The following is a 115,343-nucleotide window of genomic DNA, read 5'->3' as shown; positions in this document are numbered from 1 at the left end:
GTTCTTGCCGCTCTTCGGCACGGTGAGGAAGGAGCCGCCCCAGTTGGCGCCCTTGGGCGCGGTGGCCACGGCCCACTTGCCGGCCGCGTCCGGCTTCGAGTAGCCCTTGATCGTGCCGAGCATCCACGGCGGGCAGGCGATGGCGGCGAACTTGTTGTTGGCGATCGAGGAGTTCCAGCCCGGCTGGAACTGCGTCTGCGACTGGACGAGGCCGTTCTTGGCGGCCTCCGCGGTCAGGTCGAAGGCGGCCTTGACGGCCGGGTTGGTCTTGTAGATGATCTCGCCGGAAGCGTCGTAGAACTTCTCCTTCTCGCTGCCCAGGACCGCCTGGATCAGGCCGCCGGGGGAGTCCATGAAGAAGGTCCCCTTGGGTGCCTTCGACTTGTAACGCTCACCCACGTCGACGAGCTTGGCCCAGTCACCGGCCCACAGCTTGCCGACCTCGGCCGGGTCGGTGGGCAGACCGGCCTGCTTGAAGAGGTCAGTGCGGTAGCAGATCGCCATCGGGCCGACGTCGGTGCCGAGACCGATCGTCTTGCCGTCCTTGGCCGTGGCCTGCTGCCACTTCCAGTCCAGCCACTTGCTCTTGTCCACGCCCGGAGCCTTGGACATGTCCTCGAGCTTGTCGGCCTGGGTGGCCGTCACCTCGGCGATGTTGGCGACCTCGACGGCCTGGACGTCCAGCAGACCGCTGTTGGTGGTGAGGTGGTTCAGCAGCGCCGGGTAGTAGTTCTCGTTCCGCTGGACGACGTTCTCGGCGATCTTGATCTTCGGGTTGAGCTTCTCGTACTCGGCGTAGAGACCGGCTTCCTTGAAGCCCATGGTGCCGAAGAGACCCACCGAGATCGTGGTCTTGCCGCCGCTGTCACCGCCGCTGCCGCCCGACGAGGAGTCGTCGCCTCCGCCGTCGTCGGCACAGCCGGCCAGCAGCCCGGCGCCCAGCGACGCGACGGCCGCGACGACCATCGCCTTGCGGGCGGTTCGGATGCGTGCTCGCATGTCGTCCTCCTGTTGCCCTGACGTGCCGACCCCCCGGCCAACTGCATCGTCGGACCGTTTTACGCGCTTAAGGCTCGGGCGGGGAACGTGCGGGTTGTGTATGTGTCAGGTACTGTGGGAGCGCTCCCACCGATGATGTGTTGAAGAGTCCCCGGTCGTGGCGGGGGTGTCAAGGGACCGGACAGGGAGAGATGCGTTCAGTTATCGGGCTGTTAACTGGACCCGGACCGGGACCGGTTGTAGGCCGGGCCGGTGGTATCCAGCCAGCCGGGCGCCGGTCGTACCGGCTCGTTCGGCCGAAGCGGAAGCCCGGGGGCGGCGAGCCCTCGGCGGCGGTCATACGGCTGACGGGCCTGTTAAATTCCAGGCCAGTCGCAGAGTGCGGGTGTGGACGGGAAGGCGGAGCCCATGGCAACCCACGGAGCGCGGGGCCGAAGTGGTGGCCGGCCCACCCTCGAAGAGGTGGCGGCGCGCGCCGGTGTCGGCCGCGGCACCGTCTCGCGGGTGATCAACGGCTCGCCCCGCGTCAGCGACGCGACCCGCGCGGCCGTCGAGGCGGCGGTCGCGGAGCTCGGCTACGTCCCCAACACCGCGGCCCGCGCCCTGGCCGCCAACCGTACGGACGCGATCGCGCTGGTCGTGCCCGAGCCGGAGACCCGGTTCTTCGCGGAGCCGTACTTCTCGGACATGCTGAAGGGCGTCGGGGCGGCGCTGTCCGACACGGAGATGCAGCTACTGCTGATCTTCGCGGGCAGCGACCGCGAACGCGCCCGCCTCGCCCAGTACCTGGCGGCCCACCGCGTGGACGGTGTCCTGCTGGTCTCGGTGCACGCGGACGACCCGCTGCCCGACCTGCTGGCCCAGCTGGAGATCCCGGCGGTGATCAGCGGCCCGCGCTCGTCGGCGGAGACCCTGCCGTCGGTCGACTCGGACAACTACGGCGGCGCCCGCCAGGCCGTCGAGCATCTGCTGTCCCGGGGCCGCAGCCGGATCGCCCACATCACCGGCCGCCTCGACGTCTACGGCGCGCAGCGCCGTGTCGACGGCTACCGCGAGGCCATGAGCGACGCCGGCCACCCGGTGGACGAGGGGATGATCGAGGCGGGGGACTTCACCGAGGAAGGCGGCCACCGGGCCATGGAGGCGCTGCTGGAGCGCCACCCCGACATCGACGCGGTCTTCGCCGCCTCCGACGTCACCGCGTCCGGCGCCCGCCGGGCGCTGCGCGAGGCGGGCCGCCGCATCCCGGAGGACGTGGCGCTCGTCGGCTACGACGACTCCGCCATAGCCCGCCACATGGAACCGCCCCTCACCAGCGTCCGCCAGCCCATAGAGGAGATGGGCCGCCGGATGATAGACCTCCTGCTCACGGAGGTCGCCGACCGCCGCCCGCTCGCCTCCCGGGGCCTGGAGCGCCGGCAGATGGTCCTGGCCACGGAGCTGGTGTCCCGGTCGTCTTCGTGACGGCCCACCCGCTCCTGGGCGCCACCGAGGTCGCCCGGACCGAGCCGTATCTGCGGACGGTGGGCGAGGTGTTCCGCGCCTTCCGTGACCAGGACTCGGGCTGTGTGTCGTACGGGGTCCGCCTGACGAACGGCGAGCGCTGGTTCGTGAAGGAGGCGACGACCGCCGCGGCCCGTCACTCGCTCGACCGGGCCTGGACCTTCCACCGCGCGGTACGCCACCCGGCGATCGTCCCCCAGCTCCACCGCCTCGCGGTCCGCGCCGGCGGACCGGCGGTGGTGATGCCCTGGCACGCCGGCGAGGTCCTCTACCACCCCACGCTCCACCGCCACGGCGGCCGGACCCACCCGGATCACCCCCTGGCCCGCTTCCGCGCCCAGCCCGTCGCACCGGTCCTGCGCGCCGTCGACCGCATCCTGGACGCCCACCTGGCGGTGGAGGCCGCGGGCTTCGTCGCAGTGGACCTCTACGACGGTGCGTTCCTCTACGACTTCGACGCCGGCGACCTCCGCTTGATCGACCTCGACGAGTACCGGCCGGGCCCGTTCACCCTGGAGGCGGACCGACTGCCGGGCTCGCGCCGCTTCATGGCCCCGGAGGAGTCGCAGCGCGGCTCCCGCATCGACACCCGCACGACGGTCCACGCCCGGGGCCGCGCCATCCGCCTCCTCCTGGACGCGGGCGACGAGGAGCGCGCCTGGCGGGGCACGGCGGAGCAACTGGCGGTGGTGCAAAGGGCCGCCCGGGCCGATCCGGGTGAACGGTTCACGGACGTGGGGGAGTTGGCGGTGGCGTGGCGGCGGTCGGTGTGCTGAAACCGGGGTGGCGCCGCAGGGCATCCACACCGTCGGGCACGAACAGCCACGTGCGGAGCGCCTCCGAAAGCTCCGCCTCGCCGACCCAGCCGTGCCAGGCGATCTCGGACGGGTCGGGGGTGAGGGGCTCCGTGACGACGGCCTCGTGCACCCCGAGCCAGTACGGGCTGATCGCTCCCCGGCAGAGGAACTTGAAGGCGAACCGTACCGGCGCCCGGACGCCCAGTTCCTCGGTCAGTTCCCGGGCCGCCGCCTCCTCGTACGACTCGCCGACCTCGACGCCGCCGCCGATCAGCCAGTTGTAGTGCCCCGGGAACCGCGACACGTGCTCCGGCCTGCGATGCAGCAGCACCCGCCCGCGCGGATCACGGCACACCGTCGTCGCGATCCGGTGCGGCCAGCCGTTGCGGATCGCCTCCTCACGGTCGACCACCCCCAGCACCCGGTCCTGCTCGTCGACCCGTTCCACCAGCTCGCCCATGGGCCTCACGATCGCACGCGCTCACACCCGAGCCGGTGCCGGTCGGCGCAGCAGATACACCGCCGCCGTCACGACCAGGGCGGCCATGCAGGCGATGAACACCAGCCCCGCGCCCTCCAGGCCGATCGGGCCGGTCAGGAGCCCGACGCCGATCACCGGGAGGGAGATGCCCGCGTAGGCCACCACGAACAGAGTCGAGATCACCGCCGCGCGCCGGCGCTCGGGAGAGGCCTCGGCCACGTCGGCCAGGGCTCCCCGGAACGCCAGGCCCTGACCGACTCCGCCGACGAGCGCGCTGGCGACCAGCAGGGACATCTGGTCCCACCGCAGCGCGCCGGCGAGCAGCGCCAGCCCGGCGAGGAGGACGGCGCAGCCCAGCGGGAGGGAGCGCCGTACGCCGACCCGACCGACCGCCAGTTGCCCGGCCGTCGAGGAGAAGAAGGCCAGCGCGACGATCAGCCCGCTCACGGCGTGGTCGTCCACGTCCAGGGACTCCGCGAGGAAGGCCGGGCTGACCGAGGTGAACACCCCGAACAGGGCGAACCCGACGAAGGCGGCGGTGGCCGCGGGCCCGAACACCGCGCGCACCTGCGGGGGCAGTGCGGGCCGCTGCGGGCGTACGGTGCGCAGCGGCTGCCGCTCGCGTACCGTCTCCGCGAGCCGCAGCAGGACGGCGGCCGAGGCGGCCACCAGGGCGAGGTGGGTGACGAACGGCAGGTACAGCGGCCAGGGGGCGTACTCGGCGAGAAGCCCGGAGAGCAGCGGACCGCAGCCCAGCCCGCCCATGTTGGCCGCGGTCGCCACGAACGTGGCCCGGGAGGCGCCGCCCGCAGGGGCCAGTTCCATGACGTACGCCGTGGCGGCTCCTGTGAACAGCCCGGCGGACAGTCCCGACAGCAGCCGCCCCGCGTAGAGCCAGCCGAGCCCGGTGGCGCACAGGAAGCAGACGGCGCTCACCGCCGCGAAGCCCAGGCCGCACAGCAGCACCGGGCGCCTGCCCACGGCGTCCGAGGCGTCGCCGACCAGCAGCAGCACACCGATCACGGCGAAGGCGTACAGGGCGTACACCACGGTGACCGTCAGCTCGGAGAAGCCGAACTCGCCCTGGTAGAGGGGATAGAGGGGAGTCGGCAGCGTGGTGCCGGCCATGCAGACGGCGAACACCGCTCCACCGAGCACACACGCGCGCCATCCTGGGCGTCCACCGTCCATGCGGCCGACGGTAGCCCCGCCCCGCGGACGCCACCTCGATCGGCACGCTGGAAACGCTTCAGCCGGTGGCCTCTTTCGAGGCCACCGGCTGAATACTCAGGGTGAGTGACGGGACTCGAACCCGCGGCATCCTGGACCACAACCAGGTGCTCTACCAGCTGAGCTACACCCACCATGACCGGCTTGGAGATCAGTGACGTCTCCGACCGGCCGAGAAAAAGTGTACAGGGTCCGAAGGGGTGCTCGCGCCCGGCTTTCGCGGCGCCCCCCGTCGGGCCCCCGGTCCTGCCTACTGAGCAGGCAGGACGTGCTTCGCGGCGATCGTCCGCGCGGTGTCCGAGTCGGGCCCGGGCTGCGGGACGAACACGGCCTCGCGGTAGTACCGCAGCTCCGCGATCGACTCGCGGATGTCGGCGAGCGCACGGTGGTTGCCGCTCTTCTGCGGGCTGTTGAAGTACGCCCGCGGGTACCAGCGCCGGGCCAGCTCCTTGATCGACGACACGTCGACGATCCGGTAGTGGAGGTAGTTCTCCAGCGTCGGCATGTCGCGCAGCAGGAAACCGCGGTCCGTGCCGACGGAGTTCCCGCACAGCGGGGCCTTGCCCGGCTCCTTGACGAACTCCCTGACGTACGTCAGGACCTGGTCCTCGGCGTCTTTCAGCGTCGTGCCCTCGGCGAGCTCGGTGAGCAGCCCGGAGGCGGTGTGCATCTGACGCACCACATCCGGCATCGTCTCCAGCGCCTGCTCCGGCGGCCGGATGACGATGTCCACGCCCTCACCGAGCACGTTCAGCTCGGAGTCGGTCACGAGGGCGGCCACCTCGATGAGCGCGTCGTCCGACAGCGAGAGGCCGGTCATCTCGCAGTCGATCCACACCATGCGATCGTTCATGTGTCTAACCTTACGGCCCGCTGCCACCGGCCGGGCCGTCCGTGCCGGGAAAGCCGCAGGGCCCGCGGGGAGGCGTGCTCCTCGCGGGCCCTGCGGCTGACGCATACCGGCTACCGGATCATGGCGCACTGCGCTGGCCGGGCAGGCTCGCCGACAGGGCCGGGGACTGGCCGACCGCGCTCGCCGCCGCCGTACGGCGGGACTGCAGCGGCACCGGGTGCTCCGGGTGCAGCGGGGCCGGCGCCTGGCCGGGCTGGCCGGGATGCCCCCCGTGGCCGGGGTGGCCCGGCATGCCGGACCCATGGCCGCCCGGTGCGCTCTCGGTGTCCTGGGGCCGCTCGCCCTGCGGGCGCCGGGCGCGGTACGCCGCCCGGTACGCGGCCGGGGACGAACCCAGCTGGCGGCGGAAGTGCCCGCGCAGGGCGACCGGCGACCGGAAGCCGCAGCGCCCCGCCACCTCGTCCACCGAGTAGTCCGACGTCTCCAGCAGGCGCTGCGCCTGGAGGACCCGCTGCGTGATCAGCCACTGCAGCGGAGCGCTCCCGGTCAGCGAGCGGAAGCGGCGGTCGAACGTACGCCGGCTCATGTACGCGCGTGCCGCCAGGGTCTCCACGTCGAACTGTTCGTGGAGGTGCTCCAGCGCCCAGGCGACGACCTCGGCGAGCGGGTCGGCGCCGATCTCCTCGGGTAAAGACCTGTCGAGGTAGCGCTCCTGCCCGCCGCTGCGGCGCGGCGGCACGACGAGCCGCCTGGCCAGGGCCCCGGCCGCCTCGTTGCCGTGGTCCGTGCGCACGATGTGCAGGCACAGGTCGATGCCCGCGGCCGTGCCCGCCGACGTCAGCACGTCGCCGTCGTCGACGAACAGCTCACGCGGGTCCACGTGCACCGACGGGTAGCGCTTGGCCAGCGTCGGTGCGTACATCCAGTGTGTCGTCGCGGGGCGGCCGTCCAGCAGGCCCGCCGCCGCCAGGACGAAGGCGCCGGTGCACAGCCCGACGATGCGGGCGCCCTCCTCGTGGGCGCGGCGCAGCGCGTCGAGTGCCTCCTCCGGTGGCGGAGAAGTGATCGAACGCCAGGCCGGCACGACGACCGTGCCCGCGCGTGAGATCGCTTCCAGGCCATGTGGTGCGGTGAGTTCGAGTCCCCCGGTGGTCCGTAGCGGACCGTCCTCGCCCCCGCACACCAACAGGCGGTAGCGCGGTACGCCGGCGTCCTGGCGGTCAACCCCGAACACCGACAGCGGTATGGAACTCTCGAAGATGGGGCCGCCGCTGAACAGCAGCACCGCGACGATCTCCTTGCGGCGTCGCCCGGAAAGTTTCCGGGCCGCGGCTTCCGGCGCGGCAGTGGAGTCGTGGCTCATACTGCTAAGCCCCCCTCGGTGGTCGCGGCTCCTCGGTTGTGTCGCTCCTGCACGTTTCCCCTCGGTCCTGCACGAGTCCCCCGCCGTAGACAGTCAAGATCGAATCTACTGTGTCCCGTCGCGCCGAAGTGGCCGGTTCGGCACTCGGCACATTGTCGACTTGGCAACTTGGCGTGAAGCATTCGATCACGAAGCGTTGCACTCGTGGGGCGTGCAGGGAAGTGCGCCTTGTCGCGGTGGCCAATCCACGTAGGGTGCGCAGGTCCCCAGAGGCCCTTTCCGTGCAGGTCGAACGGGGGTTGGGGGGTGGTTGGACCGGGTGATGCACAGGTGCGAGAAGTTGGCTGAAAACCAACGTGCGCGTGCGCGGAAACCGGTCAGCCGACCGGTGTATCTCCTCCGGTGTGCCGTCCGCCACGGTGCGACCCCGTTCCGGTGCGGTGGTGCCGCCCCCGGTGGGGCGCCCGGTCCTCGGCCGCGAGCCGGGCCGCGCCGCGCTCGGACTGGCGCAGCAGGACCCGGCAGGCGCCCGTGAAGGCCGCCAGCCCGAGGGCCGTGCCGGCGGCGCCGGCCAGAGAGGCGCCGTAGCCGAGGAGTACCGCCGGGACGAGCAGGCAGCTGAAGGCAGCCCAGCGAACCACATCCGTCGCGGTGTCCCGCGGCGGCGGGGCCGCGCGGTCCGCCTCGGCGGCGGTGCGGGGTCCGGACATGCGTGCTCCCTGTGGCGTGACTCACGGGGTTCAACGCGCGGCGGGGGAGTCGGTCACTGGCTGCCCGGATCACCCCGCGGGTCAGTGAATCCCGTACAAACCGCCTGTACAGCGCAGCAACCATTGCGTGACGGGCGGTGCCTCGTGCATGCTCCCTGGAACCCGCACGCACCGTGAGCGGGATATGGGCTAAGGAGGCGTGCCGCCGTACCCTTGGGGGTATGGGGTTGGGAAGACCATTCCCGGACACAGCTCCGCCGCACATTGTTGTCCCTCCCGTATAAGGATCACGACGCCGAGACAGCCATGGCCGGTCACGAATTCTTCGAACCCGCGGACCGCAAGCGGCCCGTCGCCGATCCCACGGCGGCCGAGCCCCTGGCGGCGGAAGAGCCACGCCATTCCTGCGATCCCGCCTTCAAGCACGGGGTCGTCGTCGGCTTCGACGGCTCCACGTCCAGTGAGCGCGCCCTGGCGTACGCGATCGGCATGGCCCATCGCTCCGGGTCGGGCCTGATCATCGTCCACGTCGCCAACCGGCTGCCGACCACGGTGTGGGCCGGCTGCGAGCCGCCCGTGTTCGTGGACGTGCCGGACCACCGCACCGAGGTGCTCGGTCTCGAACTGGCCTGTGCGGAGTACCTCGCCGAGGTGCCCTGGATCCTGGTCGAGCGCGGCGGTGACATCTGCCACGAACTCGAAGAGGTCGGCCGGGAGTACGAGGCCGACGCGATCGTCGTCGGTTCCACCCACGGCATCGTGGGGCGCCTGTTCGGCTCGGTCGCGGGGCGGCTCGCCAAGCGGGCGCAGCGGCCCGTCATCGTCATTCCCTGACGTTCACGCAGGAGCAACTCCCTTGTGCACCGCGCGAATCTACTCGCGCGTAGAGGTGTTTGTGCCCTTGTGAAGGGCATATACGGAACACCGCACAACTGCACATGCACGAAGGGAGCCCGCCGTGGACAAAGACGTCTCCGCGGGAAGCGGAATCACGACCGTGGCCGGTCGACTCGCCCTGGGAATCACCCTGTTGGCCTTCGGGCTGGGGCATACCGCTGTGATCGACGGCGTATCGGCTGCTGACGCCGTGTCAATCGCCCAGTACGTGGGCGGCATCGCGCTCTTCGTCGCGGGGCTGGTGGCCCTGCGGGAGGGTGATGCCGCCGGTGGTACGGCGTTCTCGGTGCTCGGGGCGCTGTGGTTCACCTGGGCCGTGTCCGAGGGCGCGTCCGGCAACGAGGCAGGGTTGTTCCTGCTGTTGTTCGCCCTCGTCGCGCTGTCTCTGACGTTCGCGGGCGGGGATCAGCTCGGGCGGGGCGTGTACGGGCTGTTCTCCGTGTCGCTGTTCCTGCTCGCGATCGCCGTGTTCGCGGAGAACGACGGGCTGGCGAAGGCGGGTGGCTGGTTCGCTGTCGCCGCGGGTGCGGTGGCTTGGTATGCGGCGACTGCCGCGTTGGCGCACTGGCCTACCGCTGTTCCGCGACGCGCTGCCGGCCGGGGCGTGACGGCCACCGGTTAGCTGCGCAGGCTGGGGAGTTGGGCGGCTTCCCGGCGATGAAAACGGACCCCCCGTGCTTGGTGGCAGCGCGTGGGGTCCGTCCTCTTGTCTGGCCTGCGGGTGGTGTTGTGGTTGCTCGCGCAGTTCCCCGCGCCCCTAAAAGAGGGTCACTTACTCCACCGTTACCGACTTGGCCAGGTTGCGGGGCTTGTCGATGTCGCGGCCCAGGGCCAATGCCGTGTGGTACGCCAGGAGTTGGAGCGGGATGCCCATCAGGATCGGGTCCAGCTCGTCCTCGTTCTTCGGGACGACGATCGTCTCGTCGGCCTTCTCCTGGGGCTGGTGGGCCACCGCGAGGATCTTGCCGCTGCGGGCCTTGATCTCCTCCATGGCGGCGCGGTTCTTCTCCAGCAGGTCGTCGTCGGGGACGATCGCGACCGTGGGGAGGGCCGGCTCGATCAGGGCCAGCGGGCCGTGCTTGAGCTCGGAGGCAGGGTAGGCCTCGGCGTGGATGTAGGAGATCTCCTTGAGCTTCAGGGAGGCCTCGCGGGCCACCGGGTAGCCCCGCACCCGGCCGATGAAGAGCATCGAGCGGGCCTCGGCGAACTGCAGGGCCAGCTTCTTGACGTCGTCCTCGTGCTCCATGATCTCGGCGATCTGGGCGGGCAGCTTGCGCAGGCCCGCGATGATCCGCTTGCCGTCGCGGACCGAGAGGTCGCGGGTGCGGCCCAGGTGGAGGGCGAGCAGGGCGAAGGCGACCGTGGTGTTGGTGAAGCACTTGGTGGAGACCACGCAGACCTCGGGCCCGGCGTGCACGTAGATGCCGCCGTCGGCCTCGCGGGCGATCGCCGAGCCGACCACGTTCACGACGCCCAGGACCCGTGCGCCCTTGCGCTTGAGCTCCTGCACGGCGGCGAGGACGTCGTAGGTCTCGCCGGACTGGGAGACCGCGATGTAGAGGGTGTCGGGGTCGACGACCGCGTTGCGGTAGCGGAACTCGGAGGCCGGCTCGGCGTCCGCGGGGATGCGGGCCAGGCCCTCGATCATCTGGGCGCCGATCATGCCCGCGTGGTACGAGGTGCCGCAGCCGAGGATCTTCACGCGGCGGATCCGGCGGGCCTCGCGGGCGTCCAGGTTGAGGCCGCCCAGGTGCACGGTGGAGAAGCGGTCGTCGATGCGGCCGCGCAGCACGCGGTCCACGGCGTCGGCCTGCTCGTGGATCTCCTTGTGCATGTAGGTGTCGTGGCCGCCCATGTCGTAGGAGGCGGCCTCCCACTCGACGGTGGTGGGCTCGGCGGTGGTGCGGGTGCCCTCGGTGGTGTACGTGCGGAAGTCGTCGGCCTTCAGGGTGGCCATCTCGCCGTCGTCCAGCGTGACGATCTGCCGCGTGTGGGCGACCAGGGCGGCGATGTCCGAGGCGACGAACATCTCCTTCTCGCCGATGCCGAGGACGACCGGGGAGCCGTTGCGGGCGACCACGATCCGGTCGGGGAAGTCGGCGTGCATGACGGCGATGCCGTACGTGCCCTCGATGAGCCGGAGGGTCTCGCGGACCTTGTCCTCCAGCTTGGTCGCCTGCGAGCGGGCGATGAGGTGGACGAGGACCTCGGTGTCGGTCTCGGAGAGGAACTCGACGCCGTCCGCCTCCAGCTTGCGGCGCAGGTCGGAGGCGTTGTCGATGATGCCGTTGTGGACGACGGCGACCTTGCCCTCGGCGTCCAGGTGCGGGTGCGCGTTGACGTCGGACGGGGCGCCGTGGGTGGCCCAGCGGGTGTGGGCGATGCCGGTCGTGCCCTTGAAGCGGGCCGGGACCTTGGCCTCCAGGTCGCGCACGCGGCCCTTGGCCTTGACCATCCTCAGGCCGGACGTCTTCGGGGACGTGACGACGATGCCCGCCGAGTCGTAGCCGCGGTACTCCAGGCGCTGGAGGCCCTCCAGGAGGAGGGGCGCGACGTCACGCTTTCCGATGTAACCGACGATTCCGCACATATATACGTATTCCTAGCCGTAGACGATGCGCCGCAGCTGCCGGAGCGAGAGCTCCGGCGGGGCCACCGCGCGGTATTTGAGGTCCGCCTCGATCCGCTCGAAGATCGCCGCGTTGACCAGGCCCTGGGCCTGGAGCTCGCGGTGGCGGCGACGGACGTACTCCTCGGTCGTCTCGTCGAAGTAGGCGAGCACGTCCTGGATCACGCGCAGCGCCTCGCCCCGGCCGAGGGCGGTGGACCGCGTCAGATGATCAACGAGTTCGTCGTGCACTCGCTAGATCCTGAGGTACCGGCGGCACTTTCGCAAGAAATCTGCCCGATTTCGGGCAGGGTGCTGTGGGGGTTCCTTGGGAGAACGTTGAACCTGTCATGAGAGCTTGTTCGTGATGCGTCCACCGGACGTCCGGCGTCCCGTTGCCCGAGGCGTCGATTTTTGGACGCCATGGACACTCCTCGTATGGGCGTACCCGAGCGGCTCGCCGAGCGCATGAGCATGGCCGAGCAGCACGAGTACCTGCGCGCCAGGTTCTCCCGGCGCACGATGATCAGAGGCGGTGCCGTCACACTCGGTGCCGTCGCGGGTGGCGCGTTCGTACCGGGCGCCACCGCACAGGCCGCCGTATCGACCACTCGCACCGCCCCCGCCACCGGGACCGTCGACGGCGCCCACGTGGCCCCCTTCGGCCGCCACCTCGCCTACGGCACCGACCCGCGAACGGAGATGACCGTCTCCTGGCAGGTCCCGGTCGCCGTCAGGAAGCCGTTCATCCGGATCGGCGCCCACCCCTGGGACCTCTCCCGCACGATCGAAGCCGAGGTCCGCACCCTCTTCACGCCGGCCGGTGTCGGCGCGAGCGGCAACCACACCCAGTACTACGTCCACGCCAGGCTGACCCACCTGCGCCCGGGCCGGACCTACTACTACGGCGTCGGCCACCAGGGCTTCGACCCGGCCCAGCCGCACCTGCTGGGCACCCTCGGAACCTTCACCACCGCCCCCTCGCACCAGGAGCCGTTCACCTTCACGGCCTTCGGCGACGAGGGCGTCAGCTACCACGCGCTCGCCAACAACAGCCTGCTGCTCGGCCAGAACCCGGCCTTCCACCTGCACGCCGGTGACATCGCGTACGGCGACCCGACCGGCCAGGGCAGGACCGACGACACCGGCTTCGACTCGCGCGTGTGGGACCAGTTCCTCGCCCAGACCGAGTCCGTCGCCAAGTCCGTGCCGTGGATGCCCGCCTACGGCAACCACGACATGGAGGCCTGGTACTCGCCCAACGGCTACGGCGGCGAGGAGGCCCGCTGGACCCTCCCCGACAACGGCCCCGACAAGAAGAACCTCCCGGGCGTCTACTCCTTCGTCTACGGCAACACCGCCGTCATCTCGCTCGACGCCAACGACATCTCCTTCGAGATCCCGGCCAACCTCGGCATCTCCGGCGGCACCCAGACCACGTGGCTTCAGGCGCAGCTCAAGAAGTACCGGGCCGCGCATGACATCGACTTCATCGTCGTGTTCTTCCACCACTGCGCCTACTGCACCTCCACCTCCCACGCCTCCGAGGGCGGGGTCCGGCAGGAGTGGGTGCCGCTGTTCGAGAAGTACACCGTGGACCTGGTCATCAACGGCCACAACCACCAGTACGAGCGCACCGACGTGATCAAGGGCGACAAGGTCACCAAGAAGCTCCCGATCGGCGGCACGGCCTACCCCGAGACCGACGGCGTGGTCTACGTGACGGCCGGTGCGGCCGGCCGCAGTCTCTACGCGTTCAGCGCCCCCCTGTCGTACGAGGGCAACGAGCACGACGTGGACTCCGTGGCCTCGTTCGTCAACGTCAAGGGCGGCAAGCAGAACGAGACCGTCGCCTGGTCCCGGGTGCGCTACCTCGACTACTCCTTCCTGCGCGTGGACGTCACCCCCGCGCCGAAGGGTCGCCTGGCCACGCTCACGGTGCGCGGCATCGCCGAGACCGGGGACCAGGTCGACCACTTCACGGTGGCGCGCCGGTCGAAGTAGCCGCGGGCGCTACATCCGCTTGAGGATCGCCTGCTTGGCCAGGACGAACTCCTCGTCCGTCAGCACGCCCGTGCGGTGCAGCTCACCGAGCTCGCGCAGGCGGCGCAGCAGGGCGTCGTGGTCGTCCTCGGCGGACGTGACCGGAGCAGAAGGCGGCTCCGGTCGCGCGTCCGCCACGTCGTCGGCGGCGGCGGCCCGGGCCGGGTGCGGAAGCCTGGCCTGGACCGCCGCCGCGACCAGCGCCATCAGCGGGTCCTTCTTGAAGCCCCACAGCTCCACGGCGTTGGGGTCGTACTTGGGCGGGGCCTTGGTGGGCGCGTGCCGCACGGTGAAGCGCAGATGGCCGTTCTCCAGACCGGCCGCCGGGTGCCACTCCACGCCCGTGATGTCGGCGAGCGCGAGCGTGCGGGCGCCGGCGGCGGCCTTGGCGTCCTCCGTCTTCCAGTTCCACTCCAGGCGTATGCGCTCGCCGTCGAAACCGGCGGTGCCGTCCCCGGCGGAGACCGACAGCGGCACGGCGGGCCCCGGCAGCAGATACTCGTCCACCGGTTCGCTCGGCACCTGGTCCAGGAGCAGCGCGTTGCGGACCTCGTCCGTGAAGTACTCGGCGACGCCGTAGCGGTCGGACTCCACGATCAGCTGGTAGGGGTCGTGGGGCTCGGTGAGCCGGCCGCCCGTGGCGTGCAGCAGGGGGTCGGCGCCGTCACGCAGCCGCAGCCTCAGCCGCCCCGACTTCTTGCCCTGCTCGAAGGAGACACCGGCCAACGCCCCCAGCGGCACGACCAGTTCACCCAGCTCCTTGCGCAGCAGGCTGACGTTCTTGTCCCGGCCGGGAGTCAGCCGCAGCGCGTCGCCGTCGAAGGCCCACGTGCCGTCCCTCTGGATGATTTCCGCCATGGTGTGGATTGTTCCACCCGTCTCACGAGAGAGTGGTCCAGACCTCTTGGAGCTCAACGGCTCATGGAAGGGACGGTTCTGTGAGAACGCTTCGCCTTCTCGGTTCCCTGCTGCTGGTCGCGATGGCCGCCTCGGTGACGGGGGCCGCTCCCGCGCCGGCGGCATCGCCCACCCCGCTCGACCGGGTGATCCCCGCGCCCGCCTCGGTCGCCCCTGGCGGATCCCCGTACCGGATCACCCGCGGCACCCACATCCGCGTCGACGGGTCCCGTGAGACCCGGGGCGACGGCGAGTACCTAGCGACGATCCTGCGCTCCTCGACCGGCTACCGCCTCCCCGTCACCGACCACGGTGCCGGGGGCATCCGACTGCGCCTCGCCAAGGGCCCCTTCGGCGCCGAGGGCTACCGCCTCGACAGCGGCCGGGGCGGCGTCACCATCACCGCCGCCCGGCCCGCCGGCCTCTTCCACGGCGTGCAGACCCTGCGCCAGCTGCTCCCCGCGGCCGTCGAGAAGGACACCGTCCAGCCCGGCCCCTGGCTCGTCGCGGGCGGCACGATCACGGACACCCCGCGCTACGGCTGGCGCGGCGCCATGCTCGACGTCTCCCGGCACTTCTTCACCGTCGAGCAGGTCAAGCGCTACATCGACCAACTCACCCTCTACAAGATCAACAAGCTGCATCTGCACCTCAGCGACGACCAGGGCTGGCGCATCGCCATCGATTCCTGGCCGCGGCTCGCGTCCCACGGCGGTTCGACGGAGGTCGGCGGTGGCCCCGGCGGCTTCTACACCAAGGCCGACTACAAGGAGATCGTGCGGTACGCCGCCTCCCGCTACCTGGAGGTCGTCCCCGAGATCGACATGCCCGGCCACACGAACGCGGCGCTGGCCTCGTACGCCGACCTGAACTGCGACGGCATCGCACCCCCGCTCTACACCGGCACCGAGGTCGGCTTCAGCTCGCTCTGCGTCGGCAAGGACATCACCTACGACTTCGTGGACGACGTGATCCGGGAACTCGCCGCGCTCACACCGGGCGAGTACCTCCACATCGGGGGCGACGAGGCGCACTCCACCAGCCATGAGGACTACGTGAAGTTCATGGACCGGGTGCAGCCGATCGTCGCGAAGTACGGCAAGACGGTGGTCGGCTGGCACCAGCTGACCGGGGCGAGCCCGGCGAAGGGGGCTCTCGCCCAGTACTGGGGGCTGGACGGCACCAGTGCCGAGGAGAAGGCGCGGGTTGTGAAGGCCGCGCAGAGCGGGACCGGGCTGATCCTGTCCCCGGCGGACCGGGTGTATCTCGACATGAAGTACACCGAGGAGACGCCATTGGGGCTGTCCTGGGCCGGGTACGTCGAGGTGCGGCGGTCGTACGACTGGGACCCGGGGGCGTATCTGCCGGGGGTGCCGGGTGGCGCCGTACGGGGGGTCGAGGCGCCCATGTGGTCGGAGACCCTGGAGAACTCCGGGCACATCGAGTTCATGGCGTTTCCGCGGTTGCCGGGGGTTGCGGAGTTGGGGTGGTCGGCGGCGGCTACGCATGACTGGTCGCGCTACAAGGTGCGGTTGGCTGCGCAGGCTGAGCGGTGGGATGCCCTGGGTATCGGCTATTACAGGTCGCCGCAGGTGCCGTGGGGCTCAACCGGGCGGTGATGCGTCTGCGGGTGGGTGGGGGCTGGTCGCGCAGTTCCCCGCGCCCCTAAGAGACTGCGCAGTTCCCCGCGCCCCTGAAAAGTTCGCGCAGTTCCCCCCGCCCCCAACAGCAAAACGACGGGCACCCCGGAGGACCGTACTCCGGGGTGCCCGTCTGTCTGGGGGGTCAGAACCGTGCGATGGGGTTCTCCAGGGTGCCTACCAACTGGAGGGCGCCTGACGGGTCCGACAGGTCCACCATCTGTTCGTTGTTGCGGAGTTGGAGGCGGTTGAGGCAGGACAGGGCGAACTCGGGGGCGAACATGTCGTACTGCTTGAACTTGTCGGCGAGTTCGGGCATCGACTCCTGGTAGGCGCGGGTGACGTCCGCGACCGTGCGCCAGAAGTCGTCCTCCTCCAGGATTCCCTCGGTGGCGAGGTTCGCCGCGAGGAAGCGGAAGAAGCAGTCGAAGACGTCCGTGAAGACCGACAGGAGCTTCTTGTCCTCCGGGACCTCCACTCGCAGCCGCTCGACCGTCGGCGGCAGGACCGCGTCCGGGTCCATGACCGCGATCTCCTCGGCGATGTCCTTGTAGATCGAGCGCTGCACCACCCCGTCCTTCAGCACCAGGATGACGTTCTCGCCGTGCGGCATGAACACCAGGTCGTAGGCGTAGAAGCTGTGGAGGAGGGGCGTGAAGTAGGCCCGCAGGTAGTGGCGCAGCCACTCCTTCGGGGGGAGCCCCGACTGCTCGATCAGCGCGCCCGCGACGGACGCCCCCTCGTGGTCGACGTGGACCAGGGACGCCATGGTGGCCAGGGACTCGCCCTCCTTGAGGGACGGCACCGGGCTCTCCCGCCACAGCGCGGCGAGCATCTTGCGGTACGGCGAGTAGCGGTCCGTCGCCCGCTCGTACTCCAGGTGCCGGTAGCCGACCGCCGCGCGCTCCCGGATGATCGACAGGCCCGTGGACCTCAGCACCGGGTCGCCCTCGATGAGCTGGGCCAGCCAGTCGTTGATCGCCGGGGTGGCCTCCATGTAGGCCGCCGACAGACCGCGCATGAAGCCCATGTTGATGACCGACAGGGCCGTTTTGACGTAGTGCTTCTCGGGGCTGGTCTTGTTGAAGAAGGTGCGGATGGACTGCTGGGCCAGGTACTCGTCGTCGCCCTCGCCCAGGCACACCAGGTGCCCCCGGGCCACCTCGGCCGCGAAGGTGACGGTGAGCTTGTTCCACCACTGCCAGGGGTGGACCGGTATGAACAGGTAGTCGGACGGGTCCAGGTCCTGGTCGCGCAGGACGCCGTGGAAGCGCTCGACGGTCTCCGCGCCCAGCTCCTCGCGCAGGAACGACTCGTACTCGATGCCGACACCGGCCGTGAACGCCGCGCGCGAGCGGTGCGCGGCCAGCCACACCAGGCGCACCGGGCTCGCCGTCTCCGGCGCGTACGACAGGTACTCGTGGATGCCGAAGCCGAGCCGGCCGTTGTTGGCCACGAAGCAGGGGTGGCCCTCGGTCATGCCGGTCTCGATGGCCTGGAAGTCGCCGCGGGCGAGCTCGGCCGCCGTGCTCTTCGGTTTGGTGAGCTTGTAGCAGGTGCCGGAGAGGGTGGAGGAGATCTCCTCCAGGTAGACCGGCAGGATGTCGTCGCTCAGGCCGAGGGACTTCTGCAGTTCGATGAAGAAGTCCAACGCGGCGAGCGGGAGTTCGGCGCCGTTGCGGTGGCGGGTGATCGAGTCGGCGTCCACCTGCCAGTGGTCCAGGGCCCGGCGGGCGGCGGTGAAGCGGTAGCTCGTCAGGCCGTCGTCGCTGCGGACGACATACTGCTCGCCGTCCTGCTCGGGGGTGAGCAGCCGCTCGTGCGTGAACTCGGCGAGCGCTTTGCGGACCAGCAGGCGGTTGGCCTGGTCCCAGCGCTCGGGGGACAGGTGTGCCACGGCGTCGAACAGGGTCATATCGCCACTCCTCGGGCAGCCAGGTACCGCTCGCGTGTGCAGAAGCTCAGCAGCGCGCGCTTCTCGGGCTTGTCGATCTCGCGCTCGGCCACGAAGCCGACGGCCTCGTTGAGCGCCTGTACTGCCTTGTTGCTCACGTCGGGCTCCACCACGACCCGGCGGGTGCGCGGGTCGGCGAACAGCTCGTCCATCACCGTGGTGATGACGGCCTTGGTGAAGCCGTGGATCGGCCGGTCGGTCGGCGCGACCAGGAAGTGCATGCCGACGTCGCCGGGCTCCGGGTCGTACAGCCCGGTCAGCTCGACGTACCGGGGGTCGTACTTCTCCATCAGGAACGCCGGCCGGCCCTCGTGCAGACCGAGGTAGGCGTGGTGGTGCTCGTGCGCGGCGATCCGCATGTACTCGCGCTCGACGTCCTGGAGTTTCGCGTCCTGCATCATCCAGTAGGCCGCCTTGGGGTGGGTGACCCAGGAGTGCAGCAGCTCGGCGTCCTTCCGGGGGTCGAGCGGGCGGACGGTGAGCGTTCCGATGCCGGTGGTGGCGCTCATACGGCGAACTCCTGGAACGCGATGGTCTTCTCCACCGGGTAGTACTCGCTGCCGAGCAGCTCGCGGATGATGTACGCGTTCCGGTACGGGCCCATGCCCAGGTCGGGGCTGGTGATGCTGTGCGTGTGGACGCCGGCGTTCTGGAGGAAGATCCCCCGGCCGGTGACGTCGATCGCGTAGTTGCGGGCGACGTCGAAGTTGCCCCGGGAGTCGTAGACCAGGCGGTCCTTGACGGGGGCCAGGAACTCCGGCTCGGCGTACTTGTAGCCCGTGGCCAGGACCAGGCCCTGCGAGTCCAGCTCGAACTCCCTGCCCTGCTCCTCCTGGCGGAAGCCGAGGGTGTAGGTGCCGTTCTCGTAGCGCGCGCTGTTCAGGGAGGAGTTGGTGAGCAGCCGGGTGGGGACGGGGCCGCCGAGGTTCTTCTGGTAGAGCAGGTCGAAGATCTCGTTGATGAGGTCGCCGTCGATGCCCTTGAACAGGCCCTTCTGCTCGGCCGTGAGGCGGTAGCGGGTCGCCTCCGGCAGTTCGCGGAAGTAGTCGACGTACTCCGGGGACGTCATCTCCAGCGTGAGCTTGGTGTACTCCAGCGGGAAGAAGCGCGGGGAGCGGGTCACCCAGTTCAGCCGGTAGCCGTGCACGTCGATCTCGCTGAGCAGGTCGTAGTAGATCTCGGCGGCCGACTGGCCCGAGCCGACCAGCGTGATCGAGTCCTTCTTCTGCAGCTCCGCCTTGTGGCTCAGATAGCGGGAGTTGTGCAGGAAGTCGCCGCCCAGGCCCTGGCAGGCCTCGGGTATGTAGGGCGGGGTGCCGGTGCCGAGGACCAGGTGACGGGCCCGGTAGGTGCCGCCGGCGGTGGTCCGCACGACGTAGAGCTCGTCCTCGTACGTCACCTCGGTGACCGTCGTGCCGAAGCGGATGCTGCTCAGTTTGTTCGCCGCCCAGCGGCAGTAGTCGTCGTACTCGACGCGCAGCGGGTAGAAGTTCTCGCGGATGTAGAACGAGTACAGCCGGCCCTTCTCCTTGAGGTAGTTCAGGAAGGAGTACGGGGACGTGGGGTCGGCGAGGGTGACCAGGTCCGACATGAACGGGGTCTGGAGATGGGCGCCGTCGAGGAACATGCCCGCGTGCCACTCGAAGTCGGGCTTCGACTCCAGGAAGACGCCGTCGAGCTCGTCGATGGGTTCGGTCAGGCAGGCCAGGCCGAGGTTGAAGGGGCCGAGCCCGATCCCCACGAAGTCATGGGTTCTCGTCGGGTTTTCAGGACGCGCGGTCAAGGGACTCTCCCAGGTACTGCTCGGCGTGGCCGGCGATCAGATCGAGGACGGCGGCGATGTCGGACGCCCGCGTCTCGGGGTTGAGCAGGGTGAACTTCAGGTAGTGGCGGCCGCCGACCTTGGTGCCCGCGACGATGGCGTCACCGGAGGCGAACAGGGCCTTGCGGGCGTAGAGGTTGGCGCGGTCGATCTCGGCGGGGTCGGTGACGGCCGCCGGGATGTAGCGGAAGACGAGGGTGGACAGGCTCGGCTCCACGACGACGTCGAAGCGCGGGTCGGCGGCGATCAGCCGCCAGCCCTCCCGGGCCAGGTCGCACACCTCGTCGAAAAGCTGCCCGATGCCGTCGGCGCCCATGGTCCGCAGGGTCATCCACAGCTTCAGGGCGTCGAAGCGGCGGGTGGTCTGCAGGGACTTGTCCACCTGGTTGGGGATGCGCTCCTCCACCATGCGGCGCGGGTTGAGGTACTCGGCGTGGTAGGTGGCGTGGCGGAGCGTGGTGGCGTCCCGCACGAGTACGGCCGACGAACTCACCGGCTGGAAGAAGGACTTGTGGTAGTCGACGGTGACCGAGTCGGCGCGCTCGATGCCGCTGATGCGGTCCCGGTGCCTCAGGGAGGCGAGCAGGCCGCAGCCGTAGGCGGCGTCGACGTGCATCCAGGTGCCGAACTGCTCGCACAGCTCGGCGATCTCGGGCAGCGGGTCGATGGACCCGAAGTCGGTGGTGCCGGCGGTGGCGACGACGGCCATGGGGACGAGGCCGTCCTGCTCGCAGCGCTCCAGTTCGCGGGCGAGCGCGACGGTCTGCATGCGCTTGTCGTGGTCGACGGGTATGGAGACCACGGCGTCCTGGCCGAGCCCGAGCAGCTTCGCGGACTTCTTCACGCTGAAGTGGCTGACCTCGGAGGCGAAGATGCGCAGTGCGGCGAGGGTGTCGGTCTTGGCCTCCTCGCGGGCGAGCAGGAGCGCCTGGAGGTTGGACTGGGTGCCGCCGGAGGTGAACACGCCGTCGGCGTTCTCGCCCAGGCCGATCCGGGCCGTCGTCCAGTCGATGAGCTTGCGCTCGATGAGCGTGCCGCCGGCCGACTGGTCCCAGGTGTCCAGCGAGGAGTTCACGGCGGACAGGACGGCCTCGCCGAGCACGGCCGGGATGACGACCGGGCAGTTGAGGTGCGCCAGGTAGCGGGGGTGGTGGAAGTAGATCGCGTCCCGGAGGTAGACGTCCTCCAGTTCGTCGAGCACCGCGGTGGTGTCGTGCAGCGGCCGGTCGAGGTCGATCCCGTCGATGCGCGGGGAGAGGGCGTCGACGGTGATGCCGGTGAACGGCCGGTCGGTGGCGGCGAGTTTGGCGGCCACCCGCTCGACTCCGTCGGTCACGGAGCGGCGGTACTGCTCCGCGGTGGTGTCGTTGAGCAGGTGTGAGCGCATGTGGGGGTCCTCCGGTGGGGACAGTCCGGTGTGGGACGGGGTGGGCTGGTCTCCGGCGTCCAGAACTTAGGTAAGCCTAACCTAAGTTGATCGAGGGGGAGGCGAGCCCTGCCGTGACTGTGGTCACTCGTGTCACCTCGGCCCTGGCCGTGCTGCGGCTATCCCTCGGCCCGCAGCTGCTCCTCGCTCACGCCACGCCGCCAGTAGCCGACGAACGTGACGCTGCGGCGGTCGATCCCGCGCTCGCGCACGAAGTGCCTGCGCAGCTCCTTCACGCACCCGGACTCACCGGCGATCCAGACGTACGGCCGCTCGGCGGACGGCAGCCGGGCCTCGCGGAGGGCGTCGAGGGCCATGGGGGAGCCCTCGCCGCTCCTCTCCTCCCTGACGAGCCAGGTGATCTCGGCGTCGGCCTCGGTCACCAGGTCCTGGACGTCGCCGGCGTGCGGGACCTCCAGCCAGACCCGGGCGCGGGTGCCGGCCGGCAGCGCCTCGACGATGGCGGAGGCGGCAGGTACCGCGGTCTCGTCGCCCCAGACGACTACGAGGTCGGTGTCCTCGGGCGGCCGGAAGCGGATCGCCCGGTTGTCGGCGACGGCCGGGCCGAGCAGCAGGACCCGGTCCCCGGCGGCGGCCCGGGCGGCCCAGCGGGAGGCCGGGCCGGCCCGGCCGGACGCGCCCGGCTCGATGCCGTGCAGGGCGAAGTCGATGTCGATCTCGTCCGGGTCCCGGCGCACGTCGCGCAGGGTGTACGACCGCATCACGGCCCGTACGTCGTCCGGGAGTTCACGCCAGCCCTGCCACCACCCGTCCCCGAGCTCGAGCGGGACGACCGGCTCGGGTTGCCCGGGGTGCGGCAGGAACAGCGACAGGGACTGGTCGCGCCCGGCGGAATGAAAGGCGTGCAGATCGGGCCCCCCGAAGGTGACTCGCACCAGAGACGGCCCGAGCCGCCTCGTCCGCACGACCTGAAGGGAGAAGAAGCGGAACGGGGCGGCTACGGCGGTGGTCACGTGCGGCTCCTGGACGTCAGGAAATGAGAGGGGGTCAGGCGACCTTCTTGGCCGACTCGATGGCCTTCGCGAGGTTCTCCACCAGAGGCGTGCACTTGTCGTACGACAGGATCGGCTCGGGCGAACGCGAAATGACCTGACCGGCCTTGACCGCGGGCAGCTTCTTCCAGGTCGCCTCGGTGATGTCGGCCGGCTGGATGGTCGAGGCGCGGTCGTCCATCATGATGACGTCCGCCGGGTACTTGTCGACGTTCTCCCAGCTGAGGTTCTCGAACCAGCCGTCGTTGGCCTCCTTGGCCTTCGCCGGGGGCTCGACGAGGTTCACGCCCAGGGCCTTGAAGTACTCCAGGTCGATGGAGAAGTCGGAGCCGGAGACGTAGAAGATGGCGTCCGACGCGGAACCGGCCAGCACCTTGATCTCGGGGCGGGACTTGGCGGCCTTGCGCAGCCGCTCGGAGGCGGCCTCGAAACGCTTCTTCGCCTCGACGACCTTCGCGGCCTTCAGATCGGCGCCGAGCGACTCGGCGAGCTCGGCCATGCGCTGCAGGGGCTTCGGCATCTGACGGTCGAAGGCCGAGATCGCGACGCTCGGGGCGAGCTTGGCGATCTTGTCCTTGGACGTCTCCGGGACGTACCAGAGGCTGCCCGCGGCGTCGAAGGTCGTGGTGATGAGCACCTCGGGCTGGAAGGCCGCGTACTGCTCGACGTTGAACTGGTCGAACCGGTTGCCGAAGACGGTCAGTTTGCTGACGTCCATGTCGCCGGCCTGGACGTCGGCCTTGCCGTCCTTGGTCCTGGTCGGGCCGAAGACGCCCTTGACGTCGATGCCGTAGTCGTACAGGGCGGCGGCGACACCGGTGAACGCGACGATGTTCGTGGGGACCTTGTCGAGCTTCACGGTCTTGCCGCGGTCGTCCTTGAACGACCACGGGCCGGACTTGGCGGCACCCTTGGCGTCCGAGCCGCTGTCCTTGGAGTCTTCACTGCCACACGCGGTCACGAGGGCGCCGAGCCCGAGAGCACCACCGGCGGCGAGCAGGCCGCGGCGGGAGTAACGGGCGGTTGTGGCGTTCGACATGACTGGGTCTGCTTTCGTGCGTACGGAGCCACTGCGGGCACGGCTGCCAGCCGCTTGACTGGGACGAGGCTTAGGTTAGCCTAACCTCGGTTTGTGTCCAGGGGGCCACTGGGGTCTGTGCCCGGGGGTGGGGGTGGGGATGCGAACGGGCGCAGTGATCCGAATCACTGCGCCCGTTCGGCCGGGGCTTACGGCCCCGGTTCGCTCCCTCAGCCCACCAACCCCAACTCCCGCGCGATCAGCATCCGCTGGACCTCGCTCGTGCCCTCGCCGATTTCGAGGATCTTGGAGTCGCGCCACATGCGGGCGACCGGGTACTCGTTCATGAAGCCGTAGCCGCCGTGGATCTGGGTGGCCTCTCGGGCGTTGTCGACCGCGACCGTGGACGAGTGGAGCTTCGCCAGGGCCGCTTCCTTTTTGAAGGGGGCGCCGGAGATCAGGCGGGCCGCCGCGTCGCGCCAGGCCAGGCGGGACGTGTGGGCCTTCATCTCCATGTCGGCGATCTTGAACTGGATGGCCTGGTTGGCGGCGATCGGTTTGCCGAACGCGTGGCGTTCCTGGGCGTACTTGACCGATTCGTCGACGCAGCCCTGGGCCAGGCCCGTCGCCAGGGCCGCGATGGCGATGCGGCCCTCGTCGAGGATGCGGAGGAACTGGGCGTAGCCGCGGCCTTCCTCGCCCAGGAGGTTCGCCGCCGGGACCCGGACGTCCGTGAAGGACAGTTCGCGGGTGTCCGAGGCGTTCCAGCCGACCTTGGAGTACGGGGCCGCGACCGTGAAGCCGGGGGTGCCCGACGGGACGATGATCGAGGAGATCTGCGGCTTGCCCTCCGGGGTGCGGCCTGTGACCGCCGTGACCGTCACCAGGCCCGTGATGTCCGTGCCCGAGTTGGTGATGAAGCACTTCGTGCCGTTGATGACCCACTCGTTCGTCGACTCGTCCAGGCGCGCCGTCGTGCGGGTCGCGCCCGCGTCGCTGCCGCCGTCCGGCTCCGTCAGGCCGAACGCGCCGAGGACTTCGCCCGAGCAGAGGCGGGGCAGCCACTCCTGCTTCTGGGCCTCCGTGCCGTAGCGGAAGACCGGCATCGCGCCGAGCGAGACGCCGGCTTCGAGCGTGATGGCGACCGAGGAGTCCACCCGCGCCAGTTCCTCCAAGGCCACGCCCAGCGCCAGGTAGTCGCCGCCCATGCCGCCGTACTCCTCCGGGAACGGCAGGCCGAACAGGCCCATGCGGCCCATCTCCCGGACGATCTCGTAGGGGAACTCGTGCCGCTCGTAGAAGTCGCCGATCTTCGGCGCCACCACCTCGTGCGCGAACTCCTCGACCGTACGGCGGAGTTCCTCCAGTTCGGGGGAGAGACGGTAGTCCATGGTGATCAGTGCTCCTCGGTGTCCTCGTGGGACAGGGCTCGGACGGTGCGGGACGGGCTGGGTCGGCCCAGGTGGGTGGCCATCCACGCGCTCGTGGCGACGAGGCGGCCGAGGTCGATTCCGGTGTCGATGCCGAGGCCTCGCAGCATCCACACGAGGTCTTCGGTGGCGAGGTTGCCCGTGGCCGACTTCGCGTACGGGCAGCCGCCCAGACCACCCGCGGAGGCGTCGATCGTCGTGACGCCCTGCTGGAGCGCCGCGAGGGTGTTGGAGAGGGCCTGGCCGTAGGTGTCGTGGAAGTGGACGCCGAGGGCGGACGGGGGGACGCCTGCCTCGTCCAGTGCCGCGAGGAGCGCGACCACATGGCCGGGGGTGGCCACGCCGATCGTGTCGCCCAGGCTCAGTTCGTCGCAGCCCATGTCCAGCAGGGCCCGGCAGACCTTCACCACCTGGGGGAGGGGGACCGCGCCCTCCCACGGGTCGCCGAAGCACATGGAGAGGTAGCCGCGGACCTGGACCGACTCGGCCTTCGCGCGGCTCACCACCGGTTCGAACATCGCCAGTGCCTCGTCCACCGTGCGGTTGAGGTTGGCCTTGGCGAAGGACTCCGTGGCGCTGGCGAAGACGGCCACCCGGCGGGCGCCCAGCGCCAGGGCGCGATCCAGGCCCTTCACGTTCGGGACCAGGACGGGGAGCGCCACCGGGAGGTCGCCGACGAGAGGGAACAGCTGCTCCGCGTCCGCCAGTTGGGGGACCCACTTCGGGTGGACGAAGCTCGTCGCCTCGATCGTGGTCAGGCCCGCGTCGGCCAGGCGGCGGATGAACTCCGCCTTGATCTCCGTGGGGACCGTCGCCTTCTCGTTCTGCAGGCCGTCCCGCGCGCCGACCTCGTGGATGCGGACGCGGGTGGGCAGGTCCCTGCTCGGGACGGCCATCGGGAGCCCTGGGACTGTCATTCCGCCGCCTCCTCATGGGGTGCGATGACTGCCAGCACCTGGTCCATGGCGACCGTGCTGCCGGGTGCCACGTCCAGCTCGGCGACCTTGCCGGCGTGGGGCGCGGAGATGACGTGCTCCATCTTCATCGCCTCCACCACCAACAGGCTCTGACCGGCGCTCACCTCGTCGCCCACGGCGACCTTGACGACCGTCACCGTGCCGGGCATGGGCGCGGTGAGGGAATCCGCGCCCGCGTGCGCCGACCGGGTCAGGGACGCGGCCACCGGGTCGTGGTCGCGCACGTGCCAGGCGTCGCCCTCGCGGCCGAGCCAGTCGGCGGCCCGGTGGAAGGTGTGGCGGACGCCGTCCAGGGTGACCGCGACCCAGTCGCCGGTGACCGTGGCCGTGCCGCGCGGGGTGTACTCCAGGGGCTCCTGCACCCGCAGGTGGAAGGCGGGCGGCTTCGGACCGCCGCCCAGGCGCCAGCCGCTCGGTACCGAGAAGGGGTCCGTCCAGCCGCCCGGCTCGGGCTTCAGGGCCTCCAGACGTACGGCCGCCGCCGCCTCGTAGACCTCCTCCGGTACGTCCGTGGGGACCAGGTCCTCCACCTCGCGCTCGACCAGGCCGGTGTCCATGTCGCCGGAGACCACCGCCGGGTGGGCGAGCAGGCGGCGCAGGAACCCGGCGTTCGTCTGCACGCCGAGCGTGACGGTCTCCGCCAGGGCCGCCCGGAGTCTGCGCAGGGCGGTCGCGCGGTCGGGGCCGTACGCGATGACCTTGGACAGCATCGGGTCGTAGAGGCTGCCGACCTCCGTGCCCTCGGTGAGGCCCGAGTCGGTGCGGACGCCGTCGCCCTGCGGCTCGCGCAGTCTCAGGACTGTGCCGCCGGAGGGGAGGAAGCCGCGGGCCGGGTCCTCGGCGCAGATACGGGCCTCCACCGCGTGGCCGGTCAGCCGTACGTCCCGCTGGGCGAAGCCGAGAGGCTCCCCGGCCGCCACCCGCAGCTGCCACTCGACCAGGTCCAGGCCGGTGATCAGCTCCGTGACCGGGTGCTCCACCTGGAGGCGGGTGTTCATCTCCATGAAGTAGTACGACGACGGGTCGGTGCCGGGGACGATGAACTCCACCGTGCCCGCGCCCCGGTAGCCGCAGGAACGGGCCGCCTGGACCGCCGCCTCGCCCATCGCGGAGCGTGTCTCCTCGTCGAGGAGCACGCTCGGCGCCTCCTCGATGATCTTCTGGTGGCGGCGCTGGAGGGAGCACTCGCGCTCCCCGAGGTGGACGACGTTGCCCTGGCCGTCCGCCAGGACCTGGATCTCGATGTGGCGGGGGCGGTCGATCCAGCGCTCCACGAGGAGCGTGTCGTCGCCGAAGGAGGCCCGGGCCTCGCGGCGGGCGGAGGCGATCTCGTCCTCCAGCCGGGTCAGGTCCCGCACCAGGCGCATGCCCTTGCCGCCGCCGCCCGCGCTCGGCTTCAGCAGCACCGGCGCGCCCAGCTCACGGGCCGCCTCGGCCAGGTCCGGGTCGCGGCCGCCGGGGACCACCGGTACTCCGGCCTCCCGGACCGTCTCCTTGGCGCGGATCTTGTCGCCCATGAGCGCGATCGCGTCCGCCGGAGGGCCGATGAAGACCAGGCCGGCCTCGGCGCAGGCGCGGGCGAAGGCGGCGTTCTCCGCGAGGAAGCCGTAGCCCGGGTGGACGGCCTGCGCGCCCGAGCGGGCCGCGGCCTCCAGGAGGCGCTCCACCGACAGATAGCTCATCGACGCCGGGGCCGGTCCGATCCGGACCGCCGTGTCCGCCTCGCGGACGTGCCGGGCGTCGGCGTCCGCGTCGGAGAAGACGGCCACCGAGCGCACGCCCATCGACCGCAGCGTACGGATCACCCGTACGGCGATCTCGCCGCGGTTGGCCACCAGTACTGTCTCGAACATCGTCGTCCGTCCCCTCACATCCGGAAGACGCCGAACTGGGGGTCACCCAGGGGCGCGTTGGCGCACGCGGTCAGGGCCAGGCCCAGGACCTGACGGGTGTCGAGCGGGTCGATCACACCGTCGTCCCAGAGGCGGGCCGATGCGTAGTAGGCGTTGCCCTGGCGCTCGTACTGGGCGCGGATCGGGGCCTTGAAGGCGTCCTCGTCCTCGGCCGGCCAGGCTTCGCCGCGGCCCTCCAGCTGGTCCCGCTTGACGGTCGCGAGGACCGAGGCGGCCTGCTCGCCGCCCATCACCGAGATCTTGGCGTTCGGCCACATCCACAGGAAGCGGGGGGAGTACGCCCTGCCGCACATGGAGTAGTTGCCCGCGCCGTACGAGCCGCCGACCACGACCGTCAGCTTCGGTACGCGCGTGCAGGCGACCGCCGTGACCATCTTGGCGCCGTGTTTGGCGATGCCGCCCGCCTCGTAGTCCTTGCCGACCATGAAGCCCGAGATGTTCTGCAGGAAGACCAGCGGGATGCCGCGCTGGTCGCACAGCTCGATGAAGTGGGCGCCCTTCTGGGCGGACTCGGAGAACAGGATGCCGTTGTTGGCGACGATGCCCACCGGGTGACCGTGGATCCGGGCGAAGCCCGTGACCAGGGTCTGGCCGAACTCGGACTTGAACTCGGCGAAACGGGAGCCGTCGACGACCCGGGCGATGATCTCGCGCACGTCGTAGGGGGTGCGGGAGTCGACCGGGACCGCGCCGTAGAGGCTGTGCGGGTCGATCTTCGGTTCCGTGGCCTCCGTGACCTCCCAGGGGAGCGATCCCCGTGGGGGGAGGGTCGAGACGATCGTGCGGACGATGCGCAGGGCGTGCGCGTCGTTCTCCGCGAGGTGGTCCGTGACGCCCGAGACGCGGGAGTGGACCTCGCCGCCGCCGAGCTCCTCCGCGGTGACGACCTCGCCGGTGGCCGCCTTCACCAGGGGCGGGCCGCCCAGGAAGATCGTGCCCTGGTCGCGGACGATCACCGCCTCGTCGCTCATCGCCGGGACGTACGCCCCGCCGGCCGTGCAGGAGCCGAGGACCGCGGCGATCTGGGGGATGCCGGCGCCGGACATACGGGCCTGGTTGTAGAAGATCCGGCCGAAGTGGTCGCGGTCCGGGAAGACCTCGTCCTGCATGGGGAGGAAGGCGCCGCCCGAGTCCACCAGGTAGACGCAGGGGAGGCGGTTGTCGAGGGCGACCTCCTGGGCGCGGAGGTGCTTCTTCACCGTCATCGGGTAGTAGGTGCCGCCCTTGACCGTGGCGTCGTTGGCGATGACCACGGTCTCTCGGCCGCTGACCCGGCCGATGCCGGCGATGACGCCGGCGGCCGGAGCCTGGCCGTCGTACATCCCGTCGGCCGCGAGCGGGGCCAGCTCCAGGAAGGGCGAGCCCGGGTCGAGGAGGGTGTCCACGCGGTCGCGGGGGAGCAGCTTGCCGCGTGCCGTGTGGCGGGCGCGGGCCTTCTCGCCGCCGCCCTGTGCGGCTGCGGCGAGCTTGGTGCGCAGCTCCTCGACGAGGGCGTGGTGCGCCTCCTCGTTGGCCCGAAAGGCCTCCGACGCGGGGTCTGCCGCGCTCGTGAGCTCCGGTGCCTCGTGCATCCTGCGGGTCCCCTCACCTTGTTAATGAGCGTTAACGCATTTCCTTCAGGTTAACGACCGCTAACCTCCCTGTCTAGAATTGATTTCATGGCCACCAGAACCGACGCCCCCACCCGCCGTGAGCAGATCCTCAAGGAGGCCGCGCGGCTGTTCGCCGAGCGGGGCTTCCATGGGGTCGGAGTCGACGAGATAGGTGCCGCGGTCGGGATCAGCGGGCCCGGGCTGTACCGGCACTTCGCGGGCAAGGACGCGATGCTCGCGGAGCTGCTGGTGGGGATCAGCGGGCAGTTGCTGACGGGAGGGAAGCGGAGGCTTGCGGAGGCGGACGGGGGTGGGGCGGAGCAGGTGCTCGACTCGCTGATCGAGGGGCATATCGACTTCGCGCTCGATGACCGGCCTCTGATCACCCTGCACGACCGGGAGCTGGATCGCCTCCGGGACAGTGACCGGAAGATGGTGCGGCAGCTGCAGCGGCAGTATGTGGAGCTGTGGGTGGGGGTCGTGCGGGAGGTGTACCCGGGGCTCGGGGAGCCTGCGGCTCGGTCGGCCGTGCACTCGGTGTTCGGGTTGCTGAACTCGACGCCGCATCTGGGGAGGGCGGGGTCGTTGCCCGGGCGGGGGGCTACGGCGGAGTTGCTGCATCGGATGGCCCGGGGGGCGTTTGCGGCGGCGGCGGGTTAGGGGCCTTCGCCCACCCACCCGCCCGGAGCTGTCGGCCAGGAGGCCGGACTCGCCTCAGGGCTCCGCCCCGCGCCCCGGCGGGGGCTTCGCCCCCTGCACCCCCTGGGTTTGCCCACCCGCCCGCCCGTAACTGTGGGCCGAGAGGTCGGGCTCGCTTCGGGGCTCCGCCCCGCGCCCCGGCGGGGGCTTCGCCCCCTGCACCCCCAGGGGCTCGCTCCCATCGCGCCCCCGCAGGGCTCCGCCTCTGCGCCCCCAGGCTCGCTCCCATCGCGCCCTCGCAGGGCTCCGCCTCCTGCGCCCCCAAGGGGCTCGCCCCCATCGCGCCCTCGCAGGGCTTCGCCCCCTGCACCCCCAGGGGCTCGCCCCCATCACACACCCCCGCAGGGCTCCGCCCCCGCACCCGGCAGGGCCCCCTCGCCCCCCGCGAGCCTCACCTCGCCCCTCCCCGGCCCCTCCCCACTCCCTCCCGGCGTGACGAGCGTTACCCCGCTCTCTCCGCCTCCACCCTGGACGCCCCTCGATACTCGCCGGTATCTTTGGCTGAGCAAGCGCTTAGACATGCGAAGTCGTGGAGGTGGCGGCGTGCGCCGTACGGTGTTCAACGAGGATCACGAGGCGTTCCGGGAGACCCTTCGCGCCTTCATCGAGGCCGAGGTCGTACCCGTGTACGACGAGTGGTTCGCGGCGGGCCAGGCGCCCCGCGACTTCTACTACAAGCTCGGCGAGCTGGGCATCTTCGGGATCAACGTGCCCGAGGAGTTCGGCGGCGCGGGCCTGGAGAGCCACAAGTTCGAGGCCGTGCTCTACGAGGAGACCGCTCGTGCCGGTGTCCAGTTCGGCGGCTCCGGCGTGCACGTGCTGCTCGCCCTGCCCTACATCAAGATGCTCGCCACCGACGAGCAGAAGAAGCGCTTCCTGCCGAAGTTCGTCTCCGGCGAGGAGATGTGGGCCATCGCGATGACGGAGCCGGGCACCGGTTCCGACCTCGCGGGCATGAAGTCCACCGCCAAGCTGAGCGAGGACGGGACCCACTACGTCCTCAACGGCGCCAAGACCTTCATCACCGGCGGTGTGCACGCCGACCGCGTGATCGTCTGCGCCCGCACCTCCGCCCCGACCGCCGAGGACCGCCGCCACGGCATCTCCCTCTTCGCCGTCGACACCAAGTCCGAGGGCTACTCGGTCGGCCGCAAGCTCGACAAGCTCGGCCTGAAGACGTCCGACACCGCCGAGCTGGCGTTCGTCGACGTCAAGGTGCCCGTCGAGGACCTCCTCGGCGAGGAGAACAAGGGCTTCTACTACCTCGGCCACAACCTGGCCTCCGAGCGCTGGGGCATCGCCTTCGGCGCCTACGCCCAGGCCAAGGCCGCCGTCCGGTTCGCCAAGCAGTACGTGCAGGAGCGCACCGTCTTCGGCAAGCCGGTCGCGCACTTCCAGAACACCAAGTTCGAGCTGGCCGCCTGCCAGGCCGAGGTGGACGCCGCCGAGGCCGTCGCCGACCGCGCGACCGAGGCCCTGGATGCCGGCGAGCTCACCCCCGCCGAGGCCGCCTCCGCGAAGCTGTTCTGCACCGAGGTCGCCCACCGCGTCATCGACCGCTGCCTCCAGCTGCACGGCGGCTACGGCTACATGAACGAGTACCCGATCGCCCGCCTGTACGCGGACAACCGCGTCAACCGCATCTACGGCGGCACCAGCGAGATCATGAAGTCGATCATCGCCAAGGACATGGGCCTGTAAGGCCCCCGACACCGAGACGCGATCACTGGCCGGTACAACTACCCCATGAGCCAGGCACTACAGGACCTCCTCGATCTGCTCGACCTCGAGCAGATCGAGGAGGACATCTTCCGCGGCCGGTCCCGTTCCGCCGTCGTCCCCCGGGTCTTCGGCGGGCAGGTCGCGGCCCAGGCACTCGTCGCCGCCGGGCGGACGGTCCCCGAGGACCGGCCCGCGCATTCCCTGCACGCGTACTTCCTGCGCCCGGGCGACCCCGGCGCGCCCATCGTCTACACCGTCGACCGGATCCGCGACGGCCGCTCCTTCACCACCCGCAGGGTCGTCGCCGTCCAGCACGGCAAGCCGATCTTCCATCTCTCGGCGTCCTTCCAGACGTACGAGGACGGGCTGGATCACCAGGAGCCGATGCCCGCCGCGCCCGATCCCGCGACCCTCCCGACCGGCGAGGAGCGGCTGCGCGGATACGCGCACATCGACCCCCCGGTGGTGGAGAAGTTCCTGGAGGCCCGCGCCGCCGTCGATCTGCGGTACGTCGACGAGCCGCCCTACGGGAAGTTCGGCGAGCCGCGCGAGCCGCACTCGCAGGTGTGGTTCCGGACCAACGGCAAACTGGGCGGCGTGGCCGACGAGCCGCTGCTGCACGTCGTCCTCGCCACGTACGTCTCCGACATGACGCTCCTCGACTCCGTGCTGCTCGCGCACGGGCGCGGCGGCTGGGCCGTCGGGGATGTCGTGGGGGCCTCGCTCGACCACGCGATGTGGTTCCACCGGCCGTTCCGCGCCGACGAGTGGCTGCTGTACGACCAGGAGTCCCCGTCCGCGTACGGCGGCCGGGGACTGGGGCAGGCGCGCATCTACACGCAGGACGGACGGCTGGCCGTCACCGTGATCCAGGAGGGCGTGGTCCGCGTCCCGCGCGAGCGGGGGACTAGCTGAGGCCCGCCTCCGACAGCAGGTACGCCGTCATCGGGTCGTAGTGGCGGGGGCTGATGACGTGGTCGTCGAGGGGCACCGTCACCTGTACGGTGCCCTCGGCCTCGGCGATGAACAGGGCAGGGTCGTTGCAGTCGGCGTAGCCGACGGAGTCGACGCCGTGCTGTCCGGCGTAGCCCGCCCAGCCGTGGTCGGCGACGACCAGGTCGGGCAGGGGGCGGCCCTCGCGTTCCAGGCCCGTCAGGATCGCCTTCATCGGTTCGCCCGAGTGGGTGTGCCACAGGGTGGCGCCGTGCTCCAGCACCGCCACGTCCGCGAACTGCATGACGTAGCCCTCCTCGGTCGTCAGCCCGTCCGGGATGACGACGATCTCGCAGCCGGCCGCGCGCAGCGCGGAGGCGGTCGCGCGGTGGACGTCGAGGAGGCCGCCGGGGTGGCCGGTGGCGAAGAGGACGCGCTGCTGCCCGTCCGCCGCCTTGCGCAGCCGCCCGGCCATCCGCTCCAGCCCGTCGACGGTCAGTTCCGGGTCGATGGTGTCCTGGCCGTACCGGTACTCGGGGTCGTCGTTCACGCCGACCCGCTCCGCCATCACCGCGAGGACGTCCTGCTCGTCGCTCCAGCGGTCGCCGAGTTCCAGCCCGAACCAGTAGTGGCGGTCGCTGTTCGCCAGCTTGCGGTAGTGGGAGAGGTTGTTCTCGCGGGGGGTGGCGACGTCGCCCGCGATGCGCGTCCTGACGAGGTGTTCGACGAGTTCGGCGCGGCTGGGTGTCCCGGATATCGGCATGACATCCATTGTGAGGCAGCCGACTGTGGGCGTCCCTGGCGTATCGAACGCTGGGATGTGCGTCACGTACTCAGCGGGACACCGCTCACATACTCAGAGCCGCCGCAGCGCGAACCAGAGTTCCATGCGGACGTCCGGGTCGTCGAGGTCCGTCTCCAGCAGGGTCGCGCAGCGGGCGATGCGCTGCCGCACGGTGTTGCGGTGCACGGACAGGGCGACGGCCGTGCGGTCCCAGCTGCCGTGCAGGGAGAGCCAGGTGCGCAGGGTCTCGGTGAGCGCGGGGTGGGCCGTGACGGGGGCGAGGAGCGTACGGGCGTGGGCCGCCGCCTCACCGGGCGGGACGAGGTCGGCGAGGGCGGGGCGTGCGCTGTGCCGGAGCAGCGGGGCGCGGGTGGCGCGGGCCCGGGCCAGGGCGCGGGCGGCCTGGGTGTCGGCTTCGGGCCAGTCGTGCGGGGCGACGGCGGCGCTGACGCCCAGGGTCCAGCCGGGCAGCGGAGCCGGTGTCCGGTCGGCCGGGACCAGGACGCGTGCGACGTCGCCCGCCGGGTCGACCAGGGCCGACCCGAGCGCGGCGCCCAGCGCGGAGGCAGCGACGGGGTCGGGGGCGCCGTCCCCGTCCGGCCGGGCGTGCACGACGATCCACGGCCCGTCGCCGAGCAGTGACGCGACCTCCTCGGGCGGCGCGCCCAGCAGCAGCCGCACCAGCGCGGAGGAGCGGGCCGCACCCGTACCGCTCTGCTGCTCGCCGGTGAGCAACGACAGCAGCACGGCCGCGACGGAGGCGACGGTGTGGTCGCCTGGGGCGCGCTCGGGCTCGGCAACCCCGAGCACGAACCCGTGCCCGGCGCCCAGGGCGTAGGCGGCGAGGTGGCTGCCTGCGACAGTGTCGGTAGCCGAGGCGGGGGCGGGACGCTCACCCGGGGCGGCGGCCGGCCGTACGACCTCTGCCAGCCGCGCCAGTGCCCCGCGCACCTCACCCACCGGCTCCCGCCCTGCCCCCGCGATCTCCGCACCCTCCGGCCCGTACAGCACCGCCCACCCGCCCAGCCGCTGCGCCAGTTGCCGGAGCACCGACGGGACCGGGTCGGGGCGGGACGCGGCGGCGGCGAGGCTCTGCTGGGCCTCGGTCACGCGGCGGAGTTCGGCGAGGCGCTCCCGGGCCATCAGCTGCCAGACCGCGCGGGCCACACCCGAGAAGGTGGTCCGGGGCGGCACCTCCAGCAACGGCAGGCCCTGCGACGCACAGGCCGCGACCAGCGCCTCCGGCACCGTGTCGTGCACCGGCGCCAGCCCGAAACCCAGGGCCGCGCCGCCCGCCGCCACGATCCGGGAGGCGTAGTCGTCGAAGTACGCGGTCCCCGGTCCCGCCGCCTCCGGGATGTGCACGCCCGCCGTGAGCAGCAGTTCCCCGCCCAGCAGATACGGATACGGGTCCGCCATCTCCGAGGTGTGCACCCAGTGGACGACGACGCCCTCGGCGGACGGCCCCGCGATGTGCCGCAGTGCCAGGTCCTCGCGGGCCAGCAGTGCGGTCAGCGGTACAGGTGGAGTGGGTGGAGTCGGCGGGACCGCCGGGGCGTCCGGCATGGTGGTGTGCGTTCCCTCCATCCAGCATGGCTCGAATAGATGAAACGTACACTTCGCAGTCGCTTTCCGGCCACCTATGGTCAGTCCTCGTCACTCAGTCCTCGTCACCCGCCCGCGACACCGAGCGAAGAGCGAGTTCTGAGACGTAGAGCAAGCAGTACATACGCGATGAAGCGCAGGAAAGAAGGCATCTCTTCATGAGTGGCAACGAGACTCCGCGCGGGCCCGTCGACTCCTCCCGCGTTCCGCGGTACGCGGGCCCGGCGACCTTCGCCCGGCTGCCCCGGCTGGACGAGGTCGGCCGGGCCGATGTCGCCGTGGTGGGCGTGCCGTTCGACTCCGGTGTCTCGTACCGGCCGGGCGCCCGCTTCGGCGGCAACGCGATCCGTGAGGCGTCCCGGCTGCTGCGCCCGTACAACCCGGCGCAGGACGCCTCCCCGTTCGCCCTCGCCCAGGTCGCGGACGGCGGCGACATCGCCGTGAACCCGTTCAACATCAACGAGGCCGTCGAGACCGTCGAGGCGGCGGCGGACGACCTGCTCGGCACGGGCGCCCGCCTGATGACCCTCGGCGGCGACCACACCATCGCGCTGCCCCTGCTGCGGTCGGTGGCGAAGAAGCACGGCCCGGTGGCCCTGCTGCACTTCGACGCCCACCTCGACACCTGGGACACCTACTTCGGCGCCGAGTACACGCACGGCACCCCGTTCCGCCGCGCGGTCGAGGAGGGCATCCTCGACACCTCCGCCCTGTCCCACGTCGGCACCCGCGGCCCGCTCTACGGCAAGCAGGACCTCACCGACGACGAGAAGATGGGCTTCGGCATCGTCACCTCGGCCGACGTCTACCGGCGCGGCGCCGACGAGGTCGCCGACCAGCTCCGCCAGCGCATCGGCGACCGCCCGCTGTACATCTCCATCGACATCGACTGCCTCGACCCGGCCCACGCCCCCGGCACCGGCACCCCCGAGGCCGGCGGCATGACCTCGCGCGAACTGCTGGAGATCCTGCGCGGCCTGGCGTCCTGCAACCTGGTCTCCGCGGACGTCGTCGAGGTGGCCCCCGCGTACGATCACGCCGAGATCACGTCGGTGGCCGCGTCCCACACGGCGTACGAACTGACCACGATCATGTCGCGCCAGATCGCCGCGGCCCGGAAGGACTCGGAAGCGAAGTGACTCACGACCACGACCTGGTGCTCCGCCCCACGCCCGCCCAGACGGAGGCCGCCCTGAACCCTCCTCCCGGCCGCACCGGCGGAGACCTGGTCGTGGAGACACTGGCCGGGCTGGGCGCCACGACCGTCTTCGGGCTGCCCGGCCAGCACGCCCTCGGCATGTTCGACGCGCTGCGCCGCTCCGACCTCAGGTACCTCGGCCTGCGGGTGGAGAACAACGCCGGATTCGCGGCGGACGCGTACGGCCGGATCACCGGTGAGGCCGCGCCGCTGCTGCTGTCGACGGGGCCGGGCGCCCTGACCTCGCTCGCCGCGCTCCAGGAGGCGGCGGCGGCCTCCGCGCCCGTGCTGGCGATCAGCAGCCAGGTCCCGACGGCGGGCCTCGGCGGCGGACGCCGCGGCTACCTCCACGAACTCCCGGACCAGGCCGCCTCGTTCCGGGGCGTGGTCAAGTCCGTCCACACCGTCCGCACTCAGTCCCAGATCCCCTCCGCGATCGAGGCGGCCTGGAAGTCGGCGCTGAGCGCCCCGCACGGCCCGGTGTGGGTGGAGATCCCCCAGGACATGCTGCTCGCGCAGACGGTGATCCCGGTGGTGACGGGCGGCGACGCCTTCCCCGAGGAGCTGCCGCCCCGTCCCGAACTGACGGCGGTGGCCGCCGACCTGCTGTCCAAGGCCGCCCGTCCGGCGATCATCGCGGGCGGGGGAGTGGTCCGGGCGGACGCCTCCGGCAAGCTGAAGCAGCTGGCGGAGCGGCTCCGGGCGCCGGTCGTCACCACCCCCGGCGGCAAGGGCGCGTTCCCCTGGACGCACCCGCTGTCGCTCCAGTCGTGGATCGAGGACCGGCACACCACCGACTTCCTGGAGGACGCCGACGTCCTCCTGGTCGTCGGATCGGGCCTCGGCGAACTCTCCTCGAACTACCACACGTTCAAGCCGCGCGGCCGGGTCGTCCAGATCGAGGCCGACCTCGGCAAGCTGGAGTCCAACCACCCGGCGTTGGGCATCCACGCCGACGCGCGGCTCGCGTTGCAGGCCCTGCTGGAGACGGTGCCGGCCCGCGAGGACGCGACGGCCGCCGTTCGGGTCCGGGAGGTGCTCGCCAAGGTCGCCGACCGCATCGCCACCCAGGAACTCACCCTGGAGCAGGACGTCCTGGCGTCCGTGCGCAGGGCGCTGCCGGGCGACTCCCCGTCCTTCTGGGACATGACCATCCTGGCGTACTGGGCGTGGTCGGCCTTCGACGCCAAGGGCCCCAACCACATGCACTCCGCGCAGGGCGCGGGCGGCCTCGGCTACGCCTTCCCGGCGGCACTCGGCGCGGCGGCGGCCGACCCGACCCGGCCGGTCCTCGCGGTCTCCGGCGACGGCGGGGCCCTGTACTCGATCGCCGAGCTGGCGACGGCCCGCCAGTACGACCTGAACGTCACCTGGCTGATCGTCGACGACGGTGGCTACGGCATCCTGCGCGAGTACATGACCGACGCGTTCGGCGAGGCGACCGCGACGGAACTGACCCGGCCCGACTACGTGGCCCTGGCGGAGTCCTTCGGTGTCCCCGGGGTGCGGACGACTCCGGAGAACCTGGAGCAGGACCTCGCCAGGGCGCTTGCCGCGCCCGGGCCCTCGGTGGTCCTGCTCCCGGCCGTGCTGCGGATGTTCGCGCCGACGCACCTGGGCTGAGCGCCGGCCGGCCAAGCGAGGTGGTCCAAGCCTCGCGAGGTGGTCCGGGCCCTGCGAGGTGGTCCGGCCTTGCGAGGTGGTCCGGCCTTGCGAGGTGGTCCGGCCTTGCGAGGTGGTCCGGCCTTGCGAGGTGGTCCGGCCTTGCGAGGTGGTCCGGCCTTGCGAGGTGGGTCTACAGGCCGTCGCGGACCATCGCGGCGACGATGTGGACGTGGCGGTCGGCCGCCGTGCCCGACCACTCGTTGTCGTAGTTCAGGCCGTAGGGCCAGAAGTGACCGCCGCCGGTGGAGATCTTGGCGCCGGAGCCGTCGTACTGCTTGACGAGGGCGGTGGCCTGGCCTCCGGTCCAGGTGCCGCTGCCGCCCAGGCGGGACCAGCCCCCGCTCAGTCCCACGCCGAGGGTGTGGGAGATCTCGTGCAGGGCCGTCCGCTCGTTCATGTAGCTGCGGTTGCTGCCGAAGCGGATGGTGCCGTTGGTGCTGCCGTCGGCGGTGGGGACGCCCGGCTCGTAGCGGACCGTGATCGTCTTGCCCAGGTCGCTGAGGTTGTTGTAACGGGCCACCGCCGCGTTCATGGCCTTGGTGATGGAGTCGTAGGCCGAGCGCTGGTCCGCGGTGGGGTTGCTCGCACGGACGAGGGACCAGGTGATGGTGGCCGCGGCGGCGCGTTCCCGGGCGGGGGTGGGCGCAGCCTGGGGAGTGGCGGCCTGGGCGACGCCGGGGCCGGCCAGCAGGGCGGCGGTCAGGGCGGCTATGAGTGCCTTGCGTGGGCTCATGTGCGGATCCTCCGGTGGGGGGTGGTCGTCACGAAACTTGCGAAACTTCGCACGACGTTCGGGATCTCGGACAGGCGCCGCCGCCGTCCGCACAAAGCCCTTGAACGACACGGCAGTTGGCGCGCTGTCGACCGCAAGTATCCCGGCGGGAAAGACGGCGTCAAGAGGTCGAGCAGGTGTCAGTGGAACCAGAAGAGCAGCGTGTCAGGGTTCGTCCCGAGCTGCCGGGCGCTCTCCCACTCCTCCGCCTCCCACCGCATGGCGTCGGCGAACCGGCGGGCCGGGCCACGGAATTCGGGGTCGAGGCGGTCGAGTACGCGGGTGTAGGCGTCGGCGAGGGCGGCGGCCCGCTGGGCCGGCAGCGTGCCGATCGCGGGCACCGCGTCGCCGGGGTGGGGCAGCCGCAGCGGCGGACCGCTGAACAGGAACGTGCCCGGGAGCAGGTCGGACGGTACGCCGTGCCGGGCCAGTTCGTCGTCCATGGCGTAGAACCACGCCGGGCGGCGCCAGGCGCCGAGGTCGGTGGGGTCGGAGAAGTGCGCCGCGACGGCCTGGTAGAAGGCGTAGCTGTAGGCGGGGCACAGGTCGGTGCTCGGGGTGCCGTCGATCAGCTCGTCCAGGGCCTGGCTGATGGAGACGTCGAGGTCGACGCCCTGCTCCTGGAAGCGGGCGTCGGTCCGCTCGCACTCCGTGCGCACCCGGGCGAGCGTGCGCTCCTGCTGCTCGGTCCGCTCCACCGCCGTGAGCAGCCGCACCACCGTTCTCATGTCGCCGGTGCTCATCTCCAGGCAGTAGCCCACCGCTGCGTCTCCCTTCACCCGTTCGCCGGACACCGGTGTCCATGATCCGGGACAGGGGAACGGCCCCGGACCGAGGGGTCGGGGGCCGTTCGTTCGGGCGTGGTTGTGCGGGATCAGCTGACGTCGGACGGGTCGAGGCGGTAGACGGTCGACTCCGAGGACGAGTCGGAGCCGGTGTCCGAGTTCGCGCTGTAGTCGCTCTCCTTCACCGCCGTGCCGTGCTTCCGCACCCACGCCGTGACTTCGGAGCTGACGGTGGATCCGCCACCCGGGCCGCCCGTGCCGCCGCCCTCCCCCACGCTCGAATCCGCTCGCGCGGGGGCACTCCCGTCCCCGCCGAGCTGGATGTAGTGCAGGTCGCCCTTCTTCACCAGCTCCTTGAGCCTGGCGAGCGTCATCGCCTGGTCGCTGCCGGACCAGCCCCACATCGAGATGACGGGCTCACCGCTGCTCAGGATGAGCTGGGCGGCACCCTGCGAACTCGACACCGCCAGCAGCCACTCGGCTCCGTCCTGGTGCTTCTTCAGGTACGCGATGAGTTCACTGCTCGCGCCGCCGCCGGGGCCCCCGCCCGTACCGCCGGGCTGACCGCCCGCACCGCCGGACCGGCCGGTGCCGGAGCCGCCCTCGGCCGACGTGCCGCCGCCGTTCGGGGGCGTACCCCCAGGGGTGCCCGACCCTTCGGGAGCCTGCCCGCTCTGCTCGCCGGACGGCATCCCGCCACCCAGGGAGCCGCCCCCGGCCTGGGTGTCGCCGCCCTGCCGGCTCCCGCCGCCGGGACCGTCCGAGCCCCCGCCCGGGAACCCCCGGCCGCCCCCGCCCCCGGGCCCGCCGAAGCCGCTGCCCGTGGTCGGCCCCGCCGTCGGGTTCGTACCGCCCATGCCGCCGCTCGCTCCCGATGACGGAACCGACCAGGCGTACGCCGCCGGGCCCGCCACCGCCGCGACGACGGCGGCCGCCACCGACACCGCCAGCAGCCGCAGCCGCAGCCTCGAGGTGGCGGAGCGGAAGACGAACAGGCCCGCCACGGCCAGCGCCATGACGACCAAGACGGCAGGCCACAGCCAGGAGTTCCAGCCGGAGGCCCGCCGCAGCAGCACCGCGGCCCAGACGGCCGTGACGCCCAGGGCGAGCGGCAGCACCCACACCCACCGCCCATCCGCGCGGAAGGCCCGCAGCAGCAGCACCCCGCCGCCCGCGCACAGCGCCGCGATGCCCGGGGCGAGCGCGGTCGTGTAGTACGGGTGCATGGTGCCCTCCGCCAGGGCGAAGGTCAGGTAGTGCAGCACGGTCCAGCCGCCCCACAGCACGAGCGCGGCCCGGGTGAGGTCCGTACGCGCGGCACGGCCGCACAGCACCAGGCCGCCGACGAGCGCGATGCCCGCGAACGGGATCAGCCAGGAGATCTGGCCGCCGAGGATGTCGTTGAACATCCGCCCGAGGCCCGCGGTGCCGGAGAAGCCGCCGCCACCGCCTCCGCCGCCCCCGCCGTTGCCCTCGCCGCCGAGGATCCGGCCGAGGCCGTTGTAGCCCATGATCAGGTTCCAGGCGGTGCCGTCCGTCGAACCGCCGATGTACGGCCGGTCCGAGGCCGGGACCAGCGACACGGCCGCGGCCCACCAGAAGCTGGAGACGGCCAGCACCACTGCGGCGAGGAGCAGATGGACGATGCGCTTCACCACCGCCGGCTTCGCCGCGTACAGATAGACCACGAACACGGCGGGCAGCGCGATGTACCCCTGGAGCATCTTGGTGTTGAAGGCGAGCCCGAAGCAGGCCGCCGAACCGAGCAGCGGCAGCAGCCGGCCGTCGCGCGTGGCGCGCAGGGCGAGCGCCGCGCCGGCCACCATCAGGAACACCAGCAGAGTGTCGGGGTTGTTGTCCCGGTTGATGGCGACCGTGATCGGGGTGAGGGCGAGGACGAGGGCCGCCACGGCCGCCGCCGCGTGCCCGAACACCCGCTTCACCGAGGAGTGCAGGATCCAGAGGGTGGCCAGGGCGGCCACGATCATCGGCGCCATCATCTGCCAGGTGCCGTATCCGAAGATCCGGCAGGACAGGCCCATCACCATCAGCGCGAGCGGCGGCTTGTCGACGGTGAGGAAGTTCCCGGCGTCCAGCGAGCCGAAGAACCAGGCCTTCCAGCTCTCGGTGCCGCTCAGCACGGCGGCGCTGTAGAAGCTGTTGAGGCTGGATCCGGACAGGTTCCAGGAGTACAGCACCGCGGCCAGGGCGAGGATCGCGAGCAGCGCGGGCAGGGACCAACGCGGCGCGGTGGCGGCGTCCTGGGGCGGGGCCGGAGGGGGCTCGGCGGCGCGGAGCTGGGTTTCGGTGGCAGAGGTCACCCCGGCATCGTGGACAGCCGAGATGGGAGGCCGCTGTGCCGAAGCCGGCCGCCGCCTGTGAACACGGGCGGCCTCCGGTAACGACTCGCACAAGTCTTCGTCATCCCTACAACCATTCGCCCGCACCCGAGAGTCATGACGTGCATGACTTCTGGGATATCCCGCCGCGCGAGGGTGCTGGCGGCGGCCGTGGGTACGGGCGTCCTCGTGCCGCTCGTCGCTGCCGCCACGCCCGCCGCCGCTGCCGCTCCGGCCGTGACCTGCACGTCCGCCAAGGCCGGGCTCGCCACCAAGCTGAAGAAGGACATCACCGCCGCGCTCGCCACCCGCAAGGGCACGGTCGCCGTCGGCCTCTACGACCGCAGCACCAACACGACCTGCACCCTGCGCGCGAGCTCCGCCTACGACTCGGCCAGCGTCGTCAAGGTCACGGTCCTCGCCACACTGCTGTGGGACGCGAAGAAGACGAACCGGTACCTCACCGACCGCGAGAACACCCTCGCCAAGGCGATGATCACCAAGTCGGACAACGCGGCGACCTCCACCCTGTGGAAGCAGCTCGGCATGACGAAGATCAAGAACTTCCTCAAGGCCGCCGGCATGACGCAGACCAAGCCCGGCGCGAACGGCTACTGGGGCCTGACGCAGATCACCGTCACCGACGAGCAGAAGCTGCTGAAGCTCCTCACCGCCAAGAACGCGGTCCTCAGCGACAACTCCCGCGCCTACATCGTCAAGCTGATGGGCCAGGTCGTCTCGTCCCAGCGCTGGGGCACCCCGTACGGAGTGCCCTCAGGCGTCACGGTGGCCGTCAAGAACGGCTGGCTGCAGCGCTCCACGAACGGGTGGCGGGTGCACAGCGTCGGCGCGTTCAAGGGCGGCGGCCACGACTACGTGATGACGGTGCTGACCCACGGGAACAGCACGATGAACTATGGCATCGCCACCATCCAGGCCGTGGCCAAGGTCATCCACAAGGATCTGGCGGCGAGTTGACGGGTCCGGCGGGTTCGCCAGGTCCTAGCCCAGATCCAGGATCCTCCTGACGAAGGCGAGGAGGGTGTAGAGCACAGGGGGAAGGCGTTTTCCATATCCGGGCAAACAGCCACAAGGTAGGGCAAGTAGCTGCCGGTGTGACCGACTCACCGGAACGGCCGACCTTCACCTGGCCGCCCACCCGGCGTCACCGGCCCGCTCTACGGTGACGTCCATGCCCCTGAGAACCCACCTCGCCCTTCTCACGGCGGGCCTGGCGGCGGCCACGTGCCTGACCGCCGCCGGCCCTGCCCAGGCGCGCACGTCCCACGCCTGCTCCCCGTCCGTCTCCCTCGACCGCTTCTCCGACGCGCTCGACAAGACGACGTACGAGGACACCTTCGTCGGCAACTTCTCCGCGCTGGCCGTCATCCGGGACGGCTCCCTGGCTGCCCTCTCGGACCGCTCGTCGCTGTTCCGCCTGGACGCGAGGACCCTGAAGCCCCGTTCCGTGATCCCCCTGGCCGACGAGAGCGGAGCCGCACTCGACTCCGAGGGCCTGGTCGTGGACGGCGACGGCACGTACCTCGTCACCTCCGAGACCGAGCCGTCGGTACGCCGCTACTCCCGCACCGGCAAGATCCTCGACCGCCTTCCGGTCCCCGACGACCTGCGCGTGAGCCCCGCGGGCCGAGGGCAGCCCAACGGCACCTTCGAGGGTCTGACCCTGCTGCCCGGCGGCCGCACCCTGGTCGCGTCCATGGAGTACGCCCTCGCCGGCGACCCCGCCGACACCGTCCGCTTCCAGACCTGGAACCGTCACGGGGGCCACTTCCGGCTCGCCGCCCCGTACACGTACCGCACGGACCCCGGCCTCGGCGTCCCCGAGATCCAGGCCACCCCCGACGGCCGCCTCCTGGTCCTGGAACGCGGCTTCACGGCAGGCGTGGGCAACACGGTCCGCCTCTACCTTGCCGACCCGCGCCACGCGATGAGGAAGACCTTGCTCACCGACCTCGCGACCTGCCCGTCCCTGGGAGCGACGGCCAAGCAGCCCCAGCCGAACCCTCTCCTGGACAACATCGAGGGCATGACGATCACAGGCCGGACGAGGAACGCCCTGAAGGTCCTGCTGGTCAGCGACGACAACCAGAACGCCGTTCAGACGACCCGCTTCTACTCCCTCCGCGTGCGCGTCTGAGTCCCCGCCGCCCGCGGGTGATCACATCTGCCACCCCAGCACCGGGACACGGACCCCGGTGAGCAGGGCCAGCACCATCACCGCAGACAGCAGCAGCACCGCGGCGAGGCGCACCACGGCGAGTGCGTCCACCGCGGGGCGCAGTGGCGGCCAGGGCAGCAGCCGCAGCGACCAGGTCACCGCGACCGAGACCGCCAGGAGCAGGGCCAGGTGCGCGATCTCCGCGTCTCCGGACATCTGGCGCGGCGCGCTCGGGTCCAGGTCGTAGCCCTCCGCGTACATCGCGAAGGCGAGCAGCCGCCAGCACAGGGCGGCGCACAGGGCCACCACGGTCTCGGTGAGCGCGAAGCGGGGTCGCCGGGACACCTGGGCGAGTGAGGGCACCATGACCGGGGAGCTTAGACCTAGGGCGGGTGTTCCTCGTCCGCTGGTCGGGGAAGCGGCGCCGCGGGATGAAATCGGGTGGATCCCGTGTTGTCGCCTTCCGGCAGCTCAGGACGGATGGAAGGCACCGGTGTGACACCGAAACGGGGATGGGCACGACGACTGTGGGCCTACGCGTGGCGCCACCCGAAGGACGTCGTACTCGCCCTCGGCTCCTCCCTGATCGGCATGGCCGTCATGGCGCTCGTCCCGCTGATCACCAAGGTGATCATCGACGACGTCATCAGCGAGCACACCAGAGACATGACCACCTGGGCCGGTCTCCTCGTCGCAGCCGCGCTGGTCGTCTACGTCCTCACCTACATACGCCGCTACTACGGTGGCCGCCTCGCCCTCGACGTCCAGCACGACCTGCGGACGGAGATGTACGGCACGATCACCCGGCTCGACGGCCGCCGCCAGGACGAGCTGTCCACCGGGCAGGTCGTCGGCCGGGCCACCAGTGACCTGCAGCTGATCCAGGGCCTGCTCTTCATGCTCCCGATGACCATCGGGAACTTCATGCTCTTCCTGATCTCTCTGGTGATCATGGCGTGGCTGTCCGTGCCGCTGACCCTGGTCGCCCTGGCGGTGGCGCCCGCCATCTGGTGGATCGCCAAGCGCAGCCGCACCCGGCTCCACCCCTCCACCTGGTACGCCCAGGCCCAGGCCGCCGCCGTCGCGGGCGTGGTCGACGGCGCCGTCAGCGGCGTACGCGTGGTGAAGGGCTTCGGGCAGGAGGAGCAGGAGACCGGCAAGCTCCGGGAGGTCGGCCGCCGGCTGTTCGCGGGCCGGCTGCGCACCATCCGCCTGAACTCGGTCTACACCCCGGCCCTGCAGGCCGTCCCGGCTCTCGGCCAGGTCGCGATGCTGGCCCTCGGCGGCTGGCTGGCGGTGCGCGGGCACATCACGCTCGGCACGTTCGTCGCCTTCTCCACCTACCTCGCCCAGCTGGTCGGCCCGGTCCGCATGCTCGCGATGGTGCTCACCGTCGGCCAGCAGGCCCGCGCCGGCACCGAGCGCGTCCTGGAGCTGATCGACACCGAGCCGTCGATGGAGGACGGCCACAAGGACCTGCCCGCCGACGCCCCCGCGACGGTCGAGTTCGACGACGTCTCCTTCGGCTATGACGACGACCGCAGCGTCCTCGACGGGCTGTCCTTCGAGATCCGCCCGGGCGAGACCCTCGCCGTCGTCGGCTCCTCCGGTTCCGGCAAGTCCACGGTCTCCCTCCTCCTGCCGCGCTTCTACGACGTCACTCGCGGGGCCGTCCTGGTCGGCGGGCACGACGTGCGGGAACTGACCCTTCAGTCGCTGCGGGCGGCGATCGGGCTGGTCCCGGAGGACTCGTTCCTGTTCTCCGACACCGTCCGCGACAACATCGCCTACGGCCGCCCGGACGCCACCCGGGAGGAGATCGAGAAGGCCGCACGCGCCGCCCAGGCGGACCGGTTCATCGCGGAACTCCCCGACGGCTACGACACCACCGTCGGCGAGCACGGCCTCACCCTCTCCGGCGGCCAGCGCCAGCGCGTCGCCCTCGCCCGCGCCATCCTCAGCGACCCGCGCCTGCTCGTCCTGGACGACGCCACCTCCGCCGTGGACGCCCGCGTCGAGCACGAGATCCACGAGGCCCTGAAGGGGGTCATGCGGGGCCGTACGACCCTGCTGATCGCCCACCGCCGCTCCACCCTGAACCTCGCCGACCGCATCGCCGTCCTGGACGACGGCCGCCTCGCCGACATCGGCACCCACGAGGAGCTCCAGGAGCGGTCCGCCCTCTACCGGCGCCTGCTCACCGACCCGGACGAGCTGGGCGCGGTCTCCCCGGGCCACACCCCGCCGGCCTGCCCCCAGGAGGACACCTCCGTCCGGGACGAGCTGGACGCCGAGTTCGACGCCGAGCGCGGGGTCACCCCCCGGCTGTGGACGGGAGACCGCGAGCGCAAGGACCTGGCCCTCGCCGAAAGCCCCGCCACCCCCGAGCTGCTCGCCCAGGTCGAGGCACTGCCCCCGGCCACCGACGTCCCGGACGTCGACGAGTCGCGGGCCGTCCAGCCGGAGGAGTCCTACGGTCTGCGCCGGCTGCTGCGCGGCTTCGGGCTACCGCTGCTGGTCAGCCTGGCCCTGGTCGCCACCGACGCGGGCATGGGCCTGTTGCTGCCCGTGCTGATCCGGCACGGCATCGACTCGGGCGTCACACAGGCCGCCCAGGGTGCCGTCTGGGCGGCGGCCCTGCTCGGGCTGCTGACGGTGGCCGTGCAGTGGGCGGCCCAGATCGGTGAGACCCGGATGACCGGGCGTACCGGCGAGCGGGTCCTGTACTCGCTGCGGCTGAAGATCTTCTCCCAGCTCCAGCGCCTCGGGCTCGACTACTACGAGCGTGAGCTGACCGGGCGGATCATGACCCGGATGACGACCGACGTCGACGCGCTGTCGACGTTCCTCCAGACGGGGCTGGTCACGGCCTTCGTCTCGGTCGTCACCTTCTTCGGCATCATGGTCGCGCTGCTGGTGATCGACGTGGAGCTGGCGCTCGTCGTCTTCGCGACGCTGCCGCCGCTGATCGTCGCCACGTACTTCTTCCGCCGCGCGTCCGTGAAGGCGTACGAGCTGGCCCGCGAACGCGTGGCGGTCGTCAACGCCGACCTCCAGGAGTCGGTGTCCGGGCTGCGGATCGTGCAGGCCTTCCGGCGCGAGCGGGACGGCGGGCGGCGGTTCGCCGGGCACAGCGAGAGCTACCGCCAGGCGCGCATCCGGGGCCAGTGGCTGATCTCGGTGTACTTCCCGTTCGTGCAGTTCCTGTCGTCGGTGGCCGCGGCGGCGGTGCTGATCGTGGGCGGGGCCCGGGTCGACGACGGGACGCTGGCGATCGGCTCGCTGGTGGCGTACCTGCTCTACATCGACCTGTTCTTCGCGCCCGTGCAGCAGCTCTCCCAGGTCTTCGACGGCTACCAGCAGGCGACCGTCTCGCTCGGCCGCATCCAGGAGATGCTCCGGGAGCCGACGTCGACGAAGTCCGCCGACGAACCCCTCGAGGTGCTGTCGCTGCGCGGCGACATCGCCTTCGAGGACGTGCGCTTCGAATACGGCACCGCCGGTGAAGGGGAGGCGGCCCTCGGCGGGGTCGACCTGCGCATCCCGGCCGGGCAGACCGTCGCCTTCGTCGGTGAGACCGGCGCGGGCAAGTCGACCCTCGTCAAGCTCGTGGCCCGCTTCTACGACCCCACCGGCGGCCGGGTCACCGTCGACGGCACCGATCTGCGGGCCCTGGACCTCACCTCGTACCGGCATCGTCTGGGGGTCGTCCCGCAGGAGGCGTACCTCTTCCAGGGCACCGTCCGCGACGCCATCGCCTACGGCCGCCCGGATGCCACCGACGCCGAGGTCGAGGCGGCGGCCCGCGCGGTCGGCGCGCACGACATGATCGCCACGCTGGAGGGCGGCTACCTCCACGAGGTCGCCGAGCGGGGCCGCAACCTGTCCGCCGGGCAGCGCCAGCTGATCGCGCTGGCCCGCGCCGAACTGGTCGACCCGGACGTCCTGCTGCTCGACGAGGCCACGGCCGCCCTGGACCTGGCCACCGAGGCCCAGGTCAACCAGGCCACCGACCGCATCGCGGGCCGCCGCGCCGCCCTCCCGTCGCCCGACCACCGCCCCTCGTCGAGCGCTTACGCGCGCACCACCTTGATTGTCGCCCACCGCCTCACCACCGCCGCCCGCGCCGACCGGGTCGTCGTCATGGACCACGGCCGGGTCGCCGAGGACGGCACGCACGAGGAGCTGCTCGCTCGGGGCGGCCGGTACGCGGAGCTGTGGCGGACGTTCATCGGCGCCGCCGAGCCGGAGGAGCCGGTCGGGGCGTCCCGCTGACGGCCCCCCTTGCCGCGTCTCCGTGACGCCCGCGCAACCATCCGACATACGTCATGCGTCCGTACTGGCGTACGCCGATGGTCGCGGACGACGCGGTACGGGGAGGACGACAGTGCACAGTGGAGCGATACGGCGGCGGCTCGCGCTCGGGCTGGCCGTGCTGACCGCCTCCGGGCTGCTCGCCGTCGCCGCGCCGGGGGAGGCGCAGGCCGCCTCCGCCCTCTGCCCCGGCCGCAAGGTCCGCACCCTGCCGTTCGCCTCCGGGACCGTGCTCGTCTACAAGCGCGGCGGCTACGTCTGCGCCGTGACCCTCACCAAGAAGCCCGGCGTGAAGCGCACGATGTCGGTGAGTGTGCAGGCGCGCGGCAACCGGCCGGTCGTCGACGCGGGCAAGTACGCCTACCACGCGGGCCCGGTGACCGTGCACGCCGGACGCCGCTGCGTCTGGCTCAAGGGCCAGGTCGGCAGGGGGAAGTTCAGCTCCGGCTGGATTCTCTGCTGACGGCCCGCGCCCAGCGAACCCGCCCCCGCGCACAGGGTTTTCCCTATGTCCCCTGGTGCTCCGGTGAGTTGATCCGCTAGCTTCCGGCGCACATCTGTCTCACAGGGGAGTGCGCATGCGCAAGGCGCTCAGATGGCTGCTGGCGCTCACGGTGCTCATAGGCACACTGGGCACGGCGGGAGCGGCCACCGCCGCCGGCACCACCGACATCAAGGAGAGGCTGCTCTCCATACCGGGCATGAGCCTCGTCGAGGAGAAGCCGTACACCGGTTACCGCTTCTTCGTCCTGAACTACACGCAGCCGATCGACCACCGGAAGCCTTCGAAGGGCACCTTCCAGCAGCGCATCACCTTGCTGCACAAGGACGTCTCGCGCCCGACGGTGTTCTTCACCAGCGGCTACAACGTCTCCACGACGCCCCGCCGCAGCGAGCCGACCCAGATCGTGGACGGCAACCAGGTCTCCCTGGAGTACCGCTTCTTCACCCCGTCCCGGCCCGCCCCGGCCGACTGGTCCAAGCTGGACATCCGGCAGGCGGCCGACGACCAGCACCGCGTCTTCAAGGCCCTGAAGGGCATCTACAGCAAGAAGTGGATCTCCACGGGTGGCTCGAAGGGCGGCATGACCGCCACCTACTACGAGCGCTTCCACCCGCGGGACATGGACGGCGTCGTCGCCTACGTCGCCCCCAACGACGTGGTGAATAAGGAGGACTCCGCCTACGACCGCTTCTTCGCCCGCGTCGGCACCGAGGAGTGCCGCGACCGGCTGAACGGCGTACAGCGCGAGGCGCTGGTGCGCCGTGAGCCGCTGGAGAAGAAGTACGCGGCCTTCGCGCAGGACAACGGCCTCACCTTCACGACCATCGGAAGCCTGGACAAGGCGTTCGAGGCGACCGTCCTCGACTACGTGTGGGGCTTCTGGCAGTACAGCCTGCTGTCCGACTGCGACCAGATCCCGGCCGACGCCAAGAAGGCCACCGACGAGGAGATCTGGGACTCCGTCGACACGATCTCCGGCTTCTCCGCCTACGCCGACCAGGGCCTGACGACCTACACGCCGTACTACTACCAGGCCGGCACCCAGCTCGGCGCGCCGACCATCCGCTTCCCGCACATCGAGAAGCAGTACATCCGCTACGGCTACCAGCCGCCGCGCAACTTCGTCCCCCGGGACATCCCCATGAGGTTCCAGCCGTCGGCGATGCGGGACGTGGACACCTGGGTCCGGCACAACGCCCGGCAGATGCTGTTCGTCTACGGCCAGAACGACCCGTGGGGCGCGGAACCCTTCCGCGTCGGCAAGGGCGCGAAGGACTCCTACGTCATGACCGCCCCCGGCATGAACCACGGCGCCAACGTGGCGGGCCTCGTGCCCGAGCAGAAGGCCCTCGCCACCGCACGCATCCTCGACTGGGCCGGTGTCGCCTCCAGCACGGTGCAGGCGGACCCGCAGGCGGCGAAGCCGCTGGCGAAGTTCGACGCCAAGCTCGACAAGCGGGACACCCAGCGTGAGATGACGCTGCGTCCGTAAAGCACGTCGCTTTCGCGCCCGGCCGTGTCACAGCGGCCGGGCGCACCCCACGGGCCGCTTTCCGCCCAGCCGGACGTACAGGGCGGTCGGGGCGGGGCAGTCGGCCCGCTCGGCGACCGCCCGGACCACCTTGTACTGCGGCTTCTGCCCGCCCTTGCCGTCGCAGGCGGTCTCGCGGACCTGCCCGTCGCCGGAGCCGTAGACGCAGTCCCCGACGATCGTGCGGGGTCCGCCCCCGCCGCCCGGATCACCGGGGTGCGGCGGCTGGAGGTTGCGCATACAGGCGAAGCCCCGCGGCACCGCCCCGTCGCCGTCCTCGTCGGACGCGGGCCGCTGCTCGCTGATGTGCAGCACGAAGTCGGTGGCCGACGGGCAGCGCGGCCCGTCCCGCACCGCGCCGTCGTGCCGGGCCACGACCCGGGCCGCCGCCCGCTCACCGGCGCACGGCACCTCCGTGAAGCTCGTCGTACCGAACGAACTGCACTCGCCGACCGCGAGGAACACCGCCCCGTACCCGGACGGGCGCGCCGGCACCGGCGACACCGAGGCGGTCCTCCCGGTCGCGGGCTCGCCCAGCCGCCCGTCCTGCGCCACGCCTCCCGACGGGCTCTGGCAGCCGGTCAGCAGCGCGCCCAGCAGCACCACCAGCCCGCAGACCACCCCCACGGAACTTCTCTCACGCATCGCCGACCCCCCGAGTGTGCTCGCCCAGCGTGACCCGCCGTAGTGGGTGCACGCCAGGCGCATGGGGCGGTTTGCGCACCTTGGGGGTGGTGCGCCCGGTCCGTGGCGTACGTCTAGTACGACAGCCCGTAGCCGACGGGGTACAGCACCTGCTCCGGATCATCCGCCCGTTGCACGGCCACCGGCAGCTTCCCGCGCGGTTTCACCCGTCCGGCGATCACCCGTGCGGCGGCCCGCAGTTCGACGTCGGTCCAGGAGTAGGCGGCCAGGCAGGCCGGCACGGAGGGCAGCTGGGCCACGTCGTAGGGATTGCGGATGGCCACCGCCACGACCGGCGTCCCGGTCGCCACGAGCTGCTCCACCAGCGCCTTCTGGCTGCTGCTCGCGGTGACGTTGTAGGTGGCGGCCACCACCGCGTCCGCCTCCCGCGCCGCCGCGACCGCCTTCGCGATGGCCGCCGCGGAGGGGGCGGTGCCGGTGGACAGGGCGGTGGCGGTGAAGCCCAGGCCGGTCAGCGCGCCGGCGAGCACGCCCGTGGGCGGTCCCGTCGTGCCGGACGGCGAGGCCGGATCCGCCCCGACCACCAGCACCTTGGGGTACCGGCGCCGCGACAGGGGCAACAGGCGTCCGTCGTTGACGAGCAGCGTGGTCGTCCGCTCGGCGATCCGGTCGGCCGCCGCGAGATGCGCCCGGGCGCCGACGGTCCGGTCGACACCGCTCCGGCTGACGTACGGGGAACGGAACAGCCCCAGCCTGGACTTCAGCCGCAGCACCCGCAGGATCGATTCGTCGAGCCGGGCCTCGGTGAGCTCGCCCTCGCGCACGGCGGTCAGCACGGCGTTCCAGGCGAGGTCGAGGTCGGGCGGGTTGAGCAGCTGGTCCACGCCCGCCTTCAGCGCGAGCACCGGCACCCGGTCGTCGCCGTACTTGCTGCGTACGCCTTCCATGCCGAGGGAGTCGGTGACCACGACCCCGTCGTAGCCGAGGCGTTCGCGCAGGATGCCGGTGAGGATGGGACGGGAGAGGGTGGCCGGGTCGCCGGAGTCGTCGAGGGCCGGGACCATCAGGTGTGCGGTCATGATCGAGTCGATGCCCGCGGCGATCGCCGCCCGGAACGGCGGTGCGTCCAGCCTCTCCCACAGCTCCCGGCTGTGCGTGATGGTGGGGAAGCCGGTGTGGCTGTCGACGTTGGTGTCCCCGTGCCCGGGGAAGTGCTTGGCGGTAGCGGCGACACCGGAGCCCTGGTACCCGGCGACCTCGGCGGCCACCAGCGCGGACACGGCCCGCGGCTCGGCACCGAAGGACCGCACGCCGATGACCGGGTTGGCCGGGTTGACGTTCACGTCGGCGACGGGGGAGTAGTCCTGCCGGATCCCCATCGCCCGCAGCTCGGCGCCCGAGATCCGGCCGAGCGCACGGGCGTCGGAGCGCGACCCGCCCGCCCCGACGGCCATGGCCCCCGGGAACAGCGTCGCCGGTCTGCCCACCCGGGCGACGATCCCGTGCTCCTGGTCGGTGGAGATGAGCACGGGCAGCCCGCGGGGCAGTTCCAGGGAGGCCTTCTGGATACCGTTCGACAGATCGGCGATCTGGTGCGGCTCGCGGGTGTTGTGCGCCCAGGCGAAGTAGATGATGCCGCCCACCCGGTACTTCGCGACCAGCTCGGCGGCCGTACGGACCCCGATCTCCTTGAGGTTGGCGTCGATGTCGGCCTGGTCGGGGGCGGTGGCGGAGTGCCCGTAGACCCGCATGACGAACAGCTGCCCGACCTTCTCCTGGAGCGCCATGCGGGAGACGATGCGGCGCAGCCGGCTGTCGTCCGGGGTCGCCTGCGCGGGCCCGGCGGCAGCCAGGGCGGCGGTGACGCCGGCCGTGGCGGCGAGGACGGTGCGTCTGGAGGGCTGTCCCGTGTTTCCCGTGTTTCCCGTGCTTCCCGTGCCGGTGTCGTGCACGTGCGCTCCTTCCGGAGGTGATCCGTTCGGATCCACTGAAGGAAACTTCCAAGAGGTCACCAATATCCGGGAAGTTTCTGCCGGTCAAGGGAACGCACACTAACCGCGAAGGGGCCGCCACCGGCGCGGTTGGAGGGGGCGCGCCGATGGCGGCGGTGCCGCCGGCCGCGGTACGGCGGAGAGGGTGGTCAGCGATCGCAGCCAGTGGCGAGGGCCGACACCGCACCGTGGTGACTCTCCGGTGGCCTGCGATTGGACGGGGACGGTCCGGCCCGGGTTCCCGACTCGGCCCGGATTTCCGCAAGTCGGTACGCGGGGGGAACCAGGGGCTCACCGGGGCGGATGGGCCGCCACTTTCGGCCACTGCTCACCGAGCACCCGTACGGTTTCCGCGATGGCCGGACGCCGGGCCGCCCCCGTCCGCCACAGCGCGTACAGCCGCCGCACCGGCATCGGATCGAGCGGCACCTCCACCACCCCGGCGGGCAGCGCCCCGCGTCCCAGTCGCGGGATGAGCGCGACACCGAGCCCGGCCGCGACCAGGGCCACCAGGGTCGGGTTCTCGTCGGCCTGGTGGACGATGTCCGGCTCGTGCCCGGCCGTGCGCAGCGTCCGCAGCAGCCAGTCGTGGCAGACCCGTCCCGGCGGCTGGCAGATCCACCGCTCGCCGCCCAGCTCCTCCCGCCGTACGGCCGTCCGCCCGGCGAAGGGATGCCCCTCGGGGACGAGCAGATCGCACAGGTCGTCCCCGATGACCGCCTGTTCCAGGCCCGGCGGGGCGGGCAGCGGGGCGATGTCCCAGTCGTGCGCGACGGCGAGGTCGACGGCGCCCTTCGCCACCAGGTCGACCGACAGATGCGGGTCCACCTCGCAGAGCCGGGCGTCCAGGGCGGGATGCCTGCGGCCCAGCTCGGCCAGCACGCCCGGCATCAGCCCGCGTGCCGCCGACGCGAACGCGGCGACGGTCAGCCGCCCCGCGGGCCGGCCCCGCCGCTCCTCCAGCTCGGTCTCCGCGCGCTCCACGATGGCCAGCAACTCCTGGGCTGCACACACCAGTTGCCGGGCCTCGTCGGTGAGCCGCACGCCCCGCCCCTCCCGCTCCAGCAACACGGTCCGGGTCTCCCGCTCCAGCTTGGCGATCTGCTGGGACACCGCGGAGGGCGTGTACCCGAGCGCGAGCGCGGCGGCGCCGACGGTGCCGTGCACGGAGACGGCGTGCAGGGCGCGCAGCCGCTGGAGGTCGAGCACGGGGTGCCCCTTTCTGCTTAGCGATGCTTCATCCAACCATGCAGCGATCATCGCTGGTGCTTCACGGTCGCGGGGCGCGATGCTCACGCCATGCGCCCGTCACACCTCGCTCTCGCCGTCCTGGTCGCCGCCGTCTGGGGCGTCAACTTCACGGTCATCGAGATCGGCCTGGACCACTTCCCGCCCCTGCTCTTCTCCGCCCTGCGCTTTCTCGTGGCGGCGCTCCCGGCGGTGTTCCTCGTGGGCCGCCCGAAGGTGGCGTGGAAGTGGATCGTGGCGGTCGGCCTGGTCCTGGGTGTGGCGAAGTTCGGCCTTCTCTTCGTCGGCATGGACGCGGGAATGCCGGCGGGCCTGTCCTCCCTGGTCCTGCAGATCCAGGCGGTGTTCACGGCGGCCGTCGCGGCCCTGGTCCTGGGCGAACGGCCGTCCCGTGTCCGCCTGCTGGGCATGCTGATCGCCCTGGTCGGCATCGCCGTGGCGGCCGTGGACGAGGGCACCTCGGGCCCGCTCGGCGCGTTCGCCCTGGTCGTCGGCGCGGCGGCGTGCTGGGGCGTGTCGAACGTCCTCACGCGCAGGGCGGCCCCGCCCGACGCGCTGAACTTCATGGTCTGGGTCAGCACGGTCCCGGTCCTGCCCCTGCTGGCCCTCTCCCTCCTCACGGAGGGCCTCTCGCGCGACCTGGCGGCCCTGCGCGCCCTGGACTGGCAGGGCGCGGGCACGGTCGTCTTCGTCGCCTGGATCACCACGGTCTTCGGCTTCGGCGCGTGGGGTTTCCTGCTGCGCCACCACCCCGCCTCCACGGTGGCGCCGTTCTCCCTCCTCGTCCCGGTCTTCGGCATGTCGTCGGCGTTCCTGTTCCTGGGCGAACCGGTGAGTCCGCTGCGAGGGTGCGCGGCGGCGCTGCTGGTGGGCGGGGTGGGGCTGACGTCCCTGCCCCCGCGCCGCGCCGCGCCCGTGGTCCCTCCAGCCCCGACGGCCGCTCCTAGGACGCCTCGACCAGCATCCCCGGCGGGCTGACGTGGAACGTGCGGGCCCGTACGCCGAAGCCCGCGTCGCCGTCGAGATGGCTGTCGTCGTCCCAGGTGATGAGCGCGCTCTCCGGGCCGTTGCCGAAGGCCGTCGCGGTGCAGGTGTGGGACCGCCTCCCGGGATCCGCCGTGCTGACCTGCACCTTGTCGCCGAGGGAACCCTGGTTCTCCGAGCAGACCTTGGCCATCACCGTCGGCACGGTGTCGTGCGTGTCCGCGCTCTCCTCGACCCACGCCATCAGGAAGCGCCCGCCAGGCAGCCGGGACAGGGCCGGGGAGCTCCGGGTGAAGCCCCGGGGGTTGCCGGCCGTGATGTCGAAGGTCTCCGTGCCGTCGGGCTGGAAGATGCTCGCCGCGACCGTGGTCTGCGGTTTGCCCAGATCACTGGGCTGGATGCCCTCCATGTGCGCGACGACGAACCGTCCGCTGTCGAGCAGGGTGATCGCGTTGACCCCGGTGAAGCCGCCGACGTTGGGCTGGATCTCGCCGCCCAGCGGGTTGCCCTCGAAGTCGAAGAACCGCAGCGTGAGCCGGCCACCGCCGATCGCAGAGGGATCCGTCGACCAGGCGACGACCACGTTGCCGTTGGTGAGGATCGAGGCGGCGGGCTTCTCGTGGAAGCCCTCGGTGGTGCTGACCGTGAACTCCGGTGTCGCCGCGGTGCCGTCCGAACGGAACCGCCGCGCGCGGATGCGCTGGTCGGGCCGCCTGCTCGCCCAGGTGACCAGCACACCGCCGTCGATCATGAACGCGAGGCACGGCCGGACCTTCGGGTCCGCGTCCGTCGTGACGAGCGTCTCCGGACCTGCCTGCCGGCCCTCGGTGAACCGTTGGAGCTTCACGGACGGGCTGGGGCCGGGGGTGCCGAACGGGGTCTCCAGCCATACGGCGAACTGGCCGCTGATCCCGGCGGACAGCACGGAAGGCCACAGTGGCCGCACCCCCGGGCCGTCCGCCGGCTGCGTACTGACCGCGAACTCGTCCCCGAGCTTGTCGCCGTCGTCCGCCAGGAACTGGCCCTTGATGACGAACTCGCTCTCGTCCGACCACAGCTCCAGGAACTGTGTGCCGAACAGGGCGTCGACGGCAGGCTGGAGCTGGTCGCCGGACTTGGTGGTGTTCACCAGGAAGTCAGCCATGGCTGCTCTCCGAATCAGGATCCGAATCAGGATGCGAGGGGAAGAGAGAGCACTACGACCGGCCGAGTCCTTGGGAAAAGCGTGTCACGCCCGAGGGGTTGCCGCATCCGGAGCGCCATGGGCGGCCCCCGGCACACCACCGCCCCGCCCCCCGGGGACGCGGGGTGGGGCAGCGGGCGTGTTTTCGGGGTGGTTCAGCGTGTGTGTGCGGTGAACCTCTCCGCCGTTTCCGCCAGGACCTCCTGGCCGTCCCGGGCCCAGAGGACGTCGTTGAACAGCTCCACCTCGATGGCGCCCGTGTAGCCGGCCGCCTCCACGTAACCCTGCCACTCCCTCATGTCGATCGACCCGTCGCCGATCTGACCGCGGCCGGTGAGGACACCCTCCGGGAGGGGAGTCGTCCAGTCGGCGAGCTGGAAGGTGTGGATACGCCCGCCCGCGCCCGCCCGGGCGATCTGCGCGGGGGCGGTGTCGTCCCACCAGATGTGGTACGTGTCGACCGTGACGCCGACCTGGTTCGCCGGGAAGCGCTCGGCGAGATCCAGCGCCTGGGCCAGGGTCGACACCACGCAGCGGTCCGAGGCGTACATGGGGTGCAGCGGCTCGATGGCCAGCCGGACGCCCTGCCGCTCCGCGTACGGGCCCAGTTCCGACAGGGCGTCCGCGATGCGCTCGCGGGCGCCGTGCAGGTCCTTGGAGCCCGCGGGCAGACCGCCCGAGACCAGGACCAGCGTGTCCGTGCCCAGGGCGGCCGCCTCGTCGATCGCACGGCTGTTGTCGGCCAGGGCCTCCGCCCGCTCCCGCGGGTCGATCGCCGTGAAGAAGCCGCCCCGGCACAACGTCGTCACCGTCAGGCCCGCGTCCCGCACCAGCTTGGCCGTGGCCTCCAGACCGTACGTCTGCACCGGCTCGCGCCAGAGCCCCACGTTGCGGATACCCAGCCGGGCGCAGCCGTCGACCAGTTCCGGCATCGACAGCTGCTTCACCGTCATCTGATTGATGGAGAAGCGCTCCAGTCCCGCAGTGCTCACTGGTTCACCCCGTACAGGCTCAGCAGTGTCTTCATCCGTTCCTCCGCCAGCTTCGGGTCGGGGAACAGCCCCAGCCCGTCGGCCAGTTCGTACGCCGTCGCGAAGTGCGGCAGCGAGCGGGCCGACTGCAGGCCGCCGACCATGGTGAAGTGCGACTGGTGGCCCGCCAGCCAGGCCAGGAACACCACACCCGTCTTGTAGAAGCGGGTGGGCGTCTGGAAGAGGTGACGGGAGAGCCCGACCGTGGGGTCGAGCAGCGCGCGGAAGCCCTGCACGTCGCCCGTGTCCAGGACCCGGACCGCCTGAGCCGCCAGCGGGCCCAGCGGGTCGAAGATACCGAGCAGGGCGTGGCTGAAGCCCTGTTCGTCGCCCGCGATCAGCTCAGGGTAGTTGAAGTCGTCGCCCGTGTAGCAGCGCACGCCCTGCGGGAGCCGGCGGCGGATGTCGATCTCGCGCCGGGCATCCAGCAGGGAGACCTTGATGCCGTCGACCTTGTCGGGGTGGGCCGCGATCACGTCCAGGAACGTGTCCGTCGCCGCGTCCAGGTCGGACGAGCCCCAGTAACCCTCCAGCGCCGGGTCGAACATCGGGCCCAGCCAGTGCAGGACCACCGGCTCGGCCGACTGGCGCAGCAGGTGGCCGTAGACCTCCAGGTAGTCCTCCGGCCCGGAGGCCGCCGCCGCGAGCGCCCGGGACGCCATCAGGATGGCCTGCGCGCCGGACTCCTCGACGAGGGCGAGCTGCTCCTCGTAGGCCGCGCGGACCTCCGCGAGCGACCCGGAGGCGATCTGGTCGGTGCCCACACCGCAGGCGATGAGGCCACCGACCGCCTTGGCCTCCGCCGCCGACCTGCGGATCAGTTCCGCCGCGCCCGCCCAGTCCAGGCCCATGCCGCGCTGGGCGGTGTCCATGGCCTCGGCGACCCCCAGCCCGTGCGACCACAGGTGGCGGCGGAAGGCGAGGGTGGCGTCCCAGTCGACCACGGCGGGCGAGTCGGGTGAGACGTCCGCGAACGGGTCGGCGACGACGTGCGCCGCCGAGAAGACCGTGCGGGAGGTGAAGGGCGTGCCGGGGGTCACGGCCAGGGGCTCGGTGCGGGGCTCGTAGGTCCGCAACACCCCGTCGGCGCCGGGGAGTCGGATGGTCACAGTGAGATCTCCGGTACGTCGAGACGGCGGCCCTCGGCCGAGGACTTCAGGCCCAGCTCGGCGAGCTGCACACCGCGGGCACCGGCCAGCAGGTCCCAGTGGTAGGGGGCGTCGGCGTAGACGTGCCGCAGGAACAGCTCCCACTGGGCCTTGAAGCCGTTGTCGAACTCGGTGTTGTCCGGGACCTCCTGCCACTGGTCGCGGAAGACCTCCGTGGCGGGGATGTCCGGGTTCCAGACCGGCTTGGGGGTGGCGCTGCGGTGCTGGACACGGCAGTTGCGCAGACCCGCGACCGCGGAGCCCTCGGTGCCGTCCACCTGGAACTCCACCAGCTCGTCGCGGTTGACGCGCACGGCCCAGGAGGAGTTGATCTGGGCGATCGCGCCGCCCTCGAGCTCGAAGACGCCGTACGCGGCGTCGTCGGCCGTCGCGTCGTAGGGCTTGTCGTTCTCGTCCCAGCGCTGCGGGATGTGGGTGGCGGTGAGGGCCTGGACGGACTTCACGCGGCCGAACAGCTCGTGCAGCACGTACTCCCAGTGCGGGAACATGTCGACGACGATGCCGCCGCCGTCCTCGGCGCGGTAGTTCCACGACGGGCGCTGGGCGGTCTGCCAGTCGCCCTCGAAGACCCAGTAGCCGAACTCGCCGCGCACGGACAGGATCCGGCCGAAGAAGCCGCCGTCGATGAGGCGCTTCAGCTTCAGCAGGCCCGGGAGGAAGAGCTTGTCCTGGACGACGCCGTGCTTGATGCCGGCCTCGTTCGCCAGCCGGGCGAGGTTCAGGGCGCCGTCGAGGCCGGTGGCGGTCGGCTTCTCGGTGTAGATGTGCTTGCCGGCCGCGATGGCCTTCTTCAGCGCCTCCTCGCGGGCCGAGGTGACCTGCGCGTCGAAGTAGATGTCCACCGTCTCGTCGGCGAGGACCGCGTCCACGTCCGTCGAGACGTGCTCCAGCCCGTGCTGCTCGGCCAGCGCCTTCAGCGCGTGCTCCCGGCGGCCGACCAGGATCGGCTCGGGCCACAGCACGGTGCCGTCGCCGAGGTCGAGGCCGCCCTGTTCGCGCAGGGCGAGGATGGAGCGGACCAGGTGCTGGCGGTAGCCCATGCGCCCGGTCACGCCGTTCATGGCGATTCGCACCGTCTTGCGTGTCACGTCGTTCCCTTCGTACGCGGTCGTCGCGCCGCGTACGCCTCACCCTTCACGGGCGGCCCGGTGAGCCGGTCGTGGACTGGTGAGCGTTGCAGCAAGCGCTTTCTATCTACGGAGAAGCTAGCCTCTGAACCGCGGTCCGGACAAGACCGTGACCAGGACGAGTTGTTCGAGGGGGCGAACAACCCGGGGTCGGGGGCTTAAGGTCTGCTCGGAACCTTGGCCATGGGTTCGTCGGGGCAGGGGCGCTCGACCTGCCGATCCGCGCGGAACCATGGCCAGTGGTGTGGGTGTGTATGAGGGCGGAGACGAGATGCGCGACCGGAGGACGACGACATGACGGTGACCCTGGCGGACGTGGCGGCCCGCGCGCAGGTCTCGCCCGCGACGGTGTCGCGCGTGCTGAACGGGAACTACCCCGTGGCGGCCTCCACCCGTGAGCGGGTGCTGAAGGCCGTGGACGAGCTGGACTACGTACTCAACGGGCCCGCGAGCGCCTTGGCCGCCGCCACCTCCGACCTGGTCGGGATCCTGGTGAACGACATCGCCGACCCGTTCTTCGGGATCATGGCGAGCGCCATCCAGGGGGAGATCGGCGGGCCGGGCGGCCGTGCGGGCGGGGAGAGACTCGCGGTGGTCTGCAACACGGGCGGCTCCCCGGAGCGGGAGCTGACCTACCTCACGCTGTTGCAGCGCCAGCGCGCCGCGGCCGTGGTGCTCACCGGCGGGGCGATCGTGGACGCGACGCACCAGGCGGCGATGGACGCGAAGACGCGGAAGCTGGCGGAGGCCGGGACGCGGGTCGTCCTGTGCGGACGCCCGCCGGCGCCGGAGACCGGGGCGATCGCGCTGACCTTCGACAACCGCGGCGGCGGGCAGGAGCTGACCGAGCACCTCATCGGGCTCGGACACCGGCGGCTCGGGTACATCGCGGGCCCGGAGGAGCGGACGACCACGCGGCACCGGCTGGAAGGGCACCGGGCCGCGCTGGCCGCGCACGGGATCGAGGAGGACCCTCGGTGGACCGTGCACGGGCGCTACGACCGGCGGTCCGGCTACGAGGCGACGCTGGAGCTGCTGCGGCGTGATCCGTCGCTGACGGCGGTCGTCGCGGCGAACGACTCCGTCGCGCTGGGGGCGTGCGCGGCGCTGCGGGACTCGGGGCTGCGGATTCCGGACGACGTGTCGGTGGCGGGGTTCGACGATCTGCCGTTCAGCATCGACGCGGTGCCTTCGCTGACGACGGTGCGGTTGCCGTTGGCGGAGGCCGGGGCCCGGGCCGGGCGGATCGCCATGGGACGGGAGGAGGCGCCGCCCGGGGGGATCGCGTCGGTTCGCGGGGAGCTGATGGTGCGGGGGTCCTCCGGGGTGCCGCGGTCTTCCTGAGGTGCCCTGGCTGGGGGGTGATGTGGGAGCTGCCGCTCCCACGCCCCGGCTCCGGTTTGAACGGACCGTCCTCATGTGCTCCCACGCCCGCCGAGCAGGCCTCTCCGGCGAGTGCCGCGTCCGGGAACCCCAGGGCGGGACAACTGCGGGGCCTCGTCAGCGAACGACGTCGAAGACGTTCTTCTGCAGACCGTTGGCGTAGGCCTCGTGCTCGACGAGCCGCAGCTTCTGGGTGTCCTTGTCCGTGGCGCTGAAGAGCCGCTTGCCCGCCCCGAGCAGGAGCGGAAAGACGAGCAGGTGGTAGCGGTCGATCAGGCCGGCGTCCGAAAGGGCCCGGGTCAGGGAGGCGCTGCCGTGGACGATGATCGGGCCGCCCTCGGTCTCCTTCAGCGCGGCGACGTCGTCGAGCGAGCGCAGGATCGTCGTCTCGCCCCAGTTCGACACCAGGTCGTCCTCGGTGAGGGTGGTGGAGACGACGTACTTCGGCATCACCTTGTAGTCGGCGAAATCCTCCATGTCGGGCCACACCGGACTGAACGCCTCATAGCTGGTGCGGCCCATCATCATCGCGGTGGCTTCCTTCTGCTCCCGGCCCTTGATCTCGAATGCCTCGGGAAGGAACTCGACGTCCTTGAAGGTCCACCCGGAGTTCCGGTATCCGGGCTCGCCGCCCGGGGCCTCCACGACGCCGTCGAGCGAGATGAAAGCGGTGCTGATCAGGGTGCGCATTCTGGGTTCCTCGGTATCTCGTGCCGGCTTGTCAGCGGATTCCGTCGGTGCACGCTTCCACAACACTCGCGGCTGCGACGCACGAACACGTCCTCTGACTGCGGAACACGCGGAAACTCATCGGCCGCCGCCCGTCCGGATCGCCTCGTGCCTGGTCTCAGGTGCCCTGGACGTCTAGGCTCGGCCACGGGTATCTCTGACTGAGTCAAATATCGGGGGTCGAGCCCATGACCGTCCAGGACGTCCGCTCCTTCAACCGCTTCTACACGAACGTCATCGGCGCGCTCGACTACGGCCGCCGGCTCTACGCCCCCTACACCCTCACCGAGTCCCGCGTGCTCTACGAGCTGGCGCACGCACCCCGTACGGACGCCGCCGACCTGCGGGCGCAGCTGCACCTGGACGCCGGGTACCTGACCCGCATCCTGAACAAGTTCGAGGAGGACGGACTGGTCGAGCGCGGCCCGTCCGAGACGGACTCGCGCCGCCGCCGCGTCACGCTCACCGCGTCCGGGCGGGAGGCCGCCGCGCTGCTCGACGAGCGGGCGCGGCAGTCGGTCGGGGCGATGCTGGACACGGTCCGGGCCGAGGACCGGCCGCGGCTGGCGGACGCCATGCGCACCGTCCGGACGATCCTGGGCGACGGCCGGGCCTCACGCCCCGAGGACGTCTTGCTGCGCGAGCCCGCCCCCGGCGACCTCGGCTGGATCGTGCAGCGCAACGCCGCGCTGTACGCGGCCGAGTACGGCTTCGACGCCGACTACGAGGGGCTGGTGGCGAGGATCGTCGCCGACTACGGCGAGGACCACGACCCGCACCTGGAGCGGACCTGGATCGCCGAGCTGGACGGCCGGCCGGTGGGGTGCGTGATGTGCGTACGGGACGACGCGCCCGGCGCCGCCCGGCTGCGGCTCCTGCTCGTCGAGCCGGACGCACGCGGCCTCGGCATCGGCGACCGCCTCGTCGGCGCGCTCGTCGCCTTCGCGCGCGAGGCCGGCTACCGCGAGGTCGTCCTGTGGACCAACGACATCCTCGCCGCGGCCCGCCGCATCTACCAGCGCCACGGTTTCGTGCTGGTCGCGGAGAAACCGCACCGCTCCTTCGGCCGGGATCTGACCGGCCAGGACTGGCGGCTGGATCTTCACGCAACACCAGGGTGACCAAGGGGAGTCGCAGGCGGGGGTGCCGGGTAGGGTCCGTCCACATGAAGCTGGCGTTCTCCACCCTCGGTGTCCCCGGCCTGCCCCTGCCCGACGTCCTGCGGCTCGCGACCGCCCACGGCTATCACGGCGTGGAGCTGCGCACCCACCCCGAGGAACCGGTCCACACCGGCCTCGGCCCCGCCGAACGCGCGGACGTCGCGGCCGAGTTCAAGGGAGCGGGCGTAGAGCTCCTCGGCCTGGCGGGCTACGCACGGGTCGCCGCGCCGGGCGACGACGAGCCCGTCCTGGCCGAGATCCGTGCCCTCCTCGACCTCGCCCACGACCTGGGCGCCCCGTACGTCCGGGTCTTCCCCGGCGGCGACCTCGATGTCCAGACCCCCGAGGAGGCCGACGCGACGGCCGCCCGACGCCTGGGCACGGCCGCCGAACACGCCAATGACCTGGGCGTACGCATCCTCCTCGAAACCCACGACTCGCACCGCACCGCCGCCGACGCGATGCGGATCCTCGGCCTCGTCGGCCACCGCCAGGTCGGCGCCCTCTGGGACGTGATGCACACCTGGCTCGGCGGCGAACAGCCCTCCGAGACCTACGCGGCGCTCTCCCCCCACCTCGGCTACGTCCAGGTCAAGGACATCGCCTCCCCCGACGACACGACCCCCCTGTCCCTCGGCGCGGGCGTCCTCCCGCTGGCCGAATGCGTCGAGGTCCTCTCCCGTCACGGCTGGGACGGCTGGCTCTGCTGGGAGTACGAGAAGCGCTGGTACGAGGAGGCGGCGCCCCTGCCCGATCTCCTGGGACCGGGGAGTGAGCACTTGAGCAGGTTGCTGAACGACTCGGCGTGAGGGGGCAGCCCTCGGTGGAGCGTGGGATCGGTCAGCACCGGCTGACCGGTGCCTCGCTGCCTGCCCAGCCCCTGATGTGCCCATCCTTGACGGCGGCGACGAACGCCGCCCAGCCGCTCCGCGAGAAGACCAGGGCGGGGCCGTGAGTGGCCTTGCTGTCCCGCACCGGCACGTCGGGGTGGCCGGGGGCGACTTCGAGGCACTCGCCTTGATCGCCTCCGCTGTAGCTGGACTTGTACCAGCAGGTGGGAGCGATGTGCTCACTGTCGATCATGCGTATGTTCCTCCGCTGCCGCCCTGACGAGGGCCAGTGACTCCTGCTGCGACAACGCGTCGCTCAGCGCCAGAGCGTAAGCGGTCTGACAGGCACTCACCAGAGCCGGATCGTCCATCAAGTTGCCGGTCTGGAAGCCCTCGACGTAGGCAACCGGGGCCGAGTCCTCGAAGGTCATGAGCGTGAGCAGACTCTGCATGAGTGCGTGCGCCCCCACGCCGTAGGGGAGGACGTGCAGGCGCAACCGTCCCGACTCGGCCATGTCCGCGACTTTGTGCAACTGCTCCGCCATGACCTGAGGTCCGCCGACGCGACGGCGGAGGACTGCCTCGTCGAGCAGCGTCCAGACGACAGGCTGAGCCGGCCCGTCGAGGATTCGACGGCGTTGCGTTCGAATGACAACGAGCTCGTCAAGTTCTTCGGTCGTGTGGTTCGGACGGTAGGCCCGGAACAGGGCGCGTGCGTAGTCGTCGGTCTGAAGCACTCCGGGAACCAGAGAGAGTGCGAACTGCTGGATGTGAGTTGCCAGTTGCTCCAGCTCGGCCACCGCCGCGAAATGGTCGGTGTAGTGCGACTCCAGGTCCTCCAACCACCGCGCGAAGAACCCGTCCGTCCCCAGAGCCCGGTCGATCCGTTGCGCGTCATCCGGCTTGGGAAGGCGTCTGCCCGCCTCGAAATGACTGATCAGCGTGGGCGAGCACACCACTTGGTCGCCCAGTTCCTCCTGGGTGAGGCGGGCGGCGGTCCGCCTCAGCCGCATCTCCTCCCCGTACTTCTGACGCGGCGTTCGAAGCATGCGGTGTTCGTCCATCGGCCAACTCCTCTTCTTGACAGACGCGATGTCAAGCTCCACCCCCTGGCAGCGTAGCGAGAGCCGACCTCACTCTGTGAGTGCTTCACCACAGAACGCAGTCACCACAGGTGAGAAGGCAGGCAGACAGACGTGACAGACCTCATCGCCCGGCTCCTGGAGCCGCTTCTCCGCTTCCTTCTCCCTCCCCGGGGGAGGCGACGGCGATCGGTGTCACCACCCTCGCGCCCGTACGCGTGCCCGGCGGTCTGCTGCCGCCCCGACGAGCGTCCGCTCCGGGGAGAGGACAACCGGCTGGTGCGCCCCTACCTGATGGCGGAGGCGGGCGTATGACCGGCGGGGCGCGCGATCACGCGGTGGCCGGGCGGCTCCTGCCGTGGACCAGTACCGACGGCAGACCGTGCTACCTCGTGGGCGACGGGACCGGCTACGTCTCACGGCTCGCCGACGAGATCGAGGACGTGCAGATCGACATGGCGGACCATCTGCTCGGGCACGCCGCCGAACTCCTTGCGGAGCGCCGCGTGACCAGCGCGGAACTGCGCTACCTGACCCTGCGGCTCAGCGAGTCCCTGCGAGATGTCAAACGGGTCGCGGAGAGCAGGGGGGCGCGGCTCGCCCACGGGCCCCGGCCGTGATCAGGACGACGACAGCGCGTATCGCCGCGGCGGGCGCACGCCCGGGCCGCGCGGGCGCGGTCGCCGCACCGGACGGAGCAGCAGTGGCGGCGGCCGTGACGGAAGGGGTAGCGGTCGCACGGAGGGGAGCCGCAGGCGGTGAGGCGCTCGGCTTCGGGGGAGGCGAGCAGACCGGCGGCGTCGGCGGCGAGGGTCCTCAGGGCGAGGTCGACGATCGCGGCTGGGGCCCGCCGTCACTTCCTCCAGAACAGGTGATGCACCACCCCGCTCGGGCTCGGCACGACGTCGCGGTGGAAGCGGTCGAGCAGTTCCTCGGGGGACTCCCACAGTCGTGAGCCGGACCCGAGCACCACGCCGGGCGATACCGTCACGTGCAGCGTATCCACCAAGTCGGCGTCCAGGAACTGCCGGATGGTCGTCGCCCCTCCGCCGAGCCGGACGTCCTTGCCCCCGGCCGCCTTGCGCGCTTGGGCGAGGACCTCGGCCGGATCCCCGCCGACGAAGTGGAACGTGGTGTCGGAGAGGGTGAACGAGGGGCGCTCGTGGTGGGTCATGACGAACACCGGCGTGTGGAACGGGGGCTCGTCGCCCCACCAGCCCTGCCACTCGTGGTCCTGCCAAGGGCCGCGCTGGGGGCTGAACTTGTTGCGGCCCATGATCTCGGCGCCGATGTTGTTGTGGAAGTCGCGCGTCAGGTAGTCGTCGAGGCCGCGGCTGCCACCGGGGTCGGTACGGTTCGGCCAGCTCGCCGTGGCCCCGGCCCAGGCGAACATCGTGCCGGGATCGGCATGGCCGAACGGCCGCTCCAGGCTCTGGTGCTCACCGGCACCGAATCCGTCACTCGAGACATTGAAATTCTGCACGCGCAGCAGCTGGGACACGGCGCTCCTCCTGTGGTCGATGCGAGGAAGACCGTCCGGACCGGCGAAACTCATCGGTGCCGGCCCGGCGGATCAAAGACCCCGGCTCACCCGGCCTGCGCCGTCACGTGGTCGATCACCTGCTGGAAGTCCTCACTCGGCGAGAACTCCACCAGCTCGCTGTCCTCCAGCGCCACCGGCACATGGCCGGGGCTCCAGTAGTACGCCTGCCCCGCCTCGTACTCCTCCTCGCCCGCGGCCGTGCGCATCCTGATCCGCCCCTTGAGCAGATAGCCCCAGTGCGGGCACTGGCACGCGTCATCGGGCAGGCCCTTCAGGGCGGGGCCCATGTCCGTGCCCCGGGGCAGGGTGATGTAGCCGACCGACAGGCCGCCGCCGATGGGCTTGATGCGCAGTACCACTCCGTCGCCTTCGAGGGCGACGGGTACGTCGTTCCGGGTCGCCGCAGTCATGGCTCCTCCGCTCGCCTTGGAAACGGACCTCCTCCTTCCAGCCTGAACCGCAGGGGGGTCACCCGCGACATCACGATCCGGTCAAGAGGTACCGCCGGGGGCTTGTTTCCGCGGCGTGTAATCGATTCCATGCTCCCGTCGATGTAATCGATTCCACGAGCGCTCACCTGTGCTCCCCACGACTGATCCACAAGGAGGTGGAGCGGCGGTGGCCAGCATCAAGGACGTCGCTGCCGAGGCCGGCGTCTCCGTCGCCACGGTCTCGCGCGTCCTGAACGACCATCCGTCGGTCAGCGCCGACGCACGCACCCGCGTGCTGGCCGCCGTCGAGACCCTGGGCTACCGCCCGAACGCCGTCGCCCGCTCCCTGCGCACCGACCAGACCCACACCCTCGGCCTGGTCATCAGCGACGTACTGAACCCGTACTTCACCGAGCTGGCCCGCTCCGTCGAGGAGGAGGCCCGCGCGCTCGGCTACAGCGTCATCATCGGCAACGCCGACGAACGGCCGGACCTCCAGGACCACCACGTACGCACCCTCCTCGACCGCCGCATCGACGGCCTGCTCGTCTCTCCCACGGACGGCGGCTCGCCGCTGATGCTGGACGCCGCGCGGGCCGGGACGCCCATGGTCTTCGTCGACCGCTGGATCCCGGGCGTGGACGTGCCGGTCGTCCGGGCGGACGGGCGGGCCGCCGTACGGGACCTCGTGGCGCATCTGCACGGGCTCGGGCACCGGCGGCTCGCGATCATCGCGGGCCCGGCGGCGACCACGACCGGCCAGGAGCGCGTCGAGGCCTTCCGGGAGGCGCTCGGCGCGTACGGGCTGGAACTGCCCGACGCCTACATAGGGCAGGGCGACTTCCAGGCCGAGAGCGGTCGTCTGGTCACCGAGGGCTTCCTCGACCTGGCCGAGCCGCCCGAGGTCGTCTTCGCGGCCGACAACCTGATGGCGCTCGGCGCGCTGGACGCCGTACGCGCGCGTGGCCTGCGCGTACCGGACGACCTCGCGCTGGCCGCGTTCGACGACGTCCGGTGGTTCGTGCACACCGATCCGCCGATCACCGCGATCGCCCAGCCCACGGGCGAGCTGGGCCGGGCCGCCGTACGGGCCCTGGTCGACCGCATCGAGGGGCGGCCCGGTGAGTCCGTCACCCTCCCCGCCCGTCTCGTCGTACGCCGCTCGTGCGGCGAGGACCCCACCCCAGTGCAAAGGAGCACGACGTGAGCAACGCGGACGAGTTGCTGCGCATCGAGGGCATACGGAAAACCTTCCCGGGCGTGGTCGCGCTGGACGGCGTCGACTTCGATCTGCGCCGGGGCGAGGTGCACGTACTGCTCGGTGAGAACGGTGCGGGCAAGAGCACCCTCATCAAGATGCTCTCCGGCGCCTACACCCCCGACGCCGGGCGGATCCTGGTCGGCGGTGAGGAGACGCGCATCCAGGGTGCGCAGGACTCCGAGCGGCTCGGGATCGCCACCATCTACCAGGAGTTCAACCTCGTACCCGACCTCACGGTCGCCGAGAACATCTTCCTCGGGCGCCAGCCGCGCCGCTTCGGGATGATCGACCGCAAGCGGATGGAGGCCGACGCCGAGGTCCTGCTGAAGCGGGTCGGCGTGAACGTCTCGCCCCGCGCGCGGGTCCGCGAGCTCGGTATCGCGCGGCTGCAGATGGTCGAGATCGCCAAGGCCCTCAGCCTGAACGCCCGCGTGCTGATCATGGACGAACCGACCGCCGTGCTCACCTCCGAGGAGGTCGACAAGCTCTTCGCGATCGTGCGCACGCTGCGCGAGGACGGCGTCGGGATCGTCTTCATCACCCACCACCTGGAGGAGATCGCCGCGCTCGGCGACCGGGTGACGGTCATCCGGGACGGCAGGAGCGTCGGCCAGGTGCCCGCCGCCACGCCCGAGGACGAGCTGGTGCGGCTCATGGTCGGGCGCTCCATCGAGCAGCAGTACCCGCGCGAACGCGCCGACCGGGGTTCCGCGTTGCTCACCGTCGAGGGACTGACCCGGGACGGCGTCTTCCACGACGTCAGCTTCGAGGTGCACGCCGGTGAGGTCGTCGGCATCGCGGGGCTGGTCGGCGCCGGTCGTACGGAGGTCGTACGGGCGGTCTTCGGGGCCGACTCGTACGACAAGGGCACGGTGAAGGTCTCCGGCGCCTCCATCGCCAAGTACGACGTCAACGCGGCGATGACCGCCGGTATCGGGCTCATCCCCGAGGACCGCAAGGGCCAGGGCCTGGTGCTGGACGCCTCGGTCGAGGAGAACCTCGGGCTGGTGACCCTGCGGTCGGCCACGCGCGCCGGGCTCGTCGACCTCAAGGGCCAGCGCGAGGCCGCCGAACGCATCGCCAAGCAGCTCGGGGTGCGGATGGCCGGACTCGGCCAGCATGTCCGCACCCTCTCCGGTGGCAACCAGCAGAAGGTCGTCATCGGCAAGTGGCTGCTCGCCGACACCAAGGTGCTGATCCTCGACGAGCCGACGCGCGGCATCGACGTCGGCGCCAAGGTCGAGATCTACCAGCTCGTCAACGAACTCACCGCCGCCGGCGCCGCCGTCCTGATGATCTCCAGCGATCTGCCCGAGGTGCTCGGCATGAGCGACCGGGTGCTGGTGATGGCCCAGGGCCGGATCGCCGGTGAACTCTCCGCCGACGAGGCGACCCAGGACGCCGTGATGGCACTCGCCGTCAGCACTCCCCCGACCACGACCACGACCGGAACGGAGGCCTCCCGTGGCCACTGACACGCTCAAGAGAACGACGGGCGCGGGTGGCGCCTCGGGAGGCCTGCGCCGTCTCCTGCTCGACAACGGCGCACTCACCGCACTGATCGTCCTCGTCGTCGCGATGTCGGCCCTGTCCGGCGACTTCCTGACGGCGGACAACCTCCTCAACGTCGGCGTGCAGGCGGCCGTCACCGCCATCCTCGCCTTCGGCGTGACCTTCGTGATCGTCTCGGCGGGCATCGACCTGTCGGTCGGCTCGGTCGCCGCGCTGTCCGCCACGGTCCTCGCCTGGAGCGCCACCTCCGCGGGCGTCCCGGTCTTCCTCGCCGTACTCCTCGCCATAGCGACGGGCATCGTCTGCGGCCTGGTCAACGGCATCCTGATCTCCTACGGCAAGCTGCCGCCGTTCATCGCCACACTGGCCATGCTGTCCGTGGCCCGCGGCCTGTCCCTCGTCATCTCCGAGGGCTCCCCGATCGCCTTCCCCGAGTCGGTCTCCCACCTCGGCGACACGCTCGGCGGCTGGCTGCCGGTGCCGGTCCTGGTGATGATCGTGATGGGCCTGATCGCCGCGTTCGTGCTCGGCCGGACCTACATCGGCCGCTCCATGTACGCGATCGGCGGCAACGAGGAGGCCGCGCGGCTGTCCGGGCTGCGCGTGAAGAAGCAGAAGCTCGCGATCTACGCCTTCTCGGGCGTCTTCGCCGCGGTCGCCGGTGTGGTGCTCGCCGCCCGTCTGTCCTCCGCGCAGCCCCAGGCCGCCGACGGCTACGAGCTGGACGCGATCGCCGCCGTCGTCATCGGCGGTGCCTCCCTCGCGGGCGGCACCGGCAAGGCGTCCGGCACGCTCATCGGCGCCCTGATCCTGGCCGTGCTGCGCAACGGGCTGAACCTGCTGAACGTCTCCGCGTTCTGGCAGCAGGTCGTCATCGGTGTGGTCATCGCGCTGGCGGTGCTGTTCGACACGCTGCGGCGCAAGGCGGGGGCGACCCCGGTGGCCGGTGCTTCTTCAGGGGGCAAGGGCAAGCAGGCGGTGACGTACGGGCTCGCGGCCGTGGTCACCGTCGCGATCGTCGGCGCCACGTCCTTCCTGCACAACGGCTCCTCCGCCACGAGCAGCCCCAAGATGGGCCTGTCGCTGTCCACCCTCAACAACCCCTTCTTCGTACAGATCCGGGCGGGCGCCGAGGCCGAGGCGGAGAAGCGGGGCGTGGACCTGACCGTCACCGACGCTCAGAACGACGCGTCCCAGCAGGCCAACCAGCTGCAGAACTTCACCAGTTCCGGCCTCGGCGCGATCATCGTCAACCCGGTGGACTCGGACGCCGCGAGCAACTCCGTCAAGGCCGCCGACCAGGCGAAGATCCCGGTCATCGCGGTCGACCGGGGCGTCAACAAGGCGCCGGTGGACGCTCTCGTCGCCTCCGACAACGTCGCCGGCGGTGAACTCGCCGCCAAGACCGTCGCCGACAAGCTGGGCGGCAAGGGCAAGATCGTGATCCTCCAGGGCCAGGCGGGCACCTCCGCGGCCCGGGAGCGCGCACAGGGCTTCGCGAACGGCCTCAAGGCCTTCCCGGGCATCCAGGTCGTCGCCCAGCAGCCCGCCGACTTCGACCGCACCAAGGGCCTCGACGTCATGTCGAACCTGCTCCAGGCCCACCCGGACGTCCAGGGCGTCATCGCCGCCAACGACGAGATGGCCCTCGGCGCGATCAAGGCGCTGGGCTCCAAGGCCGGCAAGTCCGTCTCGGTCGTCGGCTTCGACGGCACGCCGGACGGACTGAAGGCGGTCGAGGGCGGCACGCTGTACGCGTCCGTGGCGCAGCAGCCGTCCCAGCTCGGGAAGATCGCCGTGGACAACGCCCTGCGGGCCCTGAAGGGCGAGAAGGTCGAGGAGACGGTGAAGGTGCCGGTGAAGGTGGTCACGAAGGAGAACGTGGCCGGCTTCAGCGGCTGACATCGGGGAACGGCCGGGCGGTCACACACAGCTGGTGGACCGCCCGGCCATGTCACTCACGTGGGGAGACAACTCATGTACGACTACGACCTCCTGGTCGTGGGGTCGGCCAACGCCGACCTGGTGATCGGGGTGGAGCGCCGGCCCGGTGCCGGCGAGACCGTGCTCGGCTCCGATCTGGCCGTCCACCCGGGCGGCAAGGGCGCGAACCAGGCGGTCGCCGCCGCCCGGCTCGGCGCCCGTACGGCGCTGCTGGCCCGGGTCGGCGACGACGCCCACGGCCGGCTGCTGCTGGACTCGCAGCGCGAGGCGGGCGTCGACACGGTGGGGGTCCTGGTGGGCGGCGCGCCGACCGGGGTCGCGTTGATCACGGTCGACCCGTCCGGGGACAACAGCATCGTCGTCTCGCCCGGCGCCAACGGCCGCCTCACTCCGGAGGACGTCAGCGCCGCAGGGTGCCTCTTCCAGGGCTCCAAGGTGGTGTCGGCGCAGCTGGAGATCCCGCTGGAGACCGTGGTGGAGACCGTACGGAACCTGGCGCCACACAGCCGTTTCGTGCTGAACCCCTCGCCGCCGCGCCCCCTTCCGCAGGAGGTGCTGGCGGCCTGCGACCCGCTGATCGTGAACGAGCACGAGGCGAAGGTGATCCTGGGCGACTCCGCCGTCGGGGACACCCCCGAGGACTGGGCGCGGATCCTCCTCGCCAAGGGCCCGAGGTCGGTGGTGGTGACGCTGGGCGCCCAGGGCGCGCTGGTGGCGTCGGCGCAGGGGTTCTCGCGCGTGCCGGCCGTGAAGGTGGACGCGGTGGACACGACGGGAGCGGGCGACTCCTTCACGGCCGCGCTGGCCTACCGGCTGGGGGCGGGCGAGTCCCTGGCTCAGGCGGCGGCGTACGCGGCGCGGGTGGGTGCCGCGACCGTGACGAAGGAGGGCGCGCAGGCGTCCTTCCCGACGGCGGCGGAGGTCGCCGCACCGTGAAGAGGACCGGAATACTGAACCGCCACCTCGCCGGTGCGCTGGCCGAACTCGGTCACGGCGACGGGGTGCTGGTGTGCGACGCGGGCATGCCCATACCCGACGGTCCCCGGGTGGTGGACCTGGCCTTCCGGGCCGGGGTGCCGGCGTTCGCCGAGGTGCTGGACGGGCTGCTGGCCGAGCTGGTGGTCGAGGGGGCGACGGCGGCGCGGGAGCTGCGGGAGGCCAATCCTGAGGCGTCGTCGCTGCTGGAGGGGCACTTCCCCGGGCTGGACCTCGTCTCGCACGAGCGGCTCAAGGAGCTGTCGGCGGGGGCCCGCCTGGTCGTCCGCACGGGCGAGGCACGGCCGTACGCGAACGTCCTGCTGCGGTGCGGCGTCTTCTTCTGACGCCCCTGGACGGCATCTGCCGCCCCTGAACGGTTTCGAGGGGGCCCGGTCCGTCGACCGGGCCCCCTCGGCCTTTTCCCCTCCCGTCAGGAACCTCGCGATCCCCCCAGATCCCCTCCCCCAAAGGCCCTGACACCAAGTACGACCCGCGGGGGCCGGGAAGGGTTGCACGGCTGAGTAAGAAATTCTTGCCGTCTCTTGAGGAACTCGCCCGCGCCGCAGCGGCGTACGCTGAACGCCATGGTGCTTCTTCGTCCCAAAAGCGGGCATACGGGACAGGAATCGTCGGGCGATTCGAACCTCCCCGTGTTCGTCGACGCCTCCGGCCGACGTGCGCGGTATCTGCGGCGCGCCGGCTACGGGCTGGCCGCCGGTGCTGCCACGTACATGGCGGTACTGGGCCTGAGCCTGATGGGAGCAACGCCCTTCGCGCCGGGGGCCATCCTGCCCGGCGACATCGCGGCGCCCGCCGCACCGGGGCCCCACACCCCCGGCCGGGTGCCCCCGGCACCCGGCGAGCCACCCGCGTCGGACCGCTCGGAACGCGTCGGTCCGGGCAACCTGCTCGTTCCGCAGTTCACCGTGCCCGGCCCTCCTGTCGCTCCGCCCCTGATACCCGGGGACCCACCCATCGACCCCCCGGCACCTCCTGACACACCAGAACCGCAGGCACCAACGACTCCACCGGCGCAGCCCGTTCCCGATGATCCTGCCGCTCCCGCCCCCACACCGGGCACGGGCACCGCGCCCGCCTCGCCTCCGCCCTCTCCCGCTCCGCCGACCACGGCCCCACCGGTACCCGAGCCCCCGGCGCAGACGCCGCCACCGGCACCCGCACCCCCGGTGCAGACGCCGTCGCCGGCCCCCGAGCCGACAGGGCCGGCGACCGGCCCCTCGGCGCCGTCCGGTGTCACACCCCCGTCCTCCGACCCATCGGTGGCCGAGGCCCCCTGATGCGGCGGCGTCCTCACCGGCCACCCGGCCCCTCACCGAGGTCGCCCGGTCCGCGGCGGACGCGACCGCCCCTGTCGCCCCGGCGCCGGTTCCGCATCGTCGTTCCCCTTGTCCTGCTGGCCTTCGTCGCCTCGGTCCTCCTGGTCGAGGGGTACACCACGCGCGGCTTCGCCGGTGACCAGGAAGGGCGCAGCGGGCGCCCCGCCATCGGCGTCCCCCGCAGGATCGCCGGCGGCGGTCCGGTCGTGGACACCACCGACGCTCACCTGCGGACCTATCGCACACCGGCCAAGACCATCGTCCTGACCTTCGACGACGGCCCCGACCCCACCTGGACACCCCGCATACGGGCCGTTCTCGACCACTACGGCACGCCTGGCACCTTCTTCGTCACCGGGCAACAGACCGTCAGGCACCCGGGAGTTCTGCGCAGTGTGATCCGTTCCGGCCACGAGGTCGGTGTGCACACCTTCTCCCACCGGGACCTGACCACCCAGTCGGCGAGCGCCGTCGACCGTGAGCTGGCGCTGACCCAACTCGCCCTCGCCGGGGCCGCAGGCATCAACACGTCGCTGATGCGGATGCCCTACTCCTCGACCACATCCGCCCTCGACGCCCCGGCCTGGACCGTGACCCGGCGCCTGGGCGCGAAGGGCTACGTCCTGGCGTTCATCGATCAGGACACCAACGACTGGCGGCGCCCGGGCGCCCGGGCGATCGCCGACGCGGCCACGCCCGACGCGCCGGGCAGGGGCGCGGTCGTCCTCCTGCATGACGCGGGAGGGGACAGATCACAGACCGTCGAGGCCCTCAAGACCTTGATCCCCCGGCTGAAGGCCCAGGGGTACCGCTTCACCACCCTGGCCGATCTCGTCGGCACCGACAGTTTCACCAGCCCCGTCGGAACAGGGGAACTGTGGCAGGGCCGCATCTTCGTGGCCGCTGTCACCGTGTCGAGGGCAGCGGTTTCGGCCGTCAGCCTGTTGCTGCTGGTGGTCGGTTCGCTCGTCCTCGCACGGTGTGTGCTCCTGCTCGCCCTAGCCCGCCACCACGCCCGTCGGCACCGGCGCCCGCATACCGGCCCGCGCCGACCCGTCACCCGGCCCGTCAGTGTCGTCATACCCGCGTACGACGAGGAGCTGTGCATCCCCAAGACACTCCGTTCGCTCGCCGCGAGCGACCATCCCGTCGAGATCATCGTCGTGGACGACGGTTCCCACGACGGCACCGCCGACCTCGCGCGGTCCCTCGCCCTCGAGAACGTCACCGTCATCCGGCAGCCCAACGGAGGCAAACCCTCCGCCCTCAACACCGGCGTCCTGCGGGCCTCACACGACATCGTCGTCATGCTGGACGCCGACACCGTCTTCGCGCCCTCGACCGTCGGCCGTGTGGTCCAGCCGTTCGCCGACCCCCGCGTCGGCGCCGTCGCGGGCAACGCCAAGGTCGGCAACCGCCGGCGTCTGCTCGGCCGGTGGCAGCACATCGAGTACGTCATGGGCTTCAACCTCGACCGCCGTATGTACGACCTGCTGCGCTGCCTGCCCACCATTCCCGGTGCCGTGGGGGCGTTCCGAGTCGAGGCCCTGCGGGACGCCGGGATGATGAGTGCCGACACCCTCGCCGAGGACACCGACATCACCATGGCCCTGCACCGGGCCGGGTGGGAGATCCGCTACGCGCCGGACGCACTCGCCTGGACCGAGGCACCGGCCTCGCTGCGGCAACTGTGGCGCCAGCGCTACCGATGGAGTTACGGCACCATGCAGGCGGCATGGAAGCACCGGCACGCGCTGCTCGAGCGGGGCCACGCGGGCCGCTTCGGCCGCCTCGGTCTGCCCTTGCTGGCCGTCTTCCAGATCTTCACCCCACTGCTCTCCCCGCTGATCGACATACTGGCCCTGTACGGTCTGGTGTTCGGAGACCCGCTCATCACGGTCCTGGCCTGGAGCGGCATGCTGGCTGTGCAGGCCATGTGCGCCGCGTACGCCTTCCACCTCGACGGCGAGCGGCTCCGGCCCCTGTGGGCGCTCCCTCTCCAGCAGGTCGTCTACCGCCAGCTGATGTATCTGGTCCTCGCCCAGGCCTGTCTGACCGCGATCAACGGCTACCGACTGCCCTGGCAGCGGCTCAAGCGCAGCGGAGACGTGATGCTGCCGTCTCAGCCCTCGACCCGCCGGACGTGAACCGCCTTGCGGACGGGCGGTGCCAGACGCCCCCTGGGCCGGATGGCTCACCCGGTTCACCGAGGACATGACACGCTCTGACCCAGCCCTTTCTCACCCCCGCCCGCTCAAGCCCCCTCAGCTCATCGCGCGATCGGGTTGAGTTGCCCGCCTTCGGGGCCGTCAGCCTTCCTCCTGGGCACTTTTGCGCTCAGGGTGTGATCATGAAAATCCCGCGACTGCACTCCGTGCACCGTTCCCTCGCGCACTCGGCCGGCGCGACCGTCATCGTCCTCGCAGCAGCCCTGACCTCCGCCGCCCCCGTAGCGGCACACACCGCTGCGCCGCCTGACCGCGAAGAGGGCCAGACCTCTACGTGCCACACGACCCGCGTGCAGAAACAGGGCCTCGAAGACATCGTCTGGAGTGTCCTGTTCGGGCCCCAGAGCCTTCAAGCGCAGGAGACCGGGTGCGACGATGGCGCAGCGTCGGGGGAGAAGGACGAGACCAGAAGTGTCATGCGGCCCGTGCTGGCCCCCTGACCTGCTGACGTTGCGCCTCCGCCTCGCAGCCGAAGTGGTGCGGGCGTCCGGCGCCCCGGCCGGCGGTTCGAGTACGGCGAGGGAGCCCTGGGCTCCCTCCTGTACTGGCCTCCGCACCGGCCTGCTCGACGCGGAGGGCCGCCGGACGGCGCCGTGGCCGTACGTCTCTACGAGCGCCCCGGGAGACGGCGGGTCAGCACGCGCGTGAGCGCGCCGTCGTCCTCGACGATGTCCCGAGCGTGTTCGAACCCGATCTTGCCCAGCAGGCGCAGCGACGCCTTGTTCTGCGCGGCCACGGTGGCGTGCACCTCGGTCAGCCCGAGCGACTCGAAGCCATGACTCACGAGCGCCTCCGCCAGCTCCGTTCCGAGCCCGCTGCCCCAGACGTCAGGCCCCAGGGCATAGACGATCTCGTGACCATCGACCTCTTCGGTCCGCTTGATCTCCGCGTGCCCGACCAGGAGCCCGCCACGCCGGACCGCCCACACGTCGAACAGATCCCCCGCGTACACCTTGCTGAAGATCCGCCCGAACAGCGCCCGGTCCGCGGCCTCGGCAGCAGGCCCGTCACCCATCCACCGGGACACCCTCCTGTCCTGGAACAGTGCGACGAAGCTCTCTTCGTCGTCCGGGCGGTAGGCGTCAAGAAACAGGCGTGGGGTGCGCAAGGTCGGGGGCATGCCGGGGGACGCTACCCACGGACAGCGCGGAGCGGCAATCGACTTTCGTCCACACTCGACGCACGGTGGCCGGGACAGTAGCCGCGATGCGCGCGACGACCCCCCGAAGCCGACGAACTCCGGGCATTCCGTGGTGATCTCGATGCCGAACACCCGCAGGGCTGCTGCCGGCGCCCTCATCGCCGCAGGCTGTAGCTCACCATCGACGCCCCCACCACCGACCCGAACGCCGGCAGCAGGAACTGCGCGAAGGCCTCCCAGCCCCAGACGATCCCCGCGCACGCCGCCGTGATGTTGATGGCCAGGGACATGATCCACAGGGCGACGCTCTGGGCCTGGGGTGACATCGTTCCTCGTCGTCAATCGGGGCCGGGAAATGGAGAGGGGGCGGGGCGGAATCAACCCGGTCCCGGGCTTGGCAGAGGGCGGAATTCCGGCATGGGGGCCCGGTTCAGCGGGGGAGAGCCGGGGGTGTTCCCGTGCGGCGCGGAAGGCCCGGGGGCCACGACCGCATGGTCCCCGGAAATCGCTGGAGCCATCACGAGCAGCGTCAACGTGCTGACGGCGCACAGGCCCACGAGGAGCGTGCCCGCCGTGTGCGCGCGCCGAGGGGCGCTCGGGCCTGGGGGACGCATCGGCATCACGGGTCGCTCCGGAATCAAGTCCGCCCCCCTTTTCATGAACCCCTGAATTCTTTCACGGGAAAGGATCACAAAAGGGGCGGCCGGTATGCTTGAACTGTAAAGCTTCGGGCTTGCTTGTGAATTCACCGTGAAAGGTGAATCCCTGCCCGCATACTGATCGGTCGCTTTTCGGGAGGGGCCGCCGACGGTCCGCCCCCGCCGCACTGTCGTACCCGGGCGGTACCGTCGGATCATGACCGATCAGGCGGGGGCCGCCCAGGCGGGCGAGCGGCGACTGGCCACACTGGAAGGCGTACTCGAACGCATCACGTACGCCAACGAGGAAAACGGCTACACGGTCGCCCGGGTCGACACCGGCAGAGGCGCCGGCGACCTCCTCACGGTCGTCGGCGCGCTGCTCGGAGCCCAGGCCGGCGAATCCCTGCGCATGGAGGGACGCTGGAGCTCCCACCCGCAGTACGGCAAGCAGTTCCACGTCGAGAACTACACGACGGTCCTGCCGGCCACCGTCCAGGGCATCCGCCGCTACCTCGGCTCCGGCCTGGTCAAGGGCATCGGCCCGGTCTTCGCCGACCGCATCACGCGGCACTTCGGCATGGACACCCTCAAGATCATCGAGGAGGAGCCCAAGCGGCTCGTCGAGGTCCCCGGGCTCGGCCCCAAGCGCACCAAGAAGATCGCCGACGCCTGGGAGGAGCAGAAGGCCATCAAGGAGGTCATGCTCTTCCTCCAGACGGTCGAGGTCTCCACGTCCATCGCCGTGCGCATCTACAAGAAGTACGGCGACGCCTCCATCTCGGTCGTGAAGAACCAGCCGTACCGGCTCGCGTCCGACGTCTGGGGCATCGGCTTCCTCACCGCCGACAAGATCGCCCAGTCCGTCGGCATCCCGCACGACAGCCCCGAGCGCGTCAAGGCCGGCCTGCAGTACGCGCTGTCCCAGTCCACCGACCAGGGGCACTGCTTCCTCCCGGAGGAGCAACTGATCAAGGACGCGGTCAAGCTCCTCCAGGTCGACACGGGCCTGGTCATCGAATGCCTGGCCGAACTGGCCGAACCCCCCGAGGACGGCGAGGACCCCGGCGTCGTACGGGAGAAGGTGCCGGGCCCCGACGGCGGGGAGCCCGTCACCGCGATCTACCTCGTCCCCTTCCACCGCGCCGAACTCTCCCTGTCCGCCCAGCTGCTGCGCCTCCTGCGCACCGGCGAGGACCGCATGCCGGGCTTCCGGGCCGTGGCCTGGGACAAGGCGCTGAGCTGGCTGAAGGGCCGTACGGGCACCGAGCTCGCGCCCGAGCAGGAGGCCGCCGTCAAACTGGCGCTGACCGAGAAGGTCGCCGTCCTCACCGGCGGGCCCGGCTGCGGCAAGTCCTTCACGGTCCGCTCGATCGTGGAGCTGGCCCGCGCCAGGAAGGCGAAGGTCGTGCTCGCCGCCCCCACGGGCCGGGCCGCCAAGCGCCTGGCCGAGCTCACCGGCGCCGAGGCCTCCACCGTCCACCGCCTGCTGGAGCTCAAGCCCGGCGGCGACGCGGCCTACGACCGGGAGCGCCCGCTGGACGCCGACCTGGTGGTGGTCGACGAGGCGTCCATGCTGGACCTGCTCCTGGCCAACAAGCTGGTCAAGGCGGTCCCGCCGGGAGCACATCTGCTGTTCGTGGGGGACGTGGACCAGCTGCCCAGCGTCGGCGCGGGCGAGATCCTGCGGGACCTCCTGGCCGACGGCGGCCCGATCCCCGCCGTCCGTCTCACCCGGGTCTTCCGGCAGGCCCAGCAGTCGGGTGTGGTGACCAACGCGCACCGGATCAACGCCGGCCAACACCCGGTCACGGACGGCATGAAGGACTTCTTCCTCTTCGTCGAGGACGACACCGAAGCCGTCGGCAGGCTCACCGTCGATGTGGCCGCCCGCCGCATTCCGGCCAAGTTCGGGCTGGACCCGCGCCGGGACGTCCAGGTCCTCGCGCCCATGCACCGCGGCCCGGCCGGTGCGGGCACCCTCAACGGCCTGCTCCAGCAGGCCGTCACCCCGGGCCGCCCCGACCTGCCCGAGAAGAGATTCGGCGGACGGGTGTTCCGTGTCGGCGACAAGGTCACCCAGATTCGCAACAATTACGACAAGGGCGAGAACGGGGTCTTCAACGGCACGGTCGGTGTGGTGACCTCGCTCGACCCGGTCGACCAGCGCCTGACGGTGCTCACGGACGAGGACGAGGAGGTGCCGTACGAGTTCGACGAGCTCGACGAGCTGGCCCACGCGTACGCCGTGACGATCCACCGCTCCCAGGGCAGCGAGTACCCGGCGGTCGTCATCCCGGTCACCACGAGCGCCTGGATGATGCTCCAGCGGAACCTGCTCTACACGGCGGTCACCCGGGCCAAACAGCTGGTCGTCCTGGTCGGTTCGCGCAAGGCGATCGGCCAGGCGGTGCGCACGGTTTCGGCGGGCCGGCGGTGCACGGCACTCGACTTCCGGCTCGGTTCAACGAAAAATGATCGATCAAACGAGTCGTGAAGGTCACAAGACACTTCCGGAAGGCGAACACAGGGGGCAGGATGAGCAAGTTGGCGGCACTCAGTGCCGTCAATAGGCCCGATGGTCGACCCCGAGTGCACTCTCCTGAGCCAAGTGGGGGATGGTAGAGACAGTCAGGGCAACCTCGAAGATGAGGCACAACGTCGGTGAGGGAAGACGTGAGCGACAACTCTGTAGTACTGCGGTACGGCGACGGCGAGTACACCTACACGGTGATCGATAGCACCGTCGGTGACAAGGGCTTCGACATCGGAAAGCTCCGCGCCCAGACCGGTCTGGTGACGCTGGACAGCGGTTACGGCAACACCGCCGCGTACAAATCCGCCGTCACCTACCTGGACGGCGAAGCGGGCATCCTGCGGTACCGCGGCTATCCGATCGAGCAGCTGGCCGAGCGCTCCACCTTCCTGGAGGTCGCCTACCTGCTGATCAACGGCGAGCTGCCGACCGTCGACGAGCTCTCGGTGTTCAAGAACGACATCACGCAGCACACCCTGCTGCACGAGGACGTCAAGAACTTCTACAAGGGCTTCCCGCGCGACGCCCACCCGATGGCCATGCTGTCCTCGGTCGTCTCGGCGCTGTCCACGTTCTACCAGGACAGCCACAACCCGTTCGACGAGCGCCAGCGCAACCTCTCGACGATCCGTCTGCTCGCCAAGCTCCCGACGATCGCCGCGTACGCGTACAAGAAGTCGATCGGTCACCCGTTCGTCTACCCGCGCAACGACCTCGGTTACGTCGAGAACTTCCTCCGCATGACCTTCTCGGTCCCCGCGCAGGAGTACGACCTGGACCCGACCGTGGTCTCGGCGCTCGACAAGCTGCTGATCCTGCACGCGGACCACGAGCAGAACTGTTCGACCTCCACGGTCCGCCTGGTGGGTTCCTCGCAGGCGAACATGTTCGCCTCGATCTCCGCCGGCATCAACGCCCTGTGGGGCCCGCTGCACGGCGGCGCCAACCAGTCCGTGCTGGAGATGCTGGAGGGCATCCGCGACTCCGGCGGTGACGTCGACTCCTTCATCCGCAAGGTGAAGAACAAGGAGGACGGCGTCCGCCTGATGGGCTTCGGCCACCGGGTCTACAAGAACTTCGACCCGCGCGCCAAGATCATCAAGGCCGCCGCGCACGACGTGCTGTCCGCGCTCGGCAAGTCCGACGAGCTGCTGGACATCGCGCTCAAGCTGGAGGAGCACGCGCTCTCCGACGACTACTTCGTCTCGCGCAGCCTCTACCCGAACGTGGACTTCTACACGGGCCTGATCTACCGGGCCATGGGCTTCCCGACCGAGATGTTCACGGTCCTGTTCGCCCTCGGCCGCCTGCCGGGCTGGATCGCCCAGTGGCACGAGATGATCAAGGAGCCGGGCTCCCGCATCGGCCGCCCGCGTCAGATCTACACGGGCGTGGTCGAGCGCGACTTCGTCCCCGTCGAGGAGCGCTGAGGCGCCCTACGGCTTCGAGCCCCCGTATCCGCCCGGTTGTTCCGGCGGGTGCGGGGGCTTTCGCGTGGGCGGGCGCGGGGACGGAGAGTGCAGGAGGTGAAGGCGGAAAGTGTCGACGGGTGAGACGGAGAGCGTCGACGGGTGAAGGCGGAGAGCGTGGACGAGTAAGGGTGAGGCGCGGCGACAAAAAAGAAGGCGCCCCGGCGCCGGTCCCCCCACGGGCCGACGAACCAGGGCGCCTTCCCAGTCCCGGTACGGATTCCCCCCACGGGATCCGGCCGGGCGTCTGTGAGGACAGCGCCTGAAACGCTGTTGAGCAGAACGAGCAAAACTCGTCGTACTGCTGTGGTGTGCGATCTGCCGGGACAGCGCACGCCCGGGAGGGCCGCTCAAAGCTTCCCGGTGTACGTGCCCCGGCAACGCATCTCTGGAGAAGTCCCCCAAGACATCTCCAGATGCCAGGTGGCGCCCCCCAAGACGCTCCCCGACATCGTCAACTTAGACCTTCGAACCCCTTCGATGGTTACGTTCACATCACTGTGATCTGCGTCTCTTGCGTATGTCCGTTAGGTGCGCAAGAGCCCAGAAATGCCGTTCGAGGCCCAAGCGTAAGGATGATGCGCGCGCCTTGTGAAGAGCTTATGTGAGCCGGGCCCGGGACTCCAGAGGGGCTCAAATCGCGTTCGCCGTGAACTTAGGGGGAATTCGGGGGACTTCACCGGAATGTCCGCAGTCGCAGGCTGTTCGTGACGACGAAGACCGACGAGAAGGCCATCGCGGCCCCCGCGATCATCGGGTTCAGCAGACCCGCGGCGGCCAGCGGCAGCGCGGCCACGTTGTAGCCGAAGGCCCACGCGAGGTTGCCCTTGATCGTGGCCAGTGTCCGGCGGGACAGCCGGATCGCGTCCGCGGCCACCCGCAGATCGCCGCGGACCAGTGTCAGATCGCCCGCCTCGATCGCCGCGTCCGTGCCGGTGCCCATGGCGAGTCCCAGATCGGCGGCGGCGAGCGCGGCCGCGTCGTTGACACCGTCGCCCACCATGGCGACGACCCGCCCCTCGGCCTGCAGTCGCCGCACCACGTCGACCTTGTCCTCGGGCAGGACCTCCGCCACCACCTGTTCGATCCCCACGGCCGCGGCCACCGTCTCGGCCACCGCGCGGTTGTCCCCGGTCAGCAGCACCGGCGTCAGCCCCAGGGCGCGCAGTGCGCGTACGGCCTCGGCGCTGGTCTCCTTGACCGTGTCCGCCACGGCCAGAACGGCCTGCGCCGTCCCGTCCCAGCCGGCCACGACGGCCGTACGCCCGGCCCGCTCGGCCTCGTCCCGCGCGCGGGCCAACTCGGGCGGTACGTCGTCGAAGAGCCGCCCCACGGCGACGTCACGGCCCTCCACCCGCCCGCGTACGCCCCGCCCGGGGACGTTCTCGAACGCTTCGACCTCCGGGAGCCGTCCGGCCCTCTCCTCGGCGCCCAGCGCGATCGCACGGGCTACGGGATGCTCGGAGGCGTGCTCGACGGCGCCCGCGAGCCGCAGGACCTCCTTCTCGTCGCCGCCCTCGGCGACGTGGACCTCTTGGAGGGTCATCCGGCCGGTGGTGACGGTGCCGGTCTTGTCCAGGACGACCGTGTCGACCCGGCGCGTGGACTCCAGGACCTCCGGGCCCCTGATGAGGATGCCGAGCTGGGCGCCGCGGCCCGTGCCGACCATCAGCGCGGTCGGCGTGGCCAGGCCCAGCGCGCACGGGCAGGCGATGATCAGGACCGCGACGGCCGCGGTGAACGCGGCCACGCCGTCGCCGGTCAGCCCGAGCCACGCCCCGGCCGTGGCGACGGCGATCAGCAGCACCACCGGCACGAAGATCCCGGAGATGCGGTCGGCGAGCCGCTGCACCTCGGCCTTGCCGTTCTGCGCGTCCTCCACCAGCTTGGCCATCCGCGCGAGCCGGGTGTCGGCGCCGACCCGGGTGACCTCGACCACGAGCCGGCCGCCCGCGTTGACCGTCGCCCCGGTGACCGGGTCCCCGGGCGCCACGTCCACCGGCACGGACTCGCCGGTCAGCATCGAGGCGTCCACGGCGGAGGCCCCCTCGACGACCGTGCCGTCGGTGGCGATCTTCTCGCCGGGCCGTACGACGAACCGGTCGCCGACGGCCAGGCGCTGCGCCGGGATCCGCACCTCGCGCCCGTCCCGCAGCACGGCCACGTCCTTGGCGCCCAGTTCCATCAGCGCCCTGAGCGCGGCGCCCGCGCGGCGCTTGGAACGGGCCTCCAGGTAGCGGCCCAGCAGGATGAAGGCGGTGACCCCGGAGGCGACCTCCAGGTAGATCGAGGAGGCGCCGTCCCCGCGCGAGACCGTGAGCTCGAAGGGGTGCCGCATGCCCGGCATGCCCGCGTCGCCGAGGAACAGCGCCCACAGGGACCAGCCGAACGCGGCCAGGGTGCCGAGGGAGACCAGTGTGTCCATGGTGGCGGCGCCGTGCCGGGCGTTCGTCCAGGCCGCCCGGTGGAAGGGCAGCCCGCCCCAGACCACGACCGGTGCGGCGAGGGTGAGCGAGAGCCACTGCCAGTTGTCGAACTGCAGGGCCGGGACCATCGCCAGAAGGATCACGGGTACGGCGAGGACGGCGGAGACGGTCAGGCGCCGACGCAGAGCCGACAGCTCGGGATCCTCGTCCTCGGCGGCGGGGGCCTCCTCCCGCGGCGGCGCGGGCTCCTCGGCGGTGTACCCGGTCTTCACCACGGTGGCGATCAGATCGGCGACCTCGGTGCCCCGGGGGTAGGCGACCCGGGCCTTCTCCGTCGCGTAGTTCACCGTGGCCGTGACGCCGTCCATGCGGTTGAGCTTCTTCTCGACGCGGGCCGCGCAGGCGGCGCAGGTCATCCCGCCGATGAGCAGCTCGACCTCGGCGAGGGCCGGCTCGCGTTCGGCCGGTGCCTGTGCGGTGGTGCTGGTCATGTCCTCACTCCAGGAGATGCGGGGCGCCCGGGAAGCGGAACGGGCCGTACGGGCCGGGGGCGGCGGCCGTACGGCCCGTACACGGTACGAGTGCCAGGACCGGCGCGTCTCAGACCTGTCCGGCTGCCGAACTCGGGTGGCTCAGGCCCGGCCGGCCAGTTCGAAACCGGCCTCGTCCACGGCGGCGCGCACGGCCTCGTCGTCGAGCGGGGCCGCGGAGACGACGGTGACCTCGCCGGTCTTGGCGACTGCCGTCACCGAGCTCACGCCGGAGATCTGGGAGAGCTCGCCGGAGACCGCGCCCTCGCAGTGTCCGCAGCTCATGCCGCTCACCTTGAAGACGGTGGTGACGGGGCCCGTGGTGTCGGTCTGGGCGGTCATGTCGTTACTCCTCGTCGAGGCGTGTGGGGCTGTGGGGTCCGCTGGGGGCCCGCACATCCAACTGTACCCCTAGGGGGTATCAGTTCACGAAGCCCCCGTGAGCGGTTCCAGGTAGCGCAGGAGGGCGCCCTTCAGCTCCTGGACGTACGCCTCCCGCTCGTCGCCCTCATGGGCCAGGATCAGCTCCAGGCCGGCCTTGTGGATGCCGACGCACATCTGGGCGGTGCGGGTGACGGCCGTCGTCTCGGCGGTCGCCGTCGCCGTCGCCTCGGCCGTCGCCGTCGTCTCGGTCGCTTCGGCCTGAGCGAGGCCGAACCGGAACGGCCGGCGAGGGAGGCGGAACCGGCCCGGGACAAGATCGGGGCGTCAGCGGGCTGACCGGGACGGCAACCGGGTGGGGCCGGGGGCGCCCCGCTCCGACGGTCCCCTGTCGTTCCACGGGCAGGCCGTCCCGGCGGCGTTCCACGTGAAGGTCGCCCCAGCCGTGTCGTTCCACGTGAAGGTCGCCCCGGCGGGCCGGGCGGTGCGCCGCTAGCGTTCTCCGAAACGCTGACGCCCTGCGGCGCGAGGTCAGCGCCCCCGGGCGACCCGGGCACGACATGCACGAAAGGCGGGTGGGTCCATGCGGGCCGTGGTGTTCGAGCGGTACGGGGAGGCGGCCGAGGTGCGGGACGTCGCGGACCCGGAGCCCGCGGTGCACGGGGTCGTCGTGCGGGTCGAGGCCACCGGGCTGTGCCGCAGCGACTGGCACGGCTGGCAGGGCCACGACCCGGACATCGCACTGCCGCACGTACCCGGGCATGAACTCGCCGGGGTCGTCGAGGCGGTGGGCGCCCGGGTGACCGGGTGGCGGCCGGGCGACCGGGTCACCGTGCCGTTCATCTGCGCCTGCGGCACCTGCCCGTCCTGTGCGGCGGGCGATCATCAGGTGTGCGAGCGCCAGACCCAGCCCGGCTTCACCCACTGGGGCTCCTTCGCGCAGTACGTGGCGCTGGACCACGCCGACGTGAACCTCGTGGCCCTGCCCGGGGAGCTGTCCTTCGCTACGGCGGCCTCGCTCGGCTGCCGGTTCGCCACGGCGTACCGGGCGGTGGTGCAGCAGGGCCGGGTGGCGGCGGGGGAGTCCGTCGCGGTGCACGGCTGCGGCGGGGTCGGGCTCTCGGCCGTGATGATCGCGGCCGCGTCGGGCGCGCGGGTCGTGGCGGTCGACGTGTCGGCACGAGCCCTGGAGCTGGCGCGGAAGTTCGGCGCGGCCCAGTGCCTGGACGCGTCAGCCGTGCCGGACACCGCGGCCGCGGTCCGCGAGCTGACCGGCGGCGGTGCCCACCTCTCCCTCGACGCCCTGGGCTCACCCGGCACATGCGCCGCCTCCGTGAACGGCCTGCGCCGCCGCGGCCGACACGTCCAGGTCGGCCTGCTGCCCTCACCGACCGGCACGACACCCGTGCCGATGGCCCGCGCGATCGCCCTGGAGCTCGAACTCCTCGGCAGCCACGGCATGGCCGCGCACAGTTACCCGCCGATGCTGGAGCTGGTCCGCAGCGGAGTCCTGCGCCCCGACCTGCTGGTGACGTCGACGATCGCGCTGGACGAGGTCCCGCCCGCGCTGGCGGCGATGGGGACGGCGCCGGGAGCGGGGGCGACTGTCATCGAGCCCTGGCGCTGACACCCCGGCAGACGGAGCCGGCGCCCCGGCGGCGACGGTGCCCCACACGGAGGTGGGGCACGAGGCCGACGCAGGGGGGCGGCGTCAGTCGGCTCTTCGGCCGCGGTTGCCGGGCCTGGAGGCGACCCAGGCCCGGACGGTGTCGGCGTACCAGTAGGGCTTGCCGCTCTCGACATGGTCGGGCGGGGGCAGCAGCCCGTGTTTGCGATAGGACCGCACGGTGTCCGGCTGCACCCGGATGTGCGCCGCGATCTCCTTGTAGGACCAGAGCCTTCGGTCGGTCATGACGTGCACCTCCCCGCGCGCACCACGGCGGCGGCCGTGGACGGCCGTCCGGGGGAGCCGGGCGCTGCGCTGGCGATCAACAAGCCTGTGTCCGGTCAACGACGCCCGGTGACACCGGGCAGGGCCTGTGCGCCGGGTGTGACGGAAGACCTGCGGACACGCGACATGTGTGACAGGGAGGGGGCGTTTGTGACACACCCGGGGCAAAGGCGCACGCCGGGATGTCGGCGGGGTGCCTTGACCCGGGCCCTGGAGGCGCTGCCGTGGTGCGGGTGGCGCAGTCTGAAGACTACGGAACTGTGAGGACCCGGACGTAGACATGCGGAAAGCGCTGTCATGATCTGGTCCGAATGTCCGGACAAAACATTGACAGGGCTTCGAGAGGGGGCTACAAAGCCGGGGAGAGCCGAGCATCGAGGGGACACCGATGGCCTACGACCTGATCACCATGGGGCGGATCGGAGTGGATCTGTATCCGCTCCAGACGGGCGTCCCGCTGCCGCAGGTCACGTCCTTCGGCAAGTTCCTCGGCGGCTCGGCGAGCAATGTCGCGGTCGCGGCGGCCCGCCTGGGACGGCAGGTGGCGGTGATCACCCGCACCGGCGACGACCCCTTCGGCACCTACCTCCACGAGGCCCTGAAGGGCTTCGGCGTGGACGACCGCTGGGTCACCCCGGTGCCCGGCCTGCCCACCCCGGTCACCTTCTGTGAGGTCTTCCCGCCGGACGACTTCCCGCTGTACTTCTACCGGCAGCCCAAGGCCCCCGACCTGGAGATCGACGCGCACGAACTCGACCTCGACGCCATCCGCGACGCCCGGGTCTTCTGGGTCACGGGCACCGGCCTGAGCGAGGAGCCGAGCCGTACGGCGACCCTCGCGGCGCTCGCCCACCGGGCCAAGGCGGGCATGACGGTCTTCGACCTCGACTGGCGCCCGATGTTCTGGACCGACCCCGGGGCGGCCCGCCCCTTCTACACGGAGGCCCTGCGCCACACCACCGTCGCGGTCGGCAATCTCGACGAGGTGGAGGTCGCCACCGGCGTGCGCGAACCCCACGCCGCCGCCCGCGCCCTCCTGGACGCCGGTGTCGAGCTGGCCGTGGTCAAGCAGGGCCCCAAGGGCGTCCTCGCGATCAACAGCGCCGGCGAGAGCGCCGAGGTCCCGCCGCTGCCGGTGAACGTCCTCAACGGCCTCGGTGCCGGCGACGCCTTCGGCGGCTCCCTCGTCCACGGCCTGCTGGCCGGCTGGGACCTGGAGAAGACCATGCGGCACGCCAACGCCGCCGGTGCCATCGTCGCCTCCCGTCTGGAGTGCTCCTCCGCGATGCCCACGCCGGACGAGATCGAGGCGGCCGTCACCGCGGGGGCCGTCCAGTGACCGTCGACGTCCTTGAACTCGTCCGCCTGCGCAGCCGCCGCCCGGAGGCGATCGCCGAGGCCGCCGCCCGCCGCCCCCGCCGGCCGCTGCTGAACGACAACGGCCGCCTGATGATCGTCGCCGCCGACCACCCGGCCCGCGGCGCCCTCGGTGTCGGTGGCCACAGCACGGCCATGGCCAACCGCGCCGACCTCCTCGAACGCCTCTGCCTGGCCCTGTCCCGCCCGGGCGTGGACGGCGTCCTCGCCACCGCCGACATCCTCGACGACCTGCTCCTGCTCGGCGCCCTCGACGGCAAGGTCGTCCTCGGCTCCATGAACCGCGGCGGCCTCCAGGGCGCGAGCTTCGAACTCGACGACCGCTTCACCGGCCACCGCCCCGAGGACATCGAGCGCCTGGGCTTCGACGCGGGCAAGCTGCTCCTGCGCATCGGCTACGACGACCCCGGCTCGCTGACCACCCTGGAGTCCACCGCCCGGGCCGTCGACGCCATGGCGGCCCGCAAGCTCCCCGTGTTCGTCGAGCCGTTCATCAGCCGCCGTGACGAGCGGGGCAGGCTGCGCAACGACCTCTCCGCCGAGGCCGTCACCAAGTCCATCGCCATCGCCTCGGGCCTCGGCGGCAGTTCCGCCTACACCTGGCTGAAGGTCCCGGTCACCGACAACCCCGACGACATGGCCGAGGTCATGGCGACCTCCACGCTGCCCGCGGTGCTGCTCGGCGGGGAGGTCGGCGACGACCAGGACGGGGCGTACGAGAAGTGGCGCGGGGCCCTGCAACTGCCCACCGTGTGCGGGCTGGTGGTCGGCCGTTCGCTGCTGTACCCGGCGGACGGCGACGTGGCCGCCGCCGTGGACACCGCCGTCGGACTGCTGTGAGGGCCGTGGCATGACCAGCGAGCTGTGCGTCCCCGAGGACACCACCCATACCGGCGAGTGGCTCGTGCCGCCCCTCCGCGGTGCGTGCACGCCACGCGTCGAAAACGAGAAGTCCCCCCTCCCGGGCAGGGAGGGCGTGTACGCGAAGTCGGTCACCGACGTCGCGTACCCGCCCCGTGACGCCCGGCCCCAGATCGCCTCCGGCGCGGGAAGCCGCTTTGCTTTGGCAGGAGCGAAGTGCGAGCGACAACTCCCCGCCCGCTACGGCCCCGCGCCGGAGGTCTCCGACATGAACGCTCGTCGCGGCCGTTGCGTACCCGTGATCACCCCTAGGGAGGGATGCCGATGACCCCGACGACGAGGCTGACGGTCGCACAGGCGCTCGTGCGCTTCCTGTCCGCCCAGTACACCGAACGCGACGGCGTCCGGCAGCGGCTCATCGGCGCCACCTGGGGCATCTTCGGCCATGGCAACGTCGCCGGCCTCGGCCAGGCGCTCCTGGAGCACGCCGCGGAGATGCCGTACCACCAGGGCCGCAACGAGCAGGCCATGGTGCACGCGGCGGTGGGCTACGCCCGCCAGTCGGGCCGCCTGTCCACGCACGCGGTGACGACCTCCATCGGCCCGGGCGCCACCAACCTCGTCACCGGCGCCGCCCTCGCGACCATCAACCACCTGCCGGTGCTGCTCCTGCCCGGCGACATCTTCGCCACCCGCCCCGCCGACCCGGTCCTGCAACAGCTCGAAGTGCCCTACGCGGGCGACGTGTCGGTCAACGACTGTCTGCGGCCGGTCTCGAAGTACTTCGACCGGATCACGCGCCCGGAAGCCCTGATCCCGTCGGCGCTCGCCGCGATGCGCGTGCTCACCGACCCCGTCGAGACCGGCGCCGTCACCCTCGCCCTGCCCCAGGACGTGCAGGCCGAGGCGTACGACTGGCCCGAGGAGTTCTTCGCCGAGCGCGTCTGGACCGTACGGCGTCCCGGCGCCGACCCGACGGAACTGACCGAGGCCGTGCAGGCGATCCGGGCGGCGAAGAGGCCCCTGGTCATCGCGGGCGGCGGCGTCCACCACAGCCGCGCCGAGGAGGCCCTCGCCGAGTTCGCCGAGACCACCGGCATCCCGGTCGCCTCCACCCAGGCCGGCAAGGGCTCCCTGCGCCACGACCACCCCCAGGACGTCGGCGGCGTCGGCCACACGGGCACCGCCACCGCGAACGAACTCGCCCGCACCGCCGACCTGGTGATCGGCACCGGCACCCGCTACACCGACTTCACCACCGCCTCCGGCACCCTCTTCTCGAACCCGGACGTCCGGTTCCTGAACCTCAACATCGCCCCCTTCGACGGCCACAAGCTCGCCGGCCGGCCCCTGATCGCGGACGCCCGCAGCGGCCTGCGGGAGCTCACCAACGCCCTGCGCCCGCACGCGTACCGGGTCGCCGGCACCTACGCCACCGAGTACACCGAGGACAAGGAGCGCTGGGAGCAGCGCGTCGACGCCTGCTACGAGGTGGACGAACCGGACACCCGCCCGACCCAGCCCCAGGTCCTCGGCGCCCTGGACGAACTCGCCGACGAGTCGGACATCCTGATCAACGCCGCCGGCTCCCTCCCCGGCGACCTGCACAAACTGTGGCGGACCCGATCGCCCGACCAGTACCACCTGGAGTACGGCTACTCCTGCATGGGCTACGAGATCCCCGCCGCCATCGGCGTCAAGATGGCCGCCCCGGACCGGCCCGTGTGGGCGCTGGTCGGTGACGGCACGTATCTGATGATGCCCACGGAGATCGTCACGGCCGTGCAGGAAGGCATCGCGATCAAGGTCCTGCTCATCCAGAACCACGGCTACGCGTCCATCGGCGGCCTGTCGGAGTCGGTGGGGGGCGAGCGGTTCGGCACCGCCTACCGCTACCCGTCCCAGGACGGCTCGTACACGGGGCCGCCGCTGCCCGTCGACCTCGCCGCCAACGCGGCCAGCCTCGGCATGCGCGTGCTGCGCGCGAAGACCGTACGGGACCTGCGGGAGGCCCTCGCCGAGGCCCGGGCCGCCGACACGCCCACATGTGTCTACGTGGAGACCCAAACGGCAGACACAGTGTCGGGCGCGCCTCCCGCCCAGGCCTGGTGGGATGTACCCGTGGCCGAGACCGCGACACGGCCGTCCGCGGTCAAGGCACGTGAGCTGTACGAACGGCACGTCTCCACCCGACGCCGCCATCTGTGAAGGAGTTCCCGGCCATGACGAAGATCGTCAACCACTGGATCGGCGGCAAGACCGTCGAAGGCGCCTCGGGCACGCACGGGCCGGTGACCAACCCGGCGACCGGCGAGGTGACGACGAAGGTCGCGTTCGCCTCGGCCGACGAGGTGGACGCGGCGGTCGCCGCCGCCAAGGACGCCTACCTGACGTGGGGCCAGTCCTCGCTGGCCCAGCGCACCTCGATCCTGTTCAAGTTCCGCGCGCTGCTGGACGCCAACCGGGACGCGATCGCCGAACTGATCACCGCCGAGCACGGCAAGGTACACAGCGACGCCCTCGGCGAGGTGGCCCGCGGCCTGGAGATCGTCGACCTGGCCTGCGGCATCAACGTCCAGCTGAAGGGCGAGCTGTCCACGCAGGTCGCCAGCCGCGTCGACGTCGCCTCGATCCGCCAGCCGCTGGGCGTCGTCGCGGGCATCACCCCGTTCAACTTCCCGGCGATGGTGCCGATGTGGATGTTCCCCATCGCCATCGCGTGCGGCAACACCTTCGTCCTCAAGCCGTCCGAGAAGGACCCGTCGGCCTCCCTCAAGATCGCCGAGCTGCTGTCGGAGGCGGGCCTGCCGGACGGCGTCTTCAACGTCGTCCACGGCGACAAGGTGGCCGTCGACCGCCTCCTGGAGCACCCGGACGTCAAGGCCGTCTCCTTCGTCGGCTCGACCCCGATCGCCCGCTACATCCACACCACCGCCTCCGCCAACGGCAAGCGCGTCCAGGCCCTCGGCGGCGCCAAGAACCACATGCTGGTCCTGCCCGACGCCGACCTCGACGCGGCCGCCGACGCCGCCGTCTCGGCCGCCTACGGCTCCGCCGGTGAGCGCTGCATGGCCATCTCCGCGGTGGTCGCCGTCGGCTCGATCGGCGACGAGCTGGTGGAGAAGATCCGCGAGCGCGCCGAGAAGATCAAGATCGGCCCCGGTGACGACCCCACGTCCGAGATGGGCCCGCTCATCACCAAGGTCCACCGCGACAAGGTGGCCTCCTACGTGGAGGGCGCGGCGGCCGAGGGCTGCGATGTCGTCCTGGACGGCACCGGTCACACCGTCGACGGCTTCGAGGACGGCCACTGGATCGGCATCTCGCTGCTCGACAAGGTGCCCACGTCCGCCAAGGCCTACCAGGACGAGATCTTCGGCCCGGTGCTGACCGTGCTGCGCACCGAGACCTACGAGGAGGCCCTGGAGCTGATCAACGCCTCCCCGTTCGGCAACGGCACCGCGATCTTCACCCGGGACGGCGGCGCGGCCCGCCGCTTCCAGCTGGAGGTCGAGGCCGGCATGGTCGGCGTGAACGTGCCGATCCCGGTCCCCGTGGGCTACCACTCCTTCGGCGGCTGGAAGGACTCGCTCTTCGGCGACCACCACATCTACGGCAACGACGGCACGCACTTCTACACCCGCGGCAAGGTCGTCACCACCCGCTGGCCGGACCCGGCCGACGCCCCCGCGGGCGTGGACCTGGGCTTCCCGCGCAACCACTGAGGCGACGACCGAAAGTTTTTTCCGGGGGCTCCCTGCGGTAACCGCAGGGAGCCCCCGCCCCGTTCCCGTTGGCCTCCGCTTCCCAAAACGGCAGTGAAAGCCTGGTTCTGCTGCGGATTTCGTAGGTAAACAGCCATTGACGTGCTGCTTTCGTCGGGATGTGATGCTGCGCAGTTCACCGCCGAGCCGATGGGAACCGCCGCATGACCGACACGCTCCGCCCTGTCGAGACCGCCGCCGCGCAGGCGCCGGACCGTCACCCCGGGAAGCTCAAGCGCTCCATCGGAGTCGTCGGTGGCACCCTCCTCACCCTCTCCTGCGTGACCCCCGCCTCCACCCTGTTCGTGGTTGTCCCCGACCTGTTCGGCTCGCTGGGAACCGCCACCGCCCTCACCATCGCCATCGGCTCGCTGCTCTGCGTCGCGGTGGCGTTCTGCTACTCCGAGCTGGGCACCCTCATCCCCAGCGCCGGCGGCGAGTACGCCATGGTCTCGACGATGGCCGGGCGGCTCGCGGGCTGGCTGGTGTTCGTCCTGTCCCTGCTGGTCGTGATGATCGTCCCGCCGGTCATCGCGATGGGCACGGCCGACTACCTCGCCCCCCTCGTCCACCTCGACCCGTCCTGGACCGGCGCCTCGGTGATGCTCCTCGCGACCCTCGCCGGCCTGCTCGACCTGCGTGCCAACGCCTGGATCACCGGGGTCTTCCTGGTCTTGGAGGTCATCGCGGCGGCCGTGGTGGCGGTGCTGGGCTTCAGCCACGCGGAACGCGGCCCGGACAGCCTGGTCTCGATGCGGGTGGCGGGCCCGAACGGCGCCCCGGACACCGTCACGGCCCTCCTGGTGGTCTCCGGCCTCGCGATCGCCCTGTTCGTCACCCAGGGCTTCTCCACCGCGGTCTACCTCTCCGAGGAACTGGAGAACCCGCGCCGCTCGGTGGCCCGTACGGTCCTCGCCACACTCGCCATCTCCACCGTGATCATCCTGGTCCCGGTCGCCGCCATCACCCTGGGCGCCCCGGACCTCGCCGCCCTGACCGGCGGGGACCTCAGCACCATGGTCACCGCCTGGTCCAACTCGGCCGTGGGTACGTTCGTCAGCCTCTGCGTGGCCCTCGCGATCATCAACGCCGGGATCGTCATGGTCATCCAGAACTCCCGCGTCCTGTTCGCCTCGGCCCGCGACAAGGCGTGGCCGGAGCCGGTCAACGCCCTCTTCTCCCGCCTCGGCCGCTTCGGCTCCCCCTGGGTCTCCACCCTCGCCGTGGGCGTCCCCGGCGCGGCCCTGTGCTTCGTGAACCTGGACACCCTCTACGGCGTCACCGGCGTCTCGGTGACGGGCATGTACCTCCTGGTCGCGATCGCCGCGCTGCTGTCCCGCCGGGGAACCCACCGGCACACCCCGGCCTGGCGCATGCCCCTGTGGCCGGCGGCCCCGCTCCTCCTGATCGTGGTCCTGCTCTACATCCTGATCCAGCAGGACCCGGCGTACCTGCTCTGGACCGGCGGCATCACGGCAGCGGCCACCCTGTACTGGGCGCTGTATCTGCGACCCCGCAGGGAGACACGCTGGCTGGTCTCGATCCCGGAGGCGTAGAGGCCTTCTTTTCGCAGGGCGCGGGGCTGTATCGATATGCGGCTCCGCCGCGTGGGCGCGAACAAGCCCCACACACCCGCACCCGGCAACGCACCCGCTCCGCCGAGCTCGATGCCGTACACCACCCGCAGTACGCCGCAAACTCCGTGTACACCCCTGGAAGGCCCCGCACTTCGGTCTCCGGTCGACACCTGTTCGACAGGTTCACCCCGTACCGTTGACGCATGGATCTTCGACTGCCCGGACTGAACGGGCTGCTTCGGGGGCCCCGGAGGCTGCTCGCCGCCGGGGCCGCCGTCGTCGTCCTCGCGGGCGCGGGAACGTGGACGGCCGTCGCCGACGACGAGACGCCCCCGGTCCGCCGCTCCGACCGGGTCCAGGACATGGGGAACGGGGTGCGTATCGACACCTCGTACTTCACCTCGGGAGGAGACCGCCGCCGCCCCGCCGTCCTGCTCGGGCACGGCTTCGGCGGCAGCAAGAACGACGTACGGCAGCAGGCCGAGAACCTTGCCCGGGACGGCTACGCGGTCCTGACCTGGTCGGCCCGCGGCTTCGGCAAGTCGAACGGGAAGATCGGCCTGAACGACCCCGAGGGCGAGGTCGCCGACGTCTCCAAGCTCATCGACTGGCTGGCGAAGCAGCCCCAGGTCGAGCTCGACAAGAAGGGCGACCCCCGCGTCGGCATGGCCGGCGGCTCCTACGGCGGCGCGATCGCGCTGCTCACGGCGGGCCACGACCCCCGTGTCGACGCCATCGCACCGTCGATCACCTACTGGAACCTCGCCGACGCCCTGTTCCCGAACGGCGTGTTCAAAAAGCTCTGGGCCGGCATCTTCGTCAACTCCGGCGGCGGCTGCGAGAAGTTCGAGCCCGCGCTGTGCCGGATGTACGAGCGGGTCGCCGAGTCGGGCACACCGGACGCCCAGGCGCGCAAGCTGTTGGAGGAGCGTTCGCCGTCCGCCGTCGGCAAGAACATCAAGGTGCCGACGCTGCTGATGCAGGGCCAGTCCGACTCCCTCTTCCCGCTCGGCCAGGCCGACCAGGCCGCGAAGGCGATCCGGGCCAACGGCGCCCCCGTCGACGTCGACTGGATCGCCGGCGGCCACGACGGCGGCGACATGGAGGCCGGCCGCGTCCAGGGCCGTGTGACGTCCTGGTTCGACCGCTACCTGAAGGACGACAAGGGCGCCGACACCGGCCCCGCCTTCCGCGTGACCCGCACCCTCGGCATGGGCTCCGGCGACGGCGAACCCCGCCTGACCGGAGTGACCTCGGACCGCTACCCCGGCCTGGAGAGCGAGCAGCGCTCCATCGCCCTGGCCGGCCGCGAGCAGACCTTCGACAACCCGCCCGGCGCCAGCCCGCCCGGTGTCTCCGCCCTGCCCGGCCTCGGCGGCGCCGGCGGCCTCAGCCAGCTCTCCACGCTCGGCATCGGCATCTCGCTGGACTTCCCCGGCCAGTTCGCCGCGTTCGAGTCGGCGCCGCAGCGCGAGGACCTGCAGATCACCGGTTCGCCCACCGCCACCGTCCATGTGAAGTCCACCAGCGACGACGCCGTGCTCTTCGCCAAGCTCTACGACGTCGGCCCCGGCGGCACCCAGCCGGTCCTGCCCTCACAGCTCGTCACGCCCATCAGGGTCGAGGGCGCCAAGGTCGGCAAGGACGTCCGCATCACGCTCCCGGCGATCGACCACGAGATCGACGACGGCCACCGGCTGCGTCTGGTCCTCGCCTCGACGGACCTCGGCTACGCCTCCCCGACGGCCCCGGCGACGTACACCGCCTCCCTCAAGGGCGACCTGTCGGTCCCCTCCGCCCTGGGCCAGCGCGCCACCCGGGCAGGGCTGCCCGCGTGGGTGTGGTGGCTGCCGCTCGCGGGCGCCGGCATCGCCCTGGCACTGATCATCACCGGACGCCGCCGCACGGCCGCCCCCGCCCCGCCGGACCCCGAACTCGCCGGGGTACCCCTCCAGATCACCGATCTGACCAAGCGCTACGCGAAGGCGTCGGACCGGTACGCCGTCAAGGACCTCTCCTTCCGCGTGGACAAGGGCCAGGTCCTGGGCCTCCTCGGCCCCAACGGGGCGGGCAAGACGACCACCCTGCGCATGCTGATGGGCCTGATCAAGCCCGACGACGGCGAGATCCGCGTCTTCGGCCACGCCATCGGCCCCGGCGCCCCGGTCCTCTCCCGGGTCGGCGCCTTCGTCGAGGGCGCGGGCTTCCTGCCGCACCTGTCCGGCCGCGAGAACCTGGAGCTGTACTGGCGCGCCACCGGCCGCCCGGCCGAGGACGCGCACCTGGAGGAGGCCCTGGAGATCGCGGGACTGGGCGACGCGCTCGCCCGCGCGGTGCGCACCTACTCCCAGGGCATGCGCCAGCGCCTCGCCATCGCCCAGGCCATGCTCGGCCTGCCGGACCTGCTCATCCTCGACGAACCGACCAACGGCCTCGACCCGCCCCAGATCCGCGAGATGCGCGAGGTGATGATCCGCTACGCCGCCGCCGGCCGCACGGTCATCGTCTCCAGCCACCTCCTCGCGGAGGTCGAGCAGACCTGCACCCACCTCGTGGTGATGGACCACGGCCGGCTCGTCAAGGCGGGCCCGGTCGAGGACATCGTCGGCTCGGGCGACACGCTCCTGGTGGGCACGGCCACGCCCGTGGACGAGCCCGTCGTGGAGAAGGTCACCGCCCTGCCGGGCGTCGTCTCGGCCGTGCGCACCGACGAGGGCCTCCTCGTCCAGCTCGACGCCGACGGCACCCCGCAGCGCCTGGTCGCCGACCTCGTACGGCTGGACGTGGCGGTGGCCTCGGTCGGACCCCACCGCCGCCTGGAGGACGCCTTCCTCACCCTGATCGGAGCCGAAGCATGAGCACGCTCGCCGAGCCGCCCGTCGAGGTCGCCGACGGCTACCGCGCGGGCCGCACCCTGCCCTTCCGCGTCGAGCTGGTCCGGCAGCTGAAGCGGCGCCGCACGATGGTCATGGGCGGCGTCCTGTTCGCCCTGCCGATCATCCTGCTCATCGCCTTCCAGGTCGGCGGCGACCCGGGCGGCAACAACAACCGCGTCAACCTGATGGACACGGCGACGGCATCCGGGGCGAACTTCGCCGCGGTCAACCTCTTCTCGGCCGCCGGCTTCCTGCTAGTCATCCCCGTCGCCCTGTTCTGCGGCGACACCGTCGCCTCGGAGGCCAGCTGGTCCTCCCTGCGCTACCTGCTCGCGGCCCCCGTGCCCCGCGCCCGGCTGCTGTGGTCCAAGCTCGCCGTCGGACTCAGCCTGAGCCTGGCCGCGATGGTCCTGCTCCCGATCGTCGCCCTCGTCGTGGGCACGGCCGCCTACGGCTGGGGCCCGCTCCAGCTGCCCACCGGCGGCACCCTGCCCACCGGCACGGCCGCCCAGCGCCTGCTCATCGTGGTCGTGTACATCATGGTGTCCCAACTGGTCACCGCCGCGCTCGCGTTCTGGCTCTCGACCCGGACGGACGCCCCGCTCGGCGCGGTCGGCGGCGCGGTGTTCCTCACCATCATCGGCAGCGTCCTGGACGAGGTGACGGCCCTCGGCGACTGGCGCCACTTCCTGCCCGCGCACTGGCAGTACGCCTGGCTCGACGCCGTCCGGCCTCAGCTGGAGTGGTCGGACATGATCCAGGGCACGTCGATCTCCGTAACGTACGCGCTCGTGCTGTTCGCCCTGGCCTTCCGCGGTTTCGCCCGCAAGGACGTCGTCTCCTAGTCCGACGGACAAGCCAACGGACGGGTCAACGGAGGATCACCCACCGGTCTCGAAAGCCCGCCCCCGTAGCCGCTTCGAGACGCTTCCGCAACGCCCCGTACCGCACGTTCGGGCCCCCTGCGCCGTCACAGTCGCAAGAAGCCGACGCCAACGGATGCAGGGGGTACGGACCATGAAGCGGTTCCGGACACGAACAGCGCTGCTCGCCCTCACGGCCGCGAGCGGCCTGCTGCTCACCGCGTGCGGCGGGAGCGCCGACACCGGCGCGGACAGCAAGGCCGCCGACCGCCACGACCCCGGCGGGGGCCGGCCCGCACCCGCCCAGGGCCAGGACGCCGACGAACGGTACGACCGCCGGGAAGACCCCGACCACCTCTCCACCTTCGCCCTCGACGTCGACACCGCCTCCTACGACTACGCCCGCCGCGCCCTGGCCGACGGCCGGCTGCCCGACCCGTCGACGGTCCGCCCCGAGGAGTTCGTCAACAGCTTCCGCCAGGACTACGAACGCCCCGACGGCGACGGCTTCTCGGTCACCGTCGACGGCGCCCGCACCGACGACGAGGACTGGTCCCTGGTCCGCGTCGGGCTCGCCACCCGCACCACGGAACGCGCCGGCGAACGCCCGCCCGCCGCCCTCACCTTCGTCATCGACGTCTCGGGCTCCATGGCCGAACCGGGCCGCCTGGACCTCGCCCAGGAGTCCCTCGCCGTGATGACGGACCGGCTGCGCGACGACGACTCGGTCGCGCTCGTCACCTTCAGCGACGAGGCCGAGACCGTCCTGCCCATGACCCGCCTCGACGGCAACCGCGACGAGGTCCAGGACGCCATCTCCGACCTGGACACCCAGGACTCCACCAACCTCGGCGCGGGCGTCGAGACCGGCTACGAGACGGCCGTGGAAGGCCTGCGCGAGGGCGCGACCAACCGGGTCGTCCTCGTCTCCGACGCCCTCGCCAACACCGGCGACACCGACGCGGACACCATCCTGGAGCGCATCGCCGGCGAACGCCGCGAGCACGGCATCACCCTCTTCGGCGTCGGAGTCGGCAGCGACTACGGCGACGCCCTCATGGAGAACCTCGCCGACAAGGGCGACGGCCACACCGTCTACGTGTCCGACTCCGACGAGGCCCGCAAGGTCTTCTCCGAGCAACTCCCGCGCAACGTCGACCTCACCGCCCGCGACGCCAAGGCCCAGGTCGCCTTCGACCCCGAGACGGTCGAGGAGTTCCACCTCGTCGGGTACGACAACCGCCGCGTCGCCGACGAGGACTTCCGTGACGACCGCGTCGACGGCGGCGAGGTCGGCCCCGGCCACACCGTCACCGCCCTGTACGCGGTGCGCACCGAGCCCGGCGCCGAGGGCCATCTCGCCACCGCCACCGTCCGCTGGCTCGACCCCGGCACCCGCGACCCGCACGAGGAGACCGGCGACCTGGAGGCCGACGCCCTCCACGACTCCCTGCGCGCCGCCCCCAGCCGTTTCCAGGTCACCGCGGTGGCGGCCTACTTCGCCGACGCCCTCCGGTCGCGAGACGACCGCTTTGACCGCCTCCCAGGAGCCCCGGCCGGCTTGTCCGGACTCGCCGATCACGCCCGCGCGTTGTCCGACACCACGGAGGACAGGGCAGTGCGCGAACTCGCCCAGGCCATCGAACGGGCGGACCGGCAGCGGGATTGAACACCGGCCCGGCCCTTCGGGAGGGGACGCGGGCCAACCGGGTGAACCTGCGGAACCAATTCTCCTGCACCCGGTTGATGTGGCAGTAGAGCATGCGGCGCCACGAGAAAGGAACGCGCAGTGCTCAAGGAGGCAATGATCGCTGCGGCGGCCGCCGCTTCTGCCATTGATGTGCCGGTGACGGCCCCTGTGCCGCGAGCCGGCATTCGGCACGCCTGATTCCTGTTCAGCGCTGCGACCTGTACATGCCGCCACACCGCCGGCCATGGATGTGGCTCTCCGCTCCGAGGCCGACTGCCCCAATTCTTTCAAGCAGGAGGACAACTGCAATGCGACAGACCCTGAGTAAGGGAGCGTTCGCGGCGGCCGCCGCCACGGGGATTCTGTCCCTGTACGGCAGCCCCGCCCTCGCTGACTCCGACGCGTCGGGAGTGGCGAAGGATTCCCCTGGTGTGCTGTCCGGGAACAGCGTGCAGGTGCCGGTCGACGTGCCGGTCAACCTGTGCGGCAACACCGTCAACGTGCTCGCGGCGCTCAACACGGCGTTCGGCAACTCCTGCATCAACACCTCGCACAAGTCGAAGGACCACGACGCGGGCGCGGACGCGTCAGCGGTCGTGAAGGGTTCCCCCGGTGTGCTGTCCGGGAACAACGTGCAGGTGCCGCTCGACGTGCCCGTGAACGCTTGCGGCAACAGCGTCGACGGGGGCGCGCTGTTCAACGACGCGCTCGACAACAGCTGCGAGAACGACTCGTACGACGGCGGCTACGGCGACGACGACACCCCGTCGACGGACGAGGAGCGGACGCCCCCGGCCAAGGACGGTTCCGTCCCGCACGACAGCAAGGCGCCGCGTTCCACGCCTCGGGACGGCGAGGACTCGTCCATCACCGTAGAAGCCGAGAAGGAGGACGGCACGCTGCCCCAGCTGGCCGAGACCGGCAGCGAGGCACTGGCGGCGGCGTCGGCCGCCAGTGCCGTCCTGATCGCGGGCGGAGTGATGATGTACCGCCGCGGCCGCACCACCTTGTCCCGCTAGCTGGGACAGCACCACCGCACCCCCCGTCGACCGAGGTCCGGGGGGTGTCGGCCGTCCCGGCACACGTGCCTGCTCGACGCCGTTCGGCAGCAAGGACGGGCCGCCGACGACGCTGTGGCCGTCAGCGGCCCGTGGGCCACCGCGCGGTTCCCCGTCAGCCGTGTACCGGCGACGGCGACTCGCTCCGGCTGCTGTCCACCGGAGCGGGGACGATCCCGCCCACCGGCAACGCCCCGAGCCGGCGGCGTACTCCCCGGACGAGTGTCGACGCCGTGAAGGACGCGCCCTGCACGAAGCGCATGGCCGGGCCGAAGCCCGAGGCCGTCACCAGGCCCGCGAGGAACAGGCCGGGGTAGGAGGACTCGAAGCTGCGCCCGACCTCCGGGGAGCCGTCCGGCAGTGCCGCCAGCGTTCCGCGCAACTCAGGGGAGAGCAGTCCGAGCCGGTCGCAACGCGCCCGGAACCCTGTGGCGGCGATGACGTGTTCGGTCTCCAGGCTGCGCAGGGCACCCGCGCGGCTCGCCGTGTCCAGCCGTACCCCGCCCGGCACCGCGCACGCCGCAGTGACCTCATGGCCCGGCAGCAGCTCCACCACGCCCTCCACCCGGTCCCGCACCCACCACGCACCCGCCGGCCCCAGCGCCGTGGTCGCGATGCGCGCCCGGGTCGGCTCCGGCAGCCGCCGGAAGAGGTTCGGGCGCTCCGAGTAGAACCAGTTCCGCCAGCCGGGGCCGAGGCCGCTGTGAGGAGAGCGGGCCGACTGGTACCAGGGGCGCTCCCAGGGCGGCGGCACATCGTTCCACCGCAGCTGTTCAGCCCGCGCCAGCACACGGACACGCGTGCCCTGTTCGGCGAGCAGCGCCGCCGTCTCCAGGGCCGCCTGCCCGCCACCGATCACCGTGACGTCCTTGTCGCGGAAGCGGTCGAGGTCGCTGTGGTGGCTGCTGTGCGTCACCAGCGCGGGGTGCAGTCCCCGCAGTGCCTGCGGTACCTCGACGAACGGCATCACACCGACCGCCAGGGCCACCGTCCGCGCCTGTACCTCCTCCCCGTCCTCGGTGACCGCCGTGAAACCGCCCGGCCCGGCCGCCACCCGGATCACCGTGCGCTCGTCCACCCCCGGCACGGCGTTGCGCGCGAACCACAGGCCGTACTCCGCGAACGCCTCGACCGGAATCGGCTTCGCATGACGTGCCGTCAGGTCGTGCTCCGCACAGTAGACGTCCAGTCGCCACTGCCCGGCCGGGTCGGAGAGGTTGGACGCCCACGGTTCCGACTTCAGGAACATGCCGCGGGGCATGTTGTCCCGCCAGGACGCCATGGGCCGGCCGAACACGCGCAGGTTCAGCCCGGCGGCCGCGGCGTGGGACGCGATCGACAGACCGTAAGGGCCTGCGCCCACCACAAGAAGGTCGTACACCATCAACTGCTCGCTTTCTCGTTGTCGGTCAGGGAGGGCGAGGCTGCCCGGGGGATCAGCCGGGGCGTCGGCGCCACCGTCGCGCCCAGCCGTTCACGCAGCCGGCGGGACGCGTGCCGGCACCACTGGGCCCACATGACCCGCGTGGGGGAGCGGTCGTCCGCGGCGCACCAGGCCAGCTCGCGCCCACCCGGCGCCGCACGCAGCGCCGCCAGCGGCGCGTAGTTCTCCACCACGAACGTCCGCCCGGCCATCGGGATCCCGGCCGGCAGTGAACGGCCCGTCAGATCCAGGTGCAGGGCCCGTACGACGTCCAGGCCCGCGCTGTCCGCGAAGAGCCGGAACTGGGCGCCGGCGCGCGGGTTGAAGTCGAGCAGGTGGTAGCGGCCCGTCGCGCCGCAGCGGCGGAAGTCGAGGTCGAAGATGCCCCGGTAGCCCAGCTCGCCGGTGAGACGCTCGGCCAGCGCCTGCACCTGGGCGTTGGGCGTCCAACAGCCCACCGCGGTCAGCCCCGCCACCCGCGGCCAGGCCAGCTGCTTACGGCCCGGCCCGCCCGCGCGCACGCTGCCCGAGTGGTCGGCGTAGCCGTGGAAGAACCAGTCCCGGTCCGGCCCCGGTGACAGGTACGCCTGGAGCAGCAGCCGGCTGCCCGCTTCCCCGGTGCGCAGGAACAGCTCCCGGGCCTGCCGTACGGACCGCACCAGCACCGTGCTGCGCAGCCCGCTGCCGGCCGGCAGCAGCCAGGGACGGCTCCACTTCGCCACCACCGGCAGCCCGAGCCGCCGCATGGCGACCGCGACCTCAGCCGGACTGTCCGGGATCAGCGTCTCGGGGTGCGGGACGTCGGCGGACGCGCACACGGCGGCCAGTTCCGCCTTGTCGGCGACGCGCTCGGCCAGGGTGCTCGGCATAGCGGGCAGAAGGTAGGAGGGCGTGAGCTCGTCCCGCATCCGGCCCACGGCGATCGCGCTCGCGTCGTCCATCGGGACCAGGACGGCGGGCCGCGCGATCCGGTCGGCCACGCGGCGCAGCACGGCAAGAATGTCTTCCGGGGACGCTTCCGGGAGCGGCGGGGGATGCATTTGACGTACGTAACGCGATGCGCCGACGGGGCTTTCCGCGGTATCCGCGACGACGTGTACCTCCACTCCCGCCCTGCCGAGCGAACGCACGGCCCCCAGCGTTCCGTGGTGAAAAGGATTCCGGTCGATCCGCAGCACAACAGCGGGGACGCGGATGTCAAGCAGCGACACGAATTCTCTCTTTCCTTTCGATCGGCTCACCCGCACGGGCGAGCCCAGCACTCGAAAGCCGCAACGACGGTAGCGCTCCTGGCTTTTCTGTGACTGACTTCATATGACTGCCCGTCAATAATGAAAATCGCGGCAGTGGTCCGGACGAGAGCGAAGAAAGGAGCAGGCATGGACCCACAGCACAAGCGGGCGGGGGTCCGCCGGCTGGCCTGGGGCGCGGCAGCGGTCGCCGCGTCGGCCGCCCTGGTGTCCGGCACCGTGACGGGGGTGGGGGCGGCGCAAGCCGCCGAACCCCGGGCTCCGGCGCCGACCCCGGCGGCCCCCGGGGCCACGCCCTCGGCCGCCGCACCCGTGGCCGTCACCCAGCCTCCGGCGCCGGCCCCGGTCACCACCCCGTCGGTGGGTGAGGAGATCCCGGCCTTCGGTGTCTTCCTCAAGTCCGACGCCCGTGGCGTGGCCCGGATGCCGCTGTTCAGCCACTGGCTGGGCGGTACGGAGCTCCGCGTCGGCCACACCTATCTGCCGGGACACCGCTGGCGCGACATCGAGGGCGCCCCCGGCTTCCTGGACGTGTGGGCGCACTGGCGCAACAAGAAGGCCGACCGGATGCTGGTCCTCAACGTCCCCATGCAGGAGCGCAACGAGGAGGGTGTCTCCGACCGGGAGGTCAGGCAGCTGCTGCGGCAGGGCGCGGCCGGGGAATTCGATCACCACTTCCGGGTCCTCGCCGAACGGCTGGTGGAGTTGAAGGTGCCGGACACGGTCATCGTGCTCGGCTGGGAAATGAACGGCACCACGTACACCCATCGCTGTGGGCCGGACCCGGAGGCCTGGAAGAAGTACTGGAACAGGATCGTCACCACCATGCGTTCCGTGCCGGGCCAGAAATTTCAGTTCGATTTCACGCCGAGCCGTGGCCAGGACGCCGTGCCCTGGACGAAATGCTATCCGGGGGACGACACGGTCGACGTCATCGGCATGGATTCCTACGACCAGCCGGCCGGAATGTCGTTCGAGGAACAGGTGAAAGAGCCCTACGGGCTGCAGCACCACGTGGATTTCGCGAAGGCTCACGGCAAACCCATTTCCTATCCGGAATGGGGCCTCTTCCGCAACGGTGACAACGCCGAGTACATGAGGAGCATGCTCGCCTGGATGGAGGAACACAGGCCGCTCTACAACACGCTGACCGACTACTGCCCGCACGGTGTGTGGCAGTGCGCAGCCAACCCGAAGTCGTCCCACCTCTACCGGTCCGCCCTGTTCGGCCGCAGCGACCAGGCGACCCCGCCCCTCATGCCCACACCTACGCCGAAGCCGACCCCGCCCGGCACAACGCCGCCCCCGGCGGACTGCACGCCGCTGGACCTGGGCAGCTGGGTGGAGGAGTGGCTGGGCGGGAAGCTCTGCCTCCGCTTTGACTGGTGGTGATTCGCCAGCCCGGCGGAACCCTGCTCCCCGGTGCCGTGTCCGGCCGGGCCCGCCGTCGTCACCGTTGTCCGCGCACATCGGCGGCGGCGGCCGGGCCGGGCACCGAGGGGGCCGGGGCGGGCTCGTCGTCCTGGCCGTTCCTCCTGGGCCGCGCCAGCAGGGCCAGGCCGCCCAGCAGACCTCCCGCGCTCGCCCCCACCAGACCGGTCACCGCCGGCGACGCGGACGTGGGCTCGTTCGGCTCCACCGCCCGCGAGAACGGCACGAGCCGCACGTTGGTGTTGTCACTGCTGTCGTCCGCGTGGCGGGTCAGCGATCGGGTGACCGCGTTGGCCATGTCGACGGCGAGGCCGGGGCGCGAGGAGGTGGCCGAGACGGCGACCATCGGCGCGTCCGGTGACGTCGCCGTGCGCACACTGCGCTGCAGGGTGCGCACCGGTACACCCGCATACACCTGCGCGTCCCCGAGCACCGCCAGCTGCGTGGCGACCCTGCCGTACGCCTGAGCGAACCCAAGGGCGGCGTCCGGCGTGGACTTCCCGGTGGGTACGGCGATGACGTAGCTCGTGGCCGTGTACGTGGCGGGGGTGAGCAAGCCGTACGAACCGCCCAGCAAACCCCCGACGAGGGTCCCGGCCGCGAGCACGGACCACAGGGGAAGTCCCCTGAGACGAGCCGGGGACCAGCGGCGCTGACGGGTCGGAGTGTCGGTCATGAGGAGGTGGCTCCCATGGGTGAGAGGGACGGCGAACTGGAGACCGCTGCCGCGTACACGTCCGTGAGACGGGCCGCGCAGTGGGTGATGCTGTAGTGGTGGGCGACCTCCGAGGCGGTGCGTGCCCGGGCGCCGGCCGCGCGGACCTCGGCGATCGCGCGGGCGTACTCCTCGGGGCCGCCGCGCACCCGCCGGACGCCTTCGGTGGGCGGCCGTACATCCTCGATGGCCGGGCAGGAGGCGTAGAGCACGGGCAGTCCGGACGCCAGCGCCTCCACGGCCGCCAGACCGAACGCCTCCTCCGTGGACGGGGACGCGAGCAGGTCCATCGCCGAGGTGAGCGACGGCAGGTCCGGGCCGGGTGAGCCGTCGGGCACGTAGGGGCGTTCGCCGGTGAGGACGACGCGGCCGGCCACGCCGGCCTCGTGGGCCGTGCGACGCAGGGCGTCCTCCTCGGGCCCGCCGCCCACGAGCAGCAGACGGCACTCGTCCGGAAGCAGGGCGAGCGCGCGGACGAGGACGTCGAACCGTTTCCCCACGGTGAGCCGGCCGACACCGCCCACGACCCAGGCATCCTCCGGCAGGCCCAGGTGCCGGCGGGCGCGCTCGCGCCGCTCCGGGTCGAAGCGGAAGCGGTCCACATCGATGCCGTTCGGGACGACCTCGATGCGGGACGCGGGCACGCCCCAGCGCTTCAGGCGCTCGGCCACCGTCGGGGACACGGCGACCGTCGCCGAACCGAGCCGCTCGCTCGCGAGGTACAGCCCGCGCACCCCTGCGGTCAGCCGGCGACCCTCCATCTGTGAGTCGCCCAGGGAGTGTTCGGTGGCGATCACCGCCCGGACCCCGGCCACGCGTGCGGCGAACCGGCCGTAGACGCAGGCCCGGTAGAGGTGGGTGTGCACCAGGTCGTAGCCGCCGGCGCGGATCAGCCGGACCAGACGCGGCAGCGCGGCCAGGTCACGGTTGCCGCCCATGCCGAGATGCGTGACGCGGACGCCGTCTGCCGCAAGGCCCTCGGCGACCGCACCGGGGTTGGTGAGCGTCACGACGTCGCAGTCGGCGGGCAGATGACGCAGCAGCAGGCGCAACTGCTGCTCGGCCCCGCCGGTGCCGAGGCCGGTGATGATGTGCAGAGCCCTCATCTCACAGGCCCTCCACCGGGCGCCGGCGTAGCCGGTGCAGCCAGTGCTTGAGGTGCAGGCGCCACGCCGTGTCGTCCTGGCCGACGTAGACGCGCGGCAGGGCGTGCGGACCGGTCAGCGGGCCGGGGTCGATGGCGCAGGCGTAGGTGTACCCCGCTTCCCGTACGGCCTCGACGGCGCGGGCGTCGATCGTGCCGTACGGGTAGCAGAAGCCCCCGGCCGGGGTGCCGGTCAGCTCCTCGAGCTGTGCGCGGCTCTCGGCGACCTCGGCCTTGAGCGTGCGGTCGTCCGCCTTGGTGAGGTCGACGTGCGTCAGCCCGTGCGAGCCGATCTCCACGCCTTCGGCGGCCGCGCGCCGGATGCCGTCCGCGGTGAGCAGCGGCTTTCGCGGGCCGAGCGGATCCCAGGCGTTGTCGCCGCCGAGCCTTCCGGGCAGCACGAAGAGGGTGGCGCCGCAGTCCCAGCGGTGCAGCAGCGGCAGGGCGTCGGTGACGAAGTCGGCGTACCCGTCGTCGAAGGTCAGCCCGACCAGCTTCCGGCCCTCGCCCCGGGCGCGGGCGGCGAGCAGCTCGGTCATGGACACGCCCCGCAGCCCGCGCCGGCGCAGCCAGGCCAGCTGCCTCTCGAGCCGTTCGGGCGTGACCGTGATGCGGTACGGGTCGTCCGAGCAGTCGCCCACCGAGTGGTACATCGCCACCCAGGGGGCCGGACCCTTGCGCGGGGCCAGGGGTCTGCCGGTGTCGAGGGAATCAACGGAAGCGGCCATGTGTGAGCCTTCGTGTGACGGCGCGTAGGGAGCGCAGAGCGGACGCGGAACTCTGGGCACCGAGGGCCCAGGTGAGCGGGACGAAGACGAAGGTCACGGTCAGGAGGCCGGCCGCGAGGCCCGCCGCCGGGGACGGCAGCCGGCTGGCGGCGAACATTCCCGCGGCCGTGGCGACGACCGCGGCGGACACCAGCCTGCCCAGCTCTGCCAGGACCTGCCGGACACGGACCGAGACGCTGTGGGGGCTGCTCAGCCGACCCGTTCGCAGCCCGGCGAGCAGCAGGGTGGCCGTGCCGGTGATGCCGAGGGCGTTGGCGGCGGCGATCCCCGCCACGCCCCAGGGCTGCACGGAGGCGGCGCCGATCCAGGACGTCACGGCGATGCCCGCCGCCATCGCGCCGAGGGGGTACCAGCTGGCCCGGCCCGCCGAGAAGTAGGACCGCACGAGGGCGCCCACCAGGGTCTGGCCCAGCAGCCCGAGGGCGTACACGCGCATGACGCCCGCTGTCGCGGCGGTGTCGCTCGCGGTGAACGCACCCCGCTGGAAGAGCAGTTCGATCATCTGGGGGGCGCAGGCGATCACCGCGCACATGCCCAGCAGCACCAGCCATGAGGCGAGCGCCAGGTCCCGCTCCACCCGGCTGCGGGCCCGCGCGGTGTCGCCGTCCGCGAGGGCCCGCGCCACCACCGGGAAGGTGACGGTGCACACCATCAGCGACAGCGTCATCGGGATCTGGGCGACCTTCTGCGCGTAGTTCAGGTGGGAGATGGCGCCGGCGGGCAGGCCGGAGGCGAGGAAGCGTTCCGCGAGGACCTGCGACTGGCGGCACAGGGCGAAGAGGAGTACCGCGGCGACCAGGGCGAGTTGCATCGGCCGCTCCTCCACCACCGCCCCTGCCCTGGCCAGGGTCGGCGTACGCGACGCCAGTCGCCGCCACAGCGACGGCAGTTGCACCGCAACCATCAGACAGCCGCCCGCCGCGACCCCGACCGCGGCGGAGCGAACGCCCCAGCCTTCGCCGAGGAGGAACATCGCGGCGATGATGCCGGTGTTGTAGGCGACGTAGATCGCCGCGGGCGCGAGGAAACAGCGATGTGCCCGCAGGGCGGCGCTGCAGTACCCGGCGAGCCCGAAGGCCAGCACGCAGGTCGCCGTGATCCGGGTGCAGTCGACGGCGAGCCGGGGGTCCGGCAGGCCGGGAGCGAGAGCCCGGACCAGGTAGGGAGCCGTGCCGGCGATCAGCGCGGCCACCGCGGTGAGGGCGAGGCAGAGCCGGGGCAGGGTGGCGCCGACCAGGGCGCGGACCGGGTCGCCCGGTGCGCCTCGGGCGCGACGTGCCAGCGCCATGCTGAACGCCGGGATCAGCGCGATCGCCAGCCCGTCCTCGATGAGCAGCGTGGCGGCGAACTCCGGTACCGTCCACGCCACCAGGAAGGCGTCCGTGTCGCTCCCGGCGCCGAACAGCCGCGCCAGCGACTGGTCGCGCACCAGGCCGAGCAGGGAACCGGCGATGGACAGCGACGCCGTGACGAGCGCGGCCCTGGCCAGGAAACTCCCGGAGACCGACGACGATGCCGAGGCCTGGTCGGCACCGCCGCCGGCTTCGGCGGCGGCACGCGCCGGGGGCACGGTCGTCGCGTCGTCCGTCTCGGAGCCGGGGGACTGCGAAGGCACCACCGTCATCGCGCCAGGGCCTCCTCGGCGCGCTGAGGCACCCCGCAGCGGGGCGCCTCCACCCGCGTGTCGCAGGTCAGCGCCCACCACGCCCCGAGCCCCATGGCCACGGCGATCAGCACGGTCGAGGGACCGCCGATGTCTCCGTACATGAAGTCGGTCAGCAGCCAGACCAGCAGCCCGCAGGCAACGAGCCCGCAGTCGAGTCCCGGGCCGCGGTCGCGGACGCGCACCACGCGCCGCACCCCGCACACCAGCAGCGCCAGCCAGCTCCCGGCGAGCGCGAGCAGCCCGATCAGGCCCTGCTCGCTCAGCACCAGCAGGTACATGTTGTGCGGAGACAGCAGCGGCTGCCTCTGGTACGCCGCTCCCGCGCCTTCGGTCTCGCTGCCCGACGACAGCGCAAGCGTCGCGTGCCCGTCCCGGTACTCGGGGAAGCCCTTCAGCCCGACACCCGTCAGCGGGTGCTGCCGCCAGATCTCCGTGGCGGACGCCCACAGGGTGTACCGGTCGACGACGGACTGGTCGGGGGCGTCGGTGACCTGGGCGATGCTGCCGATCCGCTGTTGCAGAAGCGCCGAGCCCACGCCGAACCCGCCCACCAGGATCACACCGGCCGCGACCGCGGCCGCGACCGCCTTGAGCGCGCGCCGCCATCCGGTCAGAACCAGTTGCACGGCGCACGTCAGGACGGTCGCGATCCAGGCTCCCCGGCTGAAGGAGAGCGCGAGCGGCAGCAGCAGCACCGACGCGCAGGCGATGGCGGCCACCCGCTGCCGTACGGACACCCGGCCCAGCGCGATCCCGACCGCGCACACCAGGCCGAGGGAGACCGCCGTCGCCATGCCCATCACGTCCTGCGGCCCGAAGGTGCCCACCGCCCGGATGTTCGCGCCCTGGTAGGAGGCACCGGTCCGGGTGACGAACTGGTGGACGCCGAGGGCCCCCTGACACAGAGCGAGCCCCACGCAGGACCAGACCACCATCCGGAAGCCGGTCCGGTCGCGCAGCAGCAGCAGCACGGCCGCCGGAACCAGTACGAAGGTCTGCAGATAGCGTCCCAGGCCGGTGAGCCCGGCCTGGGACGAGAACGCCCCCATGGCGGCGAGCGCGAGCCCCACGACCGGCAGGCCCAGCACCACGGCAGCGGCGGGCGACAGCGGGCGCCGCCGTTCGAGCAGGAGACGGATCACGCAGTACACCACCACCAGCCCGGAGAGCACGTCGGCGGGCCCCGCGCCGTCCCGCGTCAGCGGCAGCGCCAGCAGGGCGGGTACGGCCACGACGAGCAGGGCCGGTGTCAGCGCGGCGACGCGGTGGGGAAGCGGTGTCAGTGCGAGGCTCACGTCTGTCAGCTCCCCGTGGGACGTACCACCGTGGCGGCGGTGCGCAGCAGGATGCAGACGTCCTGCCACAGGGACCAGTCGTCGATGTAGGCGTTGTCGAACCGGCAGCGGTCCTCGATCGAGGTGTCGCCGCGCAGACCGTGGATCTGGGCGAGGCCGGTGATGCCGGTCCGCATGCGGTGGCGGACCGTGTAACCGGGGTATGTCTGGCCGAACTGAGCGACGAAATAAGGGCGTTCGGGCCGCGGTCCGACCAGGCTCATGTCGCCCCGCAGCACGTTCCACAGCTGGAGCAGTTCGTCGAGCGAGGTGCGCCGCAGCATCCGGCAGAACCAGCGCATCTCGTTCTCGTTCGCCACGCTCCACCGGGTCGCCGACTCGTGCTCGTCGACCGGGCGGTGCGTACGGAACTTCAGCAGCGTGAACGGCTTGCCGCCCCTGCCGATGCGCTCCTGCCGGAACACCACGCCCGGCCCGTCGCTGATCCGCAGCGCCGCGGCGAAGGTCAGCAGCAGCGGGCTGACCAGCAGCAGCAGCGTCCCCGACACCAGGATGTCGAGCGTCCGCTTGGCCGCGCTGTCCCGCCGGGCCGGGGACACGTCCAGCCGACGGCAGGAGAACCCGGCCAGCCGCTCCCGTGTCGCGTACGACGGGGAGTCGGCGTCGACCTCCCAGACCACGCAGCCCGACTCGGCCAGCGTCCGCAGCAGCGGCTCCTGTTCGGCGCGTACGGAGGGGTGCACGGCCAGCACCGCCCCCACCCCGTTCTGGATGACCGCGCGCTCGACCTCCTCGGCGGTCGTCAGCACCGGCAGAGTCTCGGAGCCGTCCGGCTGCTCGGCGACGATTCCCACCGGCCGTACTCCGCACCGCGGGTGACGCAGTACGGCGGCGGCCACGCGTTGCGCGGTCGTGACCGGGCCGATGACGAGTGCCGTGTGCGGGTGGCGCAGCAGTGCGGCGCGGCGCCGCGCGTGTACGGCTCCGCGCAGCGCGCAGCCGGCCACCGCGTGCAGGGCGAGGCCCGTCAGCACGGTACTGAGGGACAGCGCGTGCTCCGGGCGGTACGCCGCCAGGAGCGCCGCGAGCGCCAGCCATGCCACCGCGATGCGACCGCACACGGCGGGCAGTTCCTCCAGCAGCCCGGGTACCGGTGGCCGCCCGTCGCGCCGCACCAGCAGCAGCGAGGCGACGACCAGCAGCGTGACGAGGAGCGGATGGCGCTGGGCCTCGCTGAGCGCGAGCGTGCCCGCCAGGGCGGCGAAGCCGTCGGCGACCAGCAGCGGGACGGGGGAGGCCGACCGGACCGGGCGCCGTGGGGCGGACGACCGGAAACCGGTGGCGGTGCCGCGCGGCGGCATGACCGAGACTGGTGAGGATCCGTGGTCCCGTGGCGGTACGCCGGGGGAGGGCACGGTACGTTCGGCGGTCACGAGTGGATGGACTCCCTGTACTCGGTGGGCTCGACGCGCTGTGTTGTCCGGTTCGCCTCGGCGCCACATCCGGTGTCGAGCGGCTGACCGTGCTGAGCGCTGGGGGTGGTGGCGGTCCATGGGCCGAGCAGATCGCGATAGACGTCCGAGACGGCCTCGGCGGTGTACCGCACGTCGTGGGTGGACAGCACGTGCCGGCGGCCCTGCTCGCCGAGCGACTCGCGCAGCAGCGGGTCCGCCAGCAGCGCGGTGACGGCCCCGGCCAGCGCCGCCGGGTCCTCCGGCGGGACCAGGCACGGGGTGGAGCAGGAGGGCGGCAGGCTCTCGCGGGCGCCGTCGACGTCCGTGACCACTACCGGCCGCCCGCAGGCCATCGCCTCCAGCGGCGCCAGGGCCATGCCCTCCCAGCGGGACGGCAGGACGACGAGATCGGCGGCCTGGTACCAGGGGGAGGCGTCGGCGACGGCTCCCGCGAACACCACGGAGCGCGGGGCGCTTTCGCGGAGCCGGTCGTGGTCCGGCCCGTCGCCGACCAGGACGAGGCGGGCGTCGGGCACCTGCCGTTCGACGGTTTCCCACGCCCGCAGCAGGACGTCCTGGCCCTTCTGCCGGCACAGCCGCCCCACGCACACCGCGAGCGGTGCCGCCGGGTGGATGCCGGCGAGCGGGGCGAGCCCGGCCCGTACGGCGTCCGCGGCGGCCGGACGGAAGCGCTCCGGGTCGATGCCGTTGGGGACGACCGTCCACCGGCCGGTGATCCTGGCGCCCATGCCGGTCGCGCGTTCCGCCTCACTCACACACAGCACACGTGAGGCCCAACGCGCCCCCCAGCGTTCCCACATGAGCGCCAGGGTGGCGGTGCCACCGCCGACCGCCTCGAACGACCAGGCGTGCGGCTGGAAGACCGTCGGGATCCGCCCGCGCACCGCGAGGCGTCCGGCGAGCCCGGCCTTCGCGCTGTGTGCGTGCACCAGATCCGGACGCACCTCGTCGATCACCCGTGCCAGGTGCCGTACCTCCCGGACGAGCGAGGTACCGGGCGACCGCGTCGCGTGCCAGTGCCGTACGCGCGCGCCGAGCCCCCGGAGGTTCGTGGTGAGCGCGCTGTCGGGGCAGGCCACGGTGACGTCCAAGCCGTCCGACAGCTGTGCCTGGACCAGGTCCGTGACGACGCGCGCGACGCCGCCGTCCACCGGCTGGGTGAGGTGCAGGACTCTGGGGTGTGGTGCGGTGGATGACAGGTGCATGTGCGCGGATTCCTCGCTCGCGAAGGCGTTCGGGGCGGGCGGCGGCGTACTCACCGCCGTGCGTCGACGGCGACGAAGAGCACGCCGGCCCACGCCGCGTCCTGCTGAGACCGGATCCGGAAGGTCGCCTCGTCACCGGCCTGCTGCAGGCCGCTGCCGAGATCGAACACATCGGAGTCGTAACCGAGGTGGTTGGCGTGGGCGGGCACACGTGCCGCGTCCGCTCCCGGCTCACTGATGGTGGAATTGAGGACGTCGTCCCGGGGGTTGGCGCTGTTGGTGAGGACCGACTCGGTCTGGCCGGTCGTCACGGTGAGCGAGTCGCCGGTGGTGCCGCGGTCGCCGTTGTACGTCACCAGGCCCGCACGGCCCCACGCGCCGGCGGCGAAACCCAGCCCGGACAGGCGGATCTCCTGTCCCGTACCGGACCTCAGCGGGGTGAAGCCGTCCCTTACCGCGAGGTGCCGCAGTGGCTCAGCCGGGTTCTCGTAGGCCACCAAGAGCGTCCAGCCGCCCCAGGCCCCGGCCGTCGACCTGCCCATGGCGATGTTGATCTGGGCCACGGTGTACAGGCCCGCTCCGCCCTCCCGTAGCAGCTGTGTCACGTCGGCCGAGGCCTGGAAGGCGTCCATGCCGTCCATGACGCGGTGTCCGACCAGCGTGTCCGCGAGCAACTGCTTGTACTCGCCGCCGGGTTCGGCGATCAGCACGCGCCCGTTGTCCTCGGGCGGCTTCTGCTCGCCCACGCGCAGGTTGCCGCCCCAGTAGAGGCGCGCGTACGTCACCCGGGCGCCGTTGGGGAGGCGGACCTCCGCGCGGGAGGAGTTGTAGGTGTTGGGGTCGCGGTCGACATCGACGTAGAACATGTCGAAGTCGCCGTTCACACCCGAGCCGCCTGCCTGGGCGTCCGGGCACGAAGGCCTCTGGGCTGCGCGGCAGGTGATCGATGCGTTGGCCGCGCGTACGATGCCGCCGTGCTGGAGCGAGCGGTACCGCTCGGTGAAGCTGAGGCTCTCGGCCTCCGGTGCGGGTGCGGCAGCCGGCGCGGCCGCGGGGGGACTGCTGGCTGCCCACACGGCGGCAAGGGCGAGGACGCCCACGGTCGCGCGGCGAAACAGCGGGCCCAGGGAATGGCGCATGACCGGTTGTGCCCTTTCGGAACAGGTGGCCGCGGCAGAGCGCCACGAGTGCAATGTGTCCGCGCTGAGGAGTGCGTCGGGCGGTTCGCAACTCTAGTCATCAACCGGACATAGTCGATGAAATTCGGGTGAAACCTGACAGTGTGTCGGAATCGTGAAATTGCGAGTCTTTGGCGGGTTCCGGCCGTCGTCTCACCCTCGAGAAGCGCCTCCGCTCGACGCGGGCCGCCGCATTGCTCCGTCAGGGAACGAGGCGGTGCGCCCCTGGCAAACCGTCTGATCAGGCCGGACGCGGCGAAAGAGGGAATTATGGAATCCCGAAAAGCGTATGAGCGGTTGCGGGAAGACGTGGGTGCTTTCACGGTGGGCTCAAGATCCAACGCCGTCGAAAGGAATCCCCATGTGTGCTCTGCCCGCGCGGCGCATCGCGTCCGGCGCGCTCTGCGCCGCCCTTCTGGTCGGGATCACCGGCCCCGTCGCCATGGCGGCCGAACCGTCCCGCGGGCACGGCCATGTGGCGCCCGAGGTCCGGCTTCCCGGCGCGGATACGCGACTCGCGCAAATCGCGAAAGTGAACTGGGGCGAGCTCACCCCCGTCGCCGACCTGTTGAAGACCGCGCTCCGGGACAGCGACGGCAGACTGCCCGCGGCCGAGGCCAGGAAACTGGGGGAGGCCGCGAA

93 protein-coding genes, 1 tRNA gene and 3 pseudogenes (2 of these 97 only partly in view) are annotated in these 115,343 nt (G+C 71.4%); 42 read left to right on the top strand and 55 right to left on the bottom strand.

The annotated features are described in order from the left end of the window. Nucleotides 1-999: the 5' portion of an ABC transporter substrate-binding protein gene (locus tag CEB94_RS15140; protein WP_175432731.1), read on the bottom strand. Its footprint begins 333 nt before the window's first position; the window shows 999 of its 1,332 coding nt (coding positions 1-999); its start codon is at nucleotides 997-999; its stop codon lies off the left edge, out of view. Nucleotides 1,000-1,407: 408 nt separating this feature from the next. On the opposite strand from CEB94_RS15140, the gene CEB94_RS15135 reads away from it, so the two are divergent. Both CEB94_RS15135 and CEB94_RS15130 read left to right on the top strand, forming a co-directional pair. Next, nucleotides 1,408-2,463 carry a LacI family DNA-binding transcriptional regulator gene (locus tag CEB94_RS15135; protein WP_175432730.1) on the top strand — a complete coding sequence of 352 codons (1,056 nt, stop codon included), beginning with the start codon at nucleotides 1,408-1,410 and terminating at the stop codon, nucleotides 2,461-2,463. Further along, nucleotides 2,460-3,278, top strand: a complete 819-nt coding sequence (locus CEB94_RS15130) for a serine/threonine protein kinase (protein ID WP_175432729.1) — start codon at nucleotides 2,460-2,462, stop codon at nucleotides 3,276-3,278. The genes CEB94_RS15135 and CEB94_RS15130 overlap by 4 nt, the downstream gene beginning before the upstream one ends. Here CEB94_RS15130 and CEB94_RS15125 read toward each other — a convergent pair. From CEB94_RS15125 to CEB94_RS15100, 6 genes are all read right to left on the bottom strand, one after another. Then, nucleotides 3,229-3,759, bottom strand: a complete 531-nt coding sequence (locus tag CEB94_RS15125; protein ID WP_175432728.1) for an NUDIX hydrolase — start codon at nucleotides 3,757-3,759, stop codon at nucleotides 3,229-3,231. The genes CEB94_RS15130 and CEB94_RS15125 overlap by 50 nt on opposite strands. 21 nt (nucleotides 3,760-3,780) lie before the next feature. Then, on the bottom strand, nucleotides 3,781-4,971 hold the full coding sequence (locus CEB94_RS15120; protein WP_175432727.1) for an MFS transporter: 1,191 nt from the start codon (nucleotides 4,969-4,971) through the stop codon (nucleotides 3,781-3,783). A 100-nt stretch (nucleotides 4,972-5,071) separates the two neighbouring features. Then, nucleotides 5,072-5,144 (bottom strand) — tRNA-His (locus tag CEB94_RS15115). Nucleotides 5,145-5,260: 116 nt separating this feature from the next. Then, nucleotides 5,261-5,863 (bottom strand): oligoribonuclease, encoded by a 603-nt coding sequence (orn, locus tag CEB94_RS15110; RefSeq protein WP_175432726.1) that lies wholly within the window; start codon nucleotides 5,861-5,863, stop codon nucleotides 5,261-5,263. Nucleotides 5,864-5,981: 118 nt separating this feature from the next. Next, nucleotides 5,982-7,226, bottom strand: a complete 1,245-nt coding sequence (locus CEB94_RS15105; protein ID WP_175432725.1) for a helix-turn-helix domain-containing protein — start codon at nucleotides 7,224-7,226, stop codon at nucleotides 5,982-5,984. A gap of 377 nt (nucleotides 7,227-7,603) precedes the next feature. Further along, nucleotides 7,604-7,936: a hypothetical protein gene (locus CEB94_RS15100; protein WP_175432724.1), complete on the bottom strand. Its 333-nt coding sequence runs from the start codon at nucleotides 7,934-7,936 to the stop codon at nucleotides 7,604-7,606. Between the two features lie 306 nt (nucleotides 7,937-8,242). Here CEB94_RS15100 and CEB94_RS15095 point away from each other — a divergent pair, with 306 nt between their 5' ends. Then, nucleotides 8,243-8,770: a universal stress protein gene (locus CEB94_RS15095; RefSeq protein ID WP_010986667.1), complete on the top strand. Its 528-nt coding sequence runs from the start codon at nucleotides 8,243-8,245 to the stop codon at nucleotides 8,768-8,770. Between the two features lie 124 nt (nucleotides 8,771-8,894). Beyond that, entirely contained in the window at nucleotides 8,895-9,455 is a 561-nt protein-coding gene (locus tag CEB94_RS15090) for an acetate uptake transporter family protein (RefSeq protein ID WP_175432723.1), read from the top strand. 150 nt (nucleotides 9,456-9,605) lie between these two features. On the opposite strand, the gene glmS is transcribed toward CEB94_RS15090, so the two are convergent. Both glmS and CEB94_RS15080 read right to left on the bottom strand, forming a co-directional pair. Further along, the gene (glmS, locus tag CEB94_RS15085; protein WP_175432722.1) at nucleotides 9,606-11,423 is read right to left on the bottom strand and encodes a glutamine--fructose-6-phosphate transaminase (isomerizing); all 1,818 of its coding nucleotides are present in this window, start codon (nucleotides 11,421-11,423) and stop codon (nucleotides 9,606-9,608) included. Nucleotides 11,424-11,435: 12 nt separating this feature from the next. Then, entirely contained in the window at nucleotides 11,436-11,693 is a 258-nt protein-coding gene (locus tag CEB94_RS15080) for a hypothetical protein (RefSeq protein WP_030838058.1), read from the bottom strand. Between the two features lie 186 nt (nucleotides 11,694-11,879). Here CEB94_RS15080 and CEB94_RS15075 point away from each other — a divergent pair, with 186 nt between their 5' ends. Further along, entirely contained in the window at nucleotides 11,880-13,445 is a 1,566-nt protein-coding gene (locus CEB94_RS15075) for a purple acid phosphatase family protein (protein WP_175432721.1), read from the top strand. Between the two features lie 9 nt (nucleotides 13,446-13,454). Here the strand turns inward: CEB94_RS15075 and CEB94_RS15070 are convergent, their stop codons facing one another. After that, a complete protein-coding gene (locus CEB94_RS15070; protein ID WP_175432720.1) occupies nucleotides 13,455-14,342 on the bottom strand; it encodes a DUF4429 domain-containing protein in 888 nt (295 codons plus the stop codon). 122 nt (nucleotides 14,343-14,464) lie between these two features. On the opposite strand from CEB94_RS15070, the gene CEB94_RS15065 reads away from it, so the two are divergent. Beyond that, nucleotides 14,465-16,000, top strand: a complete 1,536-nt coding sequence (locus CEB94_RS15065; RefSeq protein ID WP_246112157.1) for a beta-N-acetylhexosaminidase — start codon at nucleotides 14,465-14,467, stop codon at nucleotides 15,998-16,000. Nucleotides 16,001-16,166: 166 nt separating this feature from the next. On the opposite strand, the gene CEB94_RS15060 is transcribed toward CEB94_RS15065, so the two are convergent. The 10 genes from CEB94_RS15060 to CEB94_RS15015 form a co-directional block, all read right to left on the bottom strand. Continuing rightward, nucleotides 16,167-17,936, bottom strand: coding sequence for an IucA/IucC family protein (locus tag CEB94_RS15060; protein WP_175432718.1), 1,770 nt, complete (start codon nucleotides 17,934-17,936; stop codon nucleotides 16,167-16,169). Further along, on the bottom strand, nucleotides 17,933-18,484 hold the full coding sequence (locus tag CEB94_RS15055) for a GNAT family N-acetyltransferase (RefSeq protein WP_175432717.1): 552 nt from the start codon (nucleotides 18,482-18,484) through the stop codon (nucleotides 17,933-17,935). Before CEB94_RS15055 ends, CEB94_RS15060 begins: the two co-directional genes overlap by 4 nt. Continuing rightward, the gene (locus tag CEB94_RS15050; RefSeq protein ID WP_175432716.1) at nucleotides 18,481-19,758 is read right to left on the bottom strand and encodes a lysine N(6)-hydroxylase/L-ornithine N(5)-oxygenase family protein; all 1,278 of its coding nucleotides are present in this window, start codon (nucleotides 19,756-19,758) and stop codon (nucleotides 18,481-18,483) included. The genes CEB94_RS15055 and CEB94_RS15050 overlap by 4 nt, the downstream gene beginning before the upstream one ends. Continuing rightward, a complete protein-coding gene (gene desA / locus CEB94_RS15045; RefSeq protein ID WP_175432715.1) occupies nucleotides 19,742-21,184 on the bottom strand; it encodes a lysine decarboxylase DesA in 1,443 nt (480 codons plus the stop codon). Before desA ends, CEB94_RS15050 begins: the two co-directional genes overlap by 17 nt. Nucleotides 21,185-21,342: 158 nt before the next feature. Continuing rightward, the gene (locus CEB94_RS15040; protein WP_175432714.1) at nucleotides 21,343-22,197 is read right to left on the bottom strand and encodes a siderophore-interacting protein; all 855 of its coding nucleotides are present in this window, start codon (nucleotides 22,195-22,197) and stop codon (nucleotides 21,343-21,345) included. A 34-nt stretch (nucleotides 22,198-22,231) separates the two neighbouring features. Then, nucleotides 22,232-23,275, bottom strand: coding sequence for an ABC transporter substrate-binding protein (locus tag CEB94_RS15035; protein WP_175432713.1), 1,044 nt, complete (start codon nucleotides 23,273-23,275; stop codon nucleotides 22,232-22,234). 209 nt (nucleotides 23,276-23,484) lie between these two features. Next, nucleotides 23,485-24,645: an acyl-CoA dehydrogenase family protein gene (locus tag CEB94_RS15030; RefSeq protein WP_175432712.1), complete on the bottom strand. Its 1,161-nt coding sequence runs from the start codon at nucleotides 24,643-24,645 to the stop codon at nucleotides 23,485-23,487. Between the two features lie 5 nt (nucleotides 24,646-24,650). Continuing rightward, the gene (locus CEB94_RS15025; protein ID WP_175432711.1) at nucleotides 24,651-25,601 is read right to left on the bottom strand and encodes a hydroxymethylglutaryl-CoA lyase; all 951 of its coding nucleotides are present in this window, start codon (nucleotides 25,599-25,601) and stop codon (nucleotides 24,651-24,653) included. Continuing rightward, nucleotides 25,598-27,514, bottom strand: a complete 1,917-nt coding sequence (locus CEB94_RS15020; RefSeq protein WP_175432710.1) for an acetyl/propionyl/methylcrotonyl-CoA carboxylase subunit alpha — start codon at nucleotides 27,512-27,514, stop codon at nucleotides 25,598-25,600. The genes CEB94_RS15025 and CEB94_RS15020 overlap by 4 nt, the downstream gene beginning before the upstream one ends. 14 nt (nucleotides 27,515-27,528) lie before the next feature. Further along, nucleotides 27,529-29,145, bottom strand: coding sequence for a carboxyl transferase domain-containing protein (locus CEB94_RS15015; RefSeq protein ID WP_175432709.1), 1,617 nt, complete (start codon nucleotides 29,143-29,145; stop codon nucleotides 27,529-27,531). 87 nt (nucleotides 29,146-29,232) lie between these two features. Between CEB94_RS15015 and CEB94_RS15010 the strand changes: the two genes are divergently transcribed. The 3 genes from CEB94_RS15010 to CEB94_RS15000 all read left to right on the top strand — a co-directional run bounded on the left by CEB94_RS15010 (nucleotide 29,233) and on the right by CEB94_RS15000 (nucleotide 32,502). Next, complete coding sequence (locus CEB94_RS15010) at nucleotides 29,233-29,826, top strand: SACE_7040 family transcriptional regulator (protein ID WP_175432708.1); 594 nt, start codon at nucleotides 29,233-29,235, stop codon at nucleotides 29,824-29,826. 582 nt (nucleotides 29,827-30,408) lie between these two features. After that, a complete protein-coding gene (locus CEB94_RS15005) occupies nucleotides 30,409-31,566 on the top strand; it encodes an acyl-CoA dehydrogenase family protein (protein ID WP_175432707.1) in 1,158 nt (385 codons plus the stop codon). A 45-nt stretch (nucleotides 31,567-31,611) separates the two neighbouring features. Beyond that, nucleotides 31,612-32,502 (top strand): acyl-CoA thioesterase, encoded by an 891-nt coding sequence (locus CEB94_RS15000; RefSeq protein WP_175432706.1) that lies wholly within the window; start codon nucleotides 31,612-31,614, stop codon nucleotides 32,500-32,502. Here the strand turns inward: CEB94_RS15000 and CEB94_RS14995 are convergent. Both CEB94_RS14995 and CEB94_RS14990 read right to left on the bottom strand, forming a co-directional pair. Next, on the bottom strand, nucleotides 32,495-33,283 hold the full coding sequence (locus tag CEB94_RS14995) for a phosphatase (protein WP_031130525.1): 789 nt from the start codon (nucleotides 33,281-33,283) through the stop codon (nucleotides 32,495-32,497). The two genes, CEB94_RS15000 and CEB94_RS14995, sit on opposite strands and share 8 nt — an antisense overlap. A 93-nt stretch (nucleotides 33,284-33,376) precedes the next feature. After that, complete coding sequence (locus CEB94_RS14990) at nucleotides 33,377-34,891, bottom strand: helix-turn-helix domain-containing protein (protein WP_246111803.1); 1,515 nt, start codon at nucleotides 34,889-34,891, stop codon at nucleotides 33,377-33,379. Between the two features lie 176 nt (nucleotides 34,892-35,067). On the opposite strand from CEB94_RS14990, the gene speB reads away from it, so the two are divergent. Both speB and CEB94_RS14980 read left to right on the top strand, forming a co-directional pair. Next, nucleotides 35,068-36,048 carry an agmatinase gene (gene speB / locus CEB94_RS14985; RefSeq protein ID WP_175432705.1) on the top strand — a complete coding sequence of 327 codons (981 nt, stop codon included), beginning with the start codon at nucleotides 35,068-35,070 and terminating at the stop codon, nucleotides 36,046-36,048. After that, nucleotides 36,045-37,730: a thiamine pyrophosphate-binding protein gene (locus tag CEB94_RS14980; protein WP_175432704.1), complete on the top strand. Its 1,686-nt coding sequence runs from the start codon at nucleotides 36,045-36,047 to the stop codon at nucleotides 37,728-37,730. The genes speB and CEB94_RS14980 overlap by 4 nt, the downstream gene beginning before the upstream one ends. Before the next feature lie 172 nt (nucleotides 37,731-37,902). On the opposite strand, the gene CEB94_RS14975 is transcribed toward CEB94_RS14980, so the two are convergent. The 3 genes from CEB94_RS14975 to CEB94_RS14965 all read right to left on the bottom strand — a co-directional run bounded on the left by CEB94_RS14975 (nucleotide 37,903) and on the right by CEB94_RS14965 (nucleotide 41,650). Continuing rightward, complete coding sequence (locus tag CEB94_RS14975) at nucleotides 37,903-38,505, bottom strand: hypothetical protein (protein ID WP_175432703.1); 603 nt, start codon at nucleotides 38,503-38,505, stop codon at nucleotides 37,903-37,905. Nucleotides 38,506-38,684: 179 nt separating this feature from the next. Beyond that, complete coding sequence (locus CEB94_RS14970) at nucleotides 38,685-39,338, bottom strand: DUF7691 family protein (RefSeq protein ID WP_246111802.1); 654 nt, start codon at nucleotides 39,336-39,338, stop codon at nucleotides 38,685-38,687. 80 nt (nucleotides 39,339-39,418) lie between these two features. Beyond that, complete coding sequence (locus tag CEB94_RS14965) at nucleotides 39,419-41,650, bottom strand: mannosyltransferase YkcB-related protein (RefSeq protein ID WP_175432702.1); 2,232 nt, start codon at nucleotides 41,648-41,650, stop codon at nucleotides 39,419-39,421. 144 nt (nucleotides 41,651-41,794) lie between these two features. Between CEB94_RS14965 and CEB94_RS14960 the strand changes: the two genes are divergently transcribed. Further along, on the top strand, nucleotides 41,795-42,646 hold the full coding sequence (locus CEB94_RS14960; RefSeq protein WP_175432701.1) for a serine hydrolase: 852 nt from the start codon (nucleotides 41,795-41,797) through the stop codon (nucleotides 42,644-42,646). 214 nt (nucleotides 42,647-42,860) lie between these two features. Then, complete coding sequence (locus CEB94_RS14955) at nucleotides 42,861-43,826, top strand: esterase-like activity of phytase family protein (protein ID WP_175432700.1); 966 nt, start codon at nucleotides 42,861-42,863, stop codon at nucleotides 43,824-43,826. Between the two features lie 21 nt (nucleotides 43,827-43,847). Here the strand turns inward: CEB94_RS14955 and CEB94_RS14950 are convergent, their stop codons facing one another. Further along, complete coding sequence (locus tag CEB94_RS14950; protein ID WP_175432699.1) at nucleotides 43,848-44,213, bottom strand: hypothetical protein; 366 nt, start codon at nucleotides 44,211-44,213, stop codon at nucleotides 43,848-43,850. A gap of 129 nt (nucleotides 44,214-44,342) precedes the next feature. Between CEB94_RS14950 and CEB94_RS14945 the strand changes: the two genes are divergently transcribed. From CEB94_RS14945 to CEB94_RS14935, 3 genes are all read left to right on the top strand, one after another. Beyond that, nucleotides 44,343-48,122 carry an ABC transporter ATP-binding protein gene (locus CEB94_RS14945; RefSeq protein ID WP_175432698.1) on the top strand — a complete coding sequence of 1,260 codons (3,780 nt, stop codon included), beginning with the start codon at nucleotides 44,343-44,345 and terminating at the stop codon, nucleotides 48,120-48,122. Nucleotides 48,123-48,234: 112 nt separating this feature from the next. Further along, on the top strand, nucleotides 48,235-48,624 hold the full coding sequence (locus CEB94_RS14940) for a hypothetical protein (protein ID WP_175432697.1): 390 nt from the start codon (nucleotides 48,235-48,237) through the stop codon (nucleotides 48,622-48,624). Between the two features lie 115 nt (nucleotides 48,625-48,739). After that, complete coding sequence (locus tag CEB94_RS14935; protein ID WP_175432696.1) at nucleotides 48,740-50,158, top strand: S28 family serine protease; 1,419 nt, start codon at nucleotides 48,740-48,742, stop codon at nucleotides 50,156-50,158. Nucleotides 50,159-50,185: 27 nt separating this feature from the next. Here the strand turns inward: CEB94_RS14935 and CEB94_RS14930 are convergent, their stop codons facing one another. From CEB94_RS14930 to CEB94_RS14920, 3 genes are all read right to left on the bottom strand, one after another. Then, complete coding sequence (locus tag CEB94_RS14930) at nucleotides 50,186-50,842, bottom strand: hypothetical protein (RefSeq protein WP_175432695.1); 657 nt, start codon at nucleotides 50,840-50,842, stop codon at nucleotides 50,186-50,188. 113 nt (nucleotides 50,843-50,955) lie between these two features. Beyond that, nucleotides 50,956-52,794, bottom strand: a complete 1,839-nt coding sequence (locus CEB94_RS14925; protein WP_175432694.1) for a glycoside hydrolase family 3 protein — start codon at nucleotides 52,792-52,794, stop codon at nucleotides 50,956-50,958. 330 nt (nucleotides 52,795-53,124) lie between these two features. Beyond that, nucleotides 53,125-54,042: a LysR family transcriptional regulator gene (locus CEB94_RS14920; RefSeq protein ID WP_175432693.1), complete on the bottom strand. Its 918-nt coding sequence runs from the start codon at nucleotides 54,040-54,042 to the stop codon at nucleotides 53,125-53,127. 90 nt (nucleotides 54,043-54,132) lie between these two features. Here CEB94_RS14920 and CEB94_RS14915 point away from each other — a divergent pair, with 90 nt between their 5' ends. Beyond that, nucleotides 54,133-55,059, top strand: a complete 927-nt coding sequence (locus tag CEB94_RS14915) for an EamA family transporter (RefSeq protein ID WP_175432692.1) — start codon at nucleotides 54,133-54,135, stop codon at nucleotides 55,057-55,059. On the opposite strand, the gene CEB94_RS14910 is transcribed toward CEB94_RS14915, so the two are convergent. The 4 genes from CEB94_RS14910 to CEB94_RS14895 all read right to left on the bottom strand — a co-directional run bounded on the left by CEB94_RS14910 (nucleotide 55,025) and on the right by CEB94_RS14895 (nucleotide 59,536). Continuing rightward, entirely contained in the window at nucleotides 55,025-56,209 is a 1,185-nt protein-coding gene (locus CEB94_RS14910; protein WP_175432691.1) for a hypothetical protein, read from the bottom strand. The genes CEB94_RS14915 and CEB94_RS14910 overlap by 35 nt on opposite strands. 194 nt (nucleotides 56,210-56,403) lie before the next feature. Beyond that, complete coding sequence (locus CEB94_RS14905; RefSeq protein ID WP_179956583.1) at nucleotides 56,404-57,201, bottom strand: sugar phosphate isomerase/epimerase family protein; 798 nt, start codon at nucleotides 57,199-57,201, stop codon at nucleotides 56,404-56,406. A 35-nt stretch (nucleotides 57,202-57,236) separates the two neighbouring features. After that, the gene (locus tag CEB94_RS14900; protein WP_175432689.1) at nucleotides 57,237-58,388 is read right to left on the bottom strand and encodes a dihydrodipicolinate synthase family protein; all 1,152 of its coding nucleotides are present in this window, start codon (nucleotides 58,386-58,388) and stop codon (nucleotides 57,237-57,239) included. Then, nucleotides 58,385-59,536 (bottom strand): Gfo/Idh/MocA family protein, encoded by a 1,152-nt coding sequence (locus tag CEB94_RS14895; protein WP_175432688.1) that lies wholly within the window; start codon nucleotides 59,534-59,536, stop codon nucleotides 58,385-58,387. The genes CEB94_RS14900 and CEB94_RS14895 overlap by 4 nt, the downstream gene beginning before the upstream one ends. Before the next feature lie 333 nt (nucleotides 59,537-59,869). On the opposite strand from CEB94_RS14895, the gene CEB94_RS14890 reads away from it, so the two are divergent. Then, nucleotides 59,870-60,919 (top strand): LacI family DNA-binding transcriptional regulator, encoded by a 1,050-nt coding sequence (locus CEB94_RS14890; protein WP_175432687.1) that lies wholly within the window; start codon nucleotides 59,870-59,872, stop codon nucleotides 60,917-60,919. A gap of 156 nt (nucleotides 60,920-61,075) precedes the next feature. Here the strand turns inward: CEB94_RS14890 and CEB94_RS14885 are convergent, their stop codons facing one another. Continuing rightward, nucleotides 61,076-61,648 (bottom strand): dihydrofolate reductase family protein, encoded by a 573-nt coding sequence (locus CEB94_RS14885; protein ID WP_175432686.1) that lies wholly within the window; start codon nucleotides 61,646-61,648, stop codon nucleotides 61,076-61,078. A 227-nt stretch (nucleotides 61,649-61,875) separates the two neighbouring features. On the opposite strand from CEB94_RS14885, the gene CEB94_RS14880 reads away from it, so the two are divergent. Further along, on the top strand, nucleotides 61,876-62,808 hold the full coding sequence (locus CEB94_RS14880; RefSeq protein WP_175432685.1) for a bifunctional helix-turn-helix transcriptional regulator/GNAT family N-acetyltransferase: 933 nt from the start codon (nucleotides 61,876-61,878) through the stop codon (nucleotides 62,806-62,808). A 44-nt stretch (nucleotides 62,809-62,852) separates the two neighbouring features. Then, nucleotides 62,853-63,656 (top strand): sugar phosphate isomerase/epimerase family protein, encoded by an 804-nt coding sequence (locus tag CEB94_RS14875; RefSeq protein ID WP_175432684.1) that lies wholly within the window; start codon nucleotides 62,853-62,855, stop codon nucleotides 63,654-63,656. A 31-nt stretch (nucleotides 63,657-63,687) separates the two neighbouring features. Here CEB94_RS14875 and CEB94_RS14870 read toward each other — a convergent pair whose 3' ends face one another. Together CEB94_RS14870 and CEB94_RS14865 are read right to left on the bottom strand one after the other, a co-directional pair. Next, the gene (locus CEB94_RS14870) at nucleotides 63,688-63,930 is read right to left on the bottom strand and encodes a DUF397 domain-containing protein (RefSeq protein WP_175432683.1); all 243 of its coding nucleotides are present in this window, start codon (nucleotides 63,928-63,930) and stop codon (nucleotides 63,688-63,690) included. Beyond that, entirely contained in the window at nucleotides 63,917-64,741 is an 825-nt protein-coding gene (locus CEB94_RS14865) for a helix-turn-helix domain-containing protein (protein WP_175432682.1), read from the bottom strand. Before CEB94_RS14865 ends, CEB94_RS14870 begins: the two co-directional genes overlap by 14 nt. 329 nt (nucleotides 64,742-65,070) lie before the next feature. Here CEB94_RS14865 and CEB94_RS14860 point away from each other — a divergent pair, with 329 nt between their 5' ends. After that, a complete protein-coding gene (locus CEB94_RS14860; RefSeq protein WP_175432681.1) occupies nucleotides 65,071-65,379 on the top strand; it encodes a hypothetical protein in 309 nt (102 codons plus the stop codon). Nucleotides 65,380-65,405: 26 nt separating this feature from the next. Here CEB94_RS14860 and CEB94_RS40900 read toward each other — a convergent pair. From CEB94_RS40900 to CEB94_RS14850, 3 genes and pseudogenes are all read right to left on the bottom strand, one after another. Continuing rightward, a pseudogene (locus CEB94_RS40900) lies at nucleotides 65,406-65,594 on the bottom strand (hypothetical protein); the annotation flags it as partial. Between the two features lie 18 nt (nucleotides 65,595-65,612). Further along, complete coding sequence (locus tag CEB94_RS14855; protein WP_175432680.1) at nucleotides 65,613-66,260, bottom strand: dihydrofolate reductase family protein; 648 nt, start codon at nucleotides 66,258-66,260, stop codon at nucleotides 65,613-65,615. 86 nt (nucleotides 66,261-66,346) lie between these two features. After that, a complete protein-coding gene (locus CEB94_RS14850; protein WP_175432679.1) occupies nucleotides 66,347-66,712 on the bottom strand; it encodes a cupin domain-containing protein in 366 nt (121 codons plus the stop codon). A 208-nt stretch (nucleotides 66,713-66,920) separates the two neighbouring features. Here CEB94_RS14850 and CEB94_RS14845 point away from each other — a divergent pair, with 208 nt between their 5' ends. From CEB94_RS14845 to CEB94_RS14820, 6 genes are all read left to right on the top strand, one after another. After that, a complete protein-coding gene (locus CEB94_RS14845) occupies nucleotides 66,921-67,940 on the top strand; it encodes a LacI family DNA-binding transcriptional regulator (RefSeq protein ID WP_175432678.1) in 1,020 nt (339 codons plus the stop codon). Next, the gene (locus CEB94_RS14840; RefSeq protein ID WP_175432677.1) at nucleotides 67,937-69,469 is read left to right on the top strand and encodes a sugar ABC transporter ATP-binding protein; all 1,533 of its coding nucleotides are present in this window, start codon (nucleotides 67,937-67,939) and stop codon (nucleotides 69,467-69,469) included. Before CEB94_RS14845 ends, CEB94_RS14840 begins: the two co-directional genes overlap by 4 nt. Then, nucleotides 69,459-71,408, top strand: coding sequence for an ABC transporter permease/substrate-binding protein (locus CEB94_RS14835; protein WP_175432676.1), 1,950 nt, complete (start codon nucleotides 69,459-69,461; stop codon nucleotides 71,406-71,408). Before CEB94_RS14840 ends, CEB94_RS14835 begins: the two co-directional genes overlap by 11 nt. Before the next feature lie 75 nt (nucleotides 71,409-71,483). Further along, nucleotides 71,484-72,386: a ribokinase gene (locus CEB94_RS14830; protein WP_175432675.1), complete on the top strand. Its 903-nt coding sequence runs from the start codon at nucleotides 71,484-71,486 to the stop codon at nucleotides 72,384-72,386. Further along, a complete protein-coding gene (gene rbsD / locus CEB94_RS14825; protein ID WP_031130587.1) occupies nucleotides 72,383-72,772 on the top strand; it encodes a D-ribose pyranase in 390 nt (129 codons plus the stop codon). The genes CEB94_RS14830 and rbsD overlap by 4 nt, the downstream gene beginning before the upstream one ends. A 953-nt stretch (nucleotides 72,773-73,725) precedes the next feature. Further along, the gene (locus CEB94_RS14820; RefSeq protein WP_175432674.1) at nucleotides 73,726-75,912 is read left to right on the top strand and encodes a bifunctional polysaccharide deacetylase/glycosyltransferase family 2 protein; all 2,187 of its coding nucleotides are present in this window, start codon (nucleotides 73,726-73,728) and stop codon (nucleotides 75,910-75,912) included. A 688-nt stretch (nucleotides 75,913-76,600) separates the two neighbouring features. Here CEB94_RS14820 and CEB94_RS14815 read toward each other — a convergent pair. Both CEB94_RS14815 and CEB94_RS14810 read right to left on the bottom strand, forming a co-directional pair. Continuing rightward, nucleotides 76,601-77,113, bottom strand: coding sequence for a GNAT family N-acetyltransferase (locus CEB94_RS14815; RefSeq protein ID WP_175432673.1), 513 nt, complete (start codon nucleotides 77,111-77,113; stop codon nucleotides 76,601-76,603). Nucleotides 77,114-77,289: 176 nt separating this feature from the next. Beyond that, nucleotides 77,290-77,460: a hypothetical protein gene (locus tag CEB94_RS14810; RefSeq protein WP_157851227.1), complete on the bottom strand. Its 171-nt coding sequence runs from the start codon at nucleotides 77,458-77,460 to the stop codon at nucleotides 77,290-77,292. A gap of 529 nt (nucleotides 77,461-77,989) precedes the next feature. Between CEB94_RS14810 and recD2 the strand changes: the two genes are divergently transcribed. After that, nucleotides 77,990-80,269: an SF1B family DNA helicase RecD2 gene (gene recD2 / locus CEB94_RS14805; protein ID WP_175432672.1), complete on the top strand. Its 2,280-nt coding sequence runs from the start codon at nucleotides 77,990-77,992 to the stop codon at nucleotides 80,267-80,269. Between the two features lie 179 nt (nucleotides 80,270-80,448). After that, entirely contained in the window at nucleotides 80,449-81,738 is a 1,290-nt protein-coding gene (locus CEB94_RS14800; RefSeq protein ID WP_175432671.1) for a citrate synthase, read from the top strand. A 715-nt stretch (nucleotides 81,739-82,453) separates the two neighbouring features. Here CEB94_RS14800 and CEB94_RS14795 read toward each other — a convergent pair. The 3 genes and pseudogenes from CEB94_RS14795 to CEB94_RS14785 all read right to left on the bottom strand — a co-directional run. Beyond that, the gene (locus CEB94_RS14795; protein ID WP_175432670.1) at nucleotides 82,454-84,694 is read right to left on the bottom strand and encodes a heavy metal translocating P-type ATPase; all 2,241 of its coding nucleotides are present in this window, start codon (nucleotides 84,692-84,694) and stop codon (nucleotides 82,454-82,456) included. A 141-nt stretch (nucleotides 84,695-84,835) separates the two neighbouring features. Beyond that, nucleotides 84,836-85,075: a heavy-metal-associated domain-containing protein gene (locus CEB94_RS14790; protein WP_175432669.1), complete on the bottom strand. Its 240-nt coding sequence runs from the start codon at nucleotides 85,073-85,075 to the stop codon at nucleotides 84,836-84,838. 84 nt (nucleotides 85,076-85,159) lie between these two features. Further along, nucleotides 85,160-85,324: pseudogene (locus tag CEB94_RS14785) on the bottom strand (TetR/AcrR family transcriptional regulator); the annotation flags it as partial. Between the two features lie 373 nt (nucleotides 85,325-85,697). Here CEB94_RS14785 and CEB94_RS14780 point away from each other — a divergent pair. Next, nucleotides 85,698-86,741 (top strand): zinc-dependent alcohol dehydrogenase family protein, encoded by a 1,044-nt coding sequence (locus tag CEB94_RS14780; protein WP_175432668.1) that lies wholly within the window; start codon nucleotides 85,698-85,700, stop codon nucleotides 86,739-86,741. An 84-nt stretch (nucleotides 86,742-86,825) separates the two neighbouring features. On the opposite strand, the gene CEB94_RS14775 is transcribed toward CEB94_RS14780, so the two are convergent. Beyond that, on the bottom strand, nucleotides 86,826-87,026 hold the full coding sequence (locus CEB94_RS14775; RefSeq protein ID WP_031130605.1) for a helix-turn-helix transcriptional regulator: 201 nt from the start codon (nucleotides 87,024-87,026) through the stop codon (nucleotides 86,826-86,828). Between the two features lie 427 nt (nucleotides 87,027-87,453). On the opposite strand from CEB94_RS14775, the gene iolC reads away from it, so the two are divergent. The 10 genes and pseudogenes from iolC to CEB94_RS14725 all read left to right on the top strand — a co-directional run bounded on the left by iolC (nucleotide 87,454) and on the right by CEB94_RS14725 (nucleotide 101,092). Beyond that, nucleotides 87,454-88,404, top strand: coding sequence for a 5-dehydro-2-deoxygluconokinase (gene iolC / locus CEB94_RS14770; RefSeq protein WP_175432667.1), 951 nt, complete (start codon nucleotides 87,454-87,456; stop codon nucleotides 88,402-88,404). Then, a complete protein-coding gene (locus tag CEB94_RS14765; protein ID WP_175432666.1) occupies nucleotides 88,401-89,282 on the top strand; it encodes a Cgl0159 family (beta/alpha)8-fold protein in 882 nt (293 codons plus the stop codon). The genes iolC and CEB94_RS14765 overlap by 4 nt, the downstream gene beginning before the upstream one ends. 40 nt (nucleotides 89,283-89,322) lie before the next feature. Beyond that, nucleotides 89,323-89,592 (top strand): annotated as a pseudogene (locus CEB94_RS14760) (5-deoxy-glucuronate isomerase); the annotation flags it as partial. Between the two features lie 35 nt (nucleotides 89,593-89,627). Beyond that, on the top strand, nucleotides 89,628-91,511 hold the full coding sequence (iolD, locus tag CEB94_RS14755; RefSeq protein WP_175432664.1) for a 3D-(3,5/4)-trihydroxycyclohexane-1,2-dione acylhydrolase (decyclizing): 1,884 nt from the start codon (nucleotides 89,628-89,630) through the stop codon (nucleotides 91,509-91,511). A 14-nt stretch (nucleotides 91,512-91,525) separates the two neighbouring features. Then, nucleotides 91,526-93,028 (top strand): CoA-acylating methylmalonate-semialdehyde dehydrogenase, encoded by a 1,503-nt coding sequence (gene mmsA, locus CEB94_RS14750; protein WP_175432663.1) that lies wholly within the window; start codon nucleotides 91,526-91,528, stop codon nucleotides 93,026-93,028. A gap of 203 nt (nucleotides 93,029-93,231) precedes the next feature. Beyond that, nucleotides 93,232-94,623, top strand: coding sequence for an APC family permease (locus CEB94_RS14745; protein WP_175432662.1), 1,392 nt, complete (start codon nucleotides 93,232-93,234; stop codon nucleotides 94,621-94,623). 224 nt (nucleotides 94,624-94,847) lie between these two features. Beyond that, nucleotides 94,848-97,502, top strand: coding sequence for a CocE/NonD family hydrolase (locus tag CEB94_RS14740; RefSeq protein ID WP_175432661.1), 2,655 nt, complete (start codon nucleotides 94,848-94,850; stop codon nucleotides 97,500-97,502). Further along, on the top strand, nucleotides 97,499-98,365 hold the full coding sequence (locus CEB94_RS14735; protein ID WP_175432660.1) for an ABC transporter permease: 867 nt from the start codon (nucleotides 97,499-97,501) through the stop codon (nucleotides 98,363-98,365). Before CEB94_RS14740 ends, CEB94_RS14735 begins: the two co-directional genes overlap by 4 nt. Before the next feature lie 172 nt (nucleotides 98,366-98,537). After that, nucleotides 98,538-100,052: a vWA domain-containing protein gene (locus CEB94_RS14730; protein ID WP_246111801.1), complete on the top strand. Its 1,515-nt coding sequence runs from the start codon at nucleotides 98,538-98,540 to the stop codon at nucleotides 100,050-100,052. 329 nt (nucleotides 100,053-100,381) lie between these two features. Beyond that, entirely contained in the window at nucleotides 100,382-101,092 is a 711-nt protein-coding gene (locus tag CEB94_RS14725) for a chaplin (protein WP_175432658.1), read from the top strand. Nucleotides 101,093-101,246: 154 nt separating this feature from the next. Here the strand turns inward: CEB94_RS14725 and CEB94_RS14720 are convergent, their stop codons facing one another. Further along, the gene (locus CEB94_RS14720) at nucleotides 101,247-102,515 is read right to left on the bottom strand and encodes an NAD(P)-binding domain-containing protein (RefSeq protein WP_175432657.1); all 1,269 of its coding nucleotides are present in this window, start codon (nucleotides 102,513-102,515) and stop codon (nucleotides 101,247-101,249) included. Then, entirely contained in the window at nucleotides 102,515-103,765 is a 1,251-nt protein-coding gene (locus CEB94_RS14715; protein WP_175432656.1) for a carboxylate--amine ligase, read from the bottom strand. Before CEB94_RS14715 ends, CEB94_RS14720 begins: the two co-directional genes overlap by 1 nt. 168 nt (nucleotides 103,766-103,933) lie before the next feature. Here CEB94_RS14715 and CEB94_RS14710 point away from each other — a divergent pair, with 168 nt between their 5' ends. Then, a complete protein-coding gene (locus tag CEB94_RS14710; protein ID WP_175432655.1) occupies nucleotides 103,934-105,196 on the top strand; it encodes a glycoside hydrolase family 26 protein in 1,263 nt (420 codons plus the stop codon). 58 nt (nucleotides 105,197-105,254) lie between these two features. Here CEB94_RS14710 and CEB94_RS14705 read toward each other — a convergent pair whose 3' ends face one another. The 8 genes from CEB94_RS14705 to CEB94_RS14670 are packed head-to-tail and all read right to left on the bottom strand — an operon-like array spanning nucleotide 105,255 to nucleotide 114,662. Further along, entirely contained in the window at nucleotides 105,255-105,911 is a 657-nt protein-coding gene (locus CEB94_RS14705) for a YveK family protein (RefSeq protein ID WP_175432654.1), read from the bottom strand. After that, nucleotides 105,908-107,056, bottom strand: a complete 1,149-nt coding sequence (locus CEB94_RS14700) for a glycosyltransferase (protein WP_175432653.1) — start codon at nucleotides 107,054-107,056, stop codon at nucleotides 105,908-105,910. The genes CEB94_RS14705 and CEB94_RS14700 overlap by 4 nt, the downstream gene beginning before the upstream one ends. A gap of 1 nt (nucleotide 107,057) precedes the next feature. Next, nucleotides 107,058-107,822 carry a polysaccharide deacetylase family protein gene (locus tag CEB94_RS14695; RefSeq protein ID WP_175432652.1) on the bottom strand — a complete coding sequence of 255 codons (765 nt, stop codon included), beginning with the start codon at nucleotides 107,820-107,822 and terminating at the stop codon, nucleotides 107,058-107,060. After that, complete coding sequence (locus CEB94_RS14690) at nucleotides 107,806-109,506, bottom strand: lipid II flippase MurJ (protein WP_175432651.1); 1,701 nt, start codon at nucleotides 109,504-109,506, stop codon at nucleotides 107,806-107,808. Before CEB94_RS14690 ends, CEB94_RS14695 begins: the two co-directional genes overlap by 17 nt. Further along, on the bottom strand, nucleotides 109,503-110,843 hold the full coding sequence (locus tag CEB94_RS14685) for an O-antigen ligase family protein (protein ID WP_175432650.1): 1,341 nt from the start codon (nucleotides 110,841-110,843) through the stop codon (nucleotides 109,503-109,505). The genes CEB94_RS14690 and CEB94_RS14685 overlap by 4 nt, the downstream gene beginning before the upstream one ends. Before the next feature lie 5 nt (nucleotides 110,844-110,848). Beyond that, a complete protein-coding gene (locus CEB94_RS14680; protein ID WP_175432649.1) occupies nucleotides 110,849-112,276 on the bottom strand; it encodes an exopolysaccharide biosynthesis polyprenyl glycosylphosphotransferase in 1,428 nt (475 codons plus the stop codon). After that, nucleotides 112,273-113,523, bottom strand: coding sequence for a glycosyltransferase (locus CEB94_RS14675; protein WP_175432648.1), 1,251 nt, complete (start codon nucleotides 113,521-113,523; stop codon nucleotides 112,273-112,275). Before CEB94_RS14675 ends, CEB94_RS14680 begins: the two co-directional genes overlap by 4 nt. 50 nt (nucleotides 113,524-113,573) lie before the next feature. After that, nucleotides 113,574-114,662: a DUF3344 domain-containing protein gene (locus CEB94_RS14670; RefSeq protein WP_175432647.1), complete on the bottom strand. Its 1,089-nt coding sequence runs from the start codon at nucleotides 114,660-114,662 to the stop codon at nucleotides 113,574-113,576. A 400-nt stretch (nucleotides 114,663-115,062) separates the two neighbouring features. On the opposite strand from CEB94_RS14670, the gene CEB94_RS14665 reads away from it, so the two are divergent. Next, nucleotides 115,063-115,343 carry the beginning of a hypothetical protein gene (locus CEB94_RS14665; RefSeq protein WP_175432646.1) on the top strand. 424 nt of this gene lie beyond the right edge of the window, so only the first 281 of its 705 coding nucleotides appear in the window; it begins with the start codon at nucleotides 115,063-115,065; its stop codon lies off the right edge, out of view.

Source organism: Streptomyces hawaiiensis (assembly GCF_004803895.1).
Taxonomy (GTDB): domain Bacteria; phylum Actinomycetota; class Actinomycetes; order Streptomycetales; family Streptomycetaceae; genus Streptomyces; species Streptomyces hawaiiensis.
The sequence above is the reverse complement of the archived record's forward strand: the minus strand, read 5'-3'. Positions and strand labels throughout refer to the sequence as shown.

Bases quoted from the DNA above. Each gene is read 5' to 3' on its own strand.
- CEB94_RS14910 (WP_175432691.1), bottom strand. From the start codon at position 56,209: ATGGCTGACTTCCTGGTGAACACCACCAAGTCCGGCGACCAGCTCCAG.
- CEB94_RS14905 (WP_179956583.1), bottom strand. From the start codon at position 57,201: ATGACGGTGAAGCAGCTGTCGATGCCGGAACTGGTCGACGGCTGCGCC.
- CEB94_RS14775 (WP_031130605.1), bottom strand. From the start codon at position 87,026: ATGACCGACCGAAGGCTCTGGTCCTACAAGGAGATCGCGGCGCACATC.
- CEB94_RS15095 (WP_010986667.1), top strand. From the start codon at position 8,243: ATGGCCGGTCACGAATTCTTCGAACCCGCGGACCGCAAGCGGCCCGTC.
- CEB94_RS14810 (WP_157851227.1), bottom strand. From the start codon at position 77,460: ATGTCACCCCAGGCCCAGAGCGTCGCCCTGTGGATCATGTCCCTGGCC.
- CEB94_RS14735 (WP_175432660.1), top strand. From the start codon at position 97,499: ATGAGCACGCTCGCCGAGCCGCCCGTCGAGGTCGCCGACGGCTACCGC.
- CEB94_RS14690 (WP_175432651.1), bottom strand. From the start codon at position 109,506: ATGACGGTGGTGCCTTCGCAGTCCCCCGGCTCCGAGACGGACGACGCG.
- iolC (WP_175432667.1), top strand. From the start codon at position 87,454: ATGGCCTACGACCTGATCACCATGGGGCGGATCGGAGTGGATCTGTAT.
- CEB94_RS15035 (WP_175432713.1), bottom strand. From the start codon at position 23,275: ATGTCGAACGCCACAACCGCCCGTTACTCCCGCCGCGGCCTGCTCGCC.
- CEB94_RS14830 (WP_175432675.1), top strand. From the start codon at position 71,484: ATGTACGACTACGACCTCCTGGTCGTGGGGTCGGCCAACGCCGACCTG.
- CEB94_RS14860 (WP_175432681.1), top strand. From the start codon at position 65,071: ATGACCGGCGGGGCGCGCGATCACGCGGTGGCCGGGCGGCTCCTGCCG.
- CEB94_RS15015 (WP_175432709.1), bottom strand. From the start codon at position 29,145: ATGCACGAGGCACCGGAGCTCACGAGCGCGGCAGACCCCGCGTCGGAG.
- CEB94_RS14865 (WP_175432682.1), bottom strand. From the start codon at position 64,741: ATGGACGAACACCGCATGCTTCGAACGCCGCGTCAGAAGTACGGGGAG.
- CEB94_RS14915 (WP_175432692.1), top strand. From the start codon at position 54,133: ATGCGCCCGTCACACCTCGCTCTCGCCGTCCTGGTCGCCGCCGTCTGG.
- CEB94_RS14820 (WP_175432674.1), top strand. From the start codon at position 73,726: ATGCGGCGGCGTCCTCACCGGCCACCCGGCCCCTCACCGAGGTCGCCC.
- CEB94_RS14870 (WP_175432683.1), bottom strand. From the start codon at position 63,930: ATGATCGACAGTGAGCACATCGCTCCCACCTGCTGGTACAAGTCCAGC.
- CEB94_RS15065 (WP_246112157.1), top strand. From the start codon at position 14,465: ATGGCCGCCTCGGTGACGGGGGCCGCTCCCGCGCCGGCGGCATCGCCC.
- CEB94_RS15075 (WP_175432721.1), top strand. From the start codon at position 11,880: ATGGGCGTACCCGAGCGGCTCGCCGAGCGCATGAGCATGGCCGAGCAG.
- CEB94_RS14935 (WP_175432696.1), top strand. From the start codon at position 48,740: ATGCGCAAGGCGCTCAGATGGCTGCTGGCGCTCACGGTGCTCATAGGC.
- mmsA (WP_175432663.1), top strand. From the start codon at position 91,526: ATGACGAAGATCGTCAACCACTGGATCGGCGGCAAGACCGTCGAAGGC.
- CEB94_RS15020 (WP_175432710.1), bottom strand. From the start codon at position 27,514: ATGTTCGAGACAGTACTGGTGGCCAACCGCGGCGAGATCGCCGTACGG.
- CEB94_RS14850 (WP_175432679.1), bottom strand. From the start codon at position 66,712: ATGACTGCGGCGACCCGGAACGACGTACCCGTCGCCCTCGAAGGCGAC.
- CEB94_RS14675 (WP_175432648.1), bottom strand. From the start codon at position 113,523: ATGCACCTGTCATCCACCGCACCACACCCCAGAGTCCTGCACCTCACC.
- CEB94_RS14975 (WP_175432703.1), bottom strand. From the start codon at position 38,505: ATGAGCCCACGCAAGGCACTCATAGCCGCCCTGACCGCCGCCCTGCTG.
- CEB94_RS14875 (WP_175432684.1), top strand. From the start codon at position 62,853: ATGAAGCTGGCGTTCTCCACCCTCGGTGTCCCCGGCCTGCCCCTGCCC.
- CEB94_RS15070 (WP_175432720.1), bottom strand. From the start codon at position 14,342: ATGGCGGAAATCATCCAGAGGGACGGCACGTGGGCCTTCGACGGCGAC.
- CEB94_RS15030 (WP_175432712.1), bottom strand. From the start codon at position 24,645: ATGGACTACCGTCTCTCCCCCGAACTGGAGGAACTCCGCCGTACGGTC.
- CEB94_RS14885 (WP_175432686.1), bottom strand. From the start codon at position 61,648: ATGCGCACCCTGATCAGCACCGCTTTCATCTCGCTCGACGGCGTCGTG.
- CEB94_RS15120 (WP_175432727.1), bottom strand. From the start codon at position 4,971: ATGGACGGTGGACGCCCAGGATGGCGCGCGTGTGTGCTCGGTGGAGCG.
- CEB94_RS14880 (WP_175432685.1), top strand. From the start codon at position 61,876: ATGACCGTCCAGGACGTCCGCTCCTTCAACCGCTTCTACACGAACGTC.
- orn (WP_175432726.1), bottom strand. From the start codon at position 5,863: ATGAACGATCGCATGGTGTGGATCGACTGCGAGATGACCGGCCTCTCG.
- CEB94_RS14730 (WP_246111801.1), top strand. From the start codon at position 98,538: ATGAAGCGGTTCCGGACACGAACAGCGCTGCTCGCCCTCACGGCCGCG.
- CEB94_RS14745 (WP_175432662.1), top strand. From the start codon at position 93,232: ATGACCGACACGCTCCGCCCTGTCGAGACCGCCGCCGCGCAGGCGCCG.
- CEB94_RS14990 (WP_246111803.1), bottom strand. From the start codon at position 34,891: ATGGAGGGAACGCACACCACCATGCCGGACGCCCCGGCGGTCCCGCCG.
- CEB94_RS14890 (WP_175432687.1), top strand. From the start codon at position 59,870: ATGACGGTGACCCTGGCGGACGTGGCGGCCCGCGCGCAGGTCTCGCCC.
- CEB94_RS14790 (WP_175432669.1), bottom strand. From the start codon at position 85,075: ATGACCGCCCAGACCGACACCACGGGCCCCGTCACCACCGTCTTCAAG.
- CEB94_RS14995 (WP_031130525.1), bottom strand. From the start codon at position 33,283: ATGCCGATATCCGGGACACCCAGCCGCGCCGAACTCGTCGAACACCTC.
- speB (WP_175432705.1), top strand. From the start codon at position 35,068: ATGAGTGGCAACGAGACTCCGCGCGGGCCCGTCGACTCCTCCCGCGTT.
- glmS (WP_175432722.1), bottom strand. From the start codon at position 11,423: ATGTGCGGAATCGTCGGTTACATCGGAAAGCGTGACGTCGCGCCCCTC.
- CEB94_RS15025 (WP_175432711.1), bottom strand. From the start codon at position 25,601: ATGACAGTCCCAGGGCTCCCGATGGCCGTCCCGAGCAGGGACCTGCCC.
- CEB94_RS15100 (WP_175432724.1), bottom strand. From the start codon at position 7,936: ATGTCCGGACCCCGCACCGCCGCCGAGGCGGACCGCGCGGCCCCGCCG.
- CEB94_RS14720 (WP_175432657.1), bottom strand. From the start codon at position 102,515: ATGGTGTACGACCTTCTTGTGGTGGGCGCAGGCCCTTACGGTCTGTCG.
- iolD (WP_175432664.1), top strand. From the start codon at position 89,628: ATGACCCCGACGACGAGGCTGACGGTCGCACAGGCGCTCGTGCGCTTC.
- CEB94_RS14815 (WP_175432673.1), bottom strand. From the start codon at position 77,113: ATGCCCCCGACCTTGCGCACCCCACGCCTGTTTCTTGACGCCTACCGC.
- CEB94_RS15105 (WP_175432725.1), bottom strand. From the start codon at position 7,226: ATGAGCCACGACTCCACTGCCGCGCCGGAAGCCGCGGCCCGGAAACTT.
- CEB94_RS14695 (WP_175432652.1), bottom strand. From the start codon at position 107,822: ATGGCCGCTTCCGTTGATTCCCTCGACACCGGCAGACCCCTGGCCCCG.
- CEB94_RS14705 (WP_175432654.1), bottom strand. From the start codon at position 105,911: ATGACCGACACTCCGACCCGTCAGCGCCGCTGGTCCCCGGCTCGTCTC.
- CEB94_RS14670 (WP_175432647.1), bottom strand. From the start codon at position 114,662: ATGCGCCATTCCCTGGGCCCGCTGTTTCGCCGCGCGACCGTGGGCGTC.
- CEB94_RS15125 (WP_175432728.1), bottom strand. From the start codon at position 3,759: ATGGGCGAGCTGGTGGAACGGGTCGACGAGCAGGACCGGGTGCTGGGG.
- CEB94_RS15060 (WP_175432718.1), bottom strand. From the start codon at position 17,936: ATGACCCTGTTCGACGCCGTGGCACACCTGTCCCCCGAGCGCTGGGAC.
- CEB94_RS14700 (WP_175432653.1), bottom strand. From the start codon at position 107,056: ATGAGGGCTCTGCACATCATCACCGGCCTCGGCACCGGCGGGGCCGAG.
- CEB94_RS14725 (WP_175432658.1), top strand. From the start codon at position 100,382: ATGCGACAGACCCTGAGTAAGGGAGCGTTCGCGGCGGCCGCCGCCACG.
- CEB94_RS15000 (WP_175432706.1), top strand. From the start codon at position 31,612: ATGAGCCAGGCACTACAGGACCTCCTCGATCTGCTCGACCTCGAGCAG.
- CEB94_RS14930 (WP_175432695.1), bottom strand. From the start codon at position 50,842: ATGCGTGAGAGAAGTTCCGTGGGGGTGGTCTGCGGGCTGGTGGTGCTG.
- desA (WP_175432715.1), bottom strand. From the start codon at position 21,184: ATGCGCTCACACCTGCTCAACGACACCACCGCGGAGCAGTACCGCCGC.
- CEB94_RS14960 (WP_175432701.1), top strand. From the start codon at position 41,795: ATGACTTCTGGGATATCCCGCCGCGCGAGGGTGCTGGCGGCGGCCGTG.
- CEB94_RS15135 (WP_175432730.1), top strand. From the start codon at position 1,408: ATGGCAACCCACGGAGCGCGGGGCCGAAGTGGTGGCCGGCCCACCCTC.
- CEB94_RS14780 (WP_175432668.1), top strand. From the start codon at position 85,698: ATGCGGGCCGTGGTGTTCGAGCGGTACGGGGAGGCGGCCGAGGTGCGG.
- recD2 (WP_175432672.1), top strand. From the start codon at position 77,990: ATGACCGATCAGGCGGGGGCCGCCCAGGCGGGCGAGCGGCGACTGGCC.
- CEB94_RS14950 (WP_175432699.1), bottom strand. From the start codon at position 44,213: ATGGTGCCCTCACTCGCCCAGGTGTCCCGGCGACCCCGCTTCGCGCTC.
- CEB94_RS14955 (WP_175432700.1), top strand. From the start codon at position 42,861: ATGCCCCTGAGAACCCACCTCGCCCTTCTCACGGCGGGCCTGGCGGCG.
- CEB94_RS15010 (WP_175432708.1), top strand. From the start codon at position 29,233: ATGGCCACCAGAACCGACGCCCCCACCCGCCGTGAGCAGATCCTCAAG.
- CEB94_RS14710 (WP_175432655.1), top strand. From the start codon at position 103,934: ATGGACCCACAGCACAAGCGGGCGGGGGTCCGCCGGCTGGCCTGGGGC.
- CEB94_RS15055 (WP_175432717.1), bottom strand. From the start codon at position 18,484: ATGAGCGCCACCACCGGCATCGGAACGCTCACCGTCCGCCCGCTCGAC.
- CEB94_RS14795 (WP_175432670.1), bottom strand. From the start codon at position 84,694: ATGACCAGCACCACCGCACAGGCACCGGCCGAACGCGAGCCGGCCCTC.
- CEB94_RS14740 (WP_175432661.1), top strand. From the start codon at position 94,848: ATGGATCTTCGACTGCCCGGACTGAACGGGCTGCTTCGGGGGCCCCGG.